The 112,249-nt window shown below is 72.4% G+C and carries 105 protein-coding genes, 1 tRNA gene and 1 CRISPR repeat array (1 of these 107 cut by a window edge); of the genes, 36 read left to right on the top strand and 70 right to left on the bottom strand.

Going from position 1 to position 112,249, the window contains the following annotated elements:
• The 10 genes from ACIBST_RS30890 to ACIBST_RS30845 form a co-directional block, all read right to left on the bottom strand.
• A protein-coding gene (locus ACIBST_RS30890; RefSeq protein WP_397176771.1) for a sulfotransferase crosses the window boundary here: on the bottom strand, positions 1 to 162 show its 5' end (the start). It extends 738 nt beyond the left edge of the window; only the first 162 of its 900 coding nucleotides appear in the window; it begins with the start codon at positions 160 to 162; its stop codon lies beyond the left edge, outside the window.
• A gap of 138 nt (positions 163 to 300) precedes the next feature.
• Complete coding sequence (gene cysN / locus ACIBST_RS30885) at positions 301 to 1,563, bottom strand: sulfate adenylyltransferase subunit CysN (RefSeq protein ID WP_397176769.1); 1,263 nt, start codon at positions 1,561 to 1,563, stop codon at positions 301 to 303.
• Positions 1,563 to 2,477, bottom strand: a complete 915-nt coding sequence (gene cysD / locus ACIBST_RS30880) for a sulfate adenylyltransferase subunit CysD (RefSeq protein WP_352321984.1) — start codon at positions 2,475 to 2,477, stop codon at positions 1,563 to 1,565. The genes cysN and cysD overlap by 1 nt, the downstream gene beginning before the upstream one ends.
• Positions 2,478 to 2,495: 18 nt before the next feature.
• Positions 2,496 to 3,260, bottom strand: a complete 765-nt coding sequence (locus tag ACIBST_RS30875) for a 3'(2'),5'-bisphosphate nucleotidase CysQ (protein ID WP_397176767.1) — start codon at positions 3,258 to 3,260, stop codon at positions 2,496 to 2,498.
• Positions 3,260 to 4,636: a sugar transferase gene (locus ACIBST_RS30870; protein WP_397177142.1), complete on the bottom strand. Its 1,377-nt coding sequence runs from the start codon at positions 4,634 to 4,636 to the stop codon at positions 3,260 to 3,262. Before ACIBST_RS30870 ends, ACIBST_RS30875 begins: the two co-directional genes overlap by 1 nt.
• 232 nt (positions 4,637 to 4,868) lie before the next feature.
• On the bottom strand, positions 4,869 to 5,453 hold the full coding sequence (pth, locus tag ACIBST_RS30865; RefSeq protein ID WP_397176765.1) for an aminoacyl-tRNA hydrolase: 585 nt from the start codon (positions 5,451 to 5,453) through the stop codon (positions 4,869 to 4,871).
• 62 nt (positions 5,454 to 5,515) lie between these two features.
• Positions 5,516 to 6,145 (bottom strand): 50S ribosomal protein L25/general stress protein Ctc, encoded by a 630-nt coding sequence (locus ACIBST_RS30860; RefSeq protein ID WP_397176763.1) that lies wholly within the window; start codon positions 6,143 to 6,145, stop codon positions 5,516 to 5,518.
• A gap of 97 nt (positions 6,146 to 6,242) precedes the next feature.
• Positions 6,243 to 7,220, bottom strand: coding sequence for a ribose-phosphate diphosphokinase (locus ACIBST_RS30855; protein WP_352321976.1), 978 nt, complete (start codon positions 7,218 to 7,220; stop codon positions 6,243 to 6,245).
• The gene (gene glmU, locus ACIBST_RS30850; protein WP_397176761.1) at positions 7,217 to 8,668 is read right to left on the bottom strand and encodes a bifunctional UDP-N-acetylglucosamine diphosphorylase/glucosamine-1-phosphate N-acetyltransferase GlmU; all 1,452 of its coding nucleotides are present in this window, start codon (positions 8,666 to 8,668) and stop codon (positions 7,217 to 7,219) included. The genes ACIBST_RS30855 and glmU overlap by 4 nt, the downstream gene beginning before the upstream one ends.
• A 135-nt stretch (positions 8,669 to 8,803) precedes the next feature.
• A tRNA-Gln gene (locus tag ACIBST_RS30845) sits at positions 8,804 to 8,875 on the bottom strand.
• A gap of 304 nt (positions 8,876 to 9,179) precedes the next feature.
• On the opposite strand from ACIBST_RS30845, the gene ACIBST_RS30840 reads away from it, so the two are divergent.
• The 4 genes from ACIBST_RS30840 (at position 9,180) to ACIBST_RS30825 (ending at position 14,006) form a co-directional block, all read left to right on the top strand.
• On the top strand, positions 9,180 to 10,118 hold the full coding sequence (locus ACIBST_RS30840) for an acyl-CoA desaturase (protein WP_397176759.1): 939 nt from the start codon (positions 9,180 to 9,182) through the stop codon (positions 10,116 to 10,118).
• Positions 10,119 to 10,197: 79 nt separating this feature from the next.
• Positions 10,198 to 11,067 carry a TetR family transcriptional regulator gene (locus tag ACIBST_RS30835; protein ID WP_397176757.1) on the top strand — a complete coding sequence of 290 codons (870 nt, stop codon included), beginning with the start codon at positions 10,198 to 10,200 and terminating at the stop codon, positions 11,065 to 11,067.
• A 55-nt stretch (positions 11,068 to 11,122) separates the two neighbouring features.
• Entirely contained in the window at positions 11,123 to 13,183 is a 2,061-nt protein-coding gene (locus tag ACIBST_RS30830; RefSeq protein WP_397176755.1) for an RNA degradosome polyphosphate kinase, read from the top strand.
• Positions 13,173 to 14,006: an NUDIX domain-containing protein gene (locus ACIBST_RS30825; protein WP_397176753.1), complete on the top strand. Its 834-nt coding sequence runs from the start codon at positions 13,173 to 13,175 to the stop codon at positions 14,004 to 14,006. Before ACIBST_RS30830 ends, ACIBST_RS30825 begins: the two co-directional genes overlap by 11 nt.
• 58 nt (positions 14,007 to 14,064) lie before the next feature.
• Here ACIBST_RS30825 and ACIBST_RS30820 read toward each other — a convergent pair whose 3' ends face one another.
• From ACIBST_RS30820 to ACIBST_RS30805, 4 genes are read right to left on the bottom strand one after another with little or no spacing between them, the layout of a single operon-like run.
• A complete protein-coding gene (locus ACIBST_RS30820; protein ID WP_397176751.1) occupies positions 14,065 to 15,240 on the bottom strand; it encodes a cytochrome P450 in 1,176 nt (391 codons plus the stop codon).
• Positions 15,237 to 16,712 (bottom strand): CHAD domain-containing protein, encoded by a 1,476-nt coding sequence (locus ACIBST_RS30815; RefSeq protein WP_397176750.1) that lies wholly within the window; start codon positions 16,710 to 16,712, stop codon positions 15,237 to 15,239. Before ACIBST_RS30815 ends, ACIBST_RS30820 begins: the two co-directional genes overlap by 4 nt.
• 52 nt (positions 16,713 to 16,764) lie before the next feature.
• Positions 16,765 to 17,115, bottom strand: coding sequence for a VOC family protein (locus tag ACIBST_RS30810; RefSeq protein WP_397176749.1), 351 nt, complete (start codon positions 17,113 to 17,115; stop codon positions 16,765 to 16,767).
• A gap of 57 nt (positions 17,116 to 17,172) precedes the next feature.
• Positions 17,173 to 17,943 (bottom strand): trans-aconitate 2-methyltransferase, encoded by a 771-nt coding sequence (locus ACIBST_RS30805; RefSeq protein ID WP_397176747.1) that lies wholly within the window; start codon positions 17,941 to 17,943, stop codon positions 17,173 to 17,175.
• A gap of 56 nt (positions 17,944 to 17,999) precedes the next feature.
• Here ACIBST_RS30805 and ACIBST_RS30800 point away from each other — a divergent pair, with 56 nt between their 5' ends.
• Entirely contained in the window at positions 18,000 to 18,503 is a 504-nt protein-coding gene (locus ACIBST_RS30800; protein WP_352321957.1) for a MarR family transcriptional regulator, read from the top strand.
• A gap of 648 nt (positions 18,504 to 19,151) precedes the next feature.
• Here the strand turns inward: ACIBST_RS30800 and ACIBST_RS30795 are convergent.
• Together ACIBST_RS30795 and ACIBST_RS30790 are read right to left on the bottom strand one after the other, a co-directional pair.
• Entirely contained in the window at positions 19,152 to 20,969 is a 1,818-nt protein-coding gene (locus ACIBST_RS30795; RefSeq protein ID WP_397176745.1) for an ABC-F family ATP-binding cassette domain-containing protein, read from the bottom strand.
• A 498-nt stretch (positions 20,970 to 21,467) separates the two neighbouring features.
• Positions 21,468 to 22,370 (bottom strand): 4-(cytidine 5'-diphospho)-2-C-methyl-D-erythritol kinase, encoded by a 903-nt coding sequence (locus ACIBST_RS30790; RefSeq protein WP_352321954.1) that lies wholly within the window; start codon positions 22,368 to 22,370, stop codon positions 21,468 to 21,470.
• Positions 22,371 to 22,704: 334 nt separating this feature from the next.
• On the opposite strand from ACIBST_RS30790, the gene ACIBST_RS30785 reads away from it, so the two are divergent.
• The 3 genes from ACIBST_RS30785 to ACIBST_RS30775 all read left to right on the top strand — a co-directional run bounded on the left by ACIBST_RS30785 (position 22,705) and on the right by ACIBST_RS30775 (position 25,493).
• The gene (locus ACIBST_RS30785; protein WP_397176743.1) at positions 22,705 to 23,214 is read left to right on the top strand and encodes an RNA polymerase sigma factor; all 510 of its coding nucleotides are present in this window, start codon (positions 22,705 to 22,707) and stop codon (positions 23,212 to 23,214) included.
• The gene (locus ACIBST_RS30780) at positions 23,211 to 24,398 is read left to right on the top strand and encodes a CU044_5270 family protein (protein WP_397176741.1); all 1,188 of its coding nucleotides are present in this window, start codon (positions 23,211 to 23,213) and stop codon (positions 24,396 to 24,398) included. The genes ACIBST_RS30785 and ACIBST_RS30780 overlap by 4 nt, the downstream gene beginning before the upstream one ends.
• A 285-nt stretch (positions 24,399 to 24,683) precedes the next feature.
• Positions 24,684 to 25,493, top strand: coding sequence for an arginase family protein (locus ACIBST_RS30775; protein WP_397176739.1), 810 nt, complete (start codon positions 24,684 to 24,686; stop codon positions 25,491 to 25,493).
• A 253-nt stretch (positions 25,494 to 25,746) separates the two neighbouring features.
• Here the strand turns inward: ACIBST_RS30775 and ACIBST_RS30770 are convergent, their stop codons facing one another.
• Together ACIBST_RS30770 and rsmA are read right to left on the bottom strand one after the other, a co-directional pair.
• Positions 25,747 to 26,379 carry an NlpC/P60 family protein gene (locus tag ACIBST_RS30770; protein WP_397176737.1) on the bottom strand — a complete coding sequence of 211 codons (633 nt, stop codon included), beginning with the start codon at positions 26,377 to 26,379 and terminating at the stop codon, positions 25,747 to 25,749.
• 426 nt (positions 26,380 to 26,805) lie between these two features.
• Entirely contained in the window at positions 26,806 to 27,666 is an 861-nt protein-coding gene (rsmA, locus tag ACIBST_RS30765) for a 16S rRNA (adenine(1518)-N(6)/adenine(1519)-N(6))-dimethyltransferase RsmA (protein WP_397176735.1), read from the bottom strand.
• Between the two features lie 47 nt (positions 27,667 to 27,713).
• Between rsmA and ACIBST_RS30760 the strand changes: the two genes are divergently transcribed.
• Positions 27,714 to 30,017, top strand: a complete 2,304-nt coding sequence (locus ACIBST_RS30760; protein WP_397176733.1) for a protein kinase — start codon at positions 27,714 to 27,716, stop codon at positions 30,015 to 30,017.
• Positions 30,014 to 31,270, top strand: a complete 1,257-nt coding sequence (locus ACIBST_RS30755; protein WP_397176732.1) for an FG-GAP-like repeat-containing protein — start codon at positions 30,014 to 30,016, stop codon at positions 31,268 to 31,270. The genes ACIBST_RS30760 and ACIBST_RS30755 overlap by 4 nt, the downstream gene beginning before the upstream one ends.
• Positions 31,271 to 31,319: 49 nt before the next feature.
• On the opposite strand, the gene ACIBST_RS30750 is transcribed toward ACIBST_RS30755, so the two are convergent.
• Both ACIBST_RS30750 and ACIBST_RS30745 read right to left on the bottom strand, forming a co-directional pair.
• Complete coding sequence (locus tag ACIBST_RS30750) at positions 31,320 to 32,156, bottom strand: ubiquitin-like domain-containing protein (RefSeq protein ID WP_397176730.1); 837 nt, start codon at positions 32,154 to 32,156, stop codon at positions 31,320 to 31,322.
• Between the two features lie 167 nt (positions 32,157 to 32,323).
• On the bottom strand, positions 32,324 to 33,178 hold the full coding sequence (locus tag ACIBST_RS30745) for a TatD family hydrolase (protein WP_397176728.1): 855 nt from the start codon (positions 33,176 to 33,178) through the stop codon (positions 32,324 to 32,326).
• 414 nt (positions 33,179 to 33,592) lie between these two features.
• Here ACIBST_RS30745 and ACIBST_RS30740 point away from each other — a divergent pair, with 414 nt between their 5' ends.
• On the top strand, positions 33,593 to 36,373 hold the full coding sequence (locus ACIBST_RS30740; protein WP_397177141.1) for an ATP-binding protein: 2,781 nt from the start codon (positions 33,593 to 33,595) through the stop codon (positions 36,371 to 36,373).
• A 151-nt stretch (positions 36,374 to 36,524) separates the two neighbouring features.
• On the top strand, positions 36,525 to 37,754 hold the full coding sequence (locus ACIBST_RS30735; protein ID WP_397176726.1) for an FAD-dependent monooxygenase: 1,230 nt from the start codon (positions 36,525 to 36,527) through the stop codon (positions 37,752 to 37,754).
• Here ACIBST_RS30735 and metG read toward each other — a convergent pair.
• On the bottom strand, positions 37,699 to 39,480 hold the full coding sequence (gene metG / locus ACIBST_RS30730; RefSeq protein WP_397176724.1) for a methionine--tRNA ligase: 1,782 nt from the start codon (positions 39,478 to 39,480) through the stop codon (positions 37,699 to 37,701). The genes ACIBST_RS30735 and metG overlap by 56 nt on opposite strands.
• 119 nt (positions 39,481 to 39,599) lie before the next feature.
• Positions 39,600 to 40,820 carry a glycosyltransferase gene (locus ACIBST_RS30725; RefSeq protein ID WP_397176722.1) on the bottom strand — a complete coding sequence of 407 codons (1,221 nt, stop codon included), beginning with the start codon at positions 40,818 to 40,820 and terminating at the stop codon, positions 39,600 to 39,602.
• 160 nt (positions 40,821 to 40,980) lie between these two features.
• Here ACIBST_RS30725 and ACIBST_RS30720 point away from each other — a divergent pair, with 160 nt between their 5' ends.
• Complete coding sequence (locus tag ACIBST_RS30720) at positions 40,981 to 42,468, top strand: hypothetical protein (protein WP_397176720.1); 1,488 nt, start codon at positions 40,981 to 40,983, stop codon at positions 42,466 to 42,468.
• Here the strand turns inward: ACIBST_RS30720 and ACIBST_RS30715 are convergent.
• The gene (locus ACIBST_RS30715; RefSeq protein WP_397176719.1) at positions 42,404 to 43,981 is read right to left on the bottom strand and encodes a dolichyl-phosphate-mannose--protein mannosyltransferase; all 1,578 of its coding nucleotides are present in this window, start codon (positions 43,979 to 43,981) and stop codon (positions 42,404 to 42,406) included. The two genes, ACIBST_RS30720 and ACIBST_RS30715, sit on opposite strands and share 65 nt — an antisense overlap.
• A 5-nt stretch (positions 43,982 to 43,986) precedes the next feature.
• Complete coding sequence (gene rsmI / locus ACIBST_RS30710) at positions 43,987 to 44,829, bottom strand: 16S rRNA (cytidine(1402)-2'-O)-methyltransferase (RefSeq protein ID WP_387676853.1); 843 nt, start codon at positions 44,827 to 44,829, stop codon at positions 43,987 to 43,989.
• Positions 44,830 to 44,908: 79 nt separating this feature from the next.
• Here rsmI and ACIBST_RS30705 point away from each other — a divergent pair, with 79 nt between their 5' ends.
• Together ACIBST_RS30705 and ACIBST_RS30700 are read left to right on the top strand one after the other, a co-directional pair.
• The gene (locus ACIBST_RS30705) at positions 44,909 to 46,540 is read left to right on the top strand and encodes a dolichyl-phosphate-mannose--protein mannosyltransferase (protein WP_397176717.1); all 1,632 of its coding nucleotides are present in this window, start codon (positions 44,909 to 44,911) and stop codon (positions 46,538 to 46,540) included.
• Positions 46,541 to 46,652: 112 nt separating this feature from the next.
• On the top strand, positions 46,653 to 47,852 hold the full coding sequence (locus ACIBST_RS30700) for a hypothetical protein (protein ID WP_397176716.1): 1,200 nt from the start codon (positions 46,653 to 46,655) through the stop codon (positions 47,850 to 47,852).
• Here ACIBST_RS30700 and ACIBST_RS30695 read toward each other — a convergent pair.
• Complete coding sequence (locus ACIBST_RS30695) at positions 47,839 to 48,237, bottom strand: MerR family transcriptional regulator (protein WP_397176715.1); 399 nt, start codon at positions 48,235 to 48,237, stop codon at positions 47,839 to 47,841. The two genes, ACIBST_RS30700 and ACIBST_RS30695, sit on opposite strands and share 14 nt — an antisense overlap.
• A gap of 91 nt (positions 48,238 to 48,328) precedes the next feature.
• Between ACIBST_RS30695 and ACIBST_RS30690 the strand changes: the two genes are divergently transcribed.
• Positions 48,329 to 49,270 carry a DUF5996 family protein gene (locus tag ACIBST_RS30690; protein ID WP_397176713.1) on the top strand — a complete coding sequence of 314 codons (942 nt, stop codon included), beginning with the start codon at positions 48,329 to 48,331 and terminating at the stop codon, positions 49,268 to 49,270.
• A 214-nt stretch (positions 49,271 to 49,484) separates the two neighbouring features.
• On the opposite strand, the gene ACIBST_RS30685 is transcribed toward ACIBST_RS30690, so the two are convergent.
• Together ACIBST_RS30685 and ACIBST_RS30680 are read right to left on the bottom strand one after the other, a co-directional pair.
• Positions 49,485 to 50,903 (bottom strand): MFS transporter, encoded by a 1,419-nt coding sequence (locus tag ACIBST_RS30685; protein WP_397176711.1) that lies wholly within the window; start codon positions 50,901 to 50,903, stop codon positions 49,485 to 49,487.
• Positions 50,900 to 51,526: a TetR/AcrR family transcriptional regulator gene (locus ACIBST_RS30680; protein ID WP_397176709.1), complete on the bottom strand. Its 627-nt coding sequence runs from the start codon at positions 51,524 to 51,526 to the stop codon at positions 50,900 to 50,902. Before ACIBST_RS30680 ends, ACIBST_RS30685 begins: the two co-directional genes overlap by 4 nt.
• A gap of 70 nt (positions 51,527 to 51,596) precedes the next feature.
• Here ACIBST_RS30680 and ACIBST_RS30675 point away from each other — a divergent pair, with 70 nt between their 5' ends.
• Positions 51,597 to 52,382: an alpha/beta fold hydrolase gene (locus ACIBST_RS30675; RefSeq protein ID WP_397176708.1), complete on the top strand. Its 786-nt coding sequence runs from the start codon at positions 51,597 to 51,599 to the stop codon at positions 52,380 to 52,382.
• Here the strand turns inward: ACIBST_RS30675 and ACIBST_RS30670 are convergent.
• Complete coding sequence (locus ACIBST_RS30670; RefSeq protein ID WP_397176707.1) at positions 52,291 to 53,298, bottom strand: helix-turn-helix transcriptional regulator; 1,008 nt, start codon at positions 53,296 to 53,298, stop codon at positions 52,291 to 52,293. The two genes, ACIBST_RS30675 and ACIBST_RS30670, sit on opposite strands and share 92 nt — an antisense overlap.
• 87 nt (positions 53,299 to 53,385) lie before the next feature.
• Between ACIBST_RS30670 and ACIBST_RS30665 the strand changes: the two genes are divergently transcribed.
• The gene (locus tag ACIBST_RS30665) at positions 53,386 to 53,868 is read left to right on the top strand and encodes a VOC family protein (protein WP_397176705.1); all 483 of its coding nucleotides are present in this window, start codon (positions 53,386 to 53,388) and stop codon (positions 53,866 to 53,868) included.
• Here the strand turns inward: ACIBST_RS30665 and ACIBST_RS30660 are convergent.
• Positions 53,819 to 54,238, bottom strand: coding sequence for a DUF5360 family protein (locus ACIBST_RS30660; protein WP_397176703.1), 420 nt, complete (start codon positions 54,236 to 54,238; stop codon positions 53,819 to 53,821). The two genes, ACIBST_RS30665 and ACIBST_RS30660, sit on opposite strands and share 50 nt — an antisense overlap.
• Positions 54,222 to 54,770, bottom strand: a complete 549-nt coding sequence (locus ACIBST_RS30655; RefSeq protein ID WP_352326247.1) for a TetR/AcrR family transcriptional regulator — start codon at positions 54,768 to 54,770, stop codon at positions 54,222 to 54,224. The genes ACIBST_RS30660 and ACIBST_RS30655 overlap by 17 nt, the downstream gene beginning before the upstream one ends.
• A 97-nt stretch (positions 54,771 to 54,867) precedes the next feature.
• Here ACIBST_RS30655 and ACIBST_RS30650 point away from each other — a divergent pair, with 97 nt between their 5' ends.
• Positions 54,868 to 55,659, top strand: a complete 792-nt coding sequence (locus ACIBST_RS30650; RefSeq protein ID WP_397176702.1) for a maleylpyruvate isomerase family mycothiol-dependent enzyme — start codon at positions 54,868 to 54,870, stop codon at positions 55,657 to 55,659.
• A 12-nt stretch (positions 55,660 to 55,671) separates the two neighbouring features.
• Here the strand turns inward: ACIBST_RS30650 and ACIBST_RS30645 are convergent, their stop codons facing one another.
• Entirely contained in the window at positions 55,672 to 56,118 is a 447-nt protein-coding gene (locus ACIBST_RS30645; protein ID WP_397176700.1) for a pyridoxamine 5'-phosphate oxidase family protein, read from the bottom strand.
• A 13-nt stretch (positions 56,119 to 56,131) separates the two neighbouring features.
• Positions 56,132 to 56,515, bottom strand: a complete 384-nt coding sequence (locus ACIBST_RS30640) for a MerR family transcriptional regulator (protein WP_397176699.1) — start codon at positions 56,513 to 56,515, stop codon at positions 56,132 to 56,134.
• A 71-nt stretch (positions 56,516 to 56,586) separates the two neighbouring features.
• Between ACIBST_RS30640 and ACIBST_RS30635 the strand changes: the two genes are divergently transcribed.
• Positions 56,587 to 57,246, top strand: coding sequence for an SDR family NAD(P)-dependent oxidoreductase (locus ACIBST_RS30635; RefSeq protein WP_397176697.1), 660 nt, complete (start codon positions 56,587 to 56,589; stop codon positions 57,244 to 57,246).
• A 4-nt stretch (positions 57,247 to 57,250) separates the two neighbouring features.
• On the opposite strand, the gene ACIBST_RS30630 is transcribed toward ACIBST_RS30635, so the two are convergent.
• The 18 genes from ACIBST_RS30630 to ACIBST_RS30545 form a co-directional block, all read right to left on the bottom strand.
• Positions 57,251 to 58,426, bottom strand: coding sequence for a WD40 repeat domain-containing protein (locus ACIBST_RS30630; protein WP_397176696.1), 1,176 nt, complete (start codon positions 58,424 to 58,426; stop codon positions 57,251 to 57,253).
• Between the two features lie 25 nt (positions 58,427 to 58,451).
• Positions 58,452 to 58,880, bottom strand: coding sequence for a carboxymuconolactone decarboxylase family protein (locus ACIBST_RS30625; protein WP_397176695.1), 429 nt, complete (start codon positions 58,878 to 58,880; stop codon positions 58,452 to 58,454).
• Positions 58,880 to 59,677: a class I SAM-dependent methyltransferase gene (locus tag ACIBST_RS30620; protein ID WP_397176693.1), complete on the bottom strand. Its 798-nt coding sequence runs from the start codon at positions 59,675 to 59,677 to the stop codon at positions 58,880 to 58,882. The genes ACIBST_RS30625 and ACIBST_RS30620 overlap by 1 nt, the downstream gene beginning before the upstream one ends.
• A complete protein-coding gene (locus tag ACIBST_RS30615) occupies positions 59,674 to 61,335 on the bottom strand; it encodes a class I adenylate-forming enzyme family protein (protein WP_397176691.1) in 1,662 nt (553 codons plus the stop codon). The genes ACIBST_RS30620 and ACIBST_RS30615 overlap by 4 nt, the downstream gene beginning before the upstream one ends.
• Positions 61,336 to 63,075: a CoA transferase gene (locus ACIBST_RS30610; protein WP_397176690.1), complete on the bottom strand. Its 1,740-nt coding sequence runs from the start codon at positions 63,073 to 63,075 to the stop codon at positions 61,336 to 61,338.
• Positions 63,066 to 64,673: an AMP-binding protein gene (locus ACIBST_RS30605; protein WP_397176688.1), complete on the bottom strand. Its 1,608-nt coding sequence runs from the start codon at positions 64,671 to 64,673 to the stop codon at positions 63,066 to 63,068. Before ACIBST_RS30605 ends, ACIBST_RS30610 begins: the two co-directional genes overlap by 10 nt.
• A 44-nt stretch (positions 64,674 to 64,717) precedes the next feature.
• Positions 64,718 to 65,995, bottom strand: coding sequence for a protoporphyrinogen/coproporphyrinogen oxidase (locus tag ACIBST_RS30600; RefSeq protein WP_397176686.1), 1,278 nt, complete (start codon positions 65,993 to 65,995; stop codon positions 64,718 to 64,720).
• The gene (locus ACIBST_RS30595) at positions 65,992 to 66,918 is read right to left on the bottom strand and encodes a UbiA family prenyltransferase (RefSeq protein WP_397176685.1); all 927 of its coding nucleotides are present in this window, start codon (positions 66,916 to 66,918) and stop codon (positions 65,992 to 65,994) included. Before ACIBST_RS30595 ends, ACIBST_RS30600 begins: the two co-directional genes overlap by 4 nt.
• Positions 66,915 to 68,054 carry a DegT/DnrJ/EryC1/StrS family aminotransferase gene (locus tag ACIBST_RS30590; RefSeq protein WP_397176683.1) on the bottom strand — a complete coding sequence of 380 codons (1,140 nt, stop codon included), beginning with the start codon at positions 68,052 to 68,054 and terminating at the stop codon, positions 66,915 to 66,917. Before ACIBST_RS30590 ends, ACIBST_RS30595 begins: the two co-directional genes overlap by 4 nt.
• The gene (locus tag ACIBST_RS30585; protein ID WP_397176682.1) at positions 68,051 to 69,253 is read right to left on the bottom strand and encodes a DegT/DnrJ/EryC1/StrS family aminotransferase; all 1,203 of its coding nucleotides are present in this window, start codon (positions 69,251 to 69,253) and stop codon (positions 68,051 to 68,053) included. Before ACIBST_RS30585 ends, ACIBST_RS30590 begins: the two co-directional genes overlap by 4 nt.
• Before the next feature lie 170 nt (positions 69,254 to 69,423).
• Complete coding sequence (locus ACIBST_RS30580; protein WP_397176680.1) at positions 69,424 to 69,951, bottom strand: EF-hand domain-containing protein; 528 nt, start codon at positions 69,949 to 69,951, stop codon at positions 69,424 to 69,426.
• Positions 69,952 to 70,136: 185 nt separating this feature from the next.
• On the bottom strand, positions 70,137 to 70,595 hold the full coding sequence (locus ACIBST_RS30575; RefSeq protein ID WP_397176679.1) for a DUF6917 domain-containing protein: 459 nt from the start codon (positions 70,593 to 70,595) through the stop codon (positions 70,137 to 70,139).
• The gene (locus tag ACIBST_RS30570; RefSeq protein WP_397176677.1) at positions 70,592 to 71,512 is read right to left on the bottom strand and encodes a Gfo/Idh/MocA family protein; all 921 of its coding nucleotides are present in this window, start codon (positions 71,510 to 71,512) and stop codon (positions 70,592 to 70,594) included. The genes ACIBST_RS30575 and ACIBST_RS30570 overlap by 4 nt, the downstream gene beginning before the upstream one ends.
• Positions 71,509 to 72,684 carry an Ldh family oxidoreductase gene (locus ACIBST_RS30565; RefSeq protein ID WP_397176676.1) on the bottom strand — a complete coding sequence of 392 codons (1,176 nt, stop codon included), beginning with the start codon at positions 72,682 to 72,684 and terminating at the stop codon, positions 71,509 to 71,511. Before ACIBST_RS30565 ends, ACIBST_RS30570 begins: the two co-directional genes overlap by 4 nt.
• Complete coding sequence (locus ACIBST_RS30560; RefSeq protein WP_397176675.1) at positions 72,681 to 73,967, bottom strand: M20/M25/M40 family metallo-hydrolase; 1,287 nt, start codon at positions 73,965 to 73,967, stop codon at positions 72,681 to 72,683. The genes ACIBST_RS30565 and ACIBST_RS30560 overlap by 4 nt, the downstream gene beginning before the upstream one ends.
• Positions 73,957 to 74,805, bottom strand: coding sequence for a sugar phosphate isomerase/epimerase family protein (locus tag ACIBST_RS30555; RefSeq protein WP_397176674.1), 849 nt, complete (start codon positions 74,803 to 74,805; stop codon positions 73,957 to 73,959). The genes ACIBST_RS30560 and ACIBST_RS30555 overlap by 11 nt, the downstream gene beginning before the upstream one ends.
• Positions 74,786 to 75,808, bottom strand: coding sequence for an oxidoreductase (locus ACIBST_RS30550; RefSeq protein ID WP_397176672.1), 1,023 nt, complete (start codon positions 75,806 to 75,808; stop codon positions 74,786 to 74,788). The genes ACIBST_RS30555 and ACIBST_RS30550 overlap by 20 nt, the downstream gene beginning before the upstream one ends.
• Before the next feature lie 157 nt (positions 75,809 to 75,965).
• Positions 75,966 to 76,838 carry an alpha/beta fold hydrolase gene (locus ACIBST_RS30545; protein WP_397176670.1) on the bottom strand — a complete coding sequence of 291 codons (873 nt, stop codon included), beginning with the start codon at positions 76,836 to 76,838 and terminating at the stop codon, positions 75,966 to 75,968.
• A 78-nt stretch (positions 76,839 to 76,916) separates the two neighbouring features.
• Between ACIBST_RS30545 and ACIBST_RS30540 the strand changes: the two genes are divergently transcribed.
• Positions 76,917 to 78,860, top strand: coding sequence for a BTAD domain-containing putative transcriptional regulator (locus tag ACIBST_RS30540; RefSeq protein ID WP_397176669.1), 1,944 nt, complete (start codon positions 76,917 to 76,919; stop codon positions 78,858 to 78,860).
• A 46-nt stretch (positions 78,861 to 78,906) separates the two neighbouring features.
• A complete protein-coding gene (locus tag ACIBST_RS30535; RefSeq protein ID WP_397176668.1) occupies positions 78,907 to 79,350 on the top strand; it encodes a PaaI family thioesterase in 444 nt (147 codons plus the stop codon).
• Between the two features lie 57 nt (positions 79,351 to 79,407).
• Here ACIBST_RS30535 and ACIBST_RS30530 read toward each other — a convergent pair whose 3' ends face one another.
• The 7 genes from ACIBST_RS30530 to ACIBST_RS30500 all read right to left on the bottom strand — a co-directional run bounded on the left by ACIBST_RS30530 (position 79,408) and on the right by ACIBST_RS30500 (position 84,517).
• A complete protein-coding gene (locus ACIBST_RS30530; RefSeq protein WP_352353089.1) occupies positions 79,408 to 79,539 on the bottom strand; it encodes a bacteriocin in 132 nt (43 codons plus the stop codon).
• Positions 79,540 to 79,648: 109 nt separating this feature from the next.
• Positions 79,649 to 80,143 (bottom strand): hypothetical protein, encoded by a 495-nt coding sequence (locus tag ACIBST_RS30525; protein WP_397176666.1) that lies wholly within the window; start codon positions 80,141 to 80,143, stop codon positions 79,649 to 79,651.
• Between the two features lie 51 nt (positions 80,144 to 80,194).
• Positions 80,195 to 81,403: an SMI1/KNR4 family protein gene (locus tag ACIBST_RS30520; RefSeq protein WP_397176664.1), complete on the bottom strand. Its 1,209-nt coding sequence runs from the start codon at positions 81,401 to 81,403 to the stop codon at positions 80,195 to 80,197.
• 88 nt (positions 81,404 to 81,491) lie between these two features.
• A complete protein-coding gene (locus ACIBST_RS30515; RefSeq protein WP_397176662.1) occupies positions 81,492 to 82,460 on the bottom strand; it encodes a TIGR04500 family putative peptide maturation system protein in 969 nt (322 codons plus the stop codon).
• Positions 82,457 to 83,434 carry an MvdC/MvdD family ATP grasp protein gene (locus tag ACIBST_RS30510; protein ID WP_397176660.1) on the bottom strand — a complete coding sequence of 326 codons (978 nt, stop codon included), beginning with the start codon at positions 83,432 to 83,434 and terminating at the stop codon, positions 82,457 to 82,459. Before ACIBST_RS30510 ends, ACIBST_RS30515 begins: the two co-directional genes overlap by 4 nt.
• Before the next feature lie 64 nt (positions 83,435 to 83,498).
• The gene (locus ACIBST_RS30505) at positions 83,499 to 83,651 is read right to left on the bottom strand and encodes a hypothetical protein (protein ID WP_357985462.1); all 153 of its coding nucleotides are present in this window, start codon (positions 83,649 to 83,651) and stop codon (positions 83,499 to 83,501) included.
• 146 nt (positions 83,652 to 83,797) lie between these two features.
• Positions 83,798 to 84,517: an aspartate/glutamate racemase family protein gene (locus ACIBST_RS30500; RefSeq protein ID WP_397176659.1), complete on the bottom strand. Its 720-nt coding sequence runs from the start codon at positions 84,515 to 84,517 to the stop codon at positions 83,798 to 83,800.
• 111 nt (positions 84,518 to 84,628) lie between these two features.
• Here ACIBST_RS30500 and ACIBST_RS30495 point away from each other — a divergent pair, with 111 nt between their 5' ends.
• Entirely contained in the window at positions 84,629 to 85,669 is a 1,041-nt protein-coding gene (locus ACIBST_RS30495; protein WP_397176657.1) for an Lrp/AsnC family transcriptional regulator, read from the top strand.
• Positions 85,670 to 85,687: 18 nt separating this feature from the next.
• Here the strand turns inward: ACIBST_RS30495 and ACIBST_RS30490 are convergent, their stop codons facing one another.
• On the bottom strand, positions 85,688 to 86,863 hold the full coding sequence (locus ACIBST_RS30490; RefSeq protein WP_397176656.1) for an amidase: 1,176 nt from the start codon (positions 86,861 to 86,863) through the stop codon (positions 85,688 to 85,690).
• Positions 86,864 to 86,988: 125 nt separating this feature from the next.
• Positions 86,989 to 87,864, bottom strand: a complete 876-nt coding sequence (locus ACIBST_RS30485) for a LysR family transcriptional regulator (protein WP_397176654.1) — start codon at positions 87,862 to 87,864, stop codon at positions 86,989 to 86,991.
• A 116-nt stretch (positions 87,865 to 87,980) separates the two neighbouring features.
• Between ACIBST_RS30485 and ACIBST_RS30480 the strand changes: the two genes are divergently transcribed.
• The 4 genes from ACIBST_RS30480 to ACIBST_RS30465 are packed head-to-tail and all read left to right on the top strand — an operon-like array spanning position 87,981 to position 92,207.
• Entirely contained in the window at positions 87,981 to 89,543 is a 1,563-nt protein-coding gene (locus ACIBST_RS30480; RefSeq protein WP_397176653.1) for an amidohydrolase, read from the top strand.
• Positions 89,544 to 89,557: 14 nt separating this feature from the next.
• Entirely contained in the window at positions 89,558 to 90,523 is a 966-nt protein-coding gene (locus ACIBST_RS30475; protein WP_397176651.1) for an ABC transporter substrate-binding protein, read from the top strand.
• A 2-nt stretch (positions 90,524 to 90,525) separates the two neighbouring features.
• Positions 90,526 to 91,434 (top strand): amino acid ABC transporter permease, encoded by a 909-nt coding sequence (locus ACIBST_RS30470; RefSeq protein ID WP_352322116.1) that lies wholly within the window; start codon positions 90,526 to 90,528, stop codon positions 91,432 to 91,434.
• Positions 91,435 to 91,463: 29 nt separating this feature from the next.
• Positions 91,464 to 92,207, top strand: coding sequence for an amino acid ABC transporter ATP-binding protein (locus ACIBST_RS30465; RefSeq protein ID WP_358301108.1), 744 nt, complete (start codon positions 91,464 to 91,466; stop codon positions 92,205 to 92,207).
• Between the two features lie 42 nt (positions 92,208 to 92,249).
• Here the strand turns inward: ACIBST_RS30465 and ACIBST_RS30460 are convergent, their stop codons facing one another.
• The 3 genes from ACIBST_RS30460 to ACIBST_RS30450 form a co-directional block, all read right to left on the bottom strand.
• Positions 92,250 to 93,521 (bottom strand): hypothetical protein, encoded by a 1,272-nt coding sequence (locus ACIBST_RS30460; RefSeq protein ID WP_397176650.1) that lies wholly within the window; start codon positions 93,519 to 93,521, stop codon positions 92,250 to 92,252.
• Between the two features lie 101 nt (positions 93,522 to 93,622).
• Entirely contained in the window at positions 93,623 to 94,033 is a 411-nt protein-coding gene (locus tag ACIBST_RS30455; RefSeq protein WP_397176648.1) for a hypothetical protein, read from the bottom strand.
• A gap of 7 nt (positions 94,034 to 94,040) precedes the next feature.
• Positions 94,041 to 94,826, bottom strand: a complete 786-nt coding sequence (locus ACIBST_RS30450; RefSeq protein WP_397176646.1) for a hypothetical protein — start codon at positions 94,824 to 94,826, stop codon at positions 94,041 to 94,043.
• A 220-nt stretch (positions 94,827 to 95,046) separates the two neighbouring features.
• On the opposite strand from ACIBST_RS30450, the gene ACIBST_RS30445 reads away from it, so the two are divergent.
• Genes ACIBST_RS30445 through ACIBST_RS30435 form a run of 3 tightly spaced genes read left to right on the top strand, consistent with a single transcriptional unit; the run spans position 95,047 to position 98,245 of the window.
• Positions 95,047 to 96,780, top strand: coding sequence for a PP2C family protein-serine/threonine phosphatase (locus tag ACIBST_RS30445; RefSeq protein WP_397176644.1), 1,734 nt, complete (start codon positions 95,047 to 95,049; stop codon positions 96,778 to 96,780).
• Complete coding sequence (locus ACIBST_RS30440; protein WP_397176642.1) at positions 96,777 to 97,880, top strand: B12-binding domain-containing protein; 1,104 nt, start codon at positions 96,777 to 96,779, stop codon at positions 97,878 to 97,880. Before ACIBST_RS30445 ends, ACIBST_RS30440 begins: the two co-directional genes overlap by 4 nt.
• The gene (locus ACIBST_RS30435; RefSeq protein WP_397176640.1) at positions 97,877 to 98,245 is read left to right on the top strand and encodes an STAS domain-containing protein; all 369 of its coding nucleotides are present in this window, start codon (positions 97,877 to 97,879) and stop codon (positions 98,243 to 98,245) included. The genes ACIBST_RS30440 and ACIBST_RS30435 overlap by 4 nt, the downstream gene beginning before the upstream one ends.
• 43 nt (positions 98,246 to 98,288) lie before the next feature.
• On the opposite strand, the gene ACIBST_RS30430 is transcribed toward ACIBST_RS30435, so the two are convergent.
• Entirely contained in the window at positions 98,289 to 98,789 is a 501-nt protein-coding gene (locus ACIBST_RS30430; RefSeq protein WP_397176639.1) for an STAS domain-containing protein, read from the bottom strand.
• A gap of 152 nt (positions 98,790 to 98,941) precedes the next feature.
• On the opposite strand from ACIBST_RS30430, the gene ACIBST_RS30425 reads away from it, so the two are divergent.
• Entirely contained in the window at positions 98,942 to 99,940 is a 999-nt protein-coding gene (locus ACIBST_RS30425; RefSeq protein ID WP_397176637.1) for a lytic murein transglycosylase, read from the top strand.
• Positions 99,941 to 99,953: 13 nt separating this feature from the next.
• Here ACIBST_RS30425 and ACIBST_RS30420 read toward each other — a convergent pair whose 3' ends face one another.
• The gene (locus ACIBST_RS30420; protein ID WP_397176636.1) at positions 99,954 to 101,123 is read right to left on the bottom strand and encodes an FAD-dependent monooxygenase; all 1,170 of its coding nucleotides are present in this window, start codon (positions 101,121 to 101,123) and stop codon (positions 99,954 to 99,956) included.
• Between the two features lie 67 nt (positions 101,124 to 101,190).
• Here ACIBST_RS30420 and ACIBST_RS30415 point away from each other — a divergent pair, with 67 nt between their 5' ends.
• Positions 101,191 to 101,760, top strand: coding sequence for a TetR/AcrR family transcriptional regulator (locus ACIBST_RS30415; RefSeq protein ID WP_397176635.1), 570 nt, complete (start codon positions 101,191 to 101,193; stop codon positions 101,758 to 101,760).
• Between the two features lie 16 nt (positions 101,761 to 101,776).
• Here the strand turns inward: ACIBST_RS30415 and ACIBST_RS30410 are convergent, their stop codons facing one another.
• Entirely contained in the window at positions 101,777 to 102,145 is a 369-nt protein-coding gene (locus tag ACIBST_RS30410; protein ID WP_397176633.1) for a hypothetical protein, read from the bottom strand.
• Positions 102,146 to 102,453: 308 nt separating this feature from the next.
• On the opposite strand from ACIBST_RS30410, the gene ACIBST_RS30405 reads away from it, so the two are divergent.
• On the top strand, positions 102,454 to 102,603 hold the full coding sequence (locus ACIBST_RS30405; protein ID WP_397176632.1) for a hypothetical protein: 150 nt from the start codon (positions 102,454 to 102,456) through the stop codon (positions 102,601 to 102,603).
• Here ACIBST_RS30405 and ACIBST_RS30400 read toward each other — a convergent pair.
• Positions 102,593 to 103,111 (bottom strand): NUDIX hydrolase, encoded by a 519-nt coding sequence (locus ACIBST_RS30400; protein ID WP_397176631.1) that lies wholly within the window; start codon positions 103,109 to 103,111, stop codon positions 102,593 to 102,595. The genes ACIBST_RS30405 and ACIBST_RS30400 overlap by 11 nt on opposite strands.
• 241 nt (positions 103,112 to 103,352) lie before the next feature.
• On the opposite strand from ACIBST_RS30400, the gene ACIBST_RS30395 reads away from it, so the two are divergent.
• Positions 103,353 to 104,117 carry an SDR family oxidoreductase gene (locus ACIBST_RS30395; protein WP_397176629.1) on the top strand — a complete coding sequence of 255 codons (765 nt, stop codon included), beginning with the start codon at positions 103,353 to 103,355 and terminating at the stop codon, positions 104,115 to 104,117.
• Between the two features lie 70 nt (positions 104,118 to 104,187).
• On the opposite strand, the gene ACIBST_RS30390 is transcribed toward ACIBST_RS30395, so the two are convergent.
• Positions 104,188 to 105,351, bottom strand: a complete 1,164-nt coding sequence (locus ACIBST_RS30390; protein WP_397176627.1) for an MFS transporter — start codon at positions 105,349 to 105,351, stop codon at positions 104,188 to 104,190.
• On the bottom strand, positions 105,348 to 105,812 hold the full coding sequence (locus tag ACIBST_RS30385) for a GNAT family N-acetyltransferase (protein WP_397176625.1): 465 nt from the start codon (positions 105,810 to 105,812) through the stop codon (positions 105,348 to 105,350). Before ACIBST_RS30385 ends, ACIBST_RS30390 begins: the two co-directional genes overlap by 4 nt.
• A gap of 26 nt (positions 105,813 to 105,838) precedes the next feature.
• Between ACIBST_RS30385 and ACIBST_RS30380 the strand changes: the two genes are divergently transcribed.
• The gene (locus ACIBST_RS30380; RefSeq protein ID WP_397176623.1) at positions 105,839 to 106,366 is read left to right on the top strand and encodes a CGNR zinc finger domain-containing protein; all 528 of its coding nucleotides are present in this window, start codon (positions 105,839 to 105,841) and stop codon (positions 106,364 to 106,366) included.
• 570 nt (positions 106,367 to 106,936) lie between these two features.
• Positions 106,937 to 107,770 (top strand): SDR family oxidoreductase, encoded by an 834-nt coding sequence (locus ACIBST_RS30375; protein ID WP_397176621.1) that lies wholly within the window; start codon positions 106,937 to 106,939, stop codon positions 107,768 to 107,770.
• A gap of 359 nt (positions 107,771 to 108,129) precedes the next feature.
• On the opposite strand, the gene ACIBST_RS30370 is transcribed toward ACIBST_RS30375, so the two are convergent.
• Positions 108,130 to 108,309: a hypothetical protein gene (locus ACIBST_RS30370; RefSeq protein ID WP_397176619.1), complete on the bottom strand. Its 180-nt coding sequence runs from the start codon at positions 108,307 to 108,309 to the stop codon at positions 108,130 to 108,132.
• 813 nt (positions 108,310 to 109,122) lie between these two features.
• The gene (locus ACIBST_RS30365; protein ID WP_397176617.1) at positions 109,123 to 110,376 is read right to left on the bottom strand and encodes a WD40 repeat domain-containing protein; all 1,254 of its coding nucleotides are present in this window, start codon (positions 110,374 to 110,376) and stop codon (positions 109,123 to 109,125) included.
• A 530-nt stretch (positions 110,377 to 110,906) separates the two neighbouring features.
• A CRISPR array of direct repeats spans positions 110,907 to 112,151; the repeat unit is 28 nt; unit sequence GGACGATCCCCGCGCGTGCGGGGCCGAC.
• Between the last annotated feature and the right edge of the window lie 98 nt (positions 112,152 to 112,249).

The following is a 112,249-nucleotide window of genomic DNA, read 5'->3' as shown; positions in this document are numbered from 1 at the left end:
GCACGGCTCTCCGGCCAGCACGCCTCTCGACCACAGGTGGACCACCTCGCCGAGCGCCACGACGCCGGGCAGCTCGGCGAGCAGCCGCTCCAGCAGGGTGGTGCCACTACGGCCGAGGCCACCGAGGAAGATCACTCGGGTGGCGGATGCGCGGTCGGTCACAGGGGAGGGCCTTCACGTCGCCAACACGGAACGCGACGACCCTAGCGCGGAGGGTAATCAGATGGTCAGGAAACCCCGCAAAGATCTACCGAAACGGCGAACGGCCCGGCGTGGTGCCGCCGGGCCGTTCTGGGACGCTCAGCTGGCGTCGATGATCATGCCGGCGCCGACCGTGCCGTTGGTGGCCTCGTCCACGAGGATGAAGCCGCCGGTCAGCCGGTTGCGGGCGTAGTCGTCGACGAACAGCGGCTGGGTGACCCGCAGCGAGACCCGGCCGATCTCGTTCAGGCCGAGGGCGGTGGCCTCCTCGTCCCGGTGCAGCGTGTTGACGTCGAGCCGGTAGTGCAGGTCGCGCACCAGCGCCCGCGCCGTGCGGGTGGTGTGCTTGATCGTCAGCTTGGTGCGCGGGGTCAGCTTGAGGCCGTCGGCCATCCAGCAGACCATGGCCTCCAGCTCCTGGGCCGCGTGCGGCTGGTTGTTGGGCCTGGCGATCATGTCGCCGCGCGAGATGTCGAGGTCGTCCTCGAAGCGCAGCGTGACCGACATGGGCGGGAACGCCTCCTCCACCGGCCCGTCGAACGTGTCGATCGAGGCGATCCGCGTGCTCAGCCCGGACGGCAGGTGCACCACCTCGTCGCCCGGCTTGAGCACCCCGCCCGCGACCTGGCCCGCGTAGCCGCGGTAGTCGTGGAAGGCGTGGTCGGTCGCCTTCTGCGGACGGATCACGTACTGGACGGGGAAGCGCACGTCGACCAGGTTGCGGTCGGAGGCGATGTGCACGTTCTCCAGGTGGTGGAGCAGGGACGTGCCGAGGTACCAGGGCATGTTCTCCGAACGCGAGACGACGTTGTCGCCGTTGAGCGCGGAGATCGGGATGAACGTCAGGTCGCTCACGTTGAGCTTGGAGGCGAAGGAGGTGAACTCCTCCCGGATCTCCTCGAACCGCTCCTGGGAGTAGTCGACCAGGTCCATCTTGTTCACGGCCAGCACCAGGTGCGGCACGCGCAGCAGCGAGGTCAGGAACGCGTGCCGGCGCGACTGCTCCAGCACGCCCTTGCGCGCGTCGATGAGGATGATCGCCAGGTCGGCCGTAGAGGCGCCGGTGACCATGTTCCTGGTGTACTGGATGTGGCCGGGCGTGTCGGCGATGATGAACTTGCGCTTGGGCGTGGCGAAGTAGCGGTAGGCCACGTCGATCGTGATGCCCTGCTCGCGCTCGGCCCGCAGGCCGTCGGTCAGCAGCGACAGGTCGGTGTACTCGGTGCCGCGGTCGCGGGAGGTGCGCTCGACCGCTTCGAGCTGGTCCTCGAAGATGGCCTTGGAGTCGAAGAGCAACCGTCCGATGAGGGTGGACTTGCCGTCGTCGACGCTTCCCGCGGTGGCAAAGCGAAGAATGTCCATCAGAAGTAGCCCTCTCGCTTGCGGTCCTCCATGGCGGCCTCGGACGAGCGGTCGTCGGCCCTGGTGGCCCCCCGCTCGGTGATCCGGGTGGCCGCGATCTCCTCGATGATCTCCTCGACCGTGGCGGCCGTGGACTGCACGGCGCCGGTGCAGGTCATGTCGCCGACCGTGCGGTAGCGCACGACGGCCTCGAACAGCGGCTCGTCGTCGCCGCGGGACACGACGTCGGAGTCGGGCAGCAGCATGCCGTCGCGCTCGAACACCTTGCGGGTGTGCGAGAAGTAGATCGACGGGATCTCGATGCCCTCACGCCGGATGTAGTCCCAGATGTCGAGCTCGGTCCAGTTGGACAGCGGGAAGACCCGGATGTGCTCGCCCTTGCGGATGCGGGAGTTGTAGAGGTTCCACAGCTCGGGGCGCTGGTTCTTCGGGTCCCACTGGCCGAAGTCGTCGCGGAAGGAGAACACGCGCTCCTTGGCGCGGGCCTTCTCCTCGTCCCGCCTGGCGCCGCCGAAGACGGCGTCGAACTCGTGCTCCTCGATCGCGTCGAGCAGCGTGGTGGTCTGCAGGCGGTTGCGCGAGGCGCGCCGGCCGGTCTCCTCGACCACCCGGCCGCTGTCGATCGACTCCTGCACGCTGGCCACGATCAGGCGCGCGCCCAGCTCCTCGGAACGGCGGTCGCGGAACTCGATGACCTCGTCGAAGTTGTGCCCGGTGTCGACGTGCATCAGCGGGAACGGGATGGCCGCGGGCCAGAACGCCTTCTCCGCGATGCGCAGCATGACGATCGAGTCCTTGCCGCCGGAGAAGAGCAGACACGGCCGCTCGAACTCCGCCGCCACCTCGCGCATGATGTGAATGGCCTCGGCTTCGAGTACGTCGAGCTGCGACGTCGTGTAGTCGCGCTGGAGCATGGGCGCTTCCTCCGGCGGTTAGCGATGCAGGTCCCGAATTCCGGCGAGCAGGGATGTCGCCAGCTCCGGTAGGGAAACCAGGATATCCGGTAGTGACGGGTCGGCTTGGTTGTAGGTCAGCTCCGAGCCGTCGACGCGGCTGGCGAACGCCCCGGCCGCCTGCGCGACGGCGACGGGGGCCGCGGAGTCCCACTCGTACTGGCCGCCGGCGTGCACGTACGCCTCGACCTCGCCGGTGAGCACCGCGGAGATCTTCGCCCCGGCCGAGCCGATCGGCACCAGGTCGGCCCCCAGCAGGTAGGCCAGCTTCTTGACGAACTCCGGCGGCCGGGTGCGGCTCACCGCGATGCGGAAGCGGCCCTTCTCGAAGGCCGGCAGGGCGGGCGGCTCGGCGGTGGTCAGCGTACGGCCCTGCGCGGGCAGCGCCACGGCGCCCGCGGTCAGCTTGCCGCGCTCCCACAGCGCGACGTGCACGGCCCAGTCGGCCCGGCCCTCCTCGGAGAACTCGCGCGTGCCGTCGAGGGGATCGACGATCCACACGCGCTCGGCGCCCAGCCTGCGCGGGTCGAGCCGCTCCTCCCTGGTGGCCTCCTCGGACAGGACACTGTCACTGGGACGCAACCGTGCCAGCGCCTCCATGAGGAACACGTGCGCGGCCCGGTCGCCCTCCGCGCGCAGCGCGGCGGAGTCGCCGAACCCGGTGCGCTCGCGGACCTGCAGCAGCCTCTCGCCCGCCTCCGTCGCCAGGTCGCCGGCCACGGCGTGGTCGTCGCGAATCGTCATCAATATGCTCCTTGCCCGCGGGCGACGGCCGACCAAGTCTTCCACAGGATCTGCAGGTCCAGCGTGAGGGACCAGTTCTCCACGTAACGCAGGTCGAGACGGACGGATTCCTCCCACGATAGGTCAGATCGCCCGCTCACTTGCCACAGCCCGGTCAGCCCCGGACGCACCAGAAGCCGTCTGCGCACGTCGTCACCGTAGCGCGCCACCTCCTCCGGAAGCGGCGGGCGCGGGCCGACGAGCGACATGTGTCCGAGGAGCACGTTGATGAGCTGGGGCAGCTCGTCGAGGGAGTGGCGGCGCATCAGCGTGCCGAGCGGCGTCACGCGCGGATCGTTGCGGATCTTGAACAGCACGCCGTCGTGGTCGCTGACGAGGGTGATCTTCTGCTGCTCCGAGCCGCGCCGCATGGTACGGAACTTCAGGATCGTGAACGGCCTGCCGTCCTTGCCGATCCGGGTCTGGCGGAACAGCGCGGGCCCCGGGCTCGTGCCCCGCACGGCCACGGCCAGGGTCGCCAGCAGGGGCGACAGCAGCACCAGCAGCGCGGCGGCGACCACGCGGTCGAAGACGTTCTTGACCAGTTGCCGGGCGCCGGTCAGCTCGGGGTGCTCGACGTGCAGCAGCGGCAGCCCGGCGGCCGGCCGGATCATCGTGCGCGGGCCGGCGACGTCCATCAGGGCGGGGGCGACGACCAGCTCGGTGTGGGTGCGCTCCAGCCGCCAGGCCAGCCGGCGCAGCGCGTCGCCGTCCATCTCGGGGCAGGCCAGCACCGCCACGGTGTCGGCGCGCACCTGGTCGACGACCAGCGGCACGTCGCCGAAGTCGCCCGCGACGGGCACCTCGGTCAGCACGCCGGGCGGCTCGCCGTAGGGCAGGCAGGCGGCCACGACGTCCATGCCGTGGTGGCGCTCCCTGCGGAAGAGGTGGACCAGCTCGGCGATCGAGGCCGGATGGCCGACCGCGACCACGCGGCGCATGCAGGCCCCGGCCGCCCTGCGCCGGTTGAGCGAGCGCCGCAGCAGGTAGCGGGCGACCAGCGTGAGCAGCGTGACCAGGGGCAGCGCGAGCACGACGTAGCCGCGGGCGACGTCGGTCTTGGTGACGTACGAGCCGATCGCGGTGGCCGCGGTGAGCGCGACGCCGGCGTGCACGACGCGCCGGAACTCCTCGGAGCCGGCGCCGATCATGCGGGGCTCGTAGGCCCGGTTGAGCGCGACCGCGCAGATCCACACCCACGGCAGCGCCACGCTGACCAGCAGGTACGGCAGCACGTAAGGGGTGAACCCGCCGAACCTGCCGCAGAAGGCGGCGGCGGACCCGATGCCCGCCCCGCACAGATCGCCCACCACGGCACGGAACCGGTAGGAACGCATCCACGCCGGAGTCACCGGGCTGACCCGCCACGAGAGGGCCTCGCCGGACTTCACGGGCTCTCCTGCCTCACTCCGTGAGGCGGCCTCGGTCGCCAAATGCCGTCTTCCCCCGCTCCGCTCCCGCCGTCGCTCCGGGCGGTGGCACGCCTCTGTGTGCCCGTTCCCGAACGGACAGTCACCGATGCTAGCCGCGCGTGCGCCACGACAGGCGGCGAACGGTTCTATGCGGCGATCAGCGTGGAGGGCCGGAAATGTGGAGATCAGCCCGGTGGAAGTCGTTCTGGGTGGCTTCCAGGCCACGGGCCATGAGCGATTCGACGACGTCGGCGCCCCGGTCGACGAGGAAGGGCAGATCCTTGCGCTCGACGGTGACGAAGTCGCGGAGCACGAAGGTGGCCGGGTCCATGCGGCCGGGCGGCCGGCCGATGCCGAAGCGCACCCTCAGGTAGTCGCGGGTGCCGAGGACCTTGGTGATGGACTTGAGCCCGTTGTGGCCGTTGTCGCCGCCGCCGAGCTTGGCGCGCAGCGCGCCGTAGGGGACGTCGAGCTCGTCGTGGACGACGATCAGCCGATCGGGGCCGATCTTGTAGAAGTCGGCGAGCGCCTTGACCGGCCCGCCCGACAGGTTCATGTACGTCAGCGGCTTGGCCAGCACGGCCGCCCGCGTCTCCAGCACCTCGGACCTGCTCTTGTGCGCCTTGAAGCGCCCGCCGGCCCGCGCGGCCAGCTCGTCGAGCACCATGAAGCCCGCGTTGTGCCTGTTACCCGCGTATTCGGGCCCCGGATTGCCCAGTCCGACGATCAGCCAGCGGTCCATGTGCGCTCCCTTACAGCGGAACGGGGGCGGCCTCGCGCCACCCCCGTCGTCGCGGTACGTGCTTACTCGGCGGCAGCCTCGGCGCTCTCGCCCTCGCCCTCGGCCTCGGCGGTCTCGCCCTCGGCGGCCTCCTCGGCCTCGGCGGCGGGCTCCTCGGTCGGCTTGGCGATGACGTGGAGGACCACGGCCTCGGGGTCGGCGGCCAGCGTGGCGCCCGACGGCAGGTCGAGCTGCGCGGCGGTGATCACGGTGCCGACCTCCATGCCCTCGACGTCGACCTCGACGCCGGTGGGGATGTGGGTGGCCTCGGCCTCGACGGCCACCGAGACGAGCTGCTGGTCGAGCAGGCCCTCGGAGTTGACGTCGCCGGTCGTGGTGACCGGGATCTCGACGGTGACCTTCTCGCCGCGCTTGACCAGGAGCAGGTCGACGTGCTCGACGAAGCCCTTGATCGGGTCGCGCTGCACGCCCTTGGGCAGGGCCAGCTCGTCGACGCCGTCACCCTGGAGGCGGATCAGCACGTTGGGCGTGCGCAGGGCGAGCAGCACCTCGTGACCGGGCAGGGTCAGGTGCTTGGGGTCGATGCCGTGCCCGTAGAGGACGGCGGGCACCTTGTCGGCGCGGCGGATCTTGCGGGCGGCGCCCTTGCCGAACACCGTGCGCGGCTCGGCGGCGATACGTACTTCAGACACGACATCTCCTAGGGATGCAGAGATCGGATTGTGGCGCGCTCCCCCTCACCCGCCCTAGCGGAAGGCGTTACGAGCGCAACCCGTACAGCTTACTCGCTCAGGTGTCGCCCTCGAACAGGCTCGTGACGGAGCCGTCGGTGAAGACCTCGGTGACGGCGCGGGCGATGAGCGGCGCGATCGAGAGCACCGTCAGCTTGTCGAACCGCTTGGCCTCCGACAGGGGCAGCGTGTTGGTCACGATGACCTCGGAGATGCGCGAGTTCTTCAGCCGGTCGACGGCGGGGTCGGAGAAGACCGCATGGGTGGCGGCGACGATGACGTTGGTGGCGCCCTGCTCGTAGAGGGCGTCGGCGGCCTTGCAGATCGTGCCGGCGGTGTCGATCATGTCGTCGATCAGCACGCAGGTGCGCCCGCTGACCTTGCCGACGACCTCGCTGACCTTCACGGAGTTGGCCACGTCGAGGTCGCGGCGCTTGTGGATGAAGGCCAGGGGCGTGCCGAGGGTGTCGGCCCAGCGCTCGGACAGGCGGACGCGGCCGGTGTCGGGCGAGACGACCGTCGTGTTCTCCAGGTCGAGCTTGTTCTTCAGGTAGCTCTCCAGGACCGGCATCGCGAACAGGTGGTCGACGGGACCGTCGAAGAAGCCCTGGATCTGCGAGGTGTGCAGGTCGATCGACATGAGCCGGTCGGCGCCGGCGGTCTTGAACAGGTCGGCCATCAGCCGGGCCGTGATGGGCTCGCGGCCGCGGCCCTTCTTGTCCTGGCGGGCGTAGCCGAAGAACGGCATGACCACGGTGATGCGCTTGGCCGAGGCCCGCTTGAGCGCGTCGACCATGATGAGCTGTTCCATGATCCACTTGTTGATGGGACCGGTGTGGCTCTGGATCACGAACGCGTCGCAGCCGCGGACGGACTCAAGGTAGCGGGCGTAGATCTCGCCGTTGGCGAAGTCGATCAGTTTGGTGGGGGTGAGTGAGACGCCGACGTGCTCGGCGACCTCTTCGGCCAGCTCTGGATAGGCCCGGCCGGAGAAGAGCATGAGGTTCTTCTCGCCCGGCTGTTTGATGCTGGTCACTGTTCGTTCTCCTGCTGTGCTCGCTCGGCCAGCGCCCGTTCGGCGGCGGCGGCCGACTTGGTGCCCGCGCGCTTGCGCAGGACCCATTTCTCGATGTTGCGCTGTCGCGCCCTGGCCACGCCCATCGCCCCTGGGGGTACGTCGCTGACGATCACGGACCCGGCCGCGGTGTTGGCGCCTTCGCCGATCGTCACGGGGGCGATGAGCATGGTGTCGCAGCCGACGAACGCGCCGTCGCCCACGGTGGTGTGGTGTTTGTCGACCCCGTCGTAGTTGACGAAGACGGTGGAGGCGCCGATGTTGACGTCCTCCCCGATGGTGGCGTCGCCGGCGTAGGTGAGGTGGGGCACCTTGGAGCGCTCGCCGACCTTGGTGTTCTTCATCTCGACGAACGTGCCCGCCTTCGACCTGCGGCTGAGCACGGTGCCGGGACGCAGGTAGGCGTAGGGGCCGACGTTGGCCTCGGGGCCGATGTCGGCGTTGTCGCAGACCGCGTTGCGCACGACGGCGCCCTCGCCGACGCGGGTGTCGGTCAGCGTGGTGGCCGGGCCGACCTCGGCTCCGGCGCCGACGACCGTGCGCCCGTGGAGCTGGGTGCCGGGGTGGACGACGGCGTCGGGCCCGATCTCGACGCCCACGTCGACCCACGTGGTGGCCGGGTCGACGACGGTGACGCCGGCGCGCATGTGCTGCTCCAGCAGCCGCTGGTTGAGCACCTTGCGGGCGAAGGCGAGCTGGACGCGGTCGTTGACGCCCTCGACCTCGACGTAGTCGGCGGCCACGCAGGCGCCGACCCGGTGGCCGTCGCCGCGCAGGATGCCGAGGACGTCGGTGAGGTACTCCTCGCCCTGGGCGTTGTCGGTGGACACGCGCTTGACGGCGTCGGCGAGCAGCAGGCCGTCGAAGGCGTAGATGCCGGAGTTCATCTCCTTGATCGCGCGCTGCTCGTCGTCGGCGTCCTTCTCCTCGACGATCTCCAGCACGGCGCCGGAGGGGTCGCGGATGATCCGGCCGTAGCCGGTCGGATCGGGCACCTCGGCCGTCAGCACGGTGACCGCGTTGCCGTCGGCGGCGTGCTTGGCGAGCAGCGTGGCGAGCGTGCGGGCCTGCATGAGGGGCACGTCGCCGTAGGTGACCAGGATCGTGCCGGCGATCGTGCCGACCTCTTCGAGCACGGTGCGGACGGCGTGGCCGGTGCCGCGCTGCTCACGCTGGACGACGGCGCGCGCGTCGGGGCTGGTGGCGGCCAGATGACCGCCGACCTGTTCGAGCGCATGGCCGATGACCACGATGAGCCGCTCGGGATCGAGGTCGCGGGCGGCGGCGAGCATGTGGTCGACCAGCGCGCGGCCGCACAGCTCGTGGAGGACTTTCGGGGTCTGGCTCTTCATCCGGGTGCCCTCGCCGGCGGCGAGGACGATGACGGCTGCCGGGCGCGGCACACTCACGGACTGAGGCTCCCTGTGACTGGACGGATCAGGGTCGTCGGCGCGGCTACCGCACCGCAACCCTCCCGACACCGTGAGGATACCTGCCCGGTTCGGAACTCTCTCGCGCGGGGAGCCGCGGGATGGCTGTCAAGGCTCCCGGAAGAGGACTCGAACCCCTACAAAGTGGACCAAAACCACTTGTCCTGCCGATTAGACGATCCGGGACGGACCGGACGCCGTGGCGTCCGACACACAGCCCCTACGATACCGAGCCCGCACGGGCGTATGCGCCCTCAATTCTCTCGCACATCTCCAGTGCCGCGTATACCGGGGACACGCGGGGGTAGTCGGCACGCTGGTCGCATAACAGACCACCCCAAAAGCCGCAAGGTACGAAACCCACTCACCTGGGCGAGCCGACCGTCAGCTAAGTGACATCCACAGCTTAGGGCTTCCTTACTTACGATGGCGTAGGTTACGGTGGCGTAGCCTGGACATTCATCCTCATACATGTAGTTGGAGGTAGCCCATGACCGTTCTCGCCGAGCGTTCCTCCCCCGCCCCGAAGCCCGACTTCGAACCCGAACCGAAATCCAGAGCAGAGATCATCACGTTCGCTCTCGTGGTCGGGCTGCCCCTGGTCGCGCTCGCGGCGGCGGTGCCCCTGGCCTGGGGATGGGGACTCGGCTGGACGGACATCGTCATCGCCTTCGTCTTCTACGTCGTCTCCGGGCTCGGCGTCACCGTCGGGTTCCACCGCTACTTCACGCACGGCTCGTTCAAGGCCAAGCGGCCACTGAAGATCGCGATGGGCATCGCGGGCAGCCTGTCGCTGGAGATGTCCGTCCTGGACTGGGTGGCCACGCACCGCAAGCACCACAAGTTCTCCGACAAGGAGGGCGACCCGCACTCGCCGTGGCGCTTCGGCCCCGGTTTCAAGTCGATGTCCAAGGGCCTGCTGTACGCCCACATGGGCTGGCTGTTCGAGAGCGAGCGCACCAACCGCGAGAAGTACGCCCCCGACCTGTGCAAGGACGAGGACATCCAGAAGCTGCACAAGTGGTTCCCCACGCTGGCCCTCGTCTCGGTCCTGCTGCCCGGCGTGCTCGGCCTGCTGCTGACCTGGTCCTGGCAGGGCGGCCTGACCGCGCTGTTCTGGGGCTCGCTGATCCGCATCGGCCTGCTGCACCACGTGACCTGGTCGATCAACTCGATCTGCCACGTCTTCGGCGAGGAGCCCTTCCAGGTGCGTGACAAGTCGCGCAACGTCTGGTGGCTGGCCATCCCGTCGTTCGGCGAGTCCTGGCACAACCTGCACCACTCCGACCCCACCTGCGCCCGGCACGGCGCGCTCAAGGGCCAGATCGACCTCAGCGCCGGCCTGATCCGCCTCTTCGAACGGGCGGGCTGGGTGTACGACGTGCGCTGGCCGACGCCAGAACGCCTGGCGGCGAAGCGCATTGCCTGACGAGAATCAGCCGATGAACGGCCATTCGTCCGTGGCCGTCATTATGGAACCCGTGACCGAACCCCGATCTCGCAGGCGCATGTCCGGTAGAGAGCGCAGAGAGCAGCTGATCCGGATCAGCCGCACGCTGTTCGCCGAGAAGGGGTTCGACGGGACCTCGATAGAGGAGATTGCCGCCACCGCGCAGGTGTCGAAGCCCGTGGTGTACGAGCATTTCGGCGGCAAGGAAGGCGTCTACGCGGTCGTCGTCGACCGCGAGATGCAGAAGCTGCTGGGCATGATCACCTCGGCCCTCGCCGCCTCCCACTCCCTCATCAAGCTGGAGCGGGCCGCCCTGGCCCTGCTCCAGTACATCGAGGAGAGCAGCGAGGGCTTCCGCATCCTGGTGCGCGACTCGCACGCGGCCTCGGGCACGGGCACGTTCGCCAGCCTGATCAGCGAGATCGCCAGCCAGGTGGAGGACGTCCTGGCCGACGAGTTCGCCGGCCGCGGCTACGACCCCAAGCTCGCCCCCATGTACGCCCAGATGCTGGTCGGCATGGTCGCGCTGACCGGCCAGTGGTGGCTGGACGTGCGCAAGCCGGGCCGCGAGGAGGTCGCCGCGCACCTGGTGAACCTGGCCTGGAACGGCCTGACCGGCCTGAACCCGAGCCCGGCGATCTCGGTGGCCACCCGCAACCAGGCCGCCGCCGCCGCCAAGCCGCGCGTCAGCGACAAGGATCTGCGCGAGTTCGAGAAGGCCCGCGAGAAGGAGCTCAAGGAAGCCGAGAAGCTCCGCCAGCGAGAGTTGCGTGACGCGGAGAAAGCCAGGGTACGAGAGTTGAAGGAGCGCGAGCGGCTGCTGAAGGAGGCGGAGAAGGCCCGCGAGCGCGAGGAGAAGATCCGTCAGCGGGAGGCCAGGCTCGCCGAGCGCGCCGCACGCCTTGAGCAGGCCGACCAGCCAGAGTGAGTTCGTTGCGGCTACGTTAACGTTCCGTTCAACCAATCGGGGCAATATAGGCCATATGTCCGCGGAACCGCTGCAATCGGGAAACGATCTGCCCCTGCCACAGGAGCGGTTCCTCAACCGCGAGGAAAGCTGGCTCCAGTTCAACGAGCGCGTCCTCGAACTGGCCGAGGACCCGTCGATCCCGCTGCTCGAACGGGTGCGCTTCCTGGCCATCTTCGCCAGCAACCTGGACGAGTTCTTCCGCGTACGGGTGGCCGGCCTCAAGCGGCGCATGGCCACCGGCCTGCTGCTGCGCACCAAGAGCGGGCTCAAGCCGCGCGAGGAGCTGGCCCGGATCGCCACGATCGCCGACTCCCTGGCCAAGCGGCACGCCGCCGCCTTCCACGACCGCGTCTGCCCCCAGCTCGCGACCGAGGGCATCGAGATCGTCCGGTGGGACGACCTGGGCCGCGAGGAGCGCACGGAGCTGCGCAAGCTGTTCAGGGAGCGGATCAGGCCGGTGCTGACGCCGCTGGCGGTCGACCCGGCGCACCCGTTCCCCTACATCTCCGGGCTCAGCCTCAACCTGGCCGTGCTGGTGCGCAACCCGATGACCGACCACACCGTCTTCGCGCGGGTGAAGGTGCCCTCGCAGCTCCCCCGGTTCGTGCCGGCGTCGAAGGACCGGTTCGTGCCGCTGGAGGACGTCATCGCGGCGCACCTCGGCCAGCTCTTCAAGGGCATGGAGATCCTCCAGCACCACGTCTTCCGCGTCACCAGGAACGAAGACCTCGACGTCGACGAGGACGTCACCGAGAACCTCATGCAGGCGCTGGAGAAGGAGCTGCTCAAGCGGCGGTTCGGGCCGCCCGTGCGGCTGGAGGTCGAGGACACGATCACGCCGGAGGTGCTGGCCCCGCTCATCGAGGAGCTGGAGCTGGCCCCGCACGAGATCTACCGGCTGCCCGGCCCGCTCGACCTCACCGGCCTGCACGCCATCGCCGACCTCGACCGCGGCGAGCTGAGCTTCCGCCCGTTCGTGCCGGCCGAGGTGATCAACGCCGAGGACGACCTCTTCTCCACCCTGCGCGAGCGCGACGTGCTGCTGCACCACCCGTACGACTCGTTCGCGACCAGCGTGCAGCGGTTCATCGAGGTCGCCGCGGCCGACCCGCGGGTGCTGGCGATCAAGCAGACCCTCTACCGGACCAGCGGCGAGTCGCCCATCGTCGACGCGCTGATCGACGCGGCCGAGGCGGGCAAGCAGGTCGTCGTGGTCGTGGAGATCAAGGCCCGCTTCGACGAGCACGCCAACATCTCCTGGGCCAGGAAGCTGGAGCGGGCCGGCTGCCACGTGGTCTACGGCGTGGTCGGCCTCAAGACCCACTGCAAGCTGGCCCTCGTCGTACGGCAGGAGCCCTCGGGCGAGCTGCGCCGCTACTGCCACATCGGCACCGGCAACTACAACCCCAAGACGGCCCGCCAGTACGAGGACTTCGGCCTGCTCACCGCCGACCCGCTGGTGGGCGAGGACGTCACCGACCTGTTCATCCACCTGACCGGCTACTCCAACCACTCGGCCTACCGCCGGCTGCTGGTCGCGCCGCACTCGATGCGCAGCGGCCTGCTGGCCAGGATCGACCGGGAGATCGCCCACCAGCAGGCGGGCCGTCCGGCGCGGATCAGGATCAAGACGAACTCGCTGGTGGACGAGCCGATCATCGACGCGCTCTACCGGGCGTCCAGGGCGGGGGTGCCGGTGGACCTGTGGGTGCGCGGCATCTGCATCCTTCGCCCAGGAATCCCCAATTTGTCAGAAAATATCCGCGTAAGGTCGGTTTTGGGGCGCTTTTTGGAGCACTCCCGCGTGTACGAGTTCGGCCTCGGCAGGCGTCCCGAGGTGTGGATCGGCAGCGCCGACCTGATGCGCAGGAACCTCGACCGGCGGGTCGAGGCCCTGGTCAAGGTGACCTCGCAGCAGCACAAGGCCTACCTGATCGAGCTGATGGACCTGGCCATGGCCGACACCACGAACGCGTGGTGGCTCAACTCCGACGGCACCTGGATCCGCCACGACGGCGAGGACCTGCAGAGCCATCTCGTCGGCACCAGGCGATGGAGGACCGTTGACGACTGAGCTGCTCCGGGCCGCCGGAGCCGTGGTCTGGAGGGGCGCGGAGAGCAGCCCCGAGGTGGCGGTGATCCACCGTCCGCGCTACGACGACTGGACCTTCCCCAAGGGCAAGCTGGAGAGCGGCGAGCACGTCATCGCCGCCGCCCTGCGCGAGGTCACCGAGGAGACCGGCCTGACGGTCGTCCTGGGCCGCGCCCTGCCGCCGATCCACTACCTCAGCGGCGGCCGGCTCAAGCGCGTCGACTACTGGACCGCGCGGGTCGCCTCCGACGCGGGCTTCGAGCCGGGCGACGAGGTCGACGGGCTGCGCTGGCTGCCCGTCGACCGGGCCCGCGAGCTGCTGACCTACGAGTGGGACGCCGGGCTGCTGCGCGCCCTGACCGCCGCGCCGCTCGCGACCGTGCCGCTGGTGCTCGTCCGGCACGCCACGGCCGGGTCCAGGAGCAAGTGGGACGGCGACGACGCGCTGCGCCCGCTGGACGAGCACGGCGGCTCCCAGGCCGCCGCCCTGGCCACCGCGCTGCCCGCGTACCGGCCCGAGCTGCTGGTCAGCTCGCCCAGCCGGCGGTGCGTCCAGACGCTGGAGCCGTACGGGACCGAGATCAGGACCGAGCCGCTGCTCAGCGAGGAGGGCCAGGACCCGCGCAAGACGCCGGAGCTGGTCGGCGACCTCGCCGTGCCCGCCGCCGTGTGCAGCCACGGCAAGGTCCTGCCGCACCTGATCCACGCGCTCAGCGGCAAGGACGTGCACCTGCGCAAGGGCGCGTTCGCGGTGCTGCACCGGGCCGGCGGGCACGTCGTCGGCGTGGAACGCTACGCGACCTGACCGCTCGGGCCGCTTCGGCGGCCTTTAGGGCCTTTACGGCTTTGGCGGCTTCGGCGGGTCACCAGGTCACGGGCAGGCGGGCGAAACCTTGGGTGACCCTGCCCTCGTTGCGCGGCAGCTCGGCGACCGGGACGGCCAGGCGCAGGCCGGGCAGACGCTGGAAGAGCCGGCTGAACACCGCCTCCAGCTCCACCCTGGCCAGGCTCGCGCCGATGCAGAACCGCGGGCCGTACCCGAAGGCGAGATGCGGGTCGGTCGGAGGGCGGCCGATGACGAAGGTGTCGGGATCGGGATAGACCTGTTCGTCCCGGTTCGCCACGCCAGGGTTGAGGACGACGGCCTCGCCGCGGCGGATCGTGCGGCCGTCGATCTCGATGTCCTCGTGGGCGTACCTGGGCAGGCCGTGCAGGCTCGGCACGGCCATGCGCAGGATCTCCTCGACCACGGCGGGCGCGAGCCCGGGATCCGCCCGCAGCAGGTCGAGCTGGCCGGGGTTGGCCAGCAGCAGGAGCACGCCGTGGTCGATGCGGTTGACCGTGGTCTCGTGCCCGGCGAACAGCAGGCCGGCGGCCAGCTCGGCGACCTTGCCGTCGTCGTCCAGCTCGCCCGCCAGGTCCGACAGGACGTCTTCGGCGGGTTCGTGCCGTTTGCGGGCGATCAGCCCGGCCATGTAGGCGCTCAGCTCCGCCCATGCCGCCTCGCCGGCCGCCTCGTCCCGCAGGTCTGCCATGCGCGCGGACACGCCGCTGAAGTACTCCCTGTCCTCGTACGGGACGCCGAGCAGCCGGCAGATGACCAGCACGGGCAGCGGGAAGGAGAGCTCGGCGTGCAGGTCGGCCGGCGGCCCCAGCCCGGCCAGGCGGTCCAGCCGCTCCTCGACCAGCGTGCCGACCTCGCCGGCCAGCCGCCTCATCCGCCGGGCCGAGAAGGAGGGCGCGAACAGCCTGCGCAGGCGCTCGTGGTCGGCCTTCTCGGTGGCGGCCTCGCCCTGCGGCCCGCCGAGCAGGGCCGAGTTCGACACGCGCGGCGCCCGCTCGGGCTCGGGGTGGGAGCGTCCCAGCCGGCTGTCGCTGAACAGCCTGCGTGCCTGTTCGTAGCCGGTGACCAGCCAGACCTCGTCGCCCACCGAGGTGCGCACCCGCGCGATGCCCTCCTTCGCCCGCAGCTCCCGGTAGGCCGCCGGGACTTCGAGGGGGTCGCTGCGCGCGAAGGGTATTGCCGGAAGGTTCGTCATAGAACCTTCTTAACCGCCTTCACGGTTTCCGCCCAGACTCTGGGGAAATCGGCCTCGGCACGTTCGGCGGTGCTGCGTTCGATGCCGATCAGCAGCCCGTACGTGAAGGTGTCCTCGCCCGCCTGCCGGGCGCCCTCGGCCTCCTTGGCCAGCGTCTCCTGGGCGACCACGCCGTCCCGGTGCGCCCCCAGCACCTCCTGGACGTTCTCGGCCAGCTCGGCCAGCCTGGCCATGCCCTTGCCGAGAGTGGGTTCGAGGGCTTCGGCGGTGTATCGAGCGCGTTTGGCCGCCTTGCGGACGTCGTGCAGGGCGATCTCGCGGCGTCCTGCGTCCTCGGTGGCCTGGGCGACCTCGTACGCCCTGGTCACGCGGTCCCAGCCGGCGGCGGCCAGGGCGGTGAGCTTGTCCTTCGCCGGCTTGGCGGCGGCCTTGCCCAGCTCGGGGGTGGCGATCAGGGCGTCGAGGGCGTCCAGGAGGGCGTAGTAGCGGTCGCCGCTGAGCGCGTCCTTGATGCGCTCGTACGCCTCCTGCTCGCGGACGCGCAGGTCCGCGCCGAGCCGGGTCTGGATGGGGCCGGTGACCAGCTCGGGGGCGAGGCCGGACAGCTCCCCGGCGAACCTGGCCCTGATCACCTCCAGGTCGCGGGCCTCGCCGAGCACCGTGCCGAGCCAGCGCAGCTCCTCCTGGACCCGTTCCGTCCCGGTCACCACCGACTTGAACGCCTTGAGCGCGCTGCGCAGCCTGCGCGAGGCCACCCGCATCTGGTGGACGGCGTCCTCCTCGGCCCTGCGCACCCGCGGATCCTGGCTGAGCAGGGCGGCGACCTGGCTCGACAGGTAGTCGATGACGGTCTCGGCCGCCGTGCCGGGCTCGGTGGCGGCCCTGGCGGGCGGGGCGGGTTCGAGGAGCCGGGCGAGCTTGCTGGCGCTGCCCGCCGGGCTCGCCCCGGCCTTGCGCAGCCGTTTGCCGACCTTGGCCAGCAGGTCCCGCCGGTCCTCGGCCAGCAGCTCGGCCTCGACCTCGCGCCACCGCAGCACCTTGCCGTCCCGGTGGACGGTGCCCTTCACCCGGTCGTCGGCGATCTCGACCAGCCGGGTGCCGCCGTCGTGCAGCAGGGTGACGCTGCGCCGGGTGTCGAGCTCGGCCACGACCTGGAGCTCCGCGCCCCTGGCGTAGGCCCGGACGAGTTCGGCCAGCTCCGGCGGCACGACCTTGGTGCTGCGGGTGAGCGGGCACGTGATCTCCTGGCGCACGCCCCTGGCCTTGGGCAGCTTCAGGTGCCAGCCCGCGTCGTCGCCGCCGCGCCTGCGCCTGAGTGTGACGCCGCGCGCGGCCAGCCGCAGATCGGCCGTGTCGTAGTAGAGCGCCACGAGCTGGTGACTGCGCGGGCCCGTGACCTGGGCCAGGCCGCTCAGGTCCGGGATCGTGTAGTCGGCCGGAACGTCGAACTTGTCCTCGATCTCGATGCCCACTGCACCTCACAAGTGTCCGATTTCGGACCATGATGCCACCTGGAGATGAACATCACACGGCTTGCAGGAGCTCGATCCGGTTGCCCACGGGGTCCGTGACGTAGATCCGGCGGTATCCCGGGAAGAGGTCGTCGGGCACCGCGCCGGGGATCCTGGCCGCGTAGGCGTCGAGGTCCTCGACCAGGAACGCCGGGTGAGCCTTGCGCGCGGGCCTGAAGTCGTCCTCGATGCCGAGGTGGATCTCCACGCCGTCGCCGCGGAACCAGGCGCCGCCGCGTTTGGCCAGTTCCGGCGGCTTGGGGACCTCGCGCAGGCCGAGCACGTCGCCGTAGAAGGCGCGCAGGTCGGGCTCGCTGCCCTTGGGGGCGGCCAGTTGCACGTGGTGCAGGGCTTTGATCGTCATCTCTGGTCTCCACGGGTCATTTCTGGTCTCCACGGGTCATCTCCGGGCCACCACGGGTCATTTCTGGGCCACCACGAAGATGCGGCGGAAGGGGAAGGGGGTGCCGTAGCTTCTGGCCGGGTAGGCCTCGGCGAGCGGCCCGGCCAGGTCGGCCTTGAACCGCCGCTGCTCCTCAGGGTCGAGCCGGTCGAAGATCGGACGCAGGGCCGTGCCGGAGACCCAGTCGAGGACCGGGTTCTCGCCCTGGAGCAGGTGCACGTACGTGGTCTCCCAGGCGTCCACCTGGCAGCCGCCGTCGTTGAGGAAGTCGAGATACTGGATCGGGTCGTCCACCGGGTTGGTCCTGTTGAGGTCGCTGAGCCGGTCGGACCAGGTGCGGGAGGCGCACAGCTCGCGGATGGCGACGTGGCTCGGGGCGTCGAAGTTGCCCGGAACCTGGAAGGCCAGCCAGCCACCCGGAGCCAGCTCCTCCAGCCAGTGTTCGAGCACGCCGTGGTGGGAGGGCACCCACTGCAGGACGGCGTTGGAGACGATCACGTCCATGGGGCGGTCGGGGTGCCAGGTGTCGACGTCGGCCACGGCGAAGTGCACCGAGCTGGTGAGCTTGCGAGCCTTGCTGATCATCGCGGGCGAGGCGTCGAAGCCCTCGACGGTGGCGTCCGGCCAGCGTTCGGCCAGCATGACGGTGAGTTCGCCGCTGCCGCAGCCCGCGTCCACGACATAATCGGGAGCCACCGCACCGACTCTGGATATCAGCTCGATGAACGGCCGCGACCGCTCGTCGGCGTAGACGGCGTAGGTCACCGGGTCCCAGATATCTCTTGACATAGAGATAATTGATATCGAGAGAGATATCTCGATGTCAAGACAGTAGACTCTGTGTCATGACGCCACAGGATGACGAGGTCGACCGGCTGGTCGCGGCATGGCGGATCGAGCGGCCCGATCTCGACGTCGAGCCCCTCCAGGTCCTCTCCAGGGTGTCACGGCTGGCCAAACATCTCGACCGCGCCAGGCGGGCGGCGTTCGCCGAACATGATCTGGAACCTTGGGAGTTCGACGTGCTCACCGCGTTGCGGCGGGCCGGGAAGCCGTACGAGCTGAGCCCCGGGGCCCTGCTGCGGGCCACATTGGTGACGTCCGGCACGATGACCAACCGCATCGACCGGCTCGCGCAGGCGGGTCTGGTGCGGCGGCGGCCCGACCCCGAGGATCGGCGCGGCGTGCTGGTGTCGCTGACGGACACGGGGGTGGCGCGGGTGGACGCGGCGTTCGCCGACCTGCTCCGGCGTGAGCGCGACCTGCTCTCCGGCCTCCAACCCGCCGACCAGCGCTCCCTCGCCGCCCTCCTGCGCCTTCTCCTCGCCCCCTTCGACTCCCCCCAATAGCCCTCTACGAGGTCCCACGCAGGCTCTTCCGACCTGCGCCGCCGCGAACGGCCCCCATTTCGGGGGGCCTGCGGGCCCCGGACAACGGCGACGCTTCCAGCAGTGACGACGGCGGCCGGCCGCGTGCGGCCCTGCTCTGCTGCGGCTCCGTCCTCTGGGGTACTGCGCTTCTGCTGCTCTGCTGCTCAGCGCTTCTGCTGCTCTGCTGCTTGCGAGGCGATTCTGCTCTTCCGCGGTTCTGCTCTTCCGCGGGGTCCCCATGCCGAGGTTCTCTTACGCGGGCTCTCTGATGCGGTTCCGTCGCTGTGCAGAGCCCTGGCCGCCGACGTCGGCGAGCGTCAAGGCGGGCCGGCGGGACTGACCTCCATGAGCCTCACCCACCGACACCAGCGAACGTCCCCCAAGGCGGATCTGAGGGACTGACCCCCCATGGGCCTGGCCCGCCGACGGCGGCCGGCATCCGGCCGAGGCAGGGCGTGGACTGACCTCTAGGGGCCTCGCCGACCTGCGGCGGAGGCCATCACGTCGGTCACTGGCTTGCGACCTGTACCACCGACGCCGCCTCTCCGGCGGCCGTCGAACAGGCGGCCGTCGAACAGGCGGCCGTCGGACCGGTGCGGACCCTCGTGTGGGAGAGCGTGGCGGGGGTCAGTCGCCGAGGCGGTCGGCCAGTTCGAGCCATTCCGCCTCGACGGTGTCCTTCTGGGCCAGGACGTCGCGTAGCTGGGCGTCGAGGGAGCCCAGCTTGGCGTAGTCGCTGGCGGCTTCGGCCATGGCGGCGTGGAGGCGGGCCTCCTGGTCGCCGAGCTTGTCGAGCTGGCGTTCCAGGCGGTTGAGTTCCTTGCGGAGCTCGCGTTCCTCCTTGGCCGACAGCCCGGTCTCCGGCTGCGTGCCGGACGAAACCGCGGCAGGGGCCACAGCGCCGGACGCCGAGGCGGGGGCGCTGCCGACACGGGCGGTCACCGCCGTGCCTGCGCTGCGGCGTTCGAGGTATTCGTCGACCCCGCCCGGCAGCAGCACGAGCTTGCCGTCACCCAGCAGCGCCACGCACCGGTCGGTCACCCGCTCCAGGAAGTAGCGGTCGTGGCTCACCAGGATCAGCGTGCCCGGCCAGCCGTCCAGCAGGTCTTCGAGCTCGTTGAGCGTCTCGATGTCGAGGTCGTTGGTGGGCTCGTCGAGGAGCAGCACGTTGGGGTCGTCCATCAGCAGGCGCAGCAGCTGCAGCCGCCGCCGCTCGCCGCCGGACAGGTCGCCGATGACCTTCCACTGCGCGTCGCCCTTGAAGCCCAGACGCTCCAGCAACTGGGACGCCGTCCACTCCCGCTTGCCCAGCTGGAGGTACTTGCGGATCTCCTCCACCGACTCCAGCACCCGCCGCGACGGGTCGAGCTCGGTCAGTTCCTGGGACAGATGCGCCAGACGTACGGTCTTGCCCCGGATCACCCGGCCCGAGTCGGGCTGGACGCCGTCGGCGAGCAACCGCAGCACCGACGACTTGCCCGACCCGTTGACGCCGATCAGGCCGATCCGGTCGCCCGGCCCGAACTGCCAGGTGCAGTGATCGAGCACCAGCGGCCCGTCGCCGGGGCCGCCCGCGTGCAGGGTGACGTCTTCCAGGTCGTAGACGGTCTTGCCGAGCCTGGCCGCGGCGAACCGCATCAGCTCGACGGTCTCACGCGCCGGCGGCTCGTTCGCGATCAGGGCCTGTGCGGCGTCGATCCGGAACTTCGGCTTGGACGTGCGGGCGGGCGGACCGCGCCGCAGCCAGGCGATCTCCTTGCGCATGAGGTTCTGGCGGCGTTCCTCGGCGGCCTGGGCGATGCGCGCGCGCTCGGCCTTGGCCAGCACGTATGCGGCGTAGCCGCCCTCGTAGCGCTCGACCCGGCCGTCGACGACCTCCCACGTGCGGGTGGAGACGGCGTCGAGGAACCAGCGGTCGTGGGTCACGACGAGCAGGGCGCTCTTCCTGGCCGCGAGATGGGCGGCGAGCCAGGCGATCGCCTCGATGTCGAGGTGGTTGGTGGGCTCGTCGAGCATGACCAGGTCGTGGTCGTCGATGAGCAGACGGGCCAGCGCCGTACGCCTGCGCTCGCCACCGGACAGCGCGGCGGCCTTGGCGCTGAGGTCGAGGTCGCCGATCAGGTTCGCCAGGATCTCGCGGACCTGCTGGTCACCTGCCCATTCGTGCTCAGCCCTGTCCCCCAGGACGAGCTGGCTCACGGTGGCCTCGGGGTCGAGGGTGTCCTGCTGGGACAGGAACCCGACCCGCAGCCCGCGCGTGTGGGTGACCCGGCCGCTGTCGGGACGCACGTCACCGGCGATGACCGACATCAGGGTCGTCTTACCGCCCCCGTTGCGGCCGACGACGCCGATGCGCTCCCCGGCCTCGATGCCCAGGGAGACGTCGCTGAGGAGCGGCTTGGGCCCGTAGGCGTGGGAGACCGACTCAAGGTTGACCAGATTCATGACGTGTCCAGGGTATCGGTCCCCTCAACCGCTTCCCGACGCCCACGACGTCCCTTGATCGTCTACGGGCCAGGGATTGCCGGACCGAATGCTCGCCTTGAGCGCCAGGCTCACGTCCAGCTTCTGCAGGCGTCGTCCCCGCGTGATGAAGCGCCGGCCCTCGCGGTTCTGTACAAGCCGGCCCCCGAACCGATACCCGTGCCCCACCGCTGTTCAGATCCGGGGGCCAGCGGATGATGACGGCACCCACCACAAGAGCGACCACGTGCCTTTCGCCCGCTCCCATAGGCCGCCGCCCCAACAAGCACCGCGAACCAGCGCCTCAGGCTGTTGCCCCAGGTAGCCGCCTCGGGCTGCCCAAAGCCGCCACCCTCAGGCCACCACCTCAGGCCGCAACCTCGGACCACCGTGCCGTCTGTCGTGCCATGCCCAGCCAGGCGGCCCGTGCGGGCCGGCGGGGTTGGTCGTGGGGGCGCTGGAGGGGCGCGTCACCAGGGGTTAGAGCAGGGTGGCGCCGGTTACGGGGCCGTGGGCGGCGACCGTGGTGGTGGCGGCGCCGGTGGCGGTGAGGCTGTTGGCGAGGTCGCGGGCGTGGGTGGCGTCGATGGCCAGGAAGGCGCAGGTGGGGCCGGAGCCGGAGACGATCGCGCCCAGCGCGCCGTGCTGGCGCCCGCTGTCGAGCGTCGTGGCGAGCTCGGGACGCAGGGCCAGGGCGGCGGCCTGGAGGTCGTTGCTCAGGTGGGCGCCCAGGGCGTACGCGTCGCCGGTGCCGAGGGCCTCGATGAGCGGGGCGTCGAGCTCGGGCCAGGGCACGCGGGCGTTCGACGCCTCCCGCTGGCGGTCGCACTCCGCGTAGACCTTGGCGGTCGACAGGCCGCCGTCGGCCAGCGCGAACACCCAGTGGAACGTGCCGCCCGTGGGCAGCTCGCTGAGCTGCTCGCCGCGCCCGGTGCCGACCGCCGTGCCGCCGAGCAGCGAGAACGGTACGTCGCTGCCCAGGTCTCCGGCGATCTCCATGAGGTCCTCGAACGGCAGGCCGAGCCCCCAGAGCTCGTTGCACGCGACGAGAGCCCCCGCCGCGTCGGCGCTGCCGCCCGCCATGCCGCCGGCGACCGGGATGGCCTTCTCGATGATCAGGTCGGCGCCGTACGAGCGGCCCGCGTGCTTGGCGAGGGCGCGGGCGGCGCGGATGGCGAGGTTGTCGTCGTCGACGGGCACCTGGTCGGACCATCGGCCGTTGACCGTGACGGTGATCGACTCGGCCTCCTTCGCGACCACCTCATCGAAGATCGACACTGCGTGGAAGACATTGACCAGGTCGTGGTAGCCATCTTCCCGGAGCGGGCCGACTGAAAGCTGCACGTTGACCTTCGCGGGCACACGTACGGTCACCGAACTCATCGATCTTCTGCCACTTTCATCGCTTGCCGGGGTCAAGGACACTCGATGTTATCGGGGTGGGGTGCGCTGACATGCGGTTCTCGGAATTAGACGTGTGAGATGGCCGACTGCGGGCCACGCAGAGTGAGATTCGTCCGCCTTTCTACCGGTCAGGGGTTCATACGCCGATATTGCCGTCTTTCTGCCCCTCACCTCTTCGGGCCGGCCTTCCCTCCGGGACGACGCCGTGCCTTCCGCTTCGGTGACGGTCGCGGCCGTTGTCAGCGGTGGCGCAACAGGCTGGCGGATGCCGGACATTTACCACGGTGTCCGGCACCTTTCGCGAGGAGAACCTGTGACGCAGCGAGATCGCTTCGAGGCGGTCTACGACATGCACTACTCGGCGATACAGCAGTACGCCGCCCGCCGTACCAGCTCCCCCGAGGACACGGCCGACGTGCTCGCCGAGACCTTCCTCGTCGCTTGGCGGCGGATCGGCGACGTCCCTCAGGGGGACAAGGCGTTGCTGTGGCTGTACGGCGTGGCCCGGCGGGTGCTTGCCAACCAGCAGCGCGGCGCCTCGCGGCGGGCCGTGCTGACCGAACGCCTCCGCGACGAACTGGCCGCCGTCCGGACGGTGACGCCGGTCGAGTTGGACCACGTGCGCAAGGCGTTCGACGAGCTGCCCGAACGGGACCGTGAGGTGCTGGCGCTGGCGTGCTGGGAGGGGCTGAGCGGCGAGCAGATCGCCCAGGTCATGGGATGTACGGCGATCGCCGCCCGGACCCGGCTGCATCGCGCGCGCAGACGGCTGGCGGCGCTGCTGGAGCGGCAACCGTTGACGATGGTGATGAGGAAGGCATGAACGACATAGACGATCTGGTGCAGGCCATCGATCCCGCTCCGTACGCGCTTCCCCAGGGACCCGGCGCGCGCGAGCTGCGCGACGCCATCATGGCGGACGAGCCGCGGCGCGCACGCCGCCTGCCGCACCTCCGTCTACGGATCCTCTTGGCGCCGGCGGCGACGGCCGCGGTCGTCGCCCTGGTCGTCACGCTGGTCGTCACGCTGGTGACGAGCTTGACCGCGGCCCCGCCCGTGCTCACGCCGTCGAGACCCAACCAGGAGCTGTACGACCTCGCCGACAGGATCGAGAGGCTGCCGGCGAGCAGCGGCGCGTATTGGCGTGACGTTCGGATCGAGGGGAACACCTGGTCGGCCGGCGGCAGGTACATGATCATGGTGGTCGAGCGCCGGGAGACCTGGCAGCCGCGCGATCCCGCCGACGTGGTGATCAGGCGGTGGTCGTCGGCCGCCGCCCATCCGGCCACGGTCGCGGACGAACGTGCCTGGCGCGCCTCCGGGGCGCCCGCCCAGGTGGCGGGCCCGTGCTACGGCGGCGGCAGGACGTCGTGCCGTCCGGTCCCCATGAGCGATGGGGATGTCGTAGGCGGGCCGCCGTCGGCCCGTGGGGGCGGTGTGGGCGGTTCCAAGGGCTGCGGGTACAGCTCGGGGCTGGAGCCTCGTGGGATTTACCCCGATATGACGGTCGCCGAATTCACCATGGCCGATCTGTCCGGGTTCCCGGCCCGTCCTGACGCTCTGCTGAAGCGGCTGCACGCCTACCACGAGCTCTCGACGGCTCGCGGGTTCGCCCAGTCCTTCGAGGAGTTCTTGCCCGTCACCGTGAACCTTCTGGCCATGCCGCTCGGTCCGGCCCAGCGTGCGGCGGTGATCCGGGTGCTGGCCGGGTCGCCGTCCACCAAGGTCGTCGGCACGGTCAGAGACCCGCTGGGCAGAGCCGGGCTCTCGGTGGACTTCGGCGGCGCCGGAAGCCAACTGCTGTCGCCGGACAGGACGGCGACGGTCCGCGACAGGCACATCCTCGATCCCGGGACGGGCGAGCTGCTCGCGTCGGTCTCCTACGCGGCTCGTACGGGTGCGGGGGTGAGCGAGGGCCAGGTGCTGGGCTATCGGGCACGCGGCCCCGAGTCCGGCTGGACCGGCCCGCCGGCTCGGGCGCCCGAGGGGTGCAAGCGGGGTGGATGACCGGGCCTGGAGTGGTGCTGCCTCGTCGGACCCCTGGGCCTGACGCCGGGGACGGTCAGGGTCAGGGGTGCTCATGGCGCATCCCCACCCGCCTGGGAGCTGAACGTGCGGGATCCGGCCGGCCGAGGCGGTCCCGGGGCGGCGGCCGGGAGGCATCCACCTTGTCCAGAACGGCGGCCGGGGCTTCCATGTGGCTCTCGTCGATCGGGTTCAGCAGGGTTTGTGGTGGTCCGCATGGGTTCGTCCTTGGGATGCTGAGGGGGACTACTTGATGTGGAGGTGCTCGTGTCCGAGGTGACGGTTGTCGAGGTGCCGCAGTGGCGGGGGTCGGGGGCTCGTACGGCTGAGCGGCTGCGTGAGGGGGCTCGGCTGGTCGCCCAGATGGTGGACGCGGATCGTCGGATTCAGGTCGAGGTCGATGACGATGATCTGGTGGTCACTGCTGCCAGGGTTCGGGATGCGGTCGTCGAGGCTGGGTGGGACGGGCTTCTGGTCACGGCGGGTGGGGACTGCGGGGTCGAACTGGAGCCGGTGGCGGCGGCGCGACAGAGGTTCGGGGATGGGCTGGTCGTCGTCTGGTTCGATGCGCATGGGGATCTGAACACGCCGGAGTCGTCGCCGTCGGGGGCCTTTCATGGCATGGTCCTGAGGGCGTTGACCGGTGAAGGGCCTGACGGGCTGGTGGCCGGGCAGCCGGTCGGGGCCGGGCAGATCGTGCTGGCGGGGGTGCGTGATCTGGATCCGGCCGAGGTCGCGTTCGTCGAGGCTCAGGGTGTGCGGTGGGTGCGGGCTGCGGATGCGGACGCTCTGGTCGAGGCTGTCGGTGCTGCGGCTGCGGCGGGGGGCGGGGAGCGGACGGCTGTTTATGTGCATGTCGACTTCGATGTGCTTGATCCGCAGATCTTCGGAAGCGTGGGGTCTCCTACGCCTGAAGGGTTCCGGCCTGAGGAGCTTGTGGGGCTGGTGAGGGCCATTGCGGAGCGGTTCGAGGTGGTGGGGTTGGGGCTCATGGAGTACGAGCCGGCGGGGGCTGCGGATCAGGCATTGCTCACGTCGGTGGTGAAGGAACTGGTGACGGTCTGCGCCGGACGGTAGGTGGCGCTCGTGGTGGAGTGGTTCTTCTGGGTGCTGGTCGGGCGGGCGCTCGCCTGTGGTGCCGGTCAGGGTGAATGGTGGGCGCCCGCGGTGCTGGTCAGGTGAGCGGCAGTTGCCTGTGGTGCTGGTCCAGGGGTGAACAGCCCAGTTGATGGGCTCCCGTGGGTGGTGGACGCCTCAGGTTGCTGGACGTCTATGCGGAGGGCGTTCTGGGGGACCTGAGTCGGCCGTTCTTGCTGGTCGGGGGGTGTGGTCAGGCGGGGCGGATGGTTCCTCGGTAGGTGGCTCGGTAGTAGGCGGAGTTCAGGAAGTTGGTTCTTCGGACCACGTCGCCTGTGCGGGGGGCGTGGATCATGACGTTGTCGCCGAGGTAGAGCGCTACGTGGGTCGGGTCGCCGGTGCCGCCGAAGAAGAGGAGGTCGCCCTTGCGTCTGGAGGCGAGGGGGACTCTGCGGCCCTGGCGGAACTGGGTGCCGGTGTAGTGGCCGAGCCTCACTCCGGCCTTGGACCAGGCGTAGAGGGTGAGGCCGCTGCAGTCGAAGCCTCTTGTGTTCGCGCCGGTGCCGACTCCGATGGTGGGGCCTCTTGAGGAGCCGCCGCCCCACGAGAACGAGACGCCCAACTGGGTGAGGGCTGCGGCGGCTGCGATTTCGCCCTTGTGCTTCGGGCGCTTTCTGGGTTTCTTCGGCTTCGGTTTCTTGGGGTGGTGGGGGGCCGGGCAGCGGGTGGTGGCGGTTGCTCCGGTGCCGGTGGCGGGGATGGTGACGGTGGCCCGGAGGCATGGAGTGGGGGTGGCTCTGGCGGGGGCGGGGTGGGCTCCTGTGACGGTCAGGAGGCCGCTGCTGAGGATGATCGAGAGTTGGGTGATGGGGTGGCGGGGGTTCATCGGTGGCTCCTTCGTCGTGATGAGGGGACGGGAGCCAGGATCACGTGGGTGAGGCGGGGTCGGAGGGGCCGAACGGGGTTCTGTGGATAGGTGGGGGTTGAGCGTCTGAGGGTTGTGGAAGACCGCCGGGGGCGTCCTCTGTGGGCACCTGGTGGGGCTCTGCGGGCCCGCATTGGACGCGTCCAGCCAAGGCGCGGGTGGTGGATGCCTCGGGCTGAAGGGTCCCTGGCATGGCGAAGCTCCGGGAGCCGCAGACCCCAGAAGCCGGGGGTGCAGGGAACCTGGTGGTGGGGGGCGCGCTGGTGGAGGTTGCGTCCACGGGCACGCTGGTGGGGCGCGCTGGTGCAATCCGAGGGGTGCGGGCGCTCTGGTGCGGGCGTTCCTGTGCGGGCCTTCTGGGGGGCGCTTTGGGGGGTGCGCTGGGGGTTAGGGCTTTTGTTCGGCTATTCGGGCGAAGGAGTCGATGGTGAGTTGTTCGCCTCTGGCTGAGGGGTCCACGCCGGCGGCTCTCAGTGCCGTTTCCGCCTGGGACGGGCTGCCCGCCCAGGACGCCAGGGCGGCCCTCAGGGTCTTGCGGCGCTGGGCGAAGGCGGCGTCCACGACGGCGAAGACCTCTTCCCTGGTGGCCGTGGTGGCGGGGGGTTCGCGGCGGGTCAGGGAGACCAAGCCGGAGTCCACGTTGGGGACGGGCCAGAACACCGTACGACCGACCGGGCCCGCCCGCCGTACGTCGGCGTACCAGGCGGCCTTGACCGACGGCACGCCGTACACCTTGGAGCCGGGACCGGCGGCGAGGCGGTCAGCGACCTCCAGTTGCACCATGACCAGGCCCTTGCGCAGCGAGGGCAGCGTCTCCAGGAGGTGGAGCACCACGGGGACGGCCACGTTGTACGGGAGGTTGGCCACCAGGGCCGTGGGGTCGTGACCGGCGAGGTCGTCGAGGCCGATCCTCATGGCGTCGGCGTTGACGACCGTGAGCCGGTCGGACGGGCCGCGCTCGGCGACGGTGAGGGGCAGTTGGGTGGCCAGGACCGGGTCGATCTCGACGGCCACCACGTGCGCGGCCTCGGGCAGGAGCGCCAGGGTGAGCGAGCCGAGGCCGGGCCCGACCTCGATGACCACGTCGTCGGCCGACAGGTCGGCCACACGGACGATGCGCCGGACGGTCCCCGCGTCGATCACGAAGTTCTGGCCTAGCTTTTTGGTGGGGCGAAGATCTAGCTTGTTCGCCAAAATACGTATTTCTGCAGGGCCCAACAGCCTCATCATCCAACCAGTCTCCCGCATCGAAGAACCTGCGATGGCGGATGGGGGAGACCTAAGGAGAGGATGGCGTGGAACAGGAAGGGACGTCCCTGATGGAGCCAACGGGCGCCGCGCCGCTCCGTCCGACCGATCTGCGGGAGATCGGGCCCTACCGCCTGCTCGGACGACTCGGCGAAGGCGGCATGGGGACCGTCTTCCTCGCCAGGGCCCCGACGGGGCGGTTCGTCGCACTCAAGGTGGTGAAGGCGGAGTTCGCCAACCAGGAGGGGTTCGCCGCCCGCTTCCACGCCGAGGTGGACAACGCGCGCCGGGTGGCGTCGTTCTGCACGGCGCAGGTGCTCGACAACGGCAACACCGGCGACGGGCGTCCCTACATGGTGACCGAGTACATCGCGGGCACCCCCCTTTCCGATCAGATCGTGACTTTCGGGGCGCTCGACCCGGGGCCGCTGCACGGCGTGGCGCTGGGGGTCGCCGCGGCGCTGGCGGCGATCCACGTGGCGGGGCTGGTGCATCGGGATCTGAAGCCGGCGAACGTCATCCTGTCGCTGTCCGGGCCGCGGGTGATCGACTTCGGGATCGCCAGGGCGCTGGACCGGGAGACCGGGTTCACGCTCTCGGGTGAACTGCTGGGCAGCCCCGGCTGGTGGGCCCCTGAGCAGGTGCGGGGTGAGCTGGTGTCCCCTGCGGCGGACATCTTCGCCTGGGGGTGCCTGGTGGCGTACGCGGGCAACGGGCGGCATCCGTTCGGGCGGGGCGATCCCATCACGATGGCGACCCGCGTGCTGAACACGCCGCCCGAGCTCGGCGCGCTTCCCGCGCCTCTCAACGAGTTGGTACGCCGGGCCACGGCCATGGACCCCGCCCATCGGCCCACGGCCCAGGAGCTCCTGATCGCGCTGGTGGGCGGGAGCTCTCCGGCGATCTCCGACAATCCGCCCACGTTGGTCGCCACGGAGATGCTAACCGACTGGGAGCCGCCGCAGAACGTCGTGGACGAGCCGGACGTCACGGCCACGTTCACGACCCCGCCGCCGAGCGACGCGACGGGCGCACGCAACCCGGGTTTCGGGGGCGCCGCGGGTCCGGGAAGGGGCTCGGGGCTCGGAGGAAGCTCAGGACCGGGAGGGGGCTCGGGGCTCGGAGGAGGCGCGGAACCCGGTGGGGGCTTGGGGCCAGGAGGAGGCTCGGGGCCAGGAGCCGGGGCACGAGGCGGGCCGGGGGCTGGAGCAGCCCCCGGGGCGGGGGCGGGACGGCCCAAGGTGCCGGGGGCGTTCGGGGCGGAGGCCGGGCGCGATGTTCGGAACGCCTCCGGAGGGGCCGCCGATTTAGCGGGCGGGCAGGCGGGGGCACGGCAGGCGTCCCCGGAAGAGCTGGCGCGGCGCGAGGAGCAGGCCGCCCGCGAGGAGCTGGCCCGCTGGGAGGCCGAGGCGCAGGCCCGTCGCCAGGAGCAGGAACGCCAGCTTGAGCAGGCCCGCCAACTGGCCCGCAGGCAGGCCGCCTCGGGCGGCCAACCGGCACGGGCCCGGCCGACCACCGAATCACGGCCCCCCACCGAATCACGGTCCCCCATCGAATCACGGTCCCCCAACGAGTCGCGGCCCTCGAACGAGTACCGGCCAACCCCCGAGTCCCGGCCAACCCCCGAGTCCGGGCGCGCCTCCGACACCCGGCCCGCCACCGAGACACGCCCCGCCACCGACTCCGGCCCCTTCACCGGCCCCCGATCCACCACCGACCGTCGATCCACCACCGACTCCCGGCGGGTCGCCGCGTCCCGGAGCGGCGAGGGCACGGATCCGGGCGTCCTGACGTACGCGCCCGACGAACCGGACACCCTGGGCGGCACCCGTACGAAGGGCACCCGCTGGCTGATCGCCGCCGCGGCCGCCGTCCTGGCGATCGTGGTCACCGTGACCGTCCTGATCGTGAACTCCGGCCGCAACTCCTCCACCGTCGTCACTTCTAACAGCCCCTCCAGGGCCGTGACGAACCCGCGTCCGGGCGACGTGGGCCGCAGGTTCGCGCTGGGCGGGAACTTCGACGACCCGGTCGCGGTCGTGCCGGAGGCGCCGGAGTGCGGGCTGAAGGAGTTCCAGGGGCAAACCACCACGAAGGGGCAGCTCTGCGTGGTCCACTGGACCGTGATCAATCCAGGCGGTGAACGCCGCCGGCTCGTCCGGCCGGTCGTCACCATGGTCGACGACAAGGGCGGCGAGCACGACCCCGCCCCGGTCACCCTGCCCCCGGCCCTCCAGCCGGGCGGCCGGGTGGACGGCGCCTTCGTGTTCGACCTGGCGCCCTATCGCAGGCCCGTGAAGCTGTCCGCGACCATGCTGGAGAACGGCCGACAGATCGAGGTCGCCCTGTGAGCCCCGTCCGAACGCTTCCCGCCGGCGCCCGCAGGATGGCCGTGGCGATGGCCGTGGCGATGGCCGTGGCGATGGCCGTCCTGCTGGCCGCCGGCGGCGTCCTGCCACCGGCGGCCGCCGCCGGGTCGGCGGCGGCCTGCGCGGGAGCCGCCGACTTCGACGGTGACGGCGCGGACGACGTCGCCGTGGGCGACCCGTTCGGCGACGGGCAGAAGGGGTCGGTCCACCTGCTGTCGGGCGCCAAGGTGACCCCGGTCGCCGTGCCGGGGCCGGTCAAGGGGGACGGGCTGGGCTGGTCCGTACGGCTGGCCGACGTCAACGGCGACTCCTGTGCCGACCTGCTGGTCGGCGCCCCCTTCGCGGACGTGGACGGCGAGCAGGACGCGGGCAGCGTCTACGTCGTCTACGGCGGCAAGGCCGCGCCCCCGCAACGCCTGACCGCCCCGCAGCCGCAGCGCTTCGCGCACTTCGGCTGGTCGCTGGCGGCCAGGGACGACCTGATCGTGATCGGCGCGCCCTACGAGGACGACGGCCAGATCGAGGACGCCGGCGCGGTCTACGTGCGTCAGGGCTCGGACGCGCTGCGCCGGATCAGCCAGGAGACCGTGGACGTGCGCGGCAACAGCGAGGTCGGCGACCAGTTCGGCTGGTCGCTGGCGATCGGGCCGCGCAACGGCCTGGTCGTGGGCGTCCCGTACGAGAACGACGACGGCGCGGGACGGCAGGTCCAGGCCGGCAAGATCGACTCGGGGTCGGTGGTCTTCATCGACGACGTGCTGGCTCCCCGGATCGCGAGCCTGAAGCTCGACTCCCCCACCAAGTCCTCCGGCGACCGGTACGGCTACGCGGTCGCCTACGCCGAGGGCAACGGGTATGCGGTCAGCGCGCCAGGCCCCGGCTACGTGCAGCTCCTCGACCTGGGCAGGAAGCAGACCCGGATGGTGAAGCAGGGCGGCAGGCAGGCGTTCGGCTTCTCGATGGCCGCCTCCTCGGACGGCAGGCTGGCCGTCGGCGCGCCCTACGGCGGCGGCGTCCAGGTGTTCTCGTGGAAGAACCCGGCCGATGACCGGAAGCTCGCGACGGCCGAGGGGCTGTTCGGCTGGTCGGTGGCCTTCAGCGGCAACAAGCTCTTCGTGGGCCAGCCGGACGGGCCGCCGTACGGGAAGGTCGCGGTGGCGCCGCGCAACGCCGACGACGTGCAGTCCGTGCAACCCCCCAGGGGCACCGACTTCGGCACCGCCCTGGCCGGCTGAACGGGCCGGGCCCCGGCAGGGCCCGGACAGAGGCCCAGCCGGGGCGGTGTCAGGCGAACAGGCGGTCGCCGCAGTTGGGCCACTGGGTCTGCCACCGGCCGCCGACCCGCTGGTAGAGCAGCTGCGCCCGGTAGGTCTGCTCCTCCTCGGGCCAGGCGCTCGGCAGGCCGACTCCCCCGACCGCCTGCCACGAGGGCAGGCTGAACTGGTACATCCCGTAGTAGGGGCCGTCGGGGTTGTACGCCTGGGGGTCGCCGCGCGCCACGCAGGCGGCCAGCGCCTGCCAGTCGAGCCGGGTCACCTCCCACGGGATCTGTACGGCTCTGGGCGGCATGACCGTGATGACCGTCCCGTCCTCGGGGAAGCTGCCGAGCGGCGGGCGCACCATGGACCCGCGCCGGACGACGACGCGCTCCTGCCTGAGCACCTGCCGGACGGTGCGCGCGGTGGTGCGCGCGGCCAGCCGGGTGGCGCCCGCGACCACGTAGACCCTGCGCTCGGTGTACGCCGTGAGCGACATGCCCGACAGCGGCACCGGGCGGCCGGGCGGCGCGGACAGGCTGCCGGCCGCCGCCTCGACGTCGAGCTCGGCCAGGGCGTCGCGGACGTTGGTGGCGGTGACCAGGTGGGTAGTGGTGTGGCCGTCGAGGGTCAGCGTGATCAGGCGGGCGTGGCGCACCTCGATGGTGGAGCCGTCGGCGATGCCCTCGCTCAGGGCGGGACGCACGACGTCGCCCTGACCCACGGACACGCCCGCCTCGCCGAGCGCGCCGGCCACCCGCGCGGCGAAGCTGCGGATCGCCACCGGCGTGCCGTCGACGACCACGACGACGTCCTTGACCAGGTACGAGGCCGCGACCAGCAGGCCGGCGGCCAGCGTACCCACGACGCACACCACCGGCGTCCACGGAGAACGCCAGGGGATCCGCGGACGCGGCGCACGCCTCCTGCCTCGCACGAACCACCTCCGGAAACGGCCAGGGACCGCCCGAACGCTAGCGGCGGCGGCGCGCCCGCCTCCACCGCTTCACGAAAAGCAGCACGGAAAGATGGTCACCACTCGCCGAAGACCGTGACTCCGTTGGTACTGATCGCCGCGCACAACTCGTCCGGATGGACGCCCTTGACCTCGGCGAGGCAGCGCAGGGTGAGCGGGATGAGGTAGGGGGCGTTGGGCTTGCCCCGGTACGGGACCGGCGGGAGGTAGGGGGCGTCGGTCTCGACGAGCATGAGCTCCATGGGGGCGACGGCGGCGGCCTCGCGCAGGTAGCCGGCGTTCTTGTAGGTGACCGGACCGGAGAAAGACATGAAATATCCAGCTTCCGCGCACTTTTTCACCATTTCGGCGTCGCCTGAGTAGCTGTGGAACACCACCTTGTCCGGCGCGCCCTGCTCGGCCAGCACCTTCAGGACGTCGTCGTGCGCGTCCCGGTCGTGGATGACCAGCGCCTTGCCGGTGCGCTTGGCGATCTCGATGTGCGCGCGGAAGCTCGCGTGCTGGTCGTCCTTGCTCGCCCAGTCGCGGAAGTAGTCGAGGCCGGTCTCCCCCACCGCCCGGACGTCGGCCTGCCCGGCCAGCGTCTCGATCTCGGCCAGCACCTCGGGGGTCGCCTCGTGGGCCTCGTTGGGGTGGATGGCGACCCCGGCGTACACGCCTTCCTGCCCGGCCGCCACCTCGGCGTTCCAGCGCGAGGAGGGCAGGTCGTAGCCGATGGTGACGAGCCTGGTCACGCCGACCTCGCGGGCGTCCCGCAGGATGGACCGTACGGTGGCCGACGCCGCCTGGGCCGCCTGGGCCACCGGGTCTCCCGAGGACGCCTGCCTGTTGCCGACCATGATGTCCAGGTGGCAGTGGCTGTCGAACACCGGTGCGGAAAGCGGCTCGGGCGCGGCGGGAATCTTGCTCACGCATCTAAAGTAGCCTCCATGCGCTTCGGCATTCTCGGCAGCACCCGGGCATGGGACGCGGCCGGCGTCGACGTACCTCTGGGCGGTCCGGCCAGGCGCGCGCTGCTGGCGTTGCTGCTCGTCCGTCCGGGCGAGATCGTCAGCCAGGACCGCCTCGTCGACCTCCTGTACGGCGACCGCTCGCCGAAGAACGCCCAGCACGCCCTGCACTCCCAGGTCTCCCGGCTGCGGGGCGACGGGATCCCGGTCGAGCTGACCCCCGCCGGCTACCGGCTGCCGGCAGCCCCCGACGACATCGACGCCGGCCGTTTCCTGCACCTCGCCGACACCGGCCGCGCCGCCCTCCTCGGCCACCACCCCGCCGAGACCGGCAGGGCGAACGAAGGCCGGGCCGACGCCGCCCTGGCCGGGACGTTGCTGCGGGAGGCGCTGGCCCTCTGGCGCGGGCCCGCGTTCGCCGACCTCGACCCCGTGCACGGCGCGCCGCTGGAGGAGCGCCGCCTGGCCGCGCTGGAGGACCGCATCGAGGCCGACCTGCGCTGTGGCGGCCACCAGGGCGTCATCCCCGAGCTCGGCGAGCTGGTCCAGCGCCACCCCCTGCGCGAGCGGCTGCGCGGCCAGCTCATGCGGGCGCTGCGCGCCGACGGCAGGCCGGCCGAGGCGCTGGTGCTCTACGAGGAGACCCGGCGGCTGCTGGCCGATGAGCTGGGCGCCGACCCCTCCCCCGAGCTCGCCGCCCTCCACCGGTCCCTCCTGCGCGGCGCGCCCAGCACGCCCCCGCCCCCGCCCGCGGCCCCGGCGCGACAGGCCGGGACGGGCACAGCGGCGGCGCCGTTGCCCGGCAAGCTCACCAGCTTCGTCGGCCGCGACGGCGACCTGGCCGAGGTGCGGGCGCTGCTGGCCGCCGCCCGGCTCGTCACGCTGCTCGGCCCCGGCGGCGCGGGCAAGAGCCGGCTGGCGGTCGAGCTCGCCCGGGAGCACCGCGACGCCGTCCTGGTCGAGCTGGCCCCGCTCGGCCCCGGGGCCGACCTCGCGCGGGCGGTCCTCGCCGCGCTGGGCGTGCGCGACGGCGCGCTGCTGGGGGCCGCGGCGCTGGGCGCGTCCGATGAGCCTGATCCCCTGGCCCGCCTCGTCGCGGTGCTCGCCGATCGGCCGGCCCTGCTGGTCCTGGACAACTGCGAGCACGTCGTCGGCGAGGCCGCGGCCCTGGCCGAGCGGCTGCTGTCGGCGTGCCCGGCGGTGCGGGTGCTGGCCACGAGCCGCGAGCCGCTCGCGATCACCCCCGAACACCTGTGGCCGGTACGCCCCCTCACCCCCTCCGACGCCCGCACGCTCTTCACCGACCGGGCCAAGGCCGTACGTCCTGGTTTCACCCCTGGTGAGCCGGTCGAACGCATCTGCGCCGCGCTCGACGGCCTCCCGCTGGCCATCGAGCTGGCGGCCGCCCGCATGCGTACGCACGAGGCCGGCGAGCTGGCCGAGCGCCTGGCCGGTCAGGGCCGGTTCAGCCTGCGCGGCAGCCGTACGGCCGAGGCCCGGCACCAGACGTTGCGCGCGGTCGTCGCCTGGAGCTGGGAACTGCTCACCGAGCCGGAACAGGCCATGGCCATGCGCCTGACCGTCTTCTCCGGCGGGGCCACCGCGGCCGCCGCGGCGGCCGTCTGCGGCCTGCCCGAGCACCTGCTCGACTCGCTGGCCGACAAGTCGCTCCTGGAGGTGGCGGGCGGCCGCTACCGCATGCTGGAGACGATCCGGGCGTTCTGCGCCGACCGGCTCGGCGAGGAGGCCGCGACCTTCCGGCGGGCGCACGCCGCGTACTTCCTGGCCCTGGCCGAGGAGGGCGACCCCCGGCTGCGGGGCGCGGAGCAGTTGCCGTGGCTGGCCCGGTTCGCGGCCGACCACGACAACCTCCAGGCGGCGCTGCGCTGGGCGGTGGAGCAGGGCGAGGTGGCGCTAGGCATGCGGCTGCTGGCCGCGCAGACGTTCTCGCTGTGGATGCGCGGCATGCGCACGGTCCCCGCCAAGGCGGCGGCGGCCCTGCTGGAGGCGGCCGGTCCACGGCCCGATCCCGCGCTGGGGGACGCGTACCTGCTGACCCTGCTCACCGCGGCGAGCGGGCGGCGCGAGCTGTGGGAGCGCCACAAGGACGGCGCCGAGACGATGATCGCGGCGGACGGCCTGCGCAACCCGGTCCTCACCTGCCTGTGGCCGATGGTCACCTCGGCGTCGGTCGACCCCGCCGTCACGATCGCGCTGATCCGGCGCGGCGAGCGCGGCCCCGACGCGTGGGAGCAGGCCGCCACCCGGCTGATCTGGGCCTACCCGCGGATGGCGGCGGGCGAGTTCGCCGCCGCCGAGGCGGACCTGACGGCGGCCCTCCAGGGTTTCCGCGGCCTCGGCGAGCGCTGGGGCTCGGCGATGACGCTCGACGCCCTGGCCTGGCTGGCCAGTACGTGCGGCGACGAGGCCACCGCGCTGGCCCGCACCGAGGAGGCCATCACGCTGGCCGAGCAGCTCGGCGCGGAGGAGGACCTGGCCGACCACTACTGCAACCGGGGCGATTACCGCATCCGGCTCGATCTGGCCGGCGCGCGGGCCGACTACGAGCGCGCGGCGGAGCTGGCCGGGCGTACCGGCGGCGCGATCCTGCCGGCGGCCCTGCGCGGCCTGGGCGACGTGGCGGTCCGCGAGGGCGACCTGGCGCGGGCCCGCGAGCTCTACGAGGAGGCGTTGCGCCGGTCCGACCCGGTCTGGGTGAAGACGTCCGGGAACATGGCCAGGCTGCTCGTCGGGCTCGGACGGCTGGCCGCGGCCGAGGGCGACCCGGCCGGGGCGCGGGCCTCCTACCTGCGGGCGATCGAGAGCACGGTCACGTCGGGCGCGCTGTCGGAGAGCGTCAGGGCGATCGAGGCGCTGGCGGTGCTGGCCTTCGACGACGATCCGGCCGCGGCGGCCACGCTGCTCGGCGCCGCCGTCGCGATCCGCGGCATCGACGTGCCCGAGGACGAGCACGTCGCCGGGCTGCCGGGGCGGCTGCGCGAGGCGCTGGGCGAGCAGGCGTACGCGGCGGCGCGCCGGGCGGGCGCGCGGCTCTCCCACCGGGAGGCGCTGATGCTGGCGGGCGTCCCGGCGGAGGTCATCGACGCCTCCCCCCTGCACTTCCTCGACGACTTCCCGCTCCAAGCCCCGGCCTGAGACGCGGAAGGCCGCGAGCAGGGGCGCAGAAGGCGGTGAGCGGGAGCGTAGAAGGCCGCGAGCAGGAGCGCGGAAGGCGGTGAGCGGGGGCATCGCCGGCGGTGAGTGCGGGGTGAGGGCGCGGTGAGCCGGGCCCGGCAGGCTCTGGGGCATGGACATCCTGATCTCCGGCGCGAGCGTCGCCGGCCCCGCCCTGGCCCTCCACCTCATCCGCTCCGGCCACCGCGTCACCGTCGTCGAGCGCGCCCCCGCGCTGCGTGAGGGCGGCTACTCCGTCGACTTCCGCGGCGAGGCGCACATGACCGCGCTGCGCGCGCTCGGCGTCCTCGCCGACGTCGAACGCCTCCAGACCCACATGGGCGACATGTCGTACGTCAACGAGTCCGGCAGGAAGCTCGCCTCCGTGCCCGGCGACCTGTTCTCCGGCGACGTCGAGATCCTCCGCGGCGACCTGGCCCGCATCCTCTACGACGCCACCAAGGACCGCGCCGAGTACGTCTTCGGCGACTCCATCACCTCCCTCGCCCAGGACGCGGACGGGGTGACGGTGACGTTCGAGCGGGGCGCGACGCGCAGGTTCCACCTCGTGGTGGGCGCGGACGGCCTGCACTCCAACGTGCGCTCGCTGGCCTTCGACGCGCCGGAGGCCGCCGTCACCAGCCACCTCGGGCTCTACTGCGCGGTGTTCACCCTCGACAACTACCTGAACCTCGACCACACGGGCCTGCTCTACAGCACGCCGGGCAAGACGGTCGGCCTCTACAGCGCCAGGAACAACACCGAGGCCAAGGCCATGTTCTACTTCGGCTCACCGCCGCTGGAGCACGACCGCCGGGACGTCGCCCGCCAGAAGGAGCTGCTGGCCGAGGCGTACCGGGGGGTCGGCTGGGAGACGCCGAAGCTGCTGCGCAGGATGTGGGACGCGGACGACTTCTACTTCGACTCGACCAGCCAGGTGCACCTGGACGCGTGGTCGCGCGGCCGGGTGGTGCTGATCGGCGACGCCGCCTGCTGCCCGTCGCCGCTGTCGGGCATGGGCACGGGCCTCGCGCTGATCGGCGCGTACGTGCTGGCGGGCGAACTGGCCGCGGCCGGCGGCGACCACCGGACCGCGTTCGCCCGCTACGAGCAGGAGGTGCGCGCCTACGCCACCGGCTGCCAGAAGTCGGCCGTGGGCGTCAGCAAGTTCATGGTGCCGGAGAGCCGGCTGATGGCCTGGTTCATGAACCAGAACTACAAGATCATGCCGTATCTGCCGTGGAAGGGCATGATGGCGAAGTCCGTCAGGAAGACGGCCTCCGCCATCACGCTCAAGGACTACGGCCTCAGTCGGCCAGCCGGCCAAGCTCCTCTTCGACGACCTTCTGGTCGAGCTTCTTGAACAGCGGCACGGGCGGCGCGAGCGGGGTGCCCGGCTTGATCGGCCGGTGCTCCCAGCGCGCGGCGCCGTCGTACTCGCCGGTGATGACGGGGTAGGGGGCGCCGCCGTCCTCGTCGACCTCGCGGATCTCCGGCATGCCCGACCAGACGCCCTGGCCGCCGAGCATCGAGAAGACCTTGTTGGACGAGCCCGGCAGGAACGGCGTGAGCATCGTCTTGGCGTCGTCGACGACCTGGAGGGCGACGTGGAGGATCGACTTCTGCCGCTCGGTGTCGTCCTTGAGCTTCCAGGGCTCCTGCTCGGCCAGGTACTTGTTGGCCTCGCGGACGACGTCGAACGCCTCGGTGATCGCGTTCTTGAACCGCGACCTGCCCAGCTCGGCGCCCACCGGGGCGAACGCGTTGCGCGAGCGCTCCAGCATGGCCCGGTCGGCGTCGGTCAGGTCGCCGGCCTCGGGCACGACGCCGAAGTTCTTGGAGGCCATCGAGATCGACCGGTTGACCAGGTTGCCCCAGGCGGCGACGAGCTCGCCGTTGTTGCGGTTGACGAACTCCTGCCAGGTGAAGTCGGTGTCCTGGTTCTCGGGGCCGGCCACGGCGATGTAGTAGCGCAGGGCGTCGGCGTCGTAACGCGCCAGGAAGTCGCGTACGTAAATTACTACTTGCCTGGAGGAGGAGAACTTCTTGCCCTCCATCGTCAGGAACTCGCTGGAGACCACCTCGGACGGCACGTCGAGCGCGCCGAGCGCGCCGGGCGAGCCGCCGCGCGCGCCGATGCCGCTGTAGCCGAACAGCATCGCCGGCCAGATCTCGGCGTGGAAGACGATGTTGTCCTTGCCCATGAAGTAGTAGCCGCGGGCGTCGGGGTTCTGCCACCACTGGCGCCAGGCGTCGGGGTCGCCGGAGCGCCTGGCCCACTCGATGGAGGCCGACAGGTAGCCGATGACCGCGTCGAACCACACGTAGAGGCGCTTGTTGGGCTGGTCGCGCCACCCCTCCAGCGGGATCGGCACCCCCCAGTCGAGGTCGCGGCTGATCGCGCGGGGCTGGAGGTCGCCGAGCAGGTTGAGGGCGAACTTCAGCACGTTGGGCCGCCACTCGCCCTGCTTGGACTGCAGGTAGGAGCCCAGGACCTCGGCGAAGGCGGGCAGGTCGAGCATGAAGTGCTCGGTCTCGACGAAGACGGGGGTCTCGCCGTTGATGCGGCTCTTGGGGTTGATGAGCTGGATCGGGTCGAGCTGGTTGCCGCAGTTGTCGCACTGGTCGCCGCGCGCGCCGTCGTAGCTGCAGATGGGGCAGGTGCCCTCGATGTAGCGGTCGGGCAGGGTACGGCCGGTCGAGGGCGAGATCGCGCCCATCGTGGTCTTGGGGAAGATGTAGCCGTTGTCGTAGAGGCCCTTGAAGATCTGCTGCGTGACGGCGTAGTGGTTCTTCGTCGTGGTCCGGGTGAACAGGTCGTAGGAGAGCCCGAGGCCGGTCAGGTCTTCGGCGATCACCCTGTTGTACCGGTCGGCCAGCTCGCGGGCGCTGACGCCCTCCTTGTCGGCCTGCACCTGGATCGGAGTGCCGTGCTCGTCGGTGCCGGACACCATCAGCACCTTGTTGCCCGCCATCCGCTGGTAGCGGCTGAAGACGTCGGACGGCACGCCGAAACCCGAGACGTGCCCGATGTGGCGGGGGCCGTTAGCGTACGGCCACGCGACGGCGGTCAAGATGTGCTGGGACATGTGCTTAGCCTACGGGGCGCGGCCCTGCTCCTCGTCCAAACCCCCAACCCCCACGCGGAAAGACGGAAGCCGGCGCCGGCACGTGGCCGGCGCCGGCTCCCACCGGGACGCGGAGGACCCTAGCGCTTGGACTTCTCCAGGGAGACCGCCTCGGCGGCCTCCTCGGCCGCCTTGGCGGCCACGTCGATCGAGCTCTCCTTGGTACGGCGGATGCCGAGGATGCTGATGAACAGCGAGGCGAAGATCGTCTGGAAGCTCATGACGAGCGCCGTGGCGGCCGGGACGACCATGCGCAGCGACTCGCGCGGGTCGAGCGCGCCGAAGCTGCGCACCTGCCAGTGGACCAGCGACATCACCAGGCCGACGAGACCGGCCAGCGCCAGCAGGCCGCCGACCACGAGGCCCTTCTCCAGGGTCACGATGTCGATGATCTTCCGGATCCGCCGCGACTCGGGCAGGAAGCCCTCCTCGGCCGCGTAGACCTTCGTGAACACCGCGAACAGCGCCGCCTGGAAGCCGATCACGACCAGCGCCGACGACCCGACCAGGGTGTCGACGTCGAAGGCCAGCTCGCCGATCTCCACCGGCCCGAACGTCAGCGCCGTGCCCGCGACCAGGCCGAGGGCCATGAGGAACACGCCGGGGTAGAAGAACAGCCACTTGGGGCTGTAGAGCAGCAGGAAGCGCAGGTGGCGCCAGCCGTCGCGCCAGGAGCGCAGGTGGGGCGGGCGCGAACGGCCGTCGGGCGAGAGCGTGGTGGGCACCTCGCGCACGTCGAGGCCGGACAGCGTGGAGCGGACGACCATCTCGGAGGCGAACTCCATGCCGCCGGTCTGGAGGTGCAGGCGCAGGATCGAGTCGCGCCGGAAGCCACGCAGGCCGCAGTGGAAGTCGCCGATGGCCGACGGGAAGAACAGCCGGCCGATGAACGACAGCACCGGGTTGCCCAGGTAGCGGTGGAGCGGGGGCATGGCCCCGGGGGCGATGCCGCCCTTGAAGCGGTTGCCCATCACGAGGTCGGCGCCGTCGCGGAGCTGCTCGACGAACGGGAGCAACGAGGTGAAGTCGTAGGAGTCGTCGGCGTCGCCCATGATCACGTACTTGCCGCGGGCGGCGCGGATGCCGCCCATGAGGGCGTTGCCGTAGCCCTTCTCGTCGACGTGGACGACACGGGCGCCGGCATCACGAGCGAGCTGCTGCGAGCCGTCCGTGCTGCCGTTGTCGGCGATCAGGACTTCCCCTTCGATTCCGTGCTCCTCCATGCACGCCAATGCCTTGCGCACACAGACTTCCACGGTCTCCGCCTCGTTGAGGCAGGGCATGACCACCGTCAGTTCCACGTCTCAACCCTTCAGTAATAAGGCTCTTCCAGTGAACCATCATGCCCTGTGCCCGGCGTGCTCGGGTCAAGACCTAAAAACGACTGGCATTCTTTACAGCATGGTGAGCGTCGCGGAGATTACCCCTGTGGACCACTCCGCTCCTGGCCGGGCAGCTCGCGTGCTGTCCCTCGTGCGCCGTCATCGCGTGTTCGCCGTGGCCTTCGGCGTCGGCGCCGTGCTGCGGCTGATCACCATGCTCGGTTACGGCCCGGCGATGTGGTTCAACGACTCCTACGAGTACGTCAACGTGGCGCTGCACCCCAGGCCCCACCCGATCAGGCCCGACGGCTACAGCTTCTGGCTGATGCTGCTCAAGCCGTTCCACAGCTTCACGCTGGCCATCTTCACGCAGCACCTGATGGGCCTGGCCGCGGCCGCGCTCATCTACGCCCTGCTGCGCTGCAAGTTCGCGCTGCCCAAGTGGGGGGCGACGCTGGCGGCGGCGCCGGTGCTGTTCGACGCCTACCAGATCCAGCTCGAGCAGATGGTCATGTCCGACACCCTGTTCACGCTGCTGGTCGTGGGCGTGGTGACGCTGGTGCTGTGGAAGCGGCGGCTGTCGTGGCGGGCCGGGATCGTGGTCGGGCTGCTGCTCGCGCTGACCTGGCTGACCCGGTCGATCGGCATGCCGATCCTCGGGCTCGTGGTGCTCTACCTGATCGTCCAGCGCACGGGGTGGCGGCCGATCGTGGCGGTCATCGCGGCGTGCGCGGTTCCCGTACTTAGCTATATGGGGTGGTTTTCTACAAATTACGGCAAATTCGCCATGACCAACAGCGACGGGCTCATCCTCTACATGCGTACCGCGATCTTCGCCGACTGCAACGAGATGAAGATCGACAAGTACAAAGAGGTCCAGCTCCTCCTGTTGTGCATCAACGACCCGGTCAACCAGCGCAAAGACTACGCACAGTGGTATCTGTGGGGTCAGGGCAACGGCGACGGCACGGGCACCGGCGAGGTCCTCCACCGGTGGGGCATCAACAAGAAGTTCAGCGGCATCACCAACGACGCGGCCAGCGCGTTCGCGACGCGGGCGATCCTGTCCCAGCCGGGCGACTACCTGAAGGTGGTCGCGCGCGACTTCTTCCGCTCCTTCCACTGGGGACGGCCGCGCTTCCCGGACGAGTCGACGTACAACATGTACCAGTTCAAGCCCTATTACGAGGTGGACGACACCGGGCGGCCCAAGCGCCTGCCGAAGTGGTCCTCCTACGGGGGCGGCCACACCGACACCGACGCGTTCAGCTACGAGCAGGGCCCGCCCGAGACCAGGATCGTCCACCCGTGGGCGGATATCATGAGCGGCTACCAGAAGATCTTCTACCTGCGCGGCATCATGCTCGGCGGCATCATGCTGATCGGCCTGTACGGCATCGTCGTCCGCTGGCGCAGGTTCGGCGGCCCGGTGGCGCTGCCCTGGCTGGGGGCGTTCGGGCTGTTGCTGGCCCCGGCGGCGACGGCCGAGTTCGACTACCGCTACGTGCTGCCTGCCGTCCCGCTGGCCTGCATCGCGGCGGCCATCACGCTGCGCAAGGGCGTCACTTGGGGGCGGCGGTCACCCAAGAGCGCATCAGCATCCGAGCCCACCACTGTGCCTGCGTGAGCGTCTCGCCCGTGAGCACCGGCTGCAGCCACCAGAAGTTGATCAGCACGATCATCGCGAACGCGCCCGCGAACGCCGCCCCGACGGCCCTGCGCGTGGGCGGCGCGTCGGCCCGGCCGAGCACGAGCCCGGCCATCAGCACCACCGCCAGCACCATGAACGGCACCACCGGCAGCATGTAGAACAGGTACATCGTGCGGTCGTCGGCCAGGGCGTAGTAGAACCAGGGCAACCACCCCATCCCGTACGCCAGCAGCACCGCCCCGGCCCGCCAGTCGCGCCTCCTGACGTACAGGACGGCCGTGCCCGCCAGCGCGATCAGCGCGCCGAACCACAGGGCGGGCGTGCCGACCCCGTGGATCGCCTGCGCGCACGCGGAGGCCCCGCACGCCGACGGCGGCACGTCGGCGGGGTAGTAGAACGACACCGGGCGGACGAGCAGCGGCCACGTCCAGGGGTCGGACATGTACTGGTGATACTCGTGCACCCCGCTGTGGAAGGTGAAGACCTGCCACTGGTACTGGACCCATGAGCGCATGGAGTCGAACAGGAAGAAGAAGGGGCCGGAGGAGGTGGCCTGGTCCCAGTTGCGGCCGTAGCCGTTCGCGGAGGCGAACCAGCCGGTCCAGGTGGCCATGTAGGCCACGAAGGGGATGACGGTGAAGGACAGCAGGGCGTGGGGGAGGTCTTTGTTCCAGGCTCCGGCGTAGGGGCGTTTGAGTCCGATGGCTCGGCGGGCGCCGAAGTCCCACATGAGGGACATGATGGCGAAGGCGACGGCGAAGGCGAGTCCGGACCATTTGACGGACATGGCGAAGGCGAGGCAGACGCCGGCGGCCAGCCGCCAGGGGCGGGCACCGAGCCAGGGGCCGTGGGGTGTGACGGGCGAGTTCTCGTACCAGGCGACGAGCCGTTCGCGGGCGCGGTCGCGGTCGACCACCAGGCAGGCGAACGCGGCCAGCACCCAGAACATGAGGAACACGTCCAGCAGCGCGGTCCGCGACAGCACGTAGTGCAGGCCGTCGAGCGCCAGCAGCAGACCGGCGAAGCAGCCCAGCAGCGTCGAACGGGTCATCCGGCGCGCCACCCGCGCCAGGACCAGGATCGACAGCGTGCCGACCAGCGCCGCGGCGAACCGCCAGCCAAACGGGTTCATCCCGAACAGCCACTCACCCGCGCCGATCATCCACTTGCCCAGCGGCGGATGCGCGACGAACGAGGCGCAGTCGGACGACCGGGGGCACTGGCGGAAGATGTCCAGGTTCCCGGCGATGAGCCGCCGGTCGGCGACCGGGTTCTTGGCGTCGCCCAGCATCGCGCGCTCGACGCCGTGCCTGAGCAGGGACCAGGCGTCTTTGGCGTAGTAGGTCTCGTCGAAGACGACGGCCTTCGGCTCACCGAGGCGGAGGAAACGCAGCAGCCCGCCGAAGAGGGCGACCAGCAGCGGCCCCGCCCAGCCTAAGAGGGGCCGCCCCTGGAACGGCGGGACCAGCCGTCGTGCCGTCTCCCCCATGTCGATCACCCTATGCGTTTGTGCACCAGGTCATAAAGCTCGCGTCTCGGCACGCCCGCGCCCTTGGCCACGTCGGCGATGGCGATCTTCCGCTGCTCGCCCTCGGCCACCCGGCGGTCGACCTCGGCGACCAGCTCGTCCATGTCGGGCTCGCCCGCCCCCGGCACGCGGCCCGCGACGACCACGGTGATCTCGCCCTTGACGCCGCCCGCGGCCCACTCGGCCAGCTCGCCGAGACCGCCGCGGCGCACCTCCTCGTACGTCTTGGTCAGCTCGCGGCAGACGGCGGCGGGCCGGTCGGGCCCGAACGCCTCGGCCATCGCGCCCAGCGACTCGGCCAGCCGGTGGGGGGCCTCGAAGAAGACCATCGTCCGCTCCTCGGCCGCCAGCGCGGACAGCCGCCGCGCCCGGTCGCCGGTCTTGCGCGGCGGGAAGCCCTCGAAGCAGAACCTGTCGCTGGCCAGCCCCGACACGGCGAGGGCCGTGGTGACGGCGCTCGGCCCCGGCAGCGCGGTCACCGTGATGCCCGCCTCGACCGCCAGGTGGGTCAGGCGGTAGCCGGGGTCGGACACCCCGGGCATCCCGGCGTCGGTGATGACCACGACCGTGCGGCCCTGTCTCAGCGCCTCGACGAGCTCCTGGGCGCGGCCCGCCTCGTTCTGGTCGTAGTAGGACACCACCCGGCCACTGATCTCCACGCCCAGCTCGGTGGCGAGCCTGCGCAGCCGTCTGGTGTCCTCGGCGGCCACCACGTCGGCGTCGGCGAGCACCTCCCTCAGCCGCGGCGAGACGTCACCCGCCTGACCGATGGGGGCTCCGGCCAGCACCAACCTGCCTTCTCCAGTCACCCGACCATTGTGGCAGGGCATACCAATTAGACCGTGATTCTTGCAGTACCTAACGGCTTGGGGCCCGTACGATGTCCGAATGGCGGTGACCGATTCCCCGTACCAGGCCTACGACAACCCGGAGGTCGGCGAGAGCCAATCGCAGACGCGGTCCCTGCGTGACCGGGTGATCCCCCCCATGCGTGGCAGCGTCCTGTGGGGGTGGGTCGGCCCGCTGCTGGTCACGCTCTTCGGCGGCATCCTGCGCTTCGTCAACCTGGGCCACCCGCGGGCCGTGGTGTTCGACGAGACCTACTACATGAAGGACGCCTTCTCCCTGATCAACTGGGGCGTCGAGCGCGTCACGATCAAAGACGCGGACAAGGCGATCCTGGCCGGGAAGACCGACATCTGGCAGTCGTGCACGCAGGAGACGCTCGACAAGTGCGCCTCGTACGTGGTGCACCCCCCGCTCGGCAAATGGATGATCGGCGCGGGTGAGTGGCTGTTCGGGCTCAACCCGTTCGGGTGGCGGTTCGCCGCGGCGCTGGTCGGCACGCTGTCGATCCTGGTCCTGGCCCGGGTGGCGCGCCGGATGACCCGCTCCACGCTGCTGGGCTGCTTCGCCGGTCTGCTGCTCGCCCTCGACGGCCTGCACTACGTGCTGTCGCGCACCGCGCTGCTGGACGTGTTCCTCATGTTCTGGGTGCTGGCCGCGTTCGCCTGCCTGGTGGTCGACCGCGACCGGGCCCGCGAACGGCTCGTCGCCTGGTACGAGAACTCGCCCGTCACACCCCACGGCCCCTGGCTCGGGGCCCGCCCCTGGCGGCTGGCCGCCGGCGTCTGCCTCGCCTTCGCCATGTCCGTCAAATGGTCCGGACTCGCCTTCGCCGTCGCCTTCGCCATCATGTCCCTCATGTGGGACTTCGGCGCCCGCCGAGCCATCGGACTCAAACGCCCCTACGCCGGAGCCTGGAACAAAGACCTCCCCCACGCCCTGCTGTCCTTCACCGTCATCCCCTTCGTGGCCTACATGGCCACCTGGACCGGCTGGTTCGCCTCCGCGAACGGCTACGGCCGCAACTGGGACCAGGCCACCTCCTCCGGCCCCTTCTTCTTCCTGTTCGACTCCATGCGCTCATGGGTCCAGTACCAGTGGCAGGTCTTCTCCTTCCACAACGGGCTGGAGACGTCCCATCCGTACATGTCGGAGCCCTGGCAGTGGCCGCTGCTGCTGCGTCCCGTGGCCTTCTTCTACGAGGGCAAGCAGAACGTCTGCGGGGCCAAGGACTGCTCGGAGGCGGTGCTCGGCGTGGGCACGCCGGTGATCTGGTTCGGCGCGCTGGCCGCGCTGGTGGCCCTGATCGCCTGGTACGTCTCCTCGCGCGACTGGCGGGCGGGGGCCGTGCTGCTGGCGTACGCGATGGGGTGGCTGCCCTGGTTCTACTTCGCCATCTCCGAGAACCGCACGATGTTCCTGTTCTACGCGATCCCCATGGTGCCGTTCATGATCCTGGCGCTGACGTTGTGCGCCGGGTTGCTCATCGGGCCCGCCACGCCGACGGAGAGCGGGGCCATGCCGATGCGCCGCACGCTGGGGGCCGCGGTGGTCGGCGCGTACGCGCTGCTGGCACTGATCAACTTCTGGTGGTTGCACCCGATCCTGTCCGCCGAGGTGATCCCGTACACCGAGTGGAAGGCCCGGATGCTGTTCGACAAACGATGGATCTGACCCGCTCACTGTAGGTAAACATCGGTTTCGTAGGGTAGTCGCTGTGCAAGACCCAATACGCACCGCATTCGGTCATCGTCATAGCTGGGTTCGATACGGCAAACTTCGAGGCATGAGTGCACCGGATGTCACCGCCCTTCTCGCCGAGTTGGAGCGATCTCAGCCGGACCTGGCCGAGGAGGCCAGGACCGCCGTCGAATGGTTGACGGGTGGGGAGCCGCTGGAGACGGTGACCCAGCTCGACGTCTGCGAGTTCCTCTGGTACACGCTTCCGATCAAGGTGGGCCCGCTCCGGCCCGGAGGCGACCACGAACGCCTGTCCCGCTCGCTCGGGCGGCTGCTGCAACTCGGCGGCATGGAACGTTACGCCGCCCTGTGCGTGTCCCCCACCACCGCGCAGATCCTGCGCACCTACGCCCAGGAGGGCGAGGACGCCGGCACCAGCGCCTACCAGAAGGCCCTGGAGGCCACGGGCGTGCTCCCACCCGACGTGCCCGAGCTGCAATGGAGCATGATCATGGGCCCGGAGGAGCTGGGCGCGCACGTGGCCTGCTCCGCGGCGCTCGAACTGGCGATCGTCGCCGGCGACGACCTCGACCGCACCGCGCTCACCCGCCGCTGGCTCACCGAGCCCCGCGCCGAGCTGGGCGGCGACAGCTGGCTCAACCGCGTGCACGGCGAACGGCTCAACCGCTGGGTGCTCGGCCGCGGCCCGGCCAGGCGGGAGCTGGCGCAGCCGTTCGAGGTGCGCCTGCACGCGCCGGTCACGCCGCAGCCCCTGCCCGCCCTGCGCAAGCTGTTGTCCCTGGCCGCCTCCGAGGGCAGCCTGCCGCTCCGGCTGGCCCCCTCGCCCGCGGCGCTGCGGCTGCGCGGGCTGGCCGAGCGCGAGCTCGGCGCGATCAGCCGCGACGGCGCCCGGCTGGCCATCACCGACTACGGCCGGCACCTGCTGGGCTCGCCGGAGGCCATGTGGGAGGCGGTCACCCGGCTGCTGCTGGCCAGGGGCGAGCACGAGTTCGAGGTCTCGGCCCGCGAGGCCACGCTCATGCTGCTGGCCGACGGCGTCCTGATGTCCCCCGCCCAGTTGCGCGAACGGGTGGCCGAGGTGGTGGGCGGTGAGGGCTGGCATCCGGCCACGACCCTCGACGACGTCACCGCGCCGGTCGCCGACCTGGTCTCCCAGCTCACCGCGCTGGGCCTGGCCTACAGCGACGACCTGGTCGTCCGGATGGACCGGCCCGGCCAGTACGCGGCCCTGGCCGCGCTGCGCGCCCACGCCCTGCGCCCGCGCAAGTACGTCAGCTCTGGTTGACGGCCTTCACGGCGCGCTTGAACTCGGGGCACTCGACCAGCGGGTCGTGCTCGCACACGGCGGCGTGGCGCAGGCTGTCGCGCAGCCGGGTGAGCTGCTGCACCCGCTGGTCGACCTCGCGCTCCTTGGCGGCCATGCGCTCGCGCAGCCGCGTGTCGGCCGGCCGGGCGCGCAGGAACTCGGCGATCTCCGACAGCGTGAACCCCGCGTCGCGGGCGCAGGTGATCAGCGCCAGCCGGTCGAGCGTCTCGGGCAGGTAGACGCGGCGCAGGCCGTTGCGGCCCTCGGCCTCGATGAGCCCCTTGCGCTCGTAGAAGCGCAGCGCGGACGCGGCCAGCCCGGTACGCCTGGCCACCTCGCCAATGTCGATCAACGTGTCCCGCATGCCCCGGCTCCTCGACTTGAACCACCCTTCAAGCCGGATATTAGCGGAGACCCACCGAAGAATGGTTACGCAGCGTAGTTACGATGGACACATGGAGCTCTTTCCGGCCATGCCACTCGAAGAGTGGGCCGACACCAAGGAGACCTTCCACCGCTTCGCGCAGATCGTCGGGAAAATCCGGCTGACGGTGAGTAACCGGCGTAACCACTGGTGGCAGGTGCCGTTCCATCTGACGGGGCGCGGCCTGACGACGCGTCCCATGGGCGGGCTCGGCGAGCAGCCGCTGTTCTGCGTGGACTTCGACCTCGTCCGCCACCGCCTGGTGATCGACGTGCTGGACGGCCGCAGCGCCGAGTTCAGCATGATCGGGCTGTCGGTGGCCGCGTTCCAGTCCCGGCTCTTCCAGACGCTGGCCGACCTGGGGATCCGGCCGGAGATCTGGGCGGTGCCCTACGACCTGGACGACGAGACGCCGTTCGCCGAGGACACCCGCCACGCGCACTATGACCCCGTCCTGATCAACCGGTACTGGCGGATCCTGTCGCAGGTGGCGCAGCTGCTCGACCGGTTCGCCGCGGACTTCGGCGGCAAGATCAGCCCGGTGCACCACTTCTGGCACACCTTCGACATCGCGGTCACCCGCTTCACCGGACGTCCGGCCGAGGTGCCGGAGGAGGCCGACCCGGTCACGCGGGAGGCGTACAGCCGGGAGGTGATCAGCGCGGGGTTCTGGTTCGGCGACAAGGAACGGCCCTGGCCGGCGTTCTACTCCTACACCGCGCCCGAGCCGGAGGGGCTGGAGCGGGAGCCGCTGCTGCCCGAGCAGGCCGAGTGGCTGCCCGCGCGTGGCAGCCATCTGGCCGTGCTGCGCTACGACGACGTGCGGGCCATGGGCGATCCCGTGGCGGGCGTGCTGGAGTTCCTGCAGAGCGCCTACCAGGCCGGGGCCAAGCTGACCCACCTGGACGCCGAGGAGCTGGCCTGCCCCGGCGGCATCACCGACCCGTACTACGTGAAGAACCGCCCGGCCTGAACGACGCGAAAGCCCGCCCTCCGGAGAGGGCGGGCTTTCACGTGTGCGTGTACCGGTGTGCAGGTCGCCTCTCGGCGAAAGGCGCAACGCGGCTCCAGCCGAACGGTAGTCCGCGAAGGCAATAGGTGAGGCCCGGGGACACTGGACACACCGGTCACGGTTTATGTAACGGGGGTCCCCCCAGGAACATTCCCCGTGTGCCCCCCGACTCCGCTCAGGTCCGGGCGGCGGCCGGCTGCCGGGCCGGCAGCCCGCTCTCGCGGACCAGCAGCAGGACGGCGAAGGCCAGCAGGCCCGCGACACCGCCGGTCCAGGCGACGGTGGAGCCCACGGCCGCCGCGCTGACCTGCGCGCCGATGAGCGACTGGGCGCAGGCCAGGCCGAAGGAGCCGCCGAGCTGCTTCGACAACGCCGAGCCCGCGGTGGCCGTGCCCATGTCGGCGTGCGGGACGCTCCCCTGCGTGGCGATGGTGAGCCCGCCCATGGCCGGACCCGTGCCGAGCCCCACGAGCAGCAGCCAGACCCCGACCAGGTACGGCGAGGTGCGCGGCCCGAGCGCGGCGAAGGCGAGCGTGCCGGCGGTGACCAGCGCCGCCCCGGCCAGCAGCACCGGCCTGGTGCGGCCGGACCGCAGCACGAGGACGGCCGTCAGCCGGTTCCCGGCGATCATGCCCACCAGCATCGGGAGCAGCAGCAGGCCGGAGACCGTGGCCGAGTAGGCGCGTACGTGCTGGAGGTAGAGCGGCAGCAGCACGCCCGCGGGCAGCCCCGCCACCTGGAAGAAGAACCCGCCCGCGAGCAGCGCCGCGTACGTGCGGCGGCGCATCAGCCGCGGCGGCAGCACCGGCGTGTCCGCCCGCCGCTCGACGGGGACGAGCGCCACCAGCAGCGCCACCCCGCCGAGCAGCGAGCCGAGCACGGCCGGATCGCTCCAGCCGCGGCCGGTGTTGCCCTTGAGGCTCAGGCCGACAAGCACCAGCGACAGGCCCGCGGTGAGCAGCGCGATCCCGGCCGCGTCGAGCCTGCCCGAGGCGCGCGGCGGACGCCGGTCGGGCAGCAGCAGCGCGATCAGCGCGGCCGCGAGCGCCCCGGCGGGCAGGTTGACCAGGAACGCCCAGCGCCAGCCCGCGTGGTCGGCGAGCAGGCCCCCGAGCAGCGGCCCGCCGACCATCCCGACGATCATCATCGCGGCCAGCAGGGTCTGCATGCGGATCAGGCCCTCTCCGCGGTGCGGCGGATGGAGGTCGCGGATCAGGGCCATGCCCAGGGTGAGCAGCGCGCCCGCGCCGACCCCCTGGACGGCCCTGCTGACGATCAGGACCTCCATCGAGCCGGCGAGCCCGCAGGCCAGGGAGCCGGTCAGGAAGATCGCGATGCCGGAGAGGAGGAGGCGGCGGCGGCCGTACAGGTCGGAGAAGCGGCCGTAGATGGGGACGCTCACGGACGAGGTGAGCAGGTAGGCGGTGATCAGCCAGACGTACCAGGAGGTGGTGCCGCCGACCTGCGCGACGATGCGCGGGAGCGCGGTGCCGACGACGGTGCCGTCGAGCATGCCCAGGAAGGCGCAGCCGAGTAAGGCGAAGGTGGCCGCCGCGCGGCGGCGGGGCGCGAGGTCCTCGTAGAGGTCGGTCAAGGGCGGTCGCCCGCCGCGAGCGCGCCGTTCAGGAACAGGTCCACCAGCTCGTCCGAACCCAGCGGGGACGGGCCGCGGCCGGCCGCCATCACCAGGAACTGGAACGCCTCGGCCAGGCGCTCGGGGGCCAGCCTGAGCCGGTCGCGCTCGGGCTCGAACAGCCCGGCCAGGGCCTCGCGGGAGGCCGCCATCGACTCCTCCCGCCCGGACCCGGGCCGCTCGCCTTCCGCGCGGGACTCGCCTGCGGGGGCGGGCCGGCGCAGGCCGCCGGTGGTGGCGAGGGCGCCCGCGACCGCGCCCATCCTGGCCAGGTAGCCGCGCAGCGCCTCGGCGGCCTCCACCAGCCGGTCGGCCAGCGGCAGGTCGAGGGAGATCGCGGACACGTGGGCGAGGGTGTCGTCGGGGCGCAGCGCCTCGGCCATGCAGGCGGCCAGCAGTGCCTCCTTGTCGCCGAAGGCGCGGAAGATCGTGCCCTCGCCGATGCCGGCCGCGCGGGCGACCTGGGCGGTGGTCACGGAGGTGCCGTACTCCACCACCAGGGGGAGTGCGGCCCTCACGATCATCTCGCGGCGTCGTTCCGGGCTCATCGCCGGTGCTCTCCGCCGGCTCGTCTCGTTCGTCATACCGGCGACGATACGGAGTGAGTACTCACTCCGTCAAGGGCACGACCGTCGCCGTGGCACCATCGAAGGCGTGCCTTTCGCCATGACGACGGGCGGCGTCAAGCTGTCCTACCAGGTCCGCGGCAGCGGCCCCGCGCTCGTGCTGCTCCAGGGCCAGGCCAACGACCACCGCTGGTGGGACCCCGTACGCGACGACTTCGACCGCGCCCACCGCACGATCACCTTCGACTACCGCGGCACCGGCGACAGCGACAAGCCCGACGAGCCCTACACCACCCGCGGGTTCGCGGAAGACGTGCTGGCCGTGCTCGACGAGCTGGGCGTCGCCCGCGCCGACGTCTACGGCACGTCGATGGGCGGCCGGGTGGCCCAGTGGCTGGCCGCCGACCACCCCGGCCGGGTGGGGGCGCTCGTGCTCGGCTGCACCTCGCCCGGCGGCGTCCACGGCCTCGAACGCGGCGCCGACGTGCGCCGGGCGCTCGCGCAGCCGGACCGGGCCGCCGCCGGGCGGGCGCTGCTGGAGCTGATGTACACGCCGAGCTGGCTGGCCACGCATCCGGGGCCGTACCGGACGGTCGGCGATCCGGGCATGCCCGCCCACGCGCGCCGCCGCCACCTGGCCGCCAGCGCCGGGCACGACGCCTGGGCCGTGCTGCCCGCCATCGCCGCGCCGACGCTGGTCGTGCACGGCGCCGACGACGTGTTCAACCCGGCCGCCAACGCCCCGCTGCTGGCCGGGCGCATCCCGGGGGCGGAGCTGCGGCTCATCGAGGGGGCGCGGCACGCCTACTTCGAGGAGTTCCGCGAGGTGGCGAGCCCGCTGGTGCTGGAGTTCCTGGCGCGCTCGCGCGGGTGAGGCGGGCGGCCAGCCCCTGAAGACGGGCGACGAGCTCGGGCGGCTCGTGCACCTCGAACTCGCAGCCGAGCGCGATCAGCCGGAAGGCCAGCCAGTCCAGGGTGTCGGCGGAGGCGCGCAGGAGGCAGGTGGCCGCGTCCAGCGGGGTGAGCTCGCCGGGGATCGCGCGGGCCACGGCCTCGGCGGGCGCGTGCAGGGTCACCACCGCCTCGTACGTGGGCGCGCCCGAGTACAGCTTGGCGGCGACGTACGCGGCCGGGTCCGCCGGCTCGGTCGTGGTGATCCGCGCGCCCGTGGCCCGTACGTCGTCCATGCGGTCGACGCGGAACAGCCGCCGGTCGTCCCGGTCGTGGTCGTGGGCCAGCAGGTACCAGCGCCGCCCGGCCGCCACCAGCCGGTACGGGTCCACCAGCCGGGCGCTCTGCGCGTCGTCGGCCGCCCGGTACCGGAAGCGCACCCGTTCGCGGTTGGCGGCGGCCATGGCCAGCGTCGTGAGCCGGCCGGGATCGACGTCGAACCCCTCGGCGCCGGGCAGCGGGACGGTCGCCGCGCCCAGCGAGGCCACCCGGTGACGCAGCCGGGACGGCAGCACCTGCTCCAGCTTGGCCAGCGCGCGCACCGACGCCTCCTCGATGCCCTGCACGGGATGCCGGGCCGCGGTGACCAGGCCCACGGCGATGGCCACGGCCTCCTCGTCGTCCAGCAGCAGCGGCGGCATGGCCGCGCCCGCGACCAGCCGGTAGCCGCCGTCCGCGCCCATGGTGGCCACCACCGGGTAGCCGAGATCGCGCAGCCGCTCGACGTCGCGCCGGACCGTGCGGCGGCTGACCCCGAGCCGCTCGGCCAGCTCGCCGCCCGGCCATTCGCGCGGGGTCTGGAGCAGCGACAGCAGGCTCAGCAACCGCAAGGACGTCATGCGTCCAAGAATGCCGCCGATGTAGGACGGAAGTTGACCTACTGGCCTCCTAATGTCGTCTCGACGCACCGAACGAGGAGGCACCTCATGACCGTCAACCCCATCCCCGAGGGCTACACCACCGTGACGCCGTGGATCATCTCGCGGGACACGGCCGGGCTGATCGACTGGCTCAGGGCCGCCTTCGACGCCGTCGAGCTGGGCCGGGTGACGGGCCCCGACGGCGACGTCCAGCACGCCGAGGTGCGGATCGGGGACGCCGTGGTGATGATGTTCGACGCCCGGCCCGAATGGCCTTCGACGCCCGCCTTCCTGCGCCTGTACGTGCCGGACGCCGCCGCCGCCCACCGCCGCGCGGTCGAGGCGGGCGGCACGTCCGTCACCGAGGTCACGCACCTGTTCTTCGGCGACCTCGTCGGCCGGGTGCGCGACCCGTGGGGCAACCTGTGGTGGTTCCAGACCCGCGTCGAGGACGTCTCTGCCGAGGAGGCCGAGCGCCGCCTGACCGACCCCGGGTTCGTCAAGGCGATGGAATACGTCCAGGGCGCGGACTTCTTCCCCGGGCGGTGAGCGCGGCGATGGCCGGCAGCGGGAAGATCAGCAGGTAGAGGTTGGGGATCCACCAGGCGGGCGAGAAGTCGCCGCGCAGCGTCCAGAAGGCGATCGCCATCAGCCCCGAGGCCGCCGTCAGCACCAGCGAGACCAGCATCAGCGGCTCGCCCGCGGGCGAGCGCCGGCGCAGCAGCCCCAGGCTGGTCAGGCCGGTGGCGCTGGCCAGGAGGTCGATCCAGAGGAACGACCAGTTCCAGTCGGCCATCAGCGGATCGGCATAGTCGGCGAAGGCCCACTCGGGCGGGATCAGGCCGAGACCGGTGATCGTGAAGTAGGCCACGAAGCCTAGGTCCGTCAGCACCATCAACGCCTTAGTCGCGCGCAGCACGGTCGATGGCCTCCATCAGGTAGCGGCGGGTGGGTTCGTGCAGGCCGGGGCCGGGTTCGCCGAGGCCGAGCAGGCGGGCGGCCCACCACCCGTCCACCGCCAGCCGGACGGCGGTCGCGGCGGCCGGGTCGATGCCGTCGTCGGCCAGCCGGGCCTGCCAGGCGGCGAACCGCTCGCGCAGCGGCTCCAGCCCGGCCGGGTCGACCAGCACGCCCGCCAGGAGCGCGACGGTGACCCGGTCGGCCGGGACGGAGGCGGTGTGCCGTTCGGGGATCGTGGCCCGGACGTAGGCCCGCAGGAAGTCGCCCGGCCGGCCGCCCGCCGCCGCCAGCGCCTGGTCGAAGGCGTCGGTCAGCCGCGCGACCATGGCGGCGACCAGGGCCTGCTTGGTCGGGAAGTGGTAGAACAGGCCGCCTTTGGAGACGCCCGCCCGCCGGGCGACCGCCTCCAGCGTCAGCGACTCCGCGCCTTCCGTCAGCAGCACGTCGGCGGCGGCGTCGAGCAGCCGGTCCTTGGAACTGGGTCGTGGCATGGCCGTTACTGTACCGGCTGACCGGTACAGTTTCGAGCCGTTCCGTCCCGCGCATAACGTCATCCGACGTCCGCACCTAGCTGATCGGAGCGAGCCCATGGATCATGTCGCGCACTTCCAGCGAGAGGTGCGGGCGTTCGAGGCGGCCGCACGGCGGGCGACCGCGTCGGGCGGCGCGCCCCTCGTGCCGTCCTGTCCCGGGTGGTCGGTCGCCGACCTGGTCATCCACCTCGGCGCGGTGCACCGGCACGTGCACGCGGTCATCGACGAGCGCCTTCCCGGGCTGCCCGACCCCGCCGACCTCGCCGTCCTCGGCCTGCCGGCGGACTTCGGCGACTGGCCCCACCCCGACCGCGCCCCCAACACCGGGCCGGTGCCCCCGGCCGTGCTCGACTGGTTCGCCGAAGGCGCCGCGCGGCTCGCCGCGCTCTTCGCCGCCGCCTCGCCCGGCGACCCCGCCTGGACGTGGTCCGCCGCGCAGACCGTCGGGTTCTGGCAGCGCATGCAGGCCATCGAGGCGGCCGTCCACCGCTGGGACGCCGAGAACGCGCTCGGCGCCGCCGCCCCCATCGACGCCGCGTTCGCCGCCGACGCCGTCACCCAGGTCTTCGAGGTGATGGCCCCGGCCCGCCGGTCCTGGACCCAGGCCCCGCCCGGCGCGGGCGAGCGCTACCTGTTCCGCCAGAGCGACGGGCCGGGGGTGTGGGCGGTGTGCTTCGACGGCGACGACGTCCGGCTCACCGGCGACTCGAAGGCCGCGGTCGAGGTGGCCGGAACGGCCTCCGACCTGCTGCTGCACCTGTGGCACCGGCTGCCCGCCGACCGGCTCGACGTCCGCGGCGACCGGGCCCTGCTCGACCGCTACTTCACGCTCGTCCCACCGGTGTGAGCCGCCGCGGCCTCACGCCTCCTCGCCGAGGCGCTCGACCACCACCCCGCCCGGGTGCAGCGGCAGCCGGCGCCCGGAGACGCGGTGCAACGGCAGCCGGACGAGCACCGGATCGGCCAGCTCCGGCCAGGGCGCGCCGGTCAGCCGCTCCAGCCGCCCGGCCTCCTCCCGATCCCGGACGACCTCCGCGACGCCGGTCACCAGCACGCTCCACCCGGTGCGCATGGCCGGCTCCATGTCGTCGATCTCGAACGCCATCGGCACGCGGTGCTCGATCGCCTCCAGGATGCGGCCCGGCGGGATCCGGAACACGACGGTGTCGGCGTCGAGCGTGAAGTTCACCGGCAGGACGATGATCGTGCCGCCCGGCCGCGCCCACGCCACCCGCCCCACCGGAACCGTGGACAGCAGCGTCAGGCACTCCTCGCGACTCATCGTCCGGATGGCCCCCTGATCCATGCCGTCCATCCTCTCACCTGGGCGGACGCCGCCCTTCTGCAGGCTCGCGGGCGATGGCGAGCATGGAGTCGAGCGCCTTCCGCGAGGCCGCCAGGCGGCTGATCTCGCCGCTGATGCGGGCGCGCTCGCGGTTGAGGTTGGCCATCATCTCGGGGCAGGAGGAGGGCACCATCTCGGCGCCGTCGTCGTGGACGCAGTGCAGCACCCTGGTGATGACCGACGTGGGCAGGCCGGCGTCGAGCAGCGCGCGGATGTGGCGCACCTCGGCGACGTCGGTCTCGGCGTACTCGCGGTAGCCGTTCGGCAGGCGCAGCGGTTTGAGCAGGCCCTGGTCCTCGTAGTAGCGCAGCAGCCTGCGGCTCACTCCGGTCTGCCGGGCGAGATCGCCGATTCGCATGGAGCCTCCGGGTTGACCTTCACATGGATGTGACCCTTTATCGTCCCCATTGTCGCCACTACAGATGGGAGATGAAGGTGTCCGGAGCAGTGATCATCGCGGCGGGGCCGGGGATCGGGCAGGCGGTGGCGCGCCGGTTCGCCGCCGAGGGGCTGCCGGTCGGCCTGATCGCGCGCAGCGCGCGGACGGTGGAGTCGGCGGCGGCGTCCCTGTCCGCCTACGGGGTGCCGGTCGCCACGGCGATCGCCGACAGCGCCGACGAGGACGCGCTGCGCGCCGCGCTCGACAAGACGGCCGCCGAGCTGGGGCCGCCCGACGTCGTGGTCTACAACGCCGCGATCGTCCAGGCCGACCGGCCCGGGGAGCTGCCGGCGCGGGCCCAGCTCGACGCGTACGCGGTCAACGTCGTCGGGGCGCTCACCGCCGCCGCCCACGTGGCGCCGGGGATGGCCGGGCGCGGCGGCGGCACGTTCATCGTCACGGGCGGCATGCCGCAGCCCAAGCCGGGCTACGTGAGCCTGTCACTGGGCAAGGCCGGCGTCCGGACCCTGGTGACCCTGCTCGACCAGGAGTACGGCGCGGACGGCGTGCACGTGGCCGGCGTCACCGTGGGCGGCGTGGTCGCCCCCGGCACCGCCTTCGACCCCGACGACATCGCCGAGCACTACTGGCGCCTGCACACCCAGCCCCGCGACCAGTGGCAACACGAGGCCCAGCACCTCGGCACCTGACCCCTCACCAGGCGACGACCGCCGATCGCCCCTCTCTCGGCTGCGTGCTCCCCGTGTCGATCGGCATCGAAGACGCCGAACCGTCGGCGAGAGCAATCCGGTAGGCGCGCCAGTCGTGCGTGTAGATGAGGTGCCGGCCGCTGCCGTCGATGCTGAACCGCAGACCCGGCGGCGCGCCCTGCGGCACCTCCGGCCGTGCCGCGAGCCGCGGCTCCCCACCGTCCAGAGACAGCCGGTCGACGTTGTGCCCGGCCGTGTAGAGCAGCGCGCCGCCGTCGGGCGTGAAGGCGATCGACTGCGGCAGCGGCACCTCCATGGACGATCGGAGCAGCCGCGACGCCTTCCGCAGGTCGGACCCTCCGGCGGCCAGATCGAGCAGGCCGATCCCCCATCCGAGCCCAGTTGTCGCCACGCGGCGCCCGTCCGGCGCCCAGGCCAGACCCATGAGCTTGCCGTAGGTGATCCATTCGTGGCGCCGGCCGGTGGCGACGTCGAGGACGGCCACCTTGGCGCCGCCTCCGGCGACGTCACAGGCGTAGGCGAGTCTGGTGCCGTCATGGCTCAGGGCCAGCGTCACGACCCGATCGAGCTCGGGCTCGACCTCAGGCACGAGCCGCGGCTCACCCGGCTGCCCGTTCTCGTCCAGCCGGACGAGGAAGAACCGGAACGGCTTGCCGACGGTCCCCCCGGCCAGCGCGAACGTGCGGTTGTCCGGCGCGGCGGCGACCAGTTCCCAGCCGGAGGGGCCCGCCTTGGGCCGCGGCACGGCCGCCACGAACGCGCCGGTGGCGGCGTCGTTCACGACGGGCGGCACCTGCGCGGGCTCCCCACTCGGGGTGGGGCCGGACGAAACACCAGGCGCCCCCACAGTGACGAAGAAGCGCGGCGGGCCGGCCGCCTTCAGGGGCGCACCCGTCGCCATGGGCTCGGCCAGCGAGGCGACCGGAGCCCCCGTCGGGATGACCGGCCCGGTCGCGCTCGGAGTGGGCCCGGACGGGACCGGCGTCGGCCCGACGGCCGGGGAGTCCGTGGCGACGCGGGGCATGGCCGGCGCCAGGCTGGCGGACGGTGGCGGGGACGGGTCGTTCATCAGGGACACCCGCTGGGTCGCCGGGTCGGCGCAACCGGCGGTCAGCGTGAGCACGATCAGCGCTAAGGCCACCTCCGTACGGGATCGCATGCCTCGATCGTGCCACAGCCGCCGCCTATCCGGCGGGCGGACCGGCGGCGATCGCCACCCGGTTCCAGACGTTGATGGCGGCGATCGTCCACAGCAGGTGGGCCAGCGCGGTCTCGTCGAAGTGCTCGCGGGCGGCGTCGAACACCTCCTGCGGCACCCCGGCCTCGGAGATCCTGGTCATCGACTCGGTGAGCGCCAGCGCCGCGCGTTCGGGCCCGGTGAACAGGGTGCTGCCGCGCCAGAGGGCGAGGGCGTGCAGGCGTTCGGCGTCCTCGCCCGCCTCCAGGGCGGCGCGGGTGTGCATGCCGAGGCAGACCGCGCAGCCGTTGAGCTGCGAGGCCCGCACCCGGACGAGCTCGGCGAGCGCGGGATCGAGCTCCCGGCTCGCGGCGGCGTCGAAGCGGGCCATCGCGGCGTGCACGCCGGGCGCGGCGCCGTGCAGGTCGATGCGCATCACGCCACCTCCAGGGGACGGCGGCCCTGCACGGAGTAGGTCACGCACGAGGTGGCGCGGAAGTCCGGATGGGCCAGCAGCGCGCGCACGTCGGCCAGCTGCCGGTCGGTCAGGCCCTCCTCGGCGAACCGGTCGCGCAGGTGCCTGGTGTGGTGGGCGACCAGCCGCGCCCCCGGCGAGCGCGCGTCCCACAGCTCCACCCGGGGCCTGGGGTCGACGCCGGTCAGCCCGGCGCGCCGCATCGCCGCCGCCGCGTGACGTCCCCAGGCCACGTCCACCCCGGCGCGCGTCATCACGCGGATCTTGGCCTGCATGAACGTCTCGTAGAGCTCGGCCGAGGCCGGGTCGGGCGTCAGCAGCCCGGGGCCGTAGGTGATGTCGAACTCGTCGAGCTGCAGCACGCCGCCCGGCCGCAGCGCCCGGACGAGCCGGTCGAGCACGGCCAGCCGCTCCGGCAGGAGCAGCAGCACCAGCCGCGCGTGCACCACGTCGAACGCGGCCTCCGGCAGCGGGTCGCGGACGATGTCGTGCCTGACCACCTCCAGCCGGGGGGCGACGGGCTCGAAGGCGGGCTCGATGTCGGTGGCCAGCACGCTCCCGGCCGATCCGACGCGGCGGGCCAGCCACTCCGCCACGCTGCCGCCGCCCGCGCCCACCTCCAGGCACCGCATGCCGGGCCCGACGCCCGCCTCGGCCAGGCGTTCGATGGTCATCGGGTCGTAGGCCAGCTCCAGGCAGCGGTGCTGCTCGGCGACGTGGTCGCGGCGGTCGCCGAACACGTAGGCGGTCCGGCTCATCGGCCGCTCCTCATCGGGCTGCGCGGGACGGGCACCGCCGACTGCGCGGCCAGGCGGGTGAGGGTGGCGGCGCAGACCTTGCCGGTCGGTCCGAGCGGCAGTTCGGGCAGCCAGAGGAACCGTTCGGGAAGTTTGCGCCGGTCCAGGCCGCGTTCCTCGCGCAGGTAGACGATCAGCTCGGCCGGGGACGGCGGTCTGGCGCCGGGCCGCGGCGACACGCAGGCGCACATGCGCTCCCCCAGGTCGTCGTCCGGCACCGGGACGCAGAAGGCGTCGGCAACGTCGGGATGGGCGCTGAGCTCGCGTTCCACCTCGGCCGGGGAGATGCTGAGGCCGCCGCGCATCACGACGCGCTTGATCCGGTCGAGGACCCACAGCGTGCCGTCGGCGTCGAGACGGCCCAGGTCGCCGGTGCGGACCCAGCCGCCGGGGGCGCGGTAGCGGTCGTCCAGGTCGGGGGCGGCGACGTAGCACAGGGGGGTCATCGGCCCGAGTGCCCAGATCTCGCCCGGCTCGCCCGGCGGCGCCGGCTCGCCCTGGGCGTCCCGGATGGTGATCTCGGCGACGGCGGGGTCCGGGGTTCCGGCCAGGCCGGGGGCCCACCGGTCCGGGGCGCGGCCGGTGTGGCAGTTGACGCCGTCGGTGGAGCCGTACACGTTGACGAGCGGCACGCCGAAGCGGCGGGCGCACGCCTGCCTGGCCTCGCCGTGCAGGGGCTGGGCGCTGCTGACGACGCGGCGCAGCGACGACAGGTCAGCCTCGGCCGCCGAGTCGGCCATGCGGCGCAGCATCGTCGGGACGCCGTACAGGTGGGTGGGGCGGTGCCGCTCGACGGCGCGCAACGCGTCGGCGGCGTCGAAACGGGCGCGCAGGATCAGCGTGCCGCCGTGCCGGGCCAGCAGGACGGAGGTGCCGCAGGAGCCGTACGAGGAGGCCAGCGAGACCAGCAGCAGGTTGCGGGTGGGCCCGTCCTCGCCCAGCACGGCCCGCAGGTAGGCGCCCCGGCCGCCGGCCATGGCGTTGTGGGAGTAGGCGACCATCTTGGGCTCGGACTCGGTGCCGGAGGAGAGCAGGATCCGGGCGGGCCACTCGGCGTCCGGGCACGCGGGCCGCCACGCGCGGACGTCCTGCCCGGCCACCTCGTCGAGCGATCGGGTACCCGGCATGGGCGGGCCGAACGTCCACGTCTGCTCCAGGTACGGCAGCCCGGCCCGCAACCCCAGGGCCAGCTCGGGCACGGTGATCAGCGCGGCCGCCCGGGACCGGTTCAGCAGGCCCGCGATGTCGCGCCGTCCCCGCGTGTGCGGGATGGGCAGGGCCACCGCGCCGACGGCGGCCACCGCCAGCTCGGCCACCACCGCGTCGCGCCCGTTGGGCAGCAGGACGGCGATGATGTCGGCCGTGCCCCGCCCGGCGGCGGCCAGCGCGGCGGCGGCCCGGCGGACGCGGGCGTCCAGCGCGGCGAAGTCGAGCGAGCCGGTCTCGTCGGCGACCGCCTCACGCTCCGGGGTGCGCCGCACGTGCCGGCTGAACAGGCTGTACAGGTCCAGGCCGGGGCACAGGCCGCGGGCGGTCCAGGCCGCGCGCACGCCCGCGGGCACGCGGTCGGCAAGGACGATCCCGTTGGCCGACGTCCAGGGCAGGGGTTCGGTACGCATTCAGAGGGCCTCCTCGTGGTGGGGGGCTGGCGCGAACGTCCAGGGGGCACGGCTGTAGGCGGCTTGCGGGGTGCGGTCGAGCACCCGGTCGAAGGCGGGGTCGTCGGCCATGGCGGCCAGATCCGTCACGGAGGCGGCCTCCCGGCCGGCCGGCGGCGTCCCGGACGGGGTGGCGCGCAGCAGGCGGGCCGCGTCGATGAGCGCCGTCCCCGCGCGCACGCCGGCGCCGGTGCGGGCGCGCGCCACCAGCGCCGCGACGACGGCTTCTGCGCTGATCAGCGCGCCCAGCACGTCGGTGAGCGTCATCAGGGACGGCGCGGGCTGCTCGCCGGGTCCGGCCAGCCGCGCCGCCACCCCGCTGTAGGCCTGCACCAGGTAGTCGGTGCCCATGGGCTGCGGCGCGGGCAACGCCTCGGCCCACCCCCCGGCCTGCGCGTACACCAGGGACGGCCGGACGGGCGCGAGGTCGTCGTGGTCGAGCCCGTACGAGCAGGCCCGGCCGGGCGGCCAGTTGTGCAGGAACACGTGGGCGCAGGCGATCAGGCGCAGGGCGGCCCGGCGTCCGGCGGCGGACTTCAGGTCGGCTTCGAGGGCGCGTTTGCCGCGGTTGAGCGCGAGGAACCGGGCCGAGGTCGGCCCCGCCATCGGCGGCACGCCGCGCAGCGGGTCCCCGCCGGGCGGCTCAAGGCGGACGACGTCCGCGCCGAGCAGGCCGAGCACGTGCCCGGCCAGCGGCCCCTGCACCCGGTTGGTGGACTCCACGACGAGCAGCCCGGCCAGCGGGCCCCGGGCGTCCCGGTCGAGCGGCGGCAGGACGGACGGCTCCCCTGCGGCCTCGGCCAGCGCGCGCAGCCGCCAGGGCGAGGCGGGCGGGGGCGCCAGCGGCGCGTCGGCGTCCCGTACGGGCAGCACGCTGACGCCGGCCTCCGCGGCGGCCGCCACGACGTCCCGGTAACCGGCGGCGGCGGCCGTCCGGCCAAGCCCGGCCGGCAGCGCGCAGGTCGCCGTCGCGAACCGCTGCTGGAACGGCGGCCAGCCCGCCGCCGCGGCCCTCGGCTCGGCGCCGAGCAGGTCCCAGAACAGCCGCCAGCGCTCCGCGTCGAACGTCTCGATCTCGAACGGCACCCCGTCCGCCGACCGGAACGGCGGCACCCGTCCCTCTCCCGGGGACGGCGCGCGTCCCGCGGAGAGGGGCGGGTCGGAGCGCTCACAGGTGGCGACGGCGATGTACTGGGTGAGCGCGAGCAGCGCCGCCTGCGCGACGGACGTGCGCGCCGCCAGCGCGGGCCCGCCCCGCAGCAGGGCGAGCAGGACCGCCGTGACCGCCTGGGCGGTGAGCACCCCCGCGCACACCGACGCGTAGTCCAGGCGCAGCGCCCTCGGCCCTCCGGCGGCCCGCCCGTGCACGTGGGCGATCCCGCAGGCCGCCTGCACGTCGCGCTCGTCCGCCATCGTCACCCCGACCGGCCCCGACCAGCCGATCCCGCACTCCGGCAGCGCCTCCCCCGGCCTGCCGAACGGCGCGGACGCGACCCCCAGCCACCCGGCGGGCGCCCCGTCCGGCGGCGGCGCGCCGTCGAACCTGACCTCGCAGCCCAGCGCGCACAACCGCTGGACGGCCACCCGCAACGCGACCGACTCGCCGCGCGCCCGCACGACCACGCCCGCCAGCGGCCAGGCGACCGCCTCCCGCTCGGCGACGGACCGGCCGGCGGCCCGCGACCCCGTCCTCACGTCCACCGCCCGGTGCCGTAGGTGTCGGGAGTCTCGCCCAGCAGCTCGCGCAGCGCCGTTCTGCGGACCTTGCCCGTGCCGGTGCGGGGGACCTGCTCCCAGGTGATCACGACCGGGTCGGCCAGCTCGGGCAGGTCGGCGACGGCCCGCCGCCACGCGTCGCGGTCGAGGCCGCCGTCCTCGGTGACCACGACCGGCACGGAAGGCCGCCCGGGGACGCCCAGGATCACGCACTCCAGCACCTCGGGCAGCCGGTCGTCGATCACGTCCTCCAGCTCCACGCAGCTCGCGCCGGGGATCGTGTCGGTCTCCCGGTCCACGAACCGCACCCGGCCGGTACGGCTGAGCGCCCCGACGTCCCCGGTGTGCCACCACCCGCCGAGCCGTTTGCCCAGCCACCGTTCCTGCTCGCCGACGTACCCGAGGCACAGGGCCTTGGTGCGGCAGACCACGAGCCCGGTCGCGCCGCGCGGCAGCGGACGCAACGTCTCGCGGTCCACCACCCGCAGCCGGGTCCGCGTGGGCACCGGACGTCCGAGGTCGCGCGTGGTGGGGTGGCGGCCGTCGTCGTCGGCCATGGACCGGCGGGTGAGCAGGCGGAAGGTCAGCGGCCCGGTCTCGCTCTGCCCCCAGCCCTGCATCCACACCGGCCGCCGGCGCCGGGTGGCGTTCAGGAAGGCGCGCACGGTGGGCGGGTGCACGGCGTCGAACGTGCTGATGTACAGGCGCACCCGCGCGAACGGGCCGGCCTCGCCGAGCGTGCGCCGCTGCCATCGCACGTACGTGGAGGGCAGCGCCTCCAGCGTCGTGGGCCGGTGCCGGGCCAGGAACGGGCCGGCCTCCTCCCAGCCGGGCGCGGAGACGGCCAGCACCTTGGCGGGGCCGAGCCACAGCACGCTCGCGGTCCAGGCCAGGGCCCGGCCGTGGGCGAAGGAGATGGCGCTCGCCACCACGTCGTCCGGACGGCTGCCCAGCACCGGCCACCGGTGGGCCTCGAACCCGGCCAGGCGGCGCAGCAGCGTCCGGGTGGAGTGCACGACGAGTTTGGGCACCCCGGTCGTCCCCGAGGTGTGCATGACGGCCAGCGGGTCGTCCAGCGCGGGCCGGTGCACCGGCGGCACGGCCCAGCCGCGGACGTCGTCCAGCGACAGCAGTCCCTTCGCCGTGCCGTCGAGGATCAGGGTGCGCGGCGCGTGGACGGCCACACCGGGCCGGGCGGCCAGGGCGGAGTCGGTGACGAGCAGCGCCGGCTCCAGCCGTTTGAGCAGGATCTCCAGCACGTCGGGCGGCAGGTCGGCGGACAGCGTGGCGGGCACCGCCCCGATGCGCGCGGCGGCGCAGGACAGCAGCACGTAGTCCCAGTGGTTGCGCTTGACGACGGCGACCCGGTCGCCCCGGCGCGCGCCGGCGGCGGCCAGCCAGCCGGCCGCCTCCCTGACCAGCTCGGCCAGGTCCGGCAGGTCCAGGTCGGTGCCGAGGTGGGGGGCGATGTCCAGGGGACGGCTCACGTGCACGCCGGTCCTGCGTCCGCGTTCGGCGAGGTCGTCGAAAAGGGTGCCCAACTCGATGGGCCGGGTGAAGAAGGCCATCTGCTTTCTCTCCATGCGCGTACGTCATTGACAGGCGGGCGGCCCCGGCGGGCGGGCGGCTACGACAGGCGGGCGAGCACCCGCGCGGCGGCCTGCTCCCCCGCCGCGACCGCGCCCTCGCTGCACGGCCGCAGGGCGACCCAGTCGCCGGCGTAGTCGACCGCCGCCCCGGGACGCCCCTCGAACGCCGCCCGCAGCGCCACCGCCCGCGGCGTCGCCTCCGGCAGCCCGTGCGGGAAGCGGTGCACGTGGAAGCGGGCCACCCGGCCGGCCAGGCCGGGCACGAACCGCTCGGCGCGCCCGACGAGCTGGTCGGCGACCTTCTCGTCGCGCTCCCCCATGAGCGCGGCCGTGCCCTGCGGCGAGGTGATGAGCGAGATGAGCCCGGTACCGGCGGGGGCCCGGCCCGGGTGCTTGTGGTGGTCGACGGTGATCACGTTGAGGACGGGGTCCTCGGCCGCGGGCACGAGCGTGGCGAACCCGCGCCAACCGGGCGCCGCCGGCCGGGACAGGACGAGGCTGAGCCGCAGCATGGGCGCGTACGTGCACGCCTCCAGGTACGCCCGCTCCTCCGGCGGGGCGCCGGGGTGCAGCCGGGCCGCCACGGGGGCGGGCACGGCCAGGATCGCCGCCCGCGCGCTCACGCTCCCCCGCGGCGACTCCAGCCGCACCCCTCCCGGGCACGGGACCACCCCTGTCACTTCGTGCCCGGTGACCACGTCGAGCCCGGCGGCGAGCACCCTGGCCAGGGTGTCCATGCCGTCGCGGTAGGTGTGCCAGGTGGCGGTGCTCCCGGCGGTCGTCAGGTGCTCGGCGAAGACCGCGGCGGACGAGCGCCCGGCGTCCCAGCCAAAGAACCCGGCGACCAGCGGCTCGACGAGAAAGGCGCGCAGGTCGGGATGGTACTTCCCGACCAGGTCGGCGACGGTGGCCTCCGGGCCCGGACCGCCGCGGGCCAGGCGCAGGCGCAGGCGTGCCAGGTCGAGGCGGGCGCGCGGCGGCAGGCCCGCGCCGGTGAGCAGCCCGAGCGGGCGGCCGACGTGCGGATGGACGCGCCCGTCGCGCCACACGCCGACGGCGTCGCGCACCCTCGGCACGGCCGCCGCGTCGAGGCCGAGCGCCCTGATCAGCCGCCAGGTGGCCGGGTAGCCGTCCGCGGACGGCAGCATCTCGGCGCCGGTGTCGATCAGGCAGCCCCGCGCCCGCAGCGTCCGCATCCGGCCGCCCACCGCCTCGGCCGCCTCCAGGACGCGGACCGCGAGCCCGGCCCGGTTGAGCTCGTACGCCGCCGCCAGGCCGGCCGGCCCGGCGCCCACCACCGCGACGTCCACGTTCATGCCAGGACCAGGTTGGCCAGGATCAGCACGCCGACGGTGACGCGGTGGGTGCGGATCGCCACCCGCCGGGCCCGCAGCACGTCCCCGCGGACGAACCCGATCACGAGCTGCGTCACCCGGAGGGAGACCAGCGGCACGAGCACGCCCAGGAACCACCAGGGCGCGACCCCGGCGGCCACGGCCCACACCACGACCAGGCTCTCGGCCGCGCTCACCGCGGTGACGAAGGCGGCGTTGGCCCGCGGGGACGTCCGCGCCGCGACGGTGAACCGCCCGGCCTCCCGGTCGCCGCGGGCGTCGTTGGTGTTGGAGTACAGGCCGAAGATCATGGGCCCGAGCCCGAAGAGCACCGCCTGCACCGCCACGAACCCGCTCGCCTGCCCGGTCAGCAGCCCGTACGGCACCAGCACCCACCCCACGCCGAGCCCGACGAGGAACAGCTCCTGGAACCCCCGGTAGCTGAGCTTGAGCCCCCAGGAGTACTGGACGGCCGCGACCACGCACGCCGCCGCCGTCACGACCACCCAGGCGGGCCGGTGGGGGGCGGCGGCCACGACCGCGGCCCAGAGCACGGCGCTGATCGCGGTGGCCGTCCAGGCGAAGCGCAGCGCCTGCCGCTCGGTGAGCGTGCCGGCGACCAGCGGTTTGCGGGCCAGTCTGCGCCGGGCGGCGTCGGAGGAGTAGTTGGCCGCGTCGCTGCCGTCGCGGTGGCCGGTGATGTCGTCGAACCCGACCATCGCGGCCACCACGGCCGCCTCGGCGATCAGCACGGACAGCAGCAGGCCCACCGCGTACGGCTGCCACCGCCCGGCCACGGGCAGCAGCGACCACACCAGCGGCAGGCCGAGGTAGTAGTCGTAGATGTCGAGCTTGGCCAGCCGCGCGTAGGGGCCGAGGCCGCGGGTGACCACCTGGTCGGTCATGGGTTCTCCTGCGGGGAGCCGTGGGCGAACGCGCAGACCGCGTCGGCGATCCGTTCGACCTCGGCGTCGGCGAGCCGCGGGTGCAGCGGCAGCGACAGGTTGCGCCGGGCGGCCGACTCGGCCGCCGGCCAGGACGCGCCGGGCGGGGCGAAGCGGGCGAAGGCCGGCTGGGCGGGCAGCGTGCGCGGGTAGTAGACGTGGGTGGCGATGTCGTGGGCGGCCAGGTGGGCCGCCAGCGCGTCCCGGTGCTCGGTGAGCACGGTGTAGACGTAGGGGAACCGCCCGTCCCCTCCGACGGGCGGCGCCACGATCCCGCGTTCCGCCAGGGGCTCGAAACGCCGGGAGTAGTAGGAGGCGATCTCGGCCCGGCGCGACAGGCGGTCGTCCAGGCCGGCGAGCCGGTGGAGCTGGAAGGCCGCCATCACCTCGTCGAAGCGGCTGTTGTGGCCGACGCGGCGGTGGTGGAAACGCCGGGCGCCGTCCTGGCCGTGGTTGCGCAGCATCCGTACGTGCGCCGCCAGGGCCGGGTCGTCGGTGATCACCACCCCGCCCTCCCCCGGCATGCCGAACGTCTTGACCTGCACGAACGAGTAGACGCCCGCGTCACCCCACCGGCCGGCGGGCCGCCCGCCCAGCGTGCCGCCCTGGGCCAGCGCGGAGTCCTCGACCAGCCGCAGGCCGTGCCGGTCGGCCAGGTCGCGGAAGCGCGGCATGTCGGCCATGACGGAGAACATGTGGGCCGGCATCACCGCCTTCGTCCGCCCGGTGACCAGCGACTCGGCGGCGGCGGGGTCGGCGGTGAGCGTCACGGGGTCGACGTCGGCGAACACCGGCCGCGCCCCCGCGCCGACGACGGTGGCGGCCAGCGGGGCGCAGCCGAAGGCGGGCACCACGACCTCGTCGCCGGGGCCCACGTCCATGGCGGCCAGCACCAGCGTGAGCGCGGACGTGCCGCTGGAGCAGGCCACGACGTCGGCCGCGCCGAGACGGTGGCGCAGCTCGCGTTCGAACCGGGCGGTGTGCTCGCCCAGGATGAACTTCTGGGCCTCGCCGGTGCCGACGGCGTAGACCGTGCGCAGCAGCGTCGCCCGGTCGGCCTCGAACAGGTCGGCGGCGAAGAACGGCACCCGGCTCATCCGCGCCGCCCTCGGTAGAAGCCCTCGATCTCGTCGCACACCCGGTCGGCCGCGGCGTCGGACAGGTCGGGGTAGAGCGGCAGGGCGAGCGCCCGCGCGCAGGCCGCCTCCGCCCTCGGGAAGTCGCCCCGGACGTGGCCGAGGTGGGCGAAACAGGGCTGGAGGTGCAGCGGGACCGGGTAGTAGACCTCGGTGCCGATGCCCGCCGCGGCCAGGTGCGCCGCCAGGGCGTCGCGGGACTCGACCTCGACGAGGTAGACGTAGCAGACCCGGTTGCCGCCCGGGTGCGGCGGCGCCGCGCCCGGCACGGCCAGCACGCCGGGCACGTCGCGCAGCCGCGCGTCGTAGCGGGTGGCCAGCTCGGACCTGCGGGCGATGTCGGCGTCCAGCCTGGCGAGCTTGGCCAGCAGGACGGCGGCCTGGAGGTCGTCCATCTTGCTGTTGCAGCCGGGCAGGATCGTGGGGTTGGCGATGCCGGGGAAGTGGTCGAGGGTGCGGCCGCCGCGGCCGTGGTGGCGCAGCGCCCGCGCGGTCTCGGCGATGCCGTCGTCGTCGGTGAGCAGCGCTCCGGCGTCGCCGATGGCCCCGAGCGTCTTGGACGGGAAGAACGACAGCACGCCGCCCGCGCCGACGAGCCCGGCGTGCGTGCCGTCGAGCCGCATGCCGATGGCCTCGGCGCTGTCCTCCAGCACGATCAGGCCGCGCCGCCGGGCCACCTCGCACACGCCGCGCAGGTCGGCCAGGCGGTCGAACAGGTGCGCCGGCATGACCATCGTGGTGCGCGGGCCGGCCACGGCGTCGACGGAGGCCGGGTCGATGCCGTGGCCGTGCTCCTCGATGTCGGCGAAGACCGGCACGCCGCCGGCCAGCACGACGGAGCTGGCCGTCGCGATGAAGCTGTAGGCGGGCACGATGACCTGGTCGCCGGGTCGCAGGCCGGCCGCGCGCAGCAGCAGCACCAGCGCGTCGGTGCCGGAGTTGACGCCGACGACGTGCGCGGCGCCGGTCCACAGGGCGAGCCGGCGTTCGAGCTCGGCGACCTTCGCGCCGTGGGAGAACCTGCCGCGGTCCAGCACGTCGACGCACCCGGCGCGGATCTCCTTCCACAGCCGGTCGAACGTCGCGGCCTGGGAGAAGAAGGGGATGGGAGCGGCGGCGCGGGTCGGCGATCCCCCGGGCGGAGAGAGCGTTTTCTCCAAGGTTCCCGTCCTGATGCGGTGGTGGCGGCGGGGCCGCCCGGGGATGCGGCCCGGACGGCCCCTTCTTCGGGCGGAGCCGCCCGGGGACCAGGCCCCCGGACGGCTCCCTCGGCGGAGCCGCCCCGGAGACAGCGGCTCTGGGCGACCCTTTCGGCCTGCTCGGGCCTAGGTCACCTGCCGAGCAGAGGGATGTCGTTCTTGCCGAGGTGGTAGTCGCGGACGGCGTCGACCAGCTCGGAGACGGAGAGTCTGCCGGTGCCGTCGGTGTCCATCTGCCGGAAGGCCTCGGCGGCGACCTCGCCGTCGAGCCCGATGGCCGCGAACCACTTGGCCATCTCGGAGGAGTCGACCTCGCCGTCGTCGTCACGGTCGAGGACGTTGACGATGGCCTGGATGGTCGGGCGCACGACCTGGGCGAACCCGGCGTCACCCTTGCTGATGATCTCGCGCTCGGCGGCCTGGACGAACTGCTCCTGGTCGAGCCGCGACGCGCCCACCGCCCCCGCGAGGTGGTCGAACATCGCCAGGTACGCCTGCTTCAGCTGCTGTGCCTGCGGCGTCCCCTGCACGCCGAGGCCCTCGATGATGCCGTCGGCCTCGTTCTCGAAGTCGGAGCGCTCGATCGCGCCGGAGCCGTCGTTGTCCCAGAGCCGGAAGCGCTCTTCCAGCCGGCTGGTCGTCTTGGTGCCCGCAGCCATTGTCTGTCCTTTCGTGACACGCGCCCGCCCGCCGTCGGTGGGGATCATCAGGGGGAAGGACGCGACCTCTAGTGGGGCTCGAAAACGAGTGGTTCCCACTACTGTGCGCAATCAACAGATTACCCTGAGTGACCGAAGGTAAACCAGAGGTCACGGAAAGTAATCGGAAGTCTCTCGAACGGTCTCTACAGCAGGGGCCAGCGGAGGACGCGGGCGCCGCCCTCGTCGGGGTCCTCCGGGAGGGCCTGGCTGAACACCAGCGGCTCGCCCGGCATGAGTCCCAGCTCCCGTCCGGTGACGGCGGGGTCGCTGTGGATCAGCACGTTGTAGTGGTTGGGCAGGTGGCAGCCGTCGAAGCCGAGCACCACCCCGACCCGGCGCCCGCCGATCCACACCTCGTCGCCCCGGTCCAGCACGCCGGCCGCGACGATCTCGGCGAAGCCCAGGAAGGCGACCCGGTCGATCCTGGCGCCCGCGTCGGTCTCGGTGTGGTCGGTGGCGACCAGCTCGTGCACCTCGCCGGCGCGCACGCACCGGCTGGCGTGCGGTTCGAGCCGCATGCCGCGGTCCTGCCTGCGGTGCACCAGCACCTTCAGCAGGGTCCCGGTGACCGCGGTCTTGGGGCCGTCCTCGTCGGGGTTCACGCGGCACCCCGTCCCGCGCCGGCCTTCTCCAGGCGGTAGACGTCCTCGACGAAGCGCAGGGCGGGCAGGCCGCCCTCGCCGTCGGGGGTGCCGTAGCGCACCGAGCGTTCGAAGGCGGCCAGCACGCCCTCGTACTCGTGCCACAGGGAGTTCTTGAAGCCGGAGTGGCCGGCCAGCATGTCGGCGTACAGGGTGCGGCCGTCGGACAGGCGCACCTCCAGGTCCTTGCGCTCGCCCGGGTAGGACCAGTCGAGCAGGATGCGCGCGCGGGCCGCGCCGGCGCGCAGCTCGACGTCCGCCTGCCGGTCGGCCCCGGCGGCGTCCCGGTCGACGTGCGCCGAGACGACGTGCGCCGGGCCGAGCAGCAGGTCCACCAGGTCGTAGGCGTTGGGCCCGTTGTCGGCGACGCAGCCGCCGCCGCAGCGGCGTGCGTCCAGGTACCAGGAGTCGTCGCCCGCGTGCTCCTCGATGCGTTCCAGGTAGCGCACGGTCAGCTCCTCGACGCGGGCGCCCGCGCACGCCGCGCGCAGCCGTCCGACGGCGGAGTTGTAGCGCCGGTGGAAGGCGGTGAACAGCGGCACGCCCGAGCTGGCGGCCAGGTCCGTGAGCCGCCTGCCCTGCGCGGCGTCGAGGGCGAGCGGCTTCTCCACGCAGACCGGGACGCGCCGCTCCAGCGCGTCGGCGCAGACCCGGGCGTGCAGGTCGTTGGGGACGGTCACCACGACGGCGTCGGGCCGCTCCTCCTCCAGCAGCCGGACGTGGTCGCGGTAGCCCGGGACGCGATGCCCCTCCAGGACGCGCGGATCGGTGTCGCACACCGCGGCCAGCCGCAGCCCGGACGAGCTGTGCAGGGCCGCCAGGTAGAACCGCGAGATCACGCCGAGCCCGATGACCGCGACGCGCAGCCGGGCGCTCACCGCGCCACCACCACGGCGGGGGCGTCGAGCCCGGTGGCGGCGGCGAGGGCGGCCAGCTCGTCGTACAGGTCCGTGGCCAGCGGGACGCCCGAGCGCCGGTGCTCCTCGGCCCGGCGATGCTCGTGCCAGCCGGGATAGCTCACCGGCGCGCCGGGGCCGGCCGGCGGGCAGCCGAGCAGCGCGCCGAACATCGTGGCCGCGTCGCCCTCCACGCCCTCGCGCAGCGCCCCCGGCGCGACGGCCAGGGCGAGGAAGCCGATGTCGTCGTCGCGCCCGCTCGGGCCGCCGTCGCCGTCGTGGGCGTCGGGGTGGGCGCCGAGACCCGCGCCGGACACCAGCGCGGCCAGCACCTCGACCGCCACCCCCAGCCCGAAGCCCTTGTACTGCCCCGCCTGGCCGCCCAGCCAGAGCAGGTGCGCCCGCCCCTCGTCGAACGCGGCAGGATCGGTCACGGGAGCGCCGTCGTCGCCGGCCAGCACCCCTTCGGGCAGCTCGTCGCCGTGCCGCGCGGCCTGCCTGACCCGCCCGGTGGGCATGGCGGTGGTGCTCATGTCCAGCACGAACGGCGGGTGCCCGCCCGCGGGGGCCGCGACGCTGATCGGGTTGGTGCCCAGCATCGCCACCGCGCCGCCGGGCGGCCTGGCGATGCGCTGGCGGCCGCAGTTGCTCGCGACGACGCCGACCATGCCGTACTCGACCGCGCGCAGCGCGTGGTGCCCGGCGCAGCCGAAATGGGTGCCGCCGCGTACGGACACCAGGCCGACGCCGTACGTCGAGGCGCGGCCGGCGGCGATCTCCATGGCCAGGCCGGCGGCCCACAGGCCCAGGGCGCGATCGGCGTCGAGCAGCACGGCCGCGCCCCGGTCGGCCAGCACGGACGGCTCGGCCAGCGGATCGGCCCGCCCCTCGTCGAACAGCGGCAGGTAGAGCCGGGTCAGGTTGGCCAGGCCGTGCGAGGTCATGCCGACGAGGTCGCCGTAGCACAGCGCGGCGGCGGCCTCGCGGGCGCGTTCCGGGGCCAGGCCGCGGGTGGTGAACACGGCGGCGACGAAGTCCAGCAGGTCGTCGTGGCGCACCCGTACGACGTCCCGCGCCGGCCGGGCGACCACCGGGACCGGCGGGTACGGCTGCGGGGGTGGTGCGTCCGTCGCGGGTGAGGCGGTGGGGTTCATGCTCGTCGTCCAATCCTGTCGTCGGTGAAGGCGATCATCAGCCGGGCCACGGCGGCGGCGAACCCGGCGAGTTCGGCGGCCCGCGCGAACTCCCCTTCGGCATGGGCGTTGTTGCCGGCCAGGTCGCCCGGCCCCAGGACGACCGTGCAGGCGCCCCCGACGCCCGCCATCCAGATGGCGTCGCAGGTGAACGCCGGCTCCCCGTCGGGCCAGGGCGGGATCCCGGCCCGGTCGCGCAGGAGCGCGTGCCCCCACGCGTCGCGGTCGTCGAGCACGGGCAGGCCGCGCTTGCGCCACTCCAGCCGGGTGACGGCCCTGGCGTCGCGGGCGGTCCTGGCGAACAGGGCGGTGCCGCCGAAGGCCGCCGCGAAGGCCGCGAGCCCGTCGTCCAGGGCCAGTGTGAGGTCCCGTTCGAGGCGGCGTCCGGTGGCGGGGGTGGCGTAGGGCAGGTTGAGCAGGAGGGAGCCGCGGCCGTAGACCTGGTTGTGGCGGGTGCCGGTGTGCAGGCCCGCCACGCACACGGTGTCCGGGTCGAGCGCCCTGGCCAGGTGCTGGGCCAGGAAGCCGAGCAGGACCGTGGCGTTGTGCCCGGCGGCCGGGCGGTCGTCCACGGCGTGGTCGCCGTCCACCACGATCCGCGCGGTCGCGGCGGCCGTGCTGCGCGGCAGGAACCGTACGCCGGTGGGCTCGCAGAAGACGTTGAGCCGCCCGACGTAGCCGCGTTCGACGAGCGGACGGGTGCCGAGCACGCCCATGGCCCCGCCCTCCTCGCCCGCCACGGCCTGGATCAGCACCCCGACCTCGCGCCCGATGGCCGGACGGCACGCGCGCGCCGCCCGCAGCCCGGCCAGCAGCGCGACGGCCGGGCCCTTGGCGTCGATCGCGCCGCGGCCGTGGAAGCGCTCGCCGTCGAAGCCGGCCGGTCCGCCGCCGGCGACCGTGTCGAGATGCACGTTGAACATCACCGTGCGGGACGCCGGGAGGCCGGGGCCCAGCCGCAGCACCAGGCTGGGCTGGCCGTCCAGGAAGCCGGGGAGGTCGAGGGCCTCGCGCACGGGTGCGGGGACGTCGGCGCGGTCCAGCTCGGCCGGGCGCACCGAGGTGTGCCGCACGGTTCGGAAGCCGAGCGCCGCGGCGGCCCGCGCGTACTGCTCCTGGGCCTCGCGCAGCCGCGGCGGCGGCCCGGCCGGTCCGGTCTCCAGCGGGCCCGCCGTGGGCAGCCGCAGCAGCCTCAGCAGCAGGTCGCGCTCCGCCGCGTCGAGAGGCACGGCGTCAACGTCCATCGACCTGCCCCACCAGCCGTTCCAGCGCCCGCCCGTACCGGACGAACGCGGCCCGGTCGCCGGCGCCCGGGTCGTCGAGGTGGGGGCGCAGCCGCAGGTGCGGCTCGATGGACAGGGCGCCGGTGTAACCGTGGGCGGACAGCAGGCGCAGGCACTCGGCGACGCCCGCCCGCCCCTCGCCGGGCAGCACGTAGACGACCTCGCCGCCGGGCCCGGTGACGGCGTCCTTGACGTGGACGTGCGCGACGTACGGGACGACCTCGCGCAGCATCGGGGCCGCCGGGTAGCCGTGGGCGACGCCGTTGCCGATGTCGAACAGCAGCCGCAGCGCCGGGCTGCCGATGCCGGTGACCAGCTCCAGCATGCGGTCGGCGCGGTCGCCCGCCCAGCCGGCGCAGTTCTCGTGGACCAGCAGCAGGCCGGCGTCCTCGGCCCGGCGGGCCAGCTCGCGCAGCCGGTGGCGGACCCTTCGCCCCCACTCGGGCTCGGGCAGGCCGCCCGAGGGGAAGGACATGATCCGCACCAGCCGCGTGCCCAGCACCGGGCAGCGGCGGGCCAGCACGTCGAGCTCGGCCAGGTCGAGCGCGAAGTCGCCGGTCACCGGCCGCGACCAGTCGCCGATCTTCGAGGCGACCGCGACGACCTCGGCCCGCGCCTCGCGCAACCGCCGCGCGGCGTGCCGGAACGCCTGCTCGCCGAGCGCGGCGACCGGCACGCCGTCGACCGTGCGCAGCTCCAGCCGGTTCCAGCCCAGCTCCCCCACGGCGGCGAGCTGTCCGTCGAGGTCGGGGGCGGCCTCGTCGCCGATGCCGGCCAGCTCAGGAGGTGGTGCCTGCACGCGGCGCCTCCTCACGCCCCGGCTCGTGCGCCGCGCACAGGTGCTTGGCCTCGGTGAGCAGCCGCACGGCGTCGACCTGGACGGGCAGCGCCCCGGGCGAGCGGCGGGCGCGGGCGTAGCGGCGGTAGGCGGCCAGCAGGAAGGCGGGCAGGGCGTCGTCGGTGAACACCGTGCGCCGTTCGCCCTCGGCGGTGGCCACCCGGAGCTGGGCGGTGTGGTCGGCGTCGCTGCACGGGTAGTGGCCGGTGAGCGTGCCGCGGTCGAAGTGCAGGGTGATGCGCCGCTCCCGTACGGGCGAGGTCAGGTCGGAGTCGATCTCCGTGCGCACGCCCGAGTAGTGGTCGAGCCGCAGGCTGGCCCGTCCGAGCCGGGGCAGCCGCAGGCGCTCGGTGACCATGTCCTCCCAGGACGCCGCCGAGATCCGGGCGCCGCCGGCCAGGCTGAGCACCACGGCGAGCGCGTGCGGCATCTCGATGTCGAAGGCCGTGGTGGCGTCGGGACGCGCCGCGCTGCGGGTGAACCTGGGCTTGTTCTGCACGACCCGGATCTGCCGCAGGGGGCCGAACTCCTCGGCGCGCATCGCCGCCCGCAGCCGGCCGGTTAGCGTGCTGTCGAGCCAGTGGGTGGCGACCGTGAGGTCGAGGCCCCAGCGCCGGCGCACCCGGGCCACGGCGGCCAGCCCGACCAGGTCGAGCGCGAGCGGCTTCTCCACGATGAACTTGCGGTAGCCGAGCGGCGCCAGCCGGGCCAGCATCCCGGCCCTGACGTGCGGCGGGGTGCACAGGTGCACGACGGTCCGGTCGGGCGGCGCCAGCGCGGCGGCCTCCTCGGGCGACCCGGCCGTCACCGCGCCCCGCACGCCGCCGGGCGGCAGGAGGGGGTCGAGGACGACGACCGGGTCGGGCGCCAGCAGCCCGGGGGCCGCCTCGCGCACCTTGGTCAGGGACGGCAGATGCAGCCCTGCGCCGGATCTGCCCATCCCGACGATGAATGCGTGCAACATGCTGGCGAGCGCCTCTACTCCGTCGCGTACTCGGCTTTCCGGCCCGTACTTTTCCCGCCGGAAGGACGACCTCATTTGGCGCTGCCATTGTCGAATAACTTACCGTGACATGTCAATTACTTTAAGTTACGAGAAGGCCCCTGACCAGGAGGGTCGGCTACCGGGACACGAGCTCTCGGAGCGCCTTGGCGATCTCGGCGGGCGACTCCTCGGCCATGAAATGTCCGCTCGTGACCGTGTCGTGCCGCAGGTCGGGCGCCCAGGCCCGCCACACCGCCGCGGCGTCGTAACCGAGGGCGGCGCCCCAGTCCTGCTGGAGCACGGTCACCGGCATGCCCAGCCGGTTGCCCGCGGCCAGGTCGGCGCGGTCGTGCTCGACGTCGATCCCGGCCGAGGCGCGGTAGTCCGCCACGATCGACGGCACGGCGGCCCGGCAGGCGTCCAGGTACGCGGCACGCACGTCGGCCGGGATGGCCGCCGGGTCGTTGGTCCACAGGTCGAGGAAGTGGCCGAAGAAGGCGTCCGGGCTCGCGCCGATGAGCTGCTCGGGCAGGCCGGGCGGCTGGGCCATGAGGTAGAGGTGGAAGCCGACGGCGGCGGTGACGCCGCGCATGACGTCCCACATGTCGAGGGTCGGCAGCACGTCGAGGCAGGCCAGGTGGGTGATCGCCGCCGGGTGGTCGAGGCCGGCGCGGAAGGCGACCAGCGCGCCGCGGTCGTGCCCGGCCAGGGCGAAGCGCTCGTGGCCGAGGGCCGCGGCCAGGGCCACCACGTCGGCGGCCATGGTCCGCTTGGAGTAGACGTCCGGGCCGGTCTCGGCCGGCTTGTCGCTGGCGCCGTAACCGCGCAGGTCGGGGCAGATGACGGTGTGGTCAGCGGCCAGGTCGGCGGCCACGTGCCGCCACATCAGGTGGGTCTGCGGGAAGCCGTGCAGCAGCACGATCGGGCTGCCCGAGCCCCCGACGGCCGCGTGTAGCGTGACGCCGTCGGCGACGGTCACGCGGCGGTGGTCGAATCCGGGGATGGTCATGAGGTGCCCTCCTTCGATGGGTGACCGGTTCGGTTCCCAGCGTGCCGGGCACGGATGAGCATCCGGTGAGCAGGAAGGATGGGGAGCGTGTTCGGGGTGCTGGGGCCGGTGGTGGCCTGGGACGACGAGGGCGAGCCGATCCCGCTGAAGGGGCCGCGGCATCGCGCCGTGCTGGCCCGTCTGATCGTCGCCCGGCGCCGCGTCGTCCCGGTGACGCGCCTGGTGGCGGACCTGTGGGACGATCCGCCGCCGGACGCGGTGGGCGCGGTGCGCACGTTCGTGGCCGCCCTGCGCCGGGCGCTGGAGCCGGCCCGCCCGCCGCGCGCCCCCGCCCGGCTGCTGGTCACCGAGGGCCCGGGGTACGCCCTGCGCGCCGCGCCCGACGCCGTCGACGCCTGGCGCTTCGAGCAGGCCGTGACCGCCGGCCCGACAGAACCGGCCCGGCTGACCGAGGCGCTCGGCTGGTGGCGCGGCCCGGCCTACGCCGAGTTCGCCGACGAGCACTGGGCGCGCGCCGAACGGACCCGCCTGACCGAGCTGCGGCTGCACGCCGTCGAGCTCAGGGCCGAGGCGCAACTGACGCTCGGCCGGGCCGCCGAGGCCGTCGCCGACCTGGACTCGCACGTCGCCGAGCACCCCTGGCGGGAGGACGCCTGGCGGCTGCTCGCCCTCGCCCTCTACCGCACCGGACGCCAGGGGGACGCTCTGGCGGTGCTGCGCCGGGCGCGCACGCTCCTGGCCGAGCACCTCGGGGTGGACCCCGGGCCGCGGCTGCGCCGCCTGGAGTCGGACATCCTGCACCAGGACAGCGGGCTCGCCGCCCCCGCCGACGCCACGGCCCGGGTGTGGGCGCAGGCGGCCGAGGCGTACGACCGCACGGTGGGGGCCGGGGCGCGGGCGCGGCTGGAGTCCACGGTCGGCCTGCTGCGCAACCTCGCGGTGACCGGGGGCGGCGGCCTGGAGGCGGCACGCGGGCACCGGACGGCGGCCATCGCGGCGGCCGAGGAGCTGGGCGACCCGGAGCTGACCGCGCGGGTGATCGGCGCCTACGACGTCCCGGCGATCTGGACCCGGTCGGACGACCCCGAGCAGGCGGCCCAGGTCGTCGCCGCGGCCGAACGGGCGCTGGGCGGCCTTCCGCCCGGCGCGTCCGAGGCGGCGCGGGCGCGGCTGCTGGCCACGATCGCCGTCGAGTCGCGCGGCGTCCGGTCGGCCCGCGGCCCGGTGGCCGCCGCCGAGGCCGAGCGCGTCGCCCGCCGCCTCGACGACCCGGCGCTGCTGGCGTTCGCGCTCAACGGGGTGTTCATGCAGGCGTTCGAACGGGCCGGGCTGGCCTCCTACCGGGACGGGATCGGGGCCGAGCTGGTCGCGTTGTCGGCGCGGCACGGGCTGGTCACGTACGAGGTGCTGGGGCAACTCGTGCGCCTCCAGGCGCTGGGGGCGCTCGGCGACTTCGGCGCCGCCGACCGGCACGCGGCCGCCGCCGACCGGCTGGCGGAACGGAACGAGCTGCCGCTGGTCAGCGTGTTCACCGACTGGTACCGGGTGTTGCGGAAGGCGGCCGGCGGGCGCATCCCGGCGGCCGAGGAGGAGGCGGCCTACCGGGCGGCCGCGGCCCGGCTGGACGACGTCGGCATGCCGGGGCTGCGGCGCGGGCTGCTGCCGCTCGCGCTGCTGTCCGTACGGGTGCGGCACGGCCTGCCGGTCGTGGGCGAGGGCGATCGGGACGCCGTGGACTGGGGGCCGTACGAGCCGTGGGTGCGGCCGCTCGTCCTGCTGGCGGAGGGACGGGGCGCGCAGGCCGCCGAGGCGGTCGGCCGGATCCCGGAACCGCCCCCTGACCTGCTGCTGGAGGCCATGTGGTGCCTGGTCGCGCGGGCCGCCGTCGCGGTCGGCGACCGGCGGACGGCGGCCCGCGCCCGCCAGGCGCTCGCTCCCGCCGCGGCGGAGCTGGCCGGGGCGGGCAGCGGCCTGATCAGCCTGGGCCCGGTCGCCGCCTTCCTCGCCGAACTCGACGCCTGACCCCATGCCGCCGGGACTGTCGGTGGCGGGCTGTTCAATGGCGGGCATGACCACGCACGCGGACAGGCGCGGGATGTTCTGGGACATGGTCGCGGGGCGGGTTCCGCCACCGCCGGCGGCGGCGCTGCTCGGCTGGGAGCTCGTCGAGGTCGATCCGGAGGCGGGCACGATCGAGGTGGCGTTCCTGGCGGGCGAGCGGTTCGCCAACCCGGTCGGCGTGGTCCAGGGCGGCTTCCTGGCCGCGATGCTCGACGACACGCTGGGGCCCGCGCTGGTGGCGACGCTGCCGGAGGGCCAGTTCGCGCCGACCCTCGACCTCCATGTGCAGTTCCTGCGCCCGGCGCGGCCCGGGCGGCTCGTCGGGCGGGGGCGCGTGGTCAGGCGCGGCAAGGACATCTGCTTCCTCGCCGGCGAGCTCCTCGGCCCAGGCGGCGAGGTCGTGGCCACGGCCACCGCGACCGTCATGGTGCGGACGATGGGCCGCCCCTGATCCGGCGCGAGGCCGGGGCCACCCCTGCGCAGGGCGGCCCCGGCGGTGTGCCCGTGGTTACGGCAGGGCGTCGATGACGGCGTCGCGCCAGTCGTAGTTCATCCAGTCGTAGTTGGCCCACATGCCGCCGGTGACGGCGGCGAGCTCGTTGTCGTCGAGCTCGCGGGCGCCGGTCTCGAAGTCGTTCATCTGGGAACGTCCCCCTCTGTCGTGGTGAATGTCGCGCACTCACGGTCGCAGGAGGCACTTGGCGGCGTCTTGGCGATCACTGGGCGCGGGCGGCGGGCCCGCTTGCGCGTCACTGAACGAGCGGCCAGGTGACGGCGCAGACCGCGAGGGCGGCGCCCACGGTGGCGACCGGGACGGCGCGGGGGACGTGCGGCATGGTCGCCCAGGCCGCCGCGGGGTAGGCGAGCACGCCGCTGAGCAGGATCAGGCCGAAGCCGCCGGCCGAGCCGTCCGCGATGAGCAACAGCGCGAGTTGCCAGACGGCCGGCAGGTACAGTGCGGCTGTCAGGGCGACCTGCCACGACGGGCGCACCCGCAGCAGGCGCAGCAGCGGCCAGGCGGCGACCAGCGCGATCCACCGGCCGTACTCCCAGGTCACGAAGAGGTAGCCGAGGCAGCCGGTGTACTCGCCGCAGTAGCGCGCCTGCGACGAGGGCATGAGGACCGGCATCAGGAAGGTCCAGGCGAGCAGAGCCGCGGTCAGGACGCCCCCCGCCACGGCGGCCAGGACCAGCCTTCCGGCCACGCGCGGCCCCGGCTGCGTGATCACCCGCGGAGCGGTCATCCTCGCATCGTGACACCCGCGGCCGGCGATGTCGACAGGGCGGCGGGTGGGTCAGGGGAGGTTCCACTCCAGTTGGCCGGCGACCGCCTCGGGCTTCCAAAAGCCGACGGTTCCGCCGGTCTCCAGGGCGTCGGCGGTCGCCTTCAGCAGGGCGTGGTAGGAGCGGATGCGGATCCCGCCGGGGGTGAAGCTCATGCTGTCCTCGAGGTCGGTCTCGCCGACGTCCCGGCGTACGGAGTCGATCACCAGGCTGTTGCCCCCGCCGTCGGAGCCGACGGGGATCATGCGTCCGTCCCACCATTCGGTGCGGGGGTCGTCGGAGTCGTCGGTGGCGTCGATCCCGCACAGGGTGCGCCAGTGGTCGCGGATCTGGCGGACGGTCATGTTCACGTTGTTCAGGAAGCCGAAGGGCCAGATGCCCTCGGCGAGGGCGGAACCGTTGTGGCGCAGCAGCGAGGCCCGCAGGTCGTCGGGGAAGGTCAGGCCCGTCTGCGCCTCGGCGACGGCGATGGTCCTCGCCCGTCCCGGCCTGCCGAGCGTGCGGTAGCTCCTGGGGGCGTGGGCCTTGAGCCAGGTCTCGATCCGCCGCCACTGCCGGTTGACCGCGCGGGTGACCTTGGGGTCGATCGCGCGTACGTGCGGCTCGGCCGTCCGTGGGCGGCAGTCGGCGTCCACGGCCTCCTGGGCGAGCGGCGGGTCCTGGGACTCGGCGCGCTGCTGGTCGCCGGGGGCCGGTTCGAGGGCCGGGGACCACTCGATGCCCGGCTCCGAGCCGGAATCCACCTGCCACCGCGGTTCGGTGAAGCAGCCGACGCCGGCGTCCGCGTAGACCGGCGCGCAGCCGCCGAAGTGTTCCTTGGTCGAGTGGTCGCCCTTGGAGAACACCGCCGACTCCAGGACCTGCGCGCCGCCGGCCAGCACGACGACCGCCACCGCCACCGCGGCCCAGCGGTTCAGCCGCCGCCGAGTGGGGCCGTCGAGGGGCGGCTGCTCCGCGAAGAAGGCGGCGACGGCCGGTCTGTCGAAGAAGCCGGCCGGTCTGGTGGCGTAGCGCTCGATGTCCGCCTTCGTCGGCGTGCCGAGGATCGGGACGGGCGGCCACGGCGGCGAGACGTCCCGCTCGGGAGGCGGCCCTTCCGGAGCCGGACGCTCGCCGGGCAGGTCGGGGTACGGCGTGCGCGAGCGGCGGACGAACACGACCGCCGCCACCGCCACGGCCGCCGCCGCGAGCGCCCACCACAGACCCCGAGAGATGATCATCCGCCGCACGTGCGGCACAGTACTCGAAGGCACCGACATGCCCGGAGAAATCACTCCAAATGGTCCGGCGCTGCGGGGGCCGGACGCGTCAGAGCCAGTGCCAGGTGATCCGGGCCTCCCGGGCGGCGCCGGTCAGCCACTCCTCGAAGGCGGCCTCGCCGGCGGCCTTCAGCGTGGCCGCGTCCGCCACGGCCTCCTGCCGTTCGGCGACCTGGCCGGTCAGGAAGCCCCCCTCGTAGGGGACCGGACCGGCGACGCCACCGGCCGGCACCTGCCGCAGCGGTTCTGGCAGCTCGCCCGCCCACGTCCGGGCCCTGGTCAGCCGCAGGTCCCAGCGGCCGGCGAGCGGCCCGTCGAGCTCGGCCGCCTCGACCGGGTCGTCCGACAGGACCCAGGCCGCCCGTACCGCGGCGAAGCGGTCACGGTGGCGGTCGAGGTAGGCGGGAGCCAGCTCGGCCCGCTTCCGGGCGCGGAACCGCTGGTCCTTGGCGGTCATGGTCATGTGGTCGTGGAACGCCTCGGCGCTCATGCCCATCCGGTCCAGCCACTCCGCCATCGTGTCGTGGCCGAGCAGGCCGCGCCGCCTGCGGAACCCGTCCGCGGCGGCCTGGACGTCCGCCAGGCCGACCTCCTCCCGTTCGGCGGCGTTGCGCAGCACGCAGAACCGGACCAGCTCCTCCTGCGGCGACATCCCGGGACGGGCCAGCGAGCGCAGCATGAGCATCGCCTCGGACACCGACACGTGCGTCCCGTCCACGGTCAGCACGTAACCGGCGGCCCAGTGGGTCGAGTGGTCGACCAGCCAGGACGCGCCGTCCTCGGCCTGCACGCCGAGCATGATGGTGCCGCCCGACGGGTGGTCGAGCAGCAGGTCGTAGTCGACGACCGGCGAGCCGGGACGCGGGCTGGTCACGAGCTGGACCCCGAGCAGCGGGTGCGCCTGGGCCCAGGCGGCGGCGGTGCGGCGGGCCTCCTCCACGGCCGAACGCCGGCGGGCCAGCCCGTGCAGCAGGTTCACGCCGCTTTCGAGGGCCGGGCCGAGGGAGAGCTGAGTCATTGCGCGTCCGTTTCTCCGGCGGTGAGCCAGTCGGCGACGGCGTCGCTGATGGGCAGGCCGGTCAGGTCTTCGATCCAGGCCCACTGGCCGTTGGGGTTGATCTCCAGGAAGACGTACTCCCCGTCGGGGGTGAGGATGAGGTCGATCGCCCCGAAGGACAGGCCGAGCGCCGCGACCAGGTCGGCGCAGCGGCGGGCGACGTCGTCCGGCAGGCGGTGCACGCTGTGGCGGGCGCGGGCGAAGTCGTAGTGACGCCAGTCGTCGCGGGTGCGCGGCGAGTCCTGGGAGGCGATCTCGGCGGTGAACGCCTGCCGCCCGACCACGGTGACCCGCAGCTCGACCGCCTTCGGCACGTACGGCTGGAGGATGACCGGTTCGTGGACCATCCGCGCCCGGCCGCCGAGCGACCGCCGGGTGACCACGGTCGTGTAGACGGCGTGCGCGCCGCCGTCGATCTCGAACAGGGTGTGCTCCATCGCCTTGGCGATCAGCCGCCCGTCCGCGTGCTCGTAGGCGGGCACCAGCTCGGACGGGTCGTTGGTGATCACGGTCCGCGGCGCGGTGAAGCCCAGCCGCCGGGCCAGGGCCAGGTGGACCAGCTTGTTGTGCGCCCTGCGCAGCACCGGCTGGCGGGCCGGCAGCCAGCGCGCGTCCAGCAGCTCCCACAGGCCGTCGGTGAACCACTCCGACAGCTCGGCCGCCCGCGCCCGCAGGTCGTCCGCGGTGACGTCGTCCGCGGCGCGCGGGCGTCCGGGGCGCCGGGTCCAGACGGCCGTCGTGCCGGAGAGGTCGAAGACCTGCCCGTCCCTGGTCAGGGTCAGTTCCTCACCGTCGGCGCCGAAGCGCGCGGTCAGCCGGGCCGCGGACGGGTACTCGCCCGGATCCCACCACAGGACGTCCGCGCCCCGGGCCTTCAGCTTGGGCAGGACCAGGTCGACGGTCGCGTCGCCGGGCTCGCTCAGAATCAGTAGCACGTGTCCCCCCAGCCGCGCGGGAGGAGAGCGGGCTCCCCTCCCACGCGACCGCGAATCGTCTCTATCAGTAGTCGGAGACCCAGTCGGTGGGCGGGTTGCCGTTGGTGCCGTAGCAGCGCTGCATCCGCATGCCGCCCGCGACGAGGCCGAGATCGGCCTCCTCGATCACCGCCAGTTCCTCACCCAGATCGTCCAGACTCACGATCTTCTTGCTCATGGTCGTAACCTCCCTTCACCTCGAGCTGCGAGCCCCCCGGCTCGCGGACGTGCGGGCACGTCCTCAGCTCATGCGCCAAGCCCACCATCGGGAGATTGGAAGTGGCTTGGATGTGACTTGAGAGGCGGAAGTGAAAGAAGTCCGGTTCAGCCGCGGGCGGCCAGCGCCACGCGCACGACCTCGCGGGCCAGCAGGCGGGCGGGGTCCACGACGGGGACCGGGACCGTGTCCGGGTCCAGGGCGAGCAGCACCTCCGTGCACGCGGCCACCACGCGCCGCGCGCCGCGCGCGGCCATCGAGCGGGCCTGCGCGGCCAGCGTGTCGGCGTGCTCCCGGCCGGCCCGGCCGCCCTTGACGGCGGCGATGGCGGCCATGACCTCGCGCTGGCCGGGCTCGTCCGGCTCGATCGGGGTCACGCCGTGCCGGCGGAGCGCGGGGCCGTACAGGTCGGCGCGGAGCGTGCCGGTGGTGGCCAGCAGGCCGGCGGTGCGGACGCCGTCGGCGGCGAGGGCGGCGGCGGTGACCTCGACGATGCTGACCAGCTCCAGCCCGGCCTCCTCGGCAAGACGCGGCACGAACGCGTGCGCGGTGTTGCACGGCACCGCCAGCACCTCGCACCCGGCCCGGCCGAGCGCCTCGACGCCGCGCCGCAACTGCGGTGTCGGGTCCTCACCCTGCCCGAGCAGGCTCGTCGACCGGTCGGGGACGCGGGGGTCGCCCCAGATGACGACCGGCACGTGCTCCTGGTCGCCGGTCGCGCCGGTCGCGGCGGTCTCCGCCACGAGCTTGCCGTAGAAGTCGACGGTGGCGGCCGGGCCCATGCCGCCCAGCACGCCGACCATCCTGGTCCGGCCGAGCGAGGTCATCCGCGGGTCTCCCTTTCCGGTGGCTGCGCCTGACGGCGGTCGGGGCCCAGGATCCCGGTATAGGGTGTCCCGACCGCTGGAACGCAGCAATCAGACATCGAGGGAGGATCCATGCAGGATTCCGGCGTGGAGCCGCCGTCGTTGCTGGCCGAGTCCGACCTTGAGCTCATCGACGCCCTGCAGATCAGTCCGCGGGCGAGCTGGGTGGAGGTGGGGGCGGCCGTCGGGGCCGACCCGGTCACGGCGGCGCGGCGCTGGCAGCGGCTCACGAGCACCGGCGAGGCGTGGACCACGGTCGCCCTCGGTCCCCGCCAGATGCACGCGCTGAGCATGGCGTTCCTGGAGATCGACTGCGCGGCCGGCGCGGCGGCCGAGGTCGCGGCGGCGCTGGCGCGGGAGCGGCATCTGATCACCGTCCAGCACGTCGCCGCCGGGCACGACCTGTTCGTGATCGCCGTGGCCCCGTCGATGCCGGCCCTGGCCGACCACGTGCTCACCGCGCTGCCCCGGGTGCCGGGCGTGGCCAAGGTCCGCACGCACGTCGCCACGCGGGTGTTCGAGGCGTCGTGCCGGTGGCGGCTGCGGGTGCTGCCGCCGCGCACCGCCGCCGCCCTGGCCAGGCGGCCGGCCGCGCCGGAGTCGACCAGGGAGATGGACGAGATCGACCGGCGGCTGTTCACCGCCCTGCTCCCCGACGGCCGCGCGCCCTACGCCGAGCTGGCCAGGGCGGTCGGCACGTCCGAGCGCACGGTGCAGCGCCGGCTGACCAGGCTGGTGGCCACCGGCGACCTCGACTTCCGCTGCGACCTGGCCCGCTCGCACGCGGGCTGGCACTCGGCCGCGCTGCTGTGGCTGCGGATGCCCGACGCGCTGCTGGAGGAGACCGGCCGGGCGCTGCTCGGCTGGCCGGAGACGCGTACGTGCGCGGCGCTCGCCGGGCCGCGGAACATGCTGCTGACGGTCGGCCTGCACGGCGTGGCCGACCTGCATCCGCTGGTGGTGCGGCTGGAGGAGCGCTTCCCGCACGTCACCGTGGCCGACCGGCAGATCGTGCTGCGCCAGTCGAAGCTGTACGGGCGGCTGCTCGACCCGTACGGCCGGTGCGCCGAGGTGGTGCCGGTGGATCCGTGGAGCCTGCCCGGGGCGGCCTGACCAGCGGATCCCCGAGGGTCAGCGCGGCTCGGGGATCGTCCCGCCGCGGGCCTCACGGCACATCCCCGCCCGGAGCACGGCGGCCTCGCTCGTGGCGACGAGTTGCAGGTCGCCGACGGCCAGGGCGGGCAGGCCGAGGGCCGACACCGTCGCGGTGATCCGGCCGACCGCGCCGCGCACCCGGGCCTCGTCGCAGCCGACCCGGGGCGCGGGGGCGCCGAGCGTCGGCATGACCAGCAGGTCGATCCCCTCGACGGCGGCCGCGAACGCGGCCTGCAGCGCCGCCAGCCGCTCGACGGCCCGCCGGTACTCCTCGTGGCCGACGCCGCCGGCGGCGGCCAGCTTGGCGCGCACCCCGGGGCTGTAGCGGGCGGCGCACTCGGGGTAGGTGCCCTCGTGCGTCCGGCGCGCCTGCGCCCCGACGATCGTCCAGTACGGTTCCAGCACCTCGGCGGGCAGGGCCACCTCCCGCAGCCGCGCGCCCAGCTCGGCGAAGTCCCCGGCCTGCCCGCAGCCCTCCACGACGCCCACGACCAGCCCGGCCAGCGAGTCGGGCGGCTCGACGGCCTCGCCGGTCAGCGCCTGCCAGACGCGGGCGCAGTCGGCGACCGAGGTGGCCATCGGGCCGACCACGTCGAAGGACGGCGCGAGCGGCGCCACCCCGGCGGCGGGCACGGCCCCCGAGCGCGGGCGCAGGCCCACGACGCCGCAGCAGGCGGCGGGCATGCGCACCGAGCCGCCGGTGTCGGTGCCGAGCCCGAACCGGGCGATCCCGGCGGCGAGCGCCGCGGCGGTGCCGCCGCTCGAACCGCCGGGGGTCAGGTGGGGGTGGCGCGGGTTGCCGACGTCGCCCCAGTGCGGGTTCTCGCTGGTCACGCCCCAGGCGAACTCGTGCTGGTTCGCCTTGCCGACCAGCAGCGCGCCGGACGCGTCCAGCAGCTCGACGCAGCGGGCGTCGGCCAGGGCCGGTTCGGCGCCGTACAGGGCGGAGCCGCGGGTGGTGGGCAGGCCGGCCACGTCGATCATGTCCTTGACGACGTACGTCCAGTTCCGCAGGGGGCCGTCCGGCGTGCGGCGGTCGTCGCGCCCGAGGCGGCCGAGGACGGGCTCGGGGCCGGCCTCGATGAGGATGTGGCGCCCGCTGTGGAGGCGGATTGCCTCGGCGGACTGGGCGATCGCCGCCTCGCGTTCCACGGTGGAAGATCTCCTTAGCCTTGCGCGGGCACGGCGACGCCAGGTGGCCGCGGCCCGGGGGGTGATCCGGCACATGCTGGCAGATGCGCCCCGGCCGCGTCGAGCAAGGCCGCGTCGAGAGCGGTTCAGACGGTCAGCTCGTCCAGCAGCCACTGCAGGCGGGCGGTCTCGCGGTCGGGGTGGACCAGCGTGAAGATGCTGCGGCTGATGTTGAGCCACGGCACGTCGACCACCACGACGTCCTCGCCGTGGCCGCGCAGCGCGAGGTCGGGGATGAGGGCCGCGCCCACGCCGGCGCCGATCAGCGACATGGTGATCTTGAAGTCGTCGGAGTGGCAGACCACCCGCGGGTGCAGGCTCCAGTGGGCGAACAGGGCCTCGAAGAGGGTGGCGTCGCTGCTGGCCGGATGGTGCATGATCCATGGCAGGTCCACGAGCTGCTCGGCCCGGTACGGCGACAGGTCCGGCCACAGCCGGGGCAGCACCAGCCGGTACCGGTCCTCGGCGATCCACCGTCTGGTCAGCACCGACGGCCACGACAGCCCGGTGTTGCCGACCTGGTAGACCACCGCGGCGTCCATCTCGCCGCCGCTGCCCAGACGGGCGATGAGCTGCGACGACTCGGCGACCGACAGCCGGATCCCGGCCCGGTCCTCCGGCTCCATCCGCCGCATGACATCGGCCAGCACGCCGGTGAAGCTGGGGAACAGCCCGAGGCGGATCTGCGGCTCGCTGTTGCGGTGGACCGCCTGGACGGTGGCCACCATGCGCTCGATGTCGGCCAGCACGGTCTCGGCCTGCCGGGCCAGCACCTCCGCCGCGCTGGTCGGCAGCACGCTGTGGGCGAAGCGGTCGAACAGCCGCACGCCGGTCTCCCGCTCCAGCGCGGCCATCTGCTGGGAGACGGCCGAGGAGGTGTAACCGAGCCGGTTCGCCGCCGCCGCGAACGACCCCAGACGCACGACCTCACGCAGTGTGCGCAGATGTTCCGGCTTGAGCATAAGCGTTCCTTGCCCTCAGCGTTGCTAAATGTCGTGTTTATATCGCTTCCTACTTCTTTCCGCCACTTCTACAGTGAGCCGCACCACCCCACCCGAACCCCTGAGAGATCCATGACATGCGCGTATACCGCAACGCCACCATTCGCACCGGCACCAACGGCGCCCCCGCCGCCCAGGCCATGGCCGTGGACGGCGAGCTGATCGTCGCCGTCGGAACCGAGGCCGACGTGCGCGCGGCGGCGGGCCCGGGAGCCGAGCTGGTGGACCTCGACGGCGCCGCCGTCCTGCCCGGCCTGTACGACGCCCACATCCACACGGCCCAGTACGCCCAGAGCCTCGGCGCGGTCGACCTGCGCGACGTGCGCTCGCTGGACGAGGCCCTGGCCAAGGTGGCCGAGCACGCGGCCACCCTGCGGCCGGGCGCCTGGCTGTTCGGCGGACGGTGGAACAGCAACATCTGGAACCCGCCGGTCCAGCCCGACCGCCAGGCCCTCGACTCGGTCTGCCCCGACCTGCCCGTGGCGCTGCCCAACGTCGACGGCCACACCGTCTGGGCCAACTCCGCCGCCCTGCGGATGGCCGGGATCGACGCCTCCACCCCCGACCCGGTCGGCGGCGAGATCGTCCGGGACGCGTACGGGGAGCCCACCGGCATCCTGCGCGAGTCCGCCTCGTACCCGCTGCGCGCCCTCATGGTCTCCGGCGACCTGCGCGACCGGCTGCGCGCCGGCCAGGAGGAGCTGCTGTCGTTCGGGCTGACCAGCGTGCACGACATCGACGGCGAGGACTGCCGGGCCGCCTACCTGGAGCTGCGCGACGCCGGCGAGCTGAAGATCCGCGTGCACAAGGCGATCCCCACGGTCGCCCTGGAGGCCGCCATCGCCGAGGGCCGCCGTACCGGCCAGGGCGACGACTGGGTCCGCACCGGGCCGGTCAAGGTGTTCAGCGACGGCGCGCTCGGCTCGCACACCTGCCACATGCACGAGGCGTTCGCCGGTGAGCACGACAACACCGGCATCGCGGTCACCCCGTACGAAGACCTCGTACGGATCTTCAGCAAGGCGGCGGCGGCCGGCATCGCGGTCGCCACGCACGCCATCGGCGACCGCGCCAACCGGCTGGTCCTCGACGCCTACGAGGCGATCGGGCCCACCGCCGGCCTGCGGCACCGCATCGAGCACGCCCAGCACCTGCGTCCCCAGGACCTGACCAGGATGGCCAGGCTGGGCGTCGTCGCCTCGATGCAGCCGGTGCACTGCACCACCGACATCGCCCTGGTGGACTCGCTGCTCGCCGGCCACGACCTGGCCTCCTACGCCTGGCGGGGCATGCTCAACGCCGGGGTCGCACTGGCCTTCGGCTCCGACGCGCCGGTGGAGAGCCCCGACCCGTGGGCCGCACTGTACGCCGCGGTCACCCGTACCCGGCAGGACGGCACGCCCGCCGGCGGCTGGCAGCCCGAGCAGCGGCTGAGCATGGCCGAGGCGATCACCGCGCACACCCTCGGCGCCGCGTACGCGGCCGGCGAGCAGGACCGCAAGGGCGTGCTCGCGCCCGGCATGCTCGCCGACTTCCTCGCCGTGGACACCGACCCGTACCTGGAGCCGCCGGAGGCGGTGCTGCGCACCCAGGTCCTCACCACCGTCGTCGGCGGCGAAGTCCGCTGGCAGCGATCCTGAAGGAGCACCCCCTCGTGAACATCCGCACTCTCTCCGCCCTCGCCGCCGGCGCGCTGCTGGCCGCCACCACCGCCTGCGGCGCCCAGTCCCTGGACGGCGGCGGCGGCGACGCCACCGCCCCCGCGGACGGCGGCGCGGCGGCGGTCACCCTCGACCAGGCCCCCACCGAGGAGAAGGCGGCCGACGTGATCAACGCCATCACCCCGGACCAGGCTCTCGCCGCCAAGGCGCCCGCCCGCCTGAAGACCCAGGGCCTGAAGGTCGTCACGTCCGTCGGCTACCCGCCCATGGAGCTGTACGCCACCGACGGCAAGACGGCGATCGGCTTCGACCCGGCGCTGGCCAGGGCCATCGCCAGGAAGCTCGGCGCCAAGGTGACCATCTCCGACGAGGAGTTCAACTCCCAGATCCCCGGCGTGCTCACCGGCCGCTACGACTTCGTCATCTCCTCGATGAGCGACACGCCGGAGCGGCAGAAGCAGGTCACGTTCGTGGACTACGTGCAGGCCGGCGCCGGTCTGCTGGTCAAGAAGGGCAACCCGGCCAAGATCGGCGGCCCGGCCGAGCTGTGCGGCAAGACGGTGTCCGTCGTCGACAACGGCTCGTCCATGGAGCTGGCCGAGCAGTACGACGCCGACTGCAAGAAGGCCGGCAAGGCGGCCGTGAACATCCTGAAGTTCCCCGGCGACCAGGAGGCCCTGATCCAGGTCACCGGCGGGCGGGCGCAGGCCACCATCACCGACTACGTGGTGGCCGCCAGCAAGGCCGCCGACCCCAAGCTCGACGTCGAGGCGATGGCCCTGGAGGGCACCGAGAGCCCGTGGGGCATCGGCATGAAGCCCGACGACAAGGAGCTCGTCGACGCGGTGAAGGGCGCGCTCGACTCGCTCATCGCCGGTGGCGAGTACGCCAAGCTGCTGAAGGCGTGGAACCTGGACAAGCTGGCCGTCCAGTCCGCTGTCGTCAACGGCGGTAAGTGACCATGCGCACGGAACCCTTCACCGGGCCGTCCGGGGAGCACGTCCCGGTCGCCAGGACCCGCCACTGGGGCCGCCTGCTGGCCGCGGCCGTCGTGACGGCGATCGCCGGCTGGCTGGTCTACCTGGTCGTGGTGAACCCGCGCCTCGACTGGGGCAAGGTCGCCGAATACCTGTTCAACGACCGCATCCTGGCCGGGGTCTGGGTCACCATCGAGATCTCGGTGCTGGCGACCGTGCTGGGGCTGGTGCTCGGCGTCGCCGTGGCGATCATGCGGCTGTCGCACAACCCGGTGCTCAGCGGGCTGGCCACGCTCTACATCTGGTTCTTCCGCGGCACGCCGGTGCTGGTGCAGCTCATCTTCTGGTACAACCTGGCCTTCCTGTTCCCCGAGCTGGTGCTCAAGGTGCCGTTCACCATGATCGGCGTCAAGTGGGACACCAACGAGGTGATGACCGGTTTCACCTCGGCCATGCTGGGGCTCGGGCTGAACCTGGCGGCGTACTTCGCCGAGACCGTACGGGCCGGGATCCAGGCCGTCGACCACGGGCAGACCGAGGCCGCGTACGCGCTGGGCATGACCCCGGCCAAGCGCATGCGCGTGATCGTGCTGCCGCAGGCGCTGCGGATCATCATCCCGCCCACCGGCAACGAGTTCATCTCCATGCTGAAGACCACGTCGCTGGTCTACGTGGTGGCCGGGCACGACCTGATGACCAACGCCAGCCAGATCTACAAGGCCAACAACCTGATCATGGAGCTGCTCATCGTGGCGAGCCTGTGGTACATGCTGATGACCGCCGTCGCGACCTTCCTCCAGGGCCGCCTGGAACGCCGGTTCGGCTCCGAGGCCGTACGGCTGGTCCGCGGCGGCGGGCTGGCGGCCCGGATCCTGCCGAAGGCGGCGGCGTGAGCCCCGTCGTGCACGCCACGGGCGTGCGCATGGGCTTCGGCGACACGCAGGTGCTCAACGGCGTCGACTTCACCGTCGCGCCGGGCGAGGTGAGCTGCGTGATCGGGCCGTCCGGATCGGGCAAGTCGACCTTCCTGCGCTGCGTCAACGGGCTGGAGCCGGTGCTCGGCGGCAGCCTGCGGGTGCTCGGCGAGGAGGTCGGGCACAGCCTGCGCGAGGGCCGCTACCGGCCGTGGACGCCCAAGGAGTTCGCCGTCTTCCGCCGCCGGATCGGCATGGTGTTCCAGCGGTTCAACCTGTTCGCCCACCAGAGCGCCCTGGAGAACGTGGCCTGCGCCCCCGTCCACGTCCTCGGCGTCTCGGCGGAGCGGGCGCGGGCGACCGCGATGGAGCACCTGGAGCGCGTCGGCCTGGCCGCGCACGCCCACAAGCGGCCCCACCAGCTCTCCGGCGGCCAGCAGCAGCGGGTCGCCATCGCCAGGGCGCTGGCGATGAGCCCGGAGCTGATGCTGTTCGACGAGCCCACGTCCGCGCTCGACCCCGAGCTGGTGGACGAGGTGCTGGAGGTCATGCGCGGCCTGGCCGCCGACGGCATGACGATGGTCGTGGTCACCCACGAGATCGCCTTCGCCAGGGAGGTCGGCGACCGGCTGGCCTTCTTCGCCGACGGGGTCGTGGTCGAGAGCGGCCCGCCGGCCGAGCTGCTGGCCAACCCGGGGCACGAGCGGACCAGGGCGTTCCTGTCCAGCGTCCTGACCCAGGACCGCACCTGACGGCGAGGGGGCTCCGCCCGCCGGAGCCCCCTTCCCTCCCTTCTAGCGCGCGCTGAACCGCAGGAAACCGGCCGTCTGCGTCACCAGGACGAGCAGGGAACCGGCGATCAACGCCAGCCACAGGCCCCGCAGCCCCCACGCCCCCGCCGCCGGACCCGCCACGGACGCCAGCAGGCCGTTCCCCAGGACGGCCGACCCCAGCGTCCAGGACGACCGCCTGAGCGCCGTCAGCCCGGCCGACATCACGATCGCGCAGTGGTCGGCCAGGGCGTACGCCACCGACAACGGCGCCAGGCCGACCGCGGCGGCGAGCACGGCGGCGTCCGAGGTGAACAGCCCGAGCACCGCCTCCCCCGCGATGACCAGCACCAGCCCGCCGGCCAGCACGCCGGCGGCGGCGATCGTCAGGGCCGCCCGGTTCAGCCGGCGGGCCTCGCCCGGCAGGGCCGCCCTGGCGATCTCCGGCGTCGCGGCCTGCGCGACCGCGACGGCGGCCAGCCCGAGGAATCCGTGCAGCGACAGCAGGATGGCGTGCGCGGCGGCCCCCTGCGCCCCGGTCCGCGCGGCGGCGTACGTCACCCCGCCCATGACCGCGAACTTCACGACGAGCGTGGCCGACAGCGGGACGCCCACCCGCGCCATCCGCGCGATCTCCCGCCACCGCGGACGGCCCGGCCACGACGACCGCCCGGCCAGCTCGGGCAGGCGCAGCAGCAGCGTGTTGGACACCGCGACGGCCACCGCGGTGGACGCCAGCAGCGCCACCCCGCTGCCCTGGACGCCCATCCGCGGCACCAGGACGAGTTGCAGCACCACCCCCGTGGCCGTGCTCGACAGACCGGACCAGAGCACCAGCCGGCCGCGTCCGAGCGCGACCAGCACGCCGCCGGCGCCGCTGCCCGCCGCGTACAGCAGCACCTGGAGCGCCAGCAGCGGCGGCAGCGCCCCGAACTCGGCCACCACCTCGCCGGGCGCCCCGCCGATCCGCGCGATCACCGGGACGCCGAGCATGACCCCCGCGCCGGCCGTGCCGAGGGCGGCGGTGAGCCACCGCGCGTCCTTCAGGACGAGCAGCGCCTCCGCCGGACGATCCCGGCAGGCGGCGACGAACGGCGTCATCCCCCGCAGACCACCCGACACCGCGGCCGTCACGGGGATGAGCACCGCGTTGACCAGCGCGAAGGCCGCCAGTTGGGCGGTGGCCTGACGGCCGAGGAGGGAGGTGGTGACGAGCTGGGCGACGATCCCGGCGCTCATGGACAAGAACAGCGGGCCGGCCGCGGCGAGCAGCGCGCGATGAGGTGAGGAGGGCATGAAAAGCAAGATCCCGGGAGCGCCTGCTCGCCGGGATGCATGATCATTATATCGGTTCCTCTCCTTTTCTGCCTCTCAGCCGCCTTGGGGGCGGCCCGGGTTCAGGGGGCGTCCGGAACGGGGGTCGAGGATGACCGTCCGCCTGTCATCACGAGCGCGACGACGGGCCCGCGCGGACCGCCGCCGAAGGCGAGCGCCCCCGAGACGACGACCAGGCTCGCCGCCAGCGTCCCCAGTAGGAGCGGCCGGTCGAGCAGCACGGAATGCCCGAGACCGCCGACCAGGGCGCCCGCCGCCACGACCGCCGCCAGGACGAGCAGGCCGGCGGCCACCCGCCCGGGAGCCCGCGAACCCGTACCGGCCGCCGGCTCCGAGCGGTCGTCCAGACCCGTGCCGTCGTCCAGGCCCGTGCCGTCGTCCAGGCCCGTGCCGTCGTCCAGACCCGTGCCGTGGTCCGAGTCCATCTCGTCGTCCACGTTCATCTCGTCGTCCACGTTCTTCGGGCGCGGCACGGCCGGGTCAGCCGAACCTGACCTCCAGCCTGATCCGCTGGTTGGTCCCGCTCTGCTCGAAGTCGGCGGTGACCTGCGGGCCGAAGGAGGCCGATCCGGTCAGCTTCACCTGGAGCGGGTAGACCTTGCCGCTGGTGGCCGAGCGGTACGTCGCGGTGATGCGGTAGCGGCCCAGGGGCACGTCGACCACCGCCCAGCCGCTGTCGGTGTAGACCGGCGCGCGGCCGGAGACCACCTTGCCGTCGCTGCCGTCGATCAGCGGGCCGACCGGGGTCATCGTCAGCCGTACGTTCTCCTGGTCGACGTCCTCAGGAAGGTTGTCGAACCACAGGTTCGTGGCGACCAGGCCGCCGTAGTACCGGCCGTCGGCGCCCGGCCGCCTGCCCGTGACGCGCCAGGTGAAGTTGCGCACCCCGCCGGCGCTCGCCCGCACGGAGGCGGTCGAGGACGGCTCCAGGTCGAAGGTGTACTGCCGGCCGTGGAACTGCCGCGTCACCGAGGCGCTGACCAGCCAGGACGACGGTTCGCGTGGCAGTTGCGCCCGGTAGATGCCGTTGCCGTCGCTGTGCAGGACGATGTCGCTGTTGTAGTAACGCCGGTCCTTCACCACGACCTTCGCGCCCTGGACCGGCCGGCCGGCGGAGTTCACCACCTTGCCCCGCACCACGTACGCCGCCGCCCCCACGGTCGCGTCGGCCGCGTCGGCGGGGCCCGCCGCGCAACCGAGCACCGCGCTCAGGACGAGCGTCGCCCCCGTCCTGCCCAGAACCGACCGGGTCCTCGTCTGGCCCATCTTCTCCCCGTCCGCCGAGTGCGTTCTGTCCTGACCGGTCAGACCCTGGCCGCGGCCCCTTGGAAACGACTGGAAAGCACTGGAGACGGCCGGTCGGGGGCGCTCGACCGGGCCGTCCGCGGCTGGGGCGGTGGGCGAGCCTCGGCTACAGTGGAGAGGAGAACGTGTATAAGGGACCACGATTCAGGGAGGCAGAGCCCGTTGCGGCGGGCTCGTTGTTTTGAGAGTTCTGAGGAGCAGCCTGGGACAGGACGAGACCGGGGCCGTGTGGCGCGGCGCCCCCTACCCGGTCCTGGTGGTGGACACCGCGGGAGTCATCGCCCAGGCCAACGACGCGGCGCTGCGGCTGCTGCCCGAGGCGGTGCCCGGCGCGACGCTCGCGGACAGCGCTCCCGCCTGGCTCTCCCACGCCCACGCCTCCACAACCCGTCTCCCTGACGTCCCTCCCCTCGACGTCCCTCCCCTCGACGCCGCTCTTCCGGACGCCGCTCTTCCGGACGCCGCTCTTACGGACGCCGCTCTTACGGACGCCGATCTTCCTGAGGGGGTGCGCGGTTCCATCGGGGCGGCCACGTTCGAGGCGCGTCCGGTCCGCGACGGCGACGTGATCGCCTGGTGGCTGGCCGACACCACCGACCTCGAACGCGCCACCCAGGCCCTGCACCTCGAACGCGAGCGGACGTCGTTCCTCGACAAGGCCTCCGGCGAGCTGCTGTCCTCGCTCAACCTCGACCGCTGCCTGGAGGTGACCGCCCGGCTGGCCGCCCGCCACCTGGCCGACGCCGCGCTGGTCATCCTGCCGCCCTACCGGCGCCGGCACCCCATCGCGTACTGCGGGCCGGACGGCGTCGTCGTCCGCGAGGAGCTGGCCGTCGATCCCGAGGCCGTGCCGGGGCTCGCCGAGGCGCTGCAGGGCTACCCGCCGCTGCCCTCCCGCTGGATCGACCCCGCCGCCGCCCCCGGCTGGCTGGCCCGCGAGGGGCTCGGCGAGATCGGCTCGATGGTGGTGACCGCGCTGCCCGGTCACGGCGTCCCGGCCGGGGCGCTCGTGCTGCTGCGCGGCAGCGGCCAGGCGTGCTTCTCCGACGGCGAGGAGGTCTTCGCCCGGCTGTTCGCGGCCCGCGCCGGGGCCGCGATGTCGGCCGCCCGCCTGTACGCCGAGCAGGCCGACATCACCGAGACCCTCATGCGCGAGCTGCTGCCGCCCCGCGTGCGGAGCCTGCACGGCGTCGAGGTCGCCGCGCGCTACCGTCCCTCGGAGCACACCGCCCGCGTCGGCGGCGACTTCTACGACCTCCACCCGCCCGCCGAGCCCGGCGACGAGTCGCTGGTAGTGCTCGGCGACGTGGCCGGCAAGGGCCTGGAGGCGGCCGTGCTCACCGGCAAGATCCGGCACACCCTGCAGGCCCTGCTGCCGATGGCCGGCGACCATCAGCGCGTGCTCGAACTGCTCAACGGCGTGCTCCTCAAGGGCGGCGACCGCTCCCGGTTCGTCACGCTCGTCCTGGCCTCGATCCAGCGGGCCGGCAACCGCGTCCTGCTCCGGGTCACCAGCGCCGGGCACGCGCCGCCGCTCGTCGTGCGCGGCGACGGGCGCGTCGACGTGGCCAGCACCAAGGGCACCCTCATCGGCATGCTCGAACGCGTCACGAGCGTCACCGACACCGTGGTCCTCGAACCCGGCGAGACCTGCCTGCTCTACACCGACGGCATCACCGAGGCCATGGGCGGCCCGCTCGGCGACGAGATGTTCGGCGACGAGCGGCTGCAGGAGGAGCTGCGGCAGTGCGGCGGCATGCCGCCCGAGGCGATCACAGAGCGTGTGGAGATGTTGTCGTCCCAGTGGGTAGGGGGTGGCGATCACGATGACATGGCCGTCATCGCCATCACCGCGCCGCGCGGGGCACATCTGAGCGCGGTGGGAGGACACGGACGGGGAAGGTTCACCGCATGACGCACGCAGACGGACTCTCCGCCTGGCGCGAAAAACTCTGGGACGCCGCCGTCGCCGGCGACGAGTACGCCGCCACGGACGCCGCGCTCGCCGCGCTCGACCAGGACATCTCGCTGGAAACCCTGCTGCTGGACGTGGTCGCCCCCGTACAGGCCCGCGTCGGCCGGGAGTGGGAGAGCAACCAGATCACCGTGGCGCAGGAGCACACCGCCACCGCCGTCAACGAGCGGGTGCTGGCCGCCCTCGCCCACCACCCAGCCGCCCGCGCCGCCGCCGCGAACGGCCCGGCACGCGGGCGCATCGCCGTCGCCTGCATCGACGGCGAGTGGCACGCCATGCCCGCCCGCATCCTGTCCGAGGTGCTGCGGCTGCGCGGCTGGCGGGTCGACTACCTCGGCGCGCAGGTGCCGACGCCCCACCTCATCACCCACCTCCACCGCACGGCCTGCGACGTGGTGGCGCTGTCCAGCTCCATCCCCACCCGGCTGCCCGGCGCCCACGCCGCCATCACCGCCTGCCAGGCGACCGGCACGCCGGTGATGGCCGGCGGTGCCGCGTTCGGACCGGACGGCCGCTACGCCCGCCTCCTCGGCGCCGACGCCTGGGCCGCCGACGGCGCCGCCGCCGCCGACCGGCTCGCCGCCGGCCCGCTGCCCCGCCCCGTCGCCACCCGCCAGGCCGTGGACGACCTGCCCCACCTGGACGACCAGGAGTTCACCATGGTCAGCCGGTCGGCCCGGAGCCTGGTCAGGGACGTCATGGGCGGCCTGGAGGAACGCGTCCCGGCGATGGCGCACTACACGCCGCAGCAGCGCAGGCACACCGCCGAGGACATCCTGCACATCGTCGACTTCCTCGCCGCCGCGCTCTACGTGGACGACCCCGGGCTGTTCATCCGGTTCCTCACCTGGACGGCCGGCGTCCTGACCGCTCGCGGCGTCCCGGCGGGCACGTTGCTGCCGGCTCTCGACCTGCTGGACAGGCGGCTGGAGGACTTCCCGCGCGCCTCGGCCCTGATCGCTCAGGGGCGCGACGCCGTGAGCGCCGCGGCCTCCCCGACCCACGAAATCCCGCTCCCCGGCCACGGAAAGATCGCATGACCGCCTTCGCCCCCGACCCGCTGACCCTCGTCCAGGCCACGCCCCGCCCGGGGGTGCTGCGCGTCGCCGTCACCGGTGACCTGGACTACAACACGGCGCGAGAGCTCCTGACCACCGCCGTCGCCGCGCTCGCCGACGGCGGCCTGACCGACCTGCACCTCGACTTCGACGGGCTGCACTTCTGCGACTCCAGCGGCCTGTCGGCGCTGCTGATGATCCACCAGCACGCCGTGACGGCCGGCACCCGGCTGCACCTGGAGCAGCGCCCGCGGGTGCTGGAACGGCTGCTGGACGTCAGCGGCACGTACGAGCACCTCACCGGCGCCCCGGCCGGCGCCACCCAGCACTCCTTCACCCAGGACTGACCCCGCCGCCCGCCCGCCACCATCCGGCCGGCCGGGTTCAGGTTCAGCCGGCCGCGGCCTGGTCGCCGGCCGCGTCACCCCTCGTGCGGCGCAGGATCGCCGCCCCGGCCACCGCGGCGGCCACCGTGTCGCCCATGGCGATGTGGTCGGCCAGCCCCGTACGCCGCATCATGTTGGCGCAGATCGGCGGCGGACCGGCCACCGCCAGATCGCCGCCGGCGTCACGCGCCTGCTTCCACAGCGCGATGACGACGGACAGCCCGGTGGAGTCGAAGAACTCGATGCCCCTGAGGTCGAGCACGACCATCGGCGCCGCGCTCCCGCCGTCGCTGCTGTTGTCGCTGTTCCCGGCGTTCCCGGCGTTCCCGGCGTTGTGGCCGGCGGCCACGACGCCGAGCGCCCATTGCCGGAACTCGGGTTTCTGCATGAAGTCGAGCTCCCCGCTCAACCCCATGACCAGGCACCCGTCCGCCTGTCTCGTCTCCGCCCGCAACCGGGGCCCTCGCCAGCTCGTCTCGTCTTCTCCGCCGTCGATGCCACTCACCTCCCGGTGGGTCCTCTTCTACCCGGCCGATCCCCGGCCACGCCGCCGCCTTGTGAGAAGCGTACGCATCCCAAGTGCCGAGTGCCGCCCGGCGGAGCGATACGGGGTGAGATATCCGGTATGAAGCCGTGATGCAGGTAGGTTGGCCGACCATGGACGATCTCCGACGCCCGTTCCGCGCCCGCCCGCAGAAGCCCCGCACCGGCCGGGGCCGTACGCTCGCCTGTCTCCTGCTGGTGAGCGCGGCAGTCGCCGGGACGGGCGGATGCGGCGCAACGGCCACGACCGCCGCCCCCTCTTCGCCCTCCCCCGCCTCCGCCCCCTCCCCGGCCTCCGGGAAGGCGACGGGCGCCGCCCCGTCGGCGACGGCGAGCGCCGGCGCCTCCTCCGGCCAGGCGCTCCCCGCCCCCGGCGCGCCGCTCCCCACCGACCCCGCCCGCCTGGCGACGGCCCTGCGCGACACGACCACCGCGCTGAACGCGGCCATCGACCGCTGGCGCCCCCCGACGGGCACCCCGCCGCGGGACGTCGAGCTCCTGGCCCTCTACCAGCAGCGCCTCTACCGCCACGCCGCCCGCCACCGCGCCCTGGCCGACCGCGCCTTCGCCCGCCTGCCCGCCGCCCTCGCCGCCCAGGCCAAGGACAACGTCAGCGCCCTGCGCGGACTGCTCGCCCTGACCCGGCCCATCAAGCCGTCGGCCGTGTTCAAGGTCCAGCCGGCCCGCCCGGCCGCCGAACTGCTCGGCCACTTCAAGCGGGCCGAGCGCCGCTTCGGGGTGGAATGGGAGGTGCTGGCGTCGGTGATGTTCGTCGAGACCAAGTTCGGACGGGTACGCGCCGACAGCCACGCCGGAGCCCAGGGGCCCATGCAGTTCATGCCGGCGACCTGGCGCGCGTACGGGATGGGCGGCGACGTCCAGAACCCCCGGGACGCCGTCATGGCCGCGGCCAACTACCTCCACGCCAGCGGCGCGCCGCGCGACTACCGGCGAGCCCTGCACGCCTACAACCCGTCCCAGGCGTACGTGGACGCCGTGCTCCTGCACGCCCGCCAGATGCGCCGCGACCCGCGCGCCTACCACGCGTACTACAACTGGCAGGTCTTCGTGCTCACCACAGCAGGCGAACGCCGCCTGACCGGCCCCAAGTAACCCGCCGGTCGCGCTATCGGACCGGGCCGTAGTCCGGCAGGGGGTGGGTGGTCCTGGTCTGGACGTGGCGTTCCACCGCGCTCATGGCCCTCATCAGCGGGAGGCGGACCAGGGCGTCCCGGACGCATCGGCCGCCCTCGGTTCTCGGCACCATGAGACGGACGTTCGGGCCGATCTGCTGCTTCCTGGTCACCAGCGGACGATGGGCGGCCTCGTACCGCGCGAAGGCGACCCGGTGCTCGCCACCGGCGGCGGCGAGCTCTCCCGCCAGCCGGTACGCCCCCACCAGGGCCAGCTCCGCGCCCGCGCCCGAAGCCGGCGAGGCGCACCAGGCGGCGTCGCCGACGAGCGCGACACGGCCCTCGGACCACGCGTCCATGTGCACCTGGCCCAGCGCGTCGAAGTAGAAGTCGGGGTCGGCCAGGGCCGAGTCGAGCAGTTCCCGGGTACGCCAGGCCGTCTCGTCCCCGAACGTCCGACTCACCAGCCGCTTGTGCTCGGCGACGTCCCGGCGGTCGTAGTCCAGCGGCGCGGAGCGGAAGATGAAGTACGCCTTGGCCTGCGGGTGGTTGCCCGACCGGTAGACGCCGGCCATGCGGCCTGGCGTGTTGAACATCGTGACCCAGCGGTCCTCCCCGAGCGCGGCGTCGGCGTCGGCGAAGGCGAAGTAGTGGTCCTTGTGCCGGACGAACTCCTCCTCCGGCCCGAAGGCCAGCCGCCGCACGCGGGAGTGCATGCCGTCGGCGCCGACGACCAGGTCGAAGGTGCGGGCGGGCGCGTGCTCGAAGGCGACCCGCACACCTTGCCCGTCCTGGTCCAGGCCGCTGATCGCGTCGCCGAACATGATCTCCACGTCGGTCGCCCCGCGCAGCAGCGCCACCAGGTCGCCGCGCATGATCTCCACCGAGCCGGGGTCGCGGGTGTCGACGCGGGCGACGGGCCGGCCGCCGGCGTCCACGAACTTCATGCCGCGCACGTCGGCGGCCAGCGCGCGCACCCGCGGCATGATGCCCATCCGCGTGGCCACCTCGACGGCGTGGTCACGCAGGTCCACACCGTTGCCGCCGGCGCGCAGGCGCGGGGCGCGCTCGACGATCGTGGGCCGGAAGCCCAGCCTGGCCAGCCAGTGGGCCAGGGCCAGCCCGGCGATGCCGGCCCCGGAGATCAGGATGCGCTCGTTCACCAGGGCTCCTCGGGGTACAGTAACTGAAATAAGCGTTCCAGTTAACTATGTGGAATGAGCATTTCAGTTGTCAACACCCGCTGAGCCCAAGCGCCGCGCCGACGCCGTGCGCAACCGCCGACTCGCCCTCGACGCCGCCATGACGCTGCTGGCCGAACCCGGCGCGATGCTCACCGTCGAGGCCATCGCCAAGCAGGCGGGGCTCGGGGCCGCGACCGTCGTACGCGCCTTCGGCGGCAAGGACGCCCTGCTGGACGCCGCCGTCTCCCGTCTGCTCGAACCGGTCGTCCAGCGCGCTCGCGACCTGCTCGCCGAGACCACGGCCCACCAGGCCCTGCGGACCTTCCTCCGCGAGCTGATCGCGTTCCAGACCGCCCACCACGCCGTCAACGACCAGCTCGACGGCCTGGACCTGCCGGCCACCACCGCCCTGCGCGCCGGGCTGGCCGCCGCCGTCGAGGAGATGATCGAGGGGGCGCGCCGCGAGGGAGCGATCCGCACCGACCTCGACCCCGCCGTCGTCACGACGCTCCTCGGCCGGACCGCCCTGGCCGTCGCCCGCGCCCAGCCTCCCTCACAGGCACTCGCCGACGCCTACCTCACCGTCTTGCTGGACGGCCTGCGCCCCGGCCGATGACCGCTCAGCCCGGCGATCACTTATTGACGCAGTACTCGATCTTCGCGGCGGCCATCGTGATTTTGACGACCCGCTTGCCCAGCCATTTGTTCTGGAAGTCGCAGAAGTAATCCCAGGTGCCGTCGCTGTAGTCGATGTAACCGGACCAGCCGCCGGGCTCCAGCTTGTAGCCCTTGGAATTGAGCGAGTAGTCACCGCTGCAGTTCTTGCTCCAGCTGCCGATGCTGCCGTCCGACTTCCAGTACTTGTAGACCAGGTAGCTCGACTGGCACCACGCCGACGCCGACGCGGCGGCCGAGCCGGGGGTGGCCACGATCGTCAGAGCCGCTCCGGCGGCGGCCGCCGTGGCAAGCAGTTTCCTCGTCCGATTTCCCGTTCCGAACATTTCTCGTCCTCTCCGGCCGTGCGGAACCACGGCGACACCGCTGTTCGGCGATATCACCGGACCCGGTGCGCCCCGATGACGGGAAGCCTGCCCCACCCGCAACACGCCCCACAATGCCTTTTAGCCCAGGCTAAAAAGGGTCGCGCCCGGCCCGGGAGGTCGAAATGCCGAATCGCAGAACATTCCTGAACGCAATCACCGCGTCATTCTTGGCATTCGCCGTTCAACCGGCCGCGCTCGCCGCTGCGGACCACAATCGCGACCGGCTCACCGCACGGTTCCCGGGCCGCCGGCACCGGTCTCTGGGCGTGCGATCCGCTCCCCGGTGGGCCGCTGGCGGTCTGATCGGCCTGCGTCCGGCGCAGCCGGCGGGAGGCGTCGGGCCGGTGTGGGTGCTGCTGTCGCCCCCGGACGCCGTCTGCGCGCCGCCGCCGACGCTCGCCGAGGTCAGGGGCTGAAGGCATCGGCGGCTTCGTCCAGGGCGCGGAAGGAGATCCGGGTCGCGGCCAGGTCGGGATCGCGGACGTACTTCTTCGCCTCGGACACCGGAACCACCCGCCGGTGCCGGATCTCGAACCGCGGCGCCCAATCGTCAAGCCGGACCTCCGCACGCCAGTAGGAGCGGACGAGGACCAGGCCGAGCTCGCGCCCGCGCACGCACTCGCTGCGGGAACACCCGAGCAGGCGACTGCCGGTGACCGTGACGCACGCTTCCTCGAGCATCTCCCGGCGCAGGGTCTCCTCTATCGTCTCCGTGCCCTCAGGCCGTCCGGCCGGGAAACCCCAGTGCTCGCCGTCATGACTGATGAGGACCAGCCCGCCGGCAGCCGTCACGCAGACGCCGGCGGCGCCGTTGGACCGGCCTTCCTGCGGGTCGTCGACCGGGTGCCAGGACACCAGCCAGTCCTGGCCGTTCGAACGCATGGGCATGCGCTCCCCGTCACGAGCAGCGACCAAAGCTGCCATACGACCCTCCTCGGACGCGCGATCACCGACAGACATCGAAGACGGCATTCGGACCACCTGGAACCGCCCTCCGACTGTCTGTCCCGGACCGGCAGCCTCCCAGCCGGACGGCCCCCCACTCCGCCTCGCACGGACGTGACGCACACCACAGGGGAACAGCGTCACAGGATCCCCTGGATCGGAGTCTCCATGGACAAAGCGGCGACACCTCAACCGCCCGACTCGGAAGGAAACCCCGCCCATGAACGAGCACACGTCACAGCCGAAGGTGGCCCTGATCACCGGCGCGAACAAGGGAATCGGCCGCGCGGTCGCCGAACTGCTGGCCGCACGGCAGGTGACCGTCCTGGTCGGCGCCCGTGACGCGCGCCGCGGCGAGGAGGCCGCGGCGGCGATCCGCGCCACGGGCGGCGACGCACACGCGCTCGAACTGGACGTCACCGCCCCCTCCACCGCCCGGGCGGCCGCTTCCTGGATCGACGAGCGCTTCGGCCGCCTGGACGTGCTGGTCAACAACGCCGGCATCACCGGATCGGGCCAGGCCGCGCCCCAGGACGCCCTGGACCGTGTCCCCAGTGCCGTGGACGTGGAGCTGGTCCGCGAGGTGTTCGAGACCAACGTCCTCGGAGTGATCAACGTGACCAACGCGGTGCTCCCGCTGCTGCGGCGATCCCCCGCCGCACGGATCGTCAACCTCTCCAGCCACGCCGCCTCGCTGACGCTGACCGCCGAGGTCGACGGGCCCCTGTCGGGGCTGACGTCAGCGGCCTACTCGCCGTCCAAGGCCGCGCTGAACGCGCTGACCCTGCAGTACGCAAACGAGCTACGTAAAGAGAACATCCTGGTCAACGCCGCCGCCCCTGGTTACGTCGACACCGACATCAACGGCCACAGCGGCTTCCTCACCCCGGCGCAGGGCGCGGCCGTGGTGGTGCGCCTGGCCACCCTCGGCGAGGACGGCCCCACCGGCGGATTCTTCAGCGAGGACGGCCCCCTGCCCTGGTGACGATCCGGCAAGAGGACGCGGCCGATGCATCGTCATCAGAGGAGGCTGCGGCGGCGGCCGTCCGAACCGGTCACGGCCGGGCGGTCGCCGCCATGGTGGCCGCGGTCAGCGCGGCGAGCAGGGCCCAGGCGGGCGCGAAGCCGCCGGTCAGGTCCGTGAGCAGGCCGAGCACAGGTGGCGTCAGGACGATCGCCACCTGGTTGACGGCCATGGCCAGCCCGAGGACGGATCCGGTGTGGTCCGGCGGCGCCGATTCGGCGGCGTAGGCGATCCAGGGGCCGTACCAGCCGATTCCGAAGAAGCCGAGCCAGCTGAACAGCAGGCACGCCGCGACGGGAGATCGGCCGACGGGGGTGGCCAGCAGCGTCATCCCGATGATCACGGCGGCCAGGCACGTCATGACGCAGGCGTAGCGGCCGGAGCTGTGCCGGTCGCTCCACGCCGCCAGGCAGACCCGGCCCAGCGCGCCCGCGCACTGGACCGCGACGTAGACCAGGGCCGCCGAGGCGGCGTCCATGGACGCCACCTCATGCGAATACAGCACGGTGAGGACGCCCACGCCGCTGTGCACCGCCACCATGCTCGTGCCGGACAGGATGACCTTCTTCAGGTACGGTCCGCGCAACAGCTCCAGCCGCACACGGGACGCGCCCGGCACCGGCCGCCGGTCCGGCGGATGACGACAGAGGGCCATGAAGACGACGGCGCCCGACAATGCGACGAGCGCGCCGGCCACGAACGTCGACCGCCGGCCGAAGCTCGTCGCCAGCGTGGGAAGCACGAACGCGGCGAGGACGCCGCCCAGCGGAAGCCCCGCCTGACGAATCCCCATGGCCAGCCCGCGCTTCGAGGCATCGAACCAGGACGCCACCAACTTGCTCCCACCCGGCTGAACGGCGCTGTACCCCGCACCCACGACCAGCAGGACGACGACCAAGGAGACGTACCCCGTCGTCGCGCTGCCCGCCGCCAGCGCGGCGGCGACCACGAGAGCGCCGATCCCGACGACCCAGCGTTCGCCGTGGCGGTCCAGCAGCCGTCCCGCCACGAGCAGCCCGGCCAGCGGAAGCAACTGGGCCGCCGACTGCAGCAGGCCGAGCTGGGTCGTGTTCAGCCTCAGGTCCCGTTGCAGGTGGACGCTCATCGCGCCGATGCCCTGCACGAAGAACGCGGACGCGGCCTGCGTGAAGGTCGCGACCCCCAGAATGATCCAGCGGTATCGCGATGTCCTCACGGCTTCCAGCACAGCAGGGGATCGGGGTGGTCGGCGAAGCCGAGTCGCCGGTAGAGCGGTTCCGCCTCGCGGGAGGCGGTGAGATCGACCCGTACGGCGTCCCGGTCGCGGAACCAGTCGAGCAGGCCGAGCATGATCGCCCGGCCGTGCCCACGCCGCCGGTACGACGGGTCGGTGACCATGCCGATGACATGGCCGATCCTGCCGTTGCGGGAGTGGGGGCCGGGGAACCACTGTTCGATCGTGCCGATGCCGCAGGCGGCCAGGCCGGTGTCGCCGTCCACGACCAGGATCCGGCAGTCGGGTTCGGCCAGCTTCCGCTTGAAGACCCGGGCGAGCGCGTCGCGCCACTCATCATCGGCGTCCGCGGGGTTGAAGAAGTCGCCGCCGAGGTCGTCGAAGAGCAGCGCCCGGAGGCGGACGAGTTCCGGAACATCCTGTTCCGTTGCTGTTCGCGTCATGACGTACAGGCTGATGTAATGCCCTTGTGCACCTCAACCCTTACGGCGCGGACGTGGTGAACTTCGCCGCGGAACTGGCGAACCGCCCACCGGCGACCGCCGACGAACTCGCCCATCGCTGCCGTACGGCCGGTCTGGTGCTGGAACGCCCGGTCGAACCGTCGGATCTCGACCAGACCCTCGCCGTCATCGCCGCCTGGACCAACGTCGTCGACGCCACGGGCGAGCGCGAGAAGGCCGAGCTGGTCAACGAGATGCTGGCCCAGTCGGCCGCCTACCCCCGGATGACCGACCACGCCCACGGCTGGCACCTGCACTATCGCGACGACCTGCAGCCGCTCGGCGCGGTGCTGTTCGCGCTGATCTCCGTCGGCACGGCGATGCACCTGGTCAGCCGGGGCATGGACCGGCTCGGACGGTGCGCCGCCGCCGGCTGCGACACGATCTTCGCGGACACCTCACGCACCGCACGCCAGCGCTACTGCTCCCCCTCGTGCGCCAACAGAGACGCAGTACGCCGCCACCGCGCCCGCCACTCCACCCCTCTTACCTGACATTCACGTCGTCACCTGTACCACCGCCCTGCTGTCCGCCTTCGCGCTCACCCCCAGGCCGGTGAGCCACTTCGAAGGCAGGCCGAGCCCCTCCCCCCGCACGCCTCAACCGCCTGAACCGACACCGCCCTCCTCACCGAGGACCCGCCACGTCCTCGAACATGCACACAGGAGGGAGCCCCTTCGCAGCGATCCCGCCCTGGTGACCGGGCCAACGGGTGCCGAATCCGGGCGAGGGGTGACGGCGCAAGGCGGCTAGGGCGCGGATCCGGACATGTCCCGACGTTGAGCGGGATCAGCGGCTCCGGCGGCGCACTGACGTCGTAACGAGGTCGTGTGCACTCAACACCCAGCCAGTGCACTGGCGTCGTAACGAGGTCGCGTGCGCCCAGCGTCCAGCCAGCACACGCCTCGACCTCCGCCCTGATGAACCCCTCCCCCTCACCGCCGACCTCCACCCCGCAGGCGGACGTCGCAAAAGTCAGTCATCCGACTAACTACAGGAGCGCAAGTCGTGCTACCTTGTACTCAGTCAGTCAGCCAACTAACTCTTAACATCGAGGTACTGCCATGATCGTCGTCACAGGAGCCACCGGAAATGTCGGCCGCACGCTGGTCCGCATCCTCGCGGAGCAGGGCCACGAAGTGACCGCCGTCTCCCGCCGCATCACCAATGCCGACGTACCACCCGGAGTCCGCACGATCTCCGCCGACCTCTCCCAATCGCCCGCCGACCTGCCTTCCGCGCCGGACGCGGTCTTCCTCCTCATCGGCGGTGACCTGATGATGGCCGGCGACCCCGCCCGGGTCGTCGCCCAGTTCGCGGACTCCGGAAGGATCGTCCTGCTCTCTTCCCAGGGAGTGGCCACCCGCCCGGACTCCTTGTCACACGGAAAGGCCTTCGCCGCCTTCGAACAGGCCGTCATGGACTCCGGTACCGACTGGACCATCCTGCGCCCCGGCGGCTTCGCCTCCAACGCCTACGCCTGGGTCTCGTCCGTCAGGACGAGCCGCACGATCGCCGCGCCCTTCGCCGAGGTCGGCCTCCCGGTCATCGACCCCGACGACATCGCCGCCGTGGCCGCCACCACCCTGACCCAGCCCGGCCACACGAAGGCGATCTACGAACTGACCGGCCCCGCGCCGACCACCCCACGCGAGCGCGCGGCCGCCATCGGGGACGCCATCGGCGAGCCCATCACCTTCATCGACCAGACCCGGGAAGAGGCCCGGGCCCAGATGCTCACCTTCATGCCCGCCCCGGTGGCCGACACCACCCTCGACATCCTCGGCACCCCAACCCTGCGCGAACAGACCGTCAGCCCCGACGTCCAGAAGATCCTGGGCCGCACTCCCGCCACCTTCGCCGACTGGGCCAAGCGCAACGCCACAGCCTTCCACTGACGGCATGAAGGATGTCGCATGAGGCCGTTCCGGAGTAGAAGCAAGAGCCGCTCGATGGAAAAGGGAAGCCGCCTTGACGTGGCGGGTGACGGGCAGCAACGGCCGGCCCCCTGAGGCGGTTGCGGGCTCTACAGAGATCCCGGCATCACCTTTCAGGAGGCCCCCTCCAGACGGCGGCAACAGCTTCCGGTCTGACAGTCGGCCAAGGCCGATCTGGCCAACGGTGGGCATCTCAACGCAGTTGAGGCGTGGGAAGATCGTCCCCTCTTCCGCAATCGCCGCGCAGCGGCACAGACGCACACGGGCACTGAAGCCACGACTACTCTCATGGGAGTCGTGCACGCGCCGGCAGTTCTTCGTTATCGCAGATTCCTGGTCCGCGCGATGATGACAAAAATCGCGACCAGGGCGACGGCGATCCCGGCGAACAGACGGCTCAGCCCCGTCTGTCTTCGAGTCGTCACGATCGAGGCCGTCACGGCGCATACCGCGGCCAAGGCGGAGACGACCCCGATCACCCACAGCGCGTCCAATTCCACGACCTGCAATCTCTCGCTGCAACTGGTTCGTGTTCCAGGATGAGCCGGTTGCGGCGGACTCTTGATCACTTATGTCTGCAGCGATCCGATCAATCGGGCTCGCGGGCGCGGCATTCGGGAGTGTCGGGATGTTTCAAGGAAATTCCTACCCGCCGCCTCCGCCGAGACGTGTCAATACAGAAACAGCTCCAGCAGCATATCGGGCGCCACTATGTCATTCAAGGCGTGCTCGCGATACCAACCCCGGTGATACCAAGACCGCAGAAGCCTGGTTGCATCGTCAGAACCGGAATCAGCTATTGACTGACGCACTGATGAGCACTGTGATCCAGGCATCGACGGAAATCGATCTGGAGCACGCTGCCGCAGCACGTACAGAGCCCAAAGACTCCGCAGGGAGCTGATCGAGCAGGCTCGCGCCGACGCCCTGGAACCGGTCGGCTGCCTGCGCAGATGGCCCATTCAGCCCTCGCCCCACTACGAGTAGGGGGCACAGACACCCCTTCGACGATTGAGCGTTCGTCCTCCTCGTCAGCTTCATGGTTTAGATCACGAACCCACAGAGATCCCATCGACCACACCGAGAAGCCCGCGTGGAAAGTGAATCCGATGTCAGAAGAAGTGCTCGTGCAGCCCTTCCCCGCCAGATCAGAAACCACCTCATCCATGAATCGGTAGGTCAACTGCACGCCCTCGAAGAACCCGATCCCCGCCCTTTACCAAGGCCACGCCTGCGCCGGGAAGTATTTCCATACGTCAAAGTCTGTCGCGGACTACCTGGCCAACCTGAGGCGTGTCCTCGGCGACACTGGCTCATTGTGTGTGGCCGCTCAAGTCCCGCATTCGCACGTCGCCGTCACCGTCTCCGGTGACGGCGACCACTCTTCCAGCCACATGTCCGATCGCCACGTTCCCGACCCAGTTGGCGTATCTCATCCGTCTGCCCAGTGGTTCATGCGTACCGAGATCCCAAACCTGCACGGCACCGCCGTCATCGCCGTCACCACCACCGGCGAGGATGACTGACCGGCCGTCAACCTCTTCAATCACTACTGTCCTGACCCCATAGGTGAGACCTGTCGGTATCGGTGCACCGATGAGTCGGTGGGTGGCCAGGTCCCACACCGATATGTTCTCGTCGTCGGTGGAGACGACGACCTGTCTGCCGTCCACCTTCCCGAGCGCGACGTTCCCGACACCGGTAGCGCTGACTATCGGATCGCCCATCTGCTTGCGGGTGACCAGATCCCATATGCGTGTCGTACCGTCAACGCTGCCAGTGACGGCAACCGCTCGACCGTTCACCTCTCCAAGGGCCACGCTCAAGACGAGGCCGGTGTGTCCGACCAGCGGTTCGCCGACGGGCTCATGCGTGGCCAGATCCCAGACCCGCACAGGTAGCTTCCGGGTGGCGGCGTCGCCCCAATCTCCCGCAACGACGACGACGGCCCGACCGTTGACCTCCCCGACCGCCACCGCATCGACGCGGTCAGACTTACTGAGCCTCATCGGTTCGCCCACGAGTTCGCGTGTGGTCAGATCCAACACCCGTACGGCATCGTCGTAGCCGCCTATGACAGCTACCGGCCGACCGTCCACCTCCCCGAGCGCCAGCGTCAGGACACCGACCGGGTGAGCGACGATCGGTTCGCCGACGGGATCGCCCGTGGTCAGGTCCCACACCCGTAAGGCGGTGTCGTCGTAGCCGCTACCAGCGCTCACGGCGACCGGCCGGCCCTCCAGTTCCCCTACCGCCATCGCCACGACGGGGTCGTCGTGATGCCCCAGCAGAACCGAGGAAGGCCACACAGCGATGGTCAACGCCGCCACAAGCGCCAGCGCGACGATCCACGGGAGGTCTCGACGAAGGAGTGATGGCCGCGTCGATGCGGCTGACATACCCACGCCTTCACCGGCGGGGACCGTGTAGCCATCAGCCCAGAAGCCCATGGAACCGGGCGAAGTAGATGGGACAAATCGGTCGTCCACCGGGGGATCACTCACGCCCCGCCTGGCCGCACCATGTCCGGACGCGTCGTCCATGTCCAGCCGCACCAGATCAGACACCGCTCACCGTCCTTGTGGCCGGCTCTTACCTCGGGGCGGCCGGAGGAGTCATGCGATCACAGATGGCCGACAGTAATGGGAGTGGCCCGAGTGCGCTAGATCATGCGAGCGACTCGAACGCTCCGAGGGCTGAGCTCGAAGAAGGAAACCGTAGTCACCCGGCAACGCAGAAGGCCGCTCCCGATCACTCGGAAGCGGCCTTTGACCTGGTGGAGATGAGGGGATTCGAACCCCTGACCCCTTCGATGCGAAGGAAGACAGGCAGGTCCGGGTATGTCGATGTGAGTCGATCGGGGCGCCTCCTACCTCTTGGAAGGCCCCAAGGAGGAAGCGGAACGACTGAAGGAGTCGCAAGGCGGTGGCTCCCCAAATTGGCTCCCGTGGCTCTCCTCCCATGCCGAGGGAGAAGTCCTCATTCCTACCAGCATCGATGGCTCAGTGCGCGAACGACTCCCCGGCGCCTGCGAGGCCGAATGATCTCGCATTCGGCGCCAACATGCGCCTCTGCAGCTCGCACCCATACAGAGCCGGGGTGATCCCTGCGCGTGCGGGGCTGACGGGCCTCACCCCTTCCAGGCGTTGCCGGACTTCGGAAGATCCCCGCGCATGCGGGGCCGATCTGAGGGTGGTGGCAGAGCCTGCATGAACCAAGGGAAGATCCTGCGAGTGCGGAGCCGACACCCACCCGCCTGTGCCGCGGTCCGGTGGCCAGGGAAGATCCCTGCGCGTGCGGGGCCGCCCCCTCCAGGACCTTGCGGATGCTGCGCGCCGCGGGAAGACCCCCGCGTGTGCGGGGCCGACCGCTGCCAGTCCAGGTAGACGTCCTGGAAATGCGGAAGATCCCCACGCGCGCGGCCGACTTCCTCGCCGAGAGGTCGAGGTAGGTAGCCATGGGAAGATCCCCGCGCATGCGGGGCCGACGGTGAAATGCACGTTCACGTCGGAGTGCCCGAGGGAAGATCCCCGCGCGTGCGGGGCCGACATGATCCGGTAGGCGGTCTGGTCGTTGCCGAACGGAAGATCCCCGCGCGCGCGAGACCAACGTGGTGGCCGCCGCCTGGCGGTCCTTGAGTGCCGGAAGATCCACGCGCGTGCGGGGCCGACGCCAGGGCGGGTGCCGCCTGGAGAGGGAGACCCGGATGATCCCCGCGCGTGCGGGGCCCACCCCCAGCCCCGGGCACCCCTCGCGGGAGAGCGGGGACGATCCCCGCGCGTGCGGGGCTCACCGGTAGGCGGTGGGCGAGTCATCCTGACTCCTCGGACGATCCCCACGCGTGCGGGGCCGACGCCGCCGTGACCTCGTCAGACCCCTCGATGCCTGGACGATCCTCGCGCATGCGGGGCCGACGACAGGCCGGTGGTCCAGGACCTGGCGATGGCGGGACGATCCCCGCGCGTGCGGGGCCGACAGACCCCCATTCCCACGGGGGTCTCTTTGTGTGGGACGGTCCCCGCGCGTGCGGGGCCGACGACGTGGGGGACGGGCTGGGGCTCGGGGTGACCGGACGATCCCCGCGCGTGCGGGGCCGACCCCGATGGATCTGACAGAGACGGACCAGGCGGAGGACGATCCCCGCGCGTGCGGGGCCGACACCCGAAAAAGAAGCGGCGGATCCAGGTCCGCAGGACGATCCCCGCGCGTGCGGGGCCGACCGGACACTCCTAGGTAAACTCCCTAGAACACAGGGACGATCCCCGCGCGTGCGGGGCCGACGCCAGCTCGACCGCGGCCCCGGTGGCGTGGCTCGGACGATCCCCGCGCGTGCGGGGCCGACCTTTGTCAACGACGGCCGAATTCTGACCCCCTAACGACGGTTGAATCTTGACCCCCTGATGTTGTCGTTGACTACTGCTCGTGCTCGGATCGGGTCGG

It is taken from the genome of Nonomuraea sp. NPDC049684, from assembly GCF_044465345.1.
Taxonomy (GTDB): domain Bacteria; phylum Actinomycetota; class Actinomycetes; order Streptosporangiales; family Streptosporangiaceae; genus Nonomuraea.
The sequence above is the reverse complement of the archived record's forward strand: the minus strand, read 5'-3'. Positions and strand labels throughout refer to the sequence as shown.

Coding starts and splice junctions, on each gene's coding strand:
- ACIBST_RS30840 (WP_397176759.1), top strand. CDS start 9,180: ATGACCGTTCTCGCCGAGCGTTCCTCCCCCGCCCCGAAGCCCGACTTC.
- ACIBST_RS30450 (WP_397176646.1), bottom strand. CDS start 94,826: ATGGGCCAGACGAGGACCCGGTCGGTTCTGGGCAGGACGGGGGCGACG.
- ACIBST_RS30830 (WP_397176755.1), top strand. CDS start 11,123: ATGTCCGCGGAACCGCTGCAATCGGGAAACGATCTGCCCCTGCCACAG.
- ACIBST_RS30700 (WP_397176716.1), top strand. CDS start 46,653: ATGAGTGCACCGGATGTCACCGCCCTTCTCGCCGAGTTGGAGCGATCT.
- ACIBST_RS30590 (WP_397176683.1), bottom strand. CDS start 68,054: ATGAGCCGGGTGCCGTTCTTCGCCGCCGACCTGTTCGAGGCCGACCGG.
- ACIBST_RS30550 (WP_397176672.1), bottom strand. CDS start 75,808: ATGTTGCACGCATTCATCGTCGGGATGGGCAGATCCGGCGCAGGGCTG.
- ACIBST_RS30690 (WP_397176713.1), top strand. CDS start 48,329: ATGGAGCTCTTTCCGGCCATGCCACTCGAAGAGTGGGCCGACACCAAG.
- ACIBST_RS30560 (WP_397176675.1), bottom strand. CDS start 73,967: ATGGACGTTGACGCCGTGCCTCTCGACGCGGCGGAGCGCGACCTGCTG.
- ACIBST_RS30440 (WP_397176642.1), top strand. CDS start 96,777: ATGACGCACGCAGACGGACTCTCCGCCTGGCGCGAAAAACTCTGGGAC.
- ACIBST_RS30695 (WP_397176715.1), bottom strand. CDS start 48,237: ATGCGGGACACGTTGATCGACATTGGCGAGGTGGCCAGGCGTACCGGG.
- ACIBST_RS30495 (WP_397176657.1), top strand. CDS start 84,629: ATGCAGGATTCCGGCGTGGAGCCGCCGTCGTTGCTGGCCGAGTCCGAC.
- ACIBST_RS30770 (WP_397176737.1), bottom strand. CDS start 26,379: ATGAACCCCCGCCACCCCATCACCCAACTCTCGATCATCCTCAGCAGC.
- ACIBST_RS30870 (WP_397177142.1), bottom strand. CDS start 4,636: ATGCGTTCCTACCGGTTCCGTGCCGTGGTGGGCGATCTGTGCGGGGCG.
- ACIBST_RS30500 (WP_397176659.1), bottom strand. CDS start 84,517: ATGACCTCGCTCGGCCGGACCAGGATGGTCGGCGTGCTGGGCGGCATG.
- ACIBST_RS30395 (WP_397176629.1), top strand. CDS start 103,353: ATGAACGAGCACACGTCACAGCCGAAGGTGGCCCTGATCACCGGCGCG.
- ACIBST_RS30600 (WP_397176686.1), bottom strand. CDS start 65,995: ATGAACGTGGACGTCGCGGTGGTGGGCGCCGGGCCGGCCGGCCTGGCG.
- ACIBST_RS30715 (WP_397176719.1), bottom strand. CDS start 43,981: ATGGGGGAGACGGCACGACGGCTGGTCCCGCCGTTCCAGGGGCGGCCC.
- ACIBST_RS30780 (WP_397176741.1), top strand. CDS start 23,211: ATGAACGACATAGACGATCTGGTGCAGGCCATCGATCCCGCTCCGTAC.
- ACIBST_RS30635 (WP_397176697.1), top strand. CDS start 56,587: ATGAAGGTGTCCGGAGCAGTGATCATCGCGGCGGGGCCGGGGATCGGG.
- ACIBST_RS30425 (WP_397176637.1), top strand. CDS start 98,942: ATGGACGATCTCCGACGCCCGTTCCGCGCCCGCCCGCAGAAGCCCCGC.
- ACIBST_RS30650 (WP_397176702.1), top strand. CDS start 54,868: ATGGATCATGTCGCGCACTTCCAGCGAGAGGTGCGGGCGTTCGAGGCG.
- ACIBST_RS30460 (WP_397176650.1), bottom strand. CDS start 93,521: ATGCCCTCCTCACCTCATCGCGCGCTGCTCGCCGCGGCCGGCCCGCTG.
- ACIBST_RS30615 (WP_397176691.1), bottom strand. CDS start 61,335: ATGCGTACCGAACCCCTGCCCTGGACGTCGGCCAACGGGATCGTCCTT.
- ACIBST_RS30435 (WP_397176640.1), top strand. CDS start 97,877: ATGACCGCCTTCGCCCCCGACCCGCTGACCCTCGTCCAGGCCACGCCC.
- ACIBST_RS30670 (WP_397176707.1), bottom strand. CDS start 53,298: ATGACGTCCTTGCGGTTGCTGAGCCTGCTGTCGCTGCTCCAGACCCCG.
- ACIBST_RS30580 (WP_397176680.1), bottom strand. CDS start 69,951: ATGGCTGCGGGCACCAAGACGACCAGCCGGCTGGAAGAGCGCTTCCGG.
- ACIBST_RS30515 (WP_397176662.1), bottom strand. CDS start 82,460: ATGACTCAGCTCTCCCTCGGCCCGGCCCTCGAAAGCGGCGTGAACCTG.
- ACIBST_RS30655 (WP_352326247.1), bottom strand. CDS start 54,770: ATGCCACGACCCAGTTCCAAGGACCGGCTGCTCGACGCCGCCGCCGAC.
- ACIBST_RS30530 (WP_352353089.1), bottom strand. CDS start 79,539: ATGAACGACTTCGAGACCGGCGCCCGCGAGCTCGACGACAACGAGCTC.
- ACIBST_RS30645 (WP_397176700.1), bottom strand. CDS start 56,118: ATGGATCAGGGGGCCATCCGGACGATGAGTCGCGAGGAGTGCCTGACG.
- ACIBST_RS30565 (WP_397176676.1), bottom strand. CDS start 72,684: ATGAACCCCACCGCCTCACCCGCGACGGACGCACCACCCCCGCAGCCG.
- rsmA (WP_397176735.1), bottom strand. CDS start 27,666: ATGCGGGAGACTGGTTGGATGATGAGGCTGTTGGGCCCTGCAGAAATA.
- ACIBST_RS30790 (WP_352321954.1), bottom strand. CDS start 22,370: ATGAGTTCGGTGACCGTACGTGTGCCCGCGAAGGTCAACGTGCAGCTT.
- cysN (WP_397176769.1), bottom strand. CDS start 1,563: ATGGACATTCTTCGCTTTGCCACCGCGGGAAGCGTCGACGACGGCAAG.
- ACIBST_RS30630 (WP_397176696.1), bottom strand. CDS start 58,426: ATGCGATCCCGTACGGAGGTGGCCTTAGCGCTGATCGTGCTCACGCTG.
- ACIBST_RS30805 (WP_397176747.1), bottom strand. CDS start 17,943: ATGTCAAGAGATATCTGGGACCCGGTGACCTACGCCGTCTACGCCGAC.
- ACIBST_RS30540 (WP_397176669.1), top strand. CDS start 76,917: ATGGGGAGCGTGTTCGGGGTGCTGGGGCCGGTGGTGGCCTGGGACGAC.
- ACIBST_RS30835 (WP_397176757.1), top strand. CDS start 10,198: ATGTCCGGTAGAGAGCGCAGAGAGCAGCTGATCCGGATCAGCCGCACG.
- ACIBST_RS30535 (WP_397176668.1), top strand. CDS start 78,907: ATGACCACGCACGCGGACAGGCGCGGGATGTTCTGGGACATGGTCGCG.
- metG (WP_397176724.1), bottom strand. CDS start 39,480: ATGTCCCAGCACATCTTGACCGCCGTCGCGTGGCCGTACGCTAACGGC.
- ACIBST_RS30680 (WP_397176709.1), bottom strand. CDS start 51,526: ATGACGAACGAGACGAGCCGGCGGAGAGCACCGGCGATGAGCCCGGAA.
- pth (WP_397176765.1), bottom strand. CDS start 5,453: ATGGACCGCTGGCTGATCGTCGGACTGGGCAATCCGGGGCCCGAATAC.
- ACIBST_RS30595 (WP_397176685.1), bottom strand. CDS start 66,918: ATGACCGACCAGGTGGTCACCCGCGGCCTCGGCCCCTACGCGCGGCTG.
- ACIBST_RS30800 (WP_352321957.1), top strand. CDS start 18,000: ATGACGCCACAGGATGACGAGGTCGACCGGCTGGTCGCGGCATGGCGG.
- ACIBST_RS30505 (WP_357985462.1), bottom strand. CDS start 83,651: ATGAGCAAGAAGATCGTGAGTCTGGACGATCTGGGTGAGGAACTGGCG.
- ACIBST_RS30795 (WP_397176745.1), bottom strand. CDS start 20,969: ATGAATCTGGTCAACCTTGAGTCGGTCTCCCACGCCTACGGGCCCAAG.
- ACIBST_RS30625 (WP_397176695.1), bottom strand. CDS start 58,880: ATGCGCATCGACCTGCACGGCGCCGCGCCCGGCGTGCACGCCGCGATG.
- ACIBST_RS30875 (WP_397176767.1), bottom strand. CDS start 3,260: ATGACGATTCGCGACGACCACGCCGTGGCCGGCGACCTGGCGACGGAG.
- ACIBST_RS30640 (WP_397176699.1), bottom strand. CDS start 56,515: ATGCGAATCGGCGATCTCGCCCGGCAGACCGGAGTGAGCCGCAGGCTG.
- ACIBST_RS30485 (WP_397176654.1), bottom strand. CDS start 87,864: ATGCTCAAGCCGGAACATCTGCGCACACTGCGTGAGGTCGTGCGTCTG.
- ACIBST_RS30465 (WP_358301108.1), top strand. CDS start 91,464: ATGGGCTTCGGCGACACGCAGGTGCTCAACGGCGTCGACTTCACCGTC.
- ACIBST_RS30525 (WP_397176666.1), bottom strand. CDS start 80,143: ATGACCGCTCCGCGGGTGATCACGCAGCCGGGGCCGCGCGTGGCCGGA.
- ACIBST_RS30470 (WP_352322116.1), top strand. CDS start 90,526: ATGCGCACGGAACCCTTCACCGGGCCGTCCGGGGAGCACGTCCCGGTC.
- ACIBST_RS30480 (WP_397176653.1), top strand. CDS start 87,981: ATGCGCGTATACCGCAACGCCACCATTCGCACCGGCACCAACGGCGCC.
- ACIBST_RS30820 (WP_397176751.1), bottom strand. CDS start 15,240: ATGACGAACCTTCCGGCAATACCCTTCGCGCGCAGCGACCCCCTCGAA.
- ACIBST_RS30400 (WP_397176631.1), bottom strand. CDS start 103,111: ATGGCAGCTTTGGTCGCTGCTCGTGACGGGGAGCGCATGCCCATGCGT.
- ACIBST_RS30810 (WP_397176749.1), bottom strand. CDS start 17,115: ATGACGATCAAAGCCCTGCACCACGTGCAACTGGCCGCCCCCAAGGGC.
- ACIBST_RS30520 (WP_397176664.1), bottom strand. CDS start 81,403: ATGATCATCTCTCGGGGTCTGTGGTGGGCGCTCGCGGCGGCGGCCGTG.
- ACIBST_RS30705 (WP_397176717.1), top strand. CDS start 44,909: ATGGCGGTGACCGATTCCCCGTACCAGGCCTACGACAACCCGGAGGTC.
- ACIBST_RS30620 (WP_397176693.1), bottom strand. CDS start 59,677: ATGAGCCGGACCGCCTACGTGTTCGGCGACCGCCGCGACCACGTCGCC.
- ACIBST_RS30385 (WP_397176625.1), bottom strand. CDS start 105,812: ATGACGCGAACAGCAACGGAACAGGATGTTCCGGAACTCGTCCGCCTC.
- ACIBST_RS30605 (WP_397176688.1), bottom strand. CDS start 64,673: ATGGAGAGAAAGCAGATGGCCTTCTTCACCCGGCCCATCGAGTTGGGC.
- cysD (WP_352321984.1), bottom strand. CDS start 2,477: ATGCTCCAGCGCGACTACACGACGTCGCAGCTCGACGTACTCGAAGCC.
- ACIBST_RS30410 (WP_397176633.1), bottom strand. CDS start 102,145: ATGTTCGGAACGGGAAATCGGACGAGGAAACTGCTTGCCACGGCGGCC.
- ACIBST_RS30735 (WP_397176726.1), top strand. CDS start 36,525: ATGGACATCCTGATCTCCGGCGCGAGCGTCGCCGGCCCCGCCCTGGCC.
- ACIBST_RS30665 (WP_397176705.1), top strand. CDS start 53,386: ATGACCGTCAACCCCATCCCCGAGGGCTACACCACCGTGACGCCGTGG.
- ACIBST_RS30545 (WP_397176670.1), bottom strand. CDS start 76,838: ATGACCATCCCCGGATTCGACCACCGCCGCGTGACCGTCGCCGACGGC.
- ACIBST_RS30375 (WP_397176621.1), top strand. CDS start 106,937: ATGATCGTCGTCACAGGAGCCACCGGAAATGTCGGCCGCACGCTGGTC.